Annotated in this window: 84 protein-coding genes, 1 tRNA gene and 2 pseudogenes (1 of these 87 only partly in view); 53 read left to right on the top strand and 34 right to left on the bottom strand. The window is 72.6% G+C overall.

Annotation, left to right across the window (positions count from 1 at the left end; genetic code table 11):
- The 4 genes from ACIGXE_RS28590 to ACIGXE_RS28575 all read right to left on the bottom strand — a co-directional run.
- A partial coding sequence (locus ACIGXE_RS28590) for a biotin carboxylase N-terminal domain-containing protein (RefSeq protein WP_399751753.1) occupies positions 1-299 on the bottom strand: 299 nt, incomplete at its 3' end.
- Positions 300-466: 167 nt separating this feature from the next.
- Positions 467-1,459, bottom strand: coding sequence for an aldo/keto reductase (locus tag ACIGXE_RS28585; RefSeq protein WP_399751752.1), 993 nt, complete (start codon positions 1,457-1,459; stop codon positions 467-469).
- 110 nt (positions 1,460-1,569) lie between these two features.
- Positions 1,570-2,502, bottom strand: coding sequence for an NAD-dependent epimerase/dehydratase family protein (locus tag ACIGXE_RS28580; protein WP_399751751.1), 933 nt, complete (start codon positions 2,500-2,502; stop codon positions 1,570-1,572).
- A gap of 32 nt (positions 2,503-2,534) precedes the next feature.
- Entirely contained in the window at positions 2,535-3,458 is a 924-nt protein-coding gene (locus ACIGXE_RS28575; protein ID WP_399751750.1) for a ScbA/BarX family gamma-butyrolactone biosynthesis protein, read from the bottom strand.
- Positions 3,459-3,915: 457 nt separating this feature from the next.
- Between ACIGXE_RS28575 and ACIGXE_RS28570 the strand changes: the two genes are divergently transcribed.
- Both ACIGXE_RS28570 and ACIGXE_RS28565 read left to right on the top strand, forming a co-directional pair.
- Positions 3,916-4,686, top strand: a complete 771-nt coding sequence (locus tag ACIGXE_RS28570; protein WP_399751749.1) for a response regulator transcription factor — start codon at positions 3,916-3,918, stop codon at positions 4,684-4,686.
- Positions 4,687-4,858: 172 nt separating this feature from the next.
- A complete protein-coding gene (locus ACIGXE_RS28565) occupies positions 4,859-5,545 on the top strand; it encodes a ScbR family autoregulator-binding transcription factor (protein ID WP_399751748.1) in 687 nt (228 codons plus the stop codon).
- Positions 5,546-5,734: 189 nt separating this feature from the next.
- Here the strand turns inward: ACIGXE_RS28565 and ACIGXE_RS28560 are convergent, their stop codons facing one another.
- Both ACIGXE_RS28560 and ACIGXE_RS28555 read right to left on the bottom strand, forming a co-directional pair.
- Positions 5,735-6,250: a TetR family transcriptional regulator gene (locus ACIGXE_RS28560; protein WP_399751747.1), complete on the bottom strand. Its 516-nt coding sequence runs from the start codon at positions 6,248-6,250 to the stop codon at positions 5,735-5,737.
- A gap of 311 nt (positions 6,251-6,561) precedes the next feature.
- Positions 6,562-8,394: an acyl-CoA dehydrogenase gene (locus ACIGXE_RS28555; protein ID WP_399751746.1), complete on the bottom strand. Its 1,833-nt coding sequence runs from the start codon at positions 8,392-8,394 to the stop codon at positions 6,562-6,564.
- A 291-nt stretch (positions 8,395-8,685) separates the two neighbouring features.
- Here ACIGXE_RS28555 and ACIGXE_RS28550 point away from each other — a divergent pair, with 291 nt between their 5' ends.
- The 4 genes and pseudogenes from ACIGXE_RS28550 (at position 8,686) to ACIGXE_RS28535 (ending at position 13,458) form a co-directional block, all read left to right on the top strand.
- Positions 8,686-9,372 (top strand): ScbR family autoregulator-binding transcription factor, encoded by a 687-nt coding sequence (locus tag ACIGXE_RS28550; protein WP_399751745.1) that lies wholly within the window; start codon positions 8,686-8,688, stop codon positions 9,370-9,372.
- A gap of 88 nt (positions 9,373-9,460) precedes the next feature.
- Positions 9,461-10,603: pseudogene (locus ACIGXE_RS28545) on the top strand (cytochrome P450); the annotation flags it as partial.
- A gap of 209 nt (positions 10,604-10,812) precedes the next feature.
- A complete protein-coding gene (locus tag ACIGXE_RS28540; RefSeq protein ID WP_399751744.1) occupies positions 10,813-11,496 on the top strand; it encodes a ScbR family autoregulator-binding transcription factor in 684 nt (227 codons plus the stop codon).
- Positions 11,497-11,778: 282 nt separating this feature from the next.
- Entirely contained in the window at positions 11,779-13,458 is a 1,680-nt protein-coding gene (locus tag ACIGXE_RS28535; RefSeq protein ID WP_399751764.1) for a class I adenylate-forming enzyme family protein, read from the top strand.
- Between the two features lie 149 nt (positions 13,459-13,607).
- Here the strand turns inward: ACIGXE_RS28535 and ACIGXE_RS28530 are convergent, their stop codons facing one another.
- Positions 13,608-14,882 carry a M6 family metalloprotease domain-containing protein gene (locus tag ACIGXE_RS28530; RefSeq protein ID WP_399751743.1) on the bottom strand — a complete coding sequence of 425 codons (1,275 nt, stop codon included), beginning with the start codon at positions 14,880-14,882 and terminating at the stop codon, positions 13,608-13,610.
- Positions 14,883-15,119: 237 nt separating this feature from the next.
- Here ACIGXE_RS28530 and ACIGXE_RS28525 point away from each other — a divergent pair, with 237 nt between their 5' ends.
- Both ACIGXE_RS28525 and ACIGXE_RS28520 read left to right on the top strand, forming a co-directional pair.
- The gene (locus ACIGXE_RS28525) at positions 15,120-15,788 is read left to right on the top strand and encodes a TetR/AcrR family transcriptional regulator (RefSeq protein WP_399751742.1); all 669 of its coding nucleotides are present in this window, start codon (positions 15,120-15,122) and stop codon (positions 15,786-15,788) included.
- 93 nt (positions 15,789-15,881) lie between these two features.
- On the top strand, positions 15,882-17,420 hold the full coding sequence (locus ACIGXE_RS28520) for an MFS transporter (protein WP_399751741.1): 1,539 nt from the start codon (positions 15,882-15,884) through the stop codon (positions 17,418-17,420).
- 82 nt (positions 17,421-17,502) lie between these two features.
- Here the strand turns inward: ACIGXE_RS28520 and ACIGXE_RS28515 are convergent, their stop codons facing one another.
- Positions 17,503-17,991, bottom strand: a complete 489-nt coding sequence (locus tag ACIGXE_RS28515; RefSeq protein ID WP_399751740.1) for a MarR family winged helix-turn-helix transcriptional regulator — start codon at positions 17,989-17,991, stop codon at positions 17,503-17,505.
- A 131-nt stretch (positions 17,992-18,122) separates the two neighbouring features.
- On the opposite strand from ACIGXE_RS28515, the gene ACIGXE_RS28510 reads away from it, so the two are divergent.
- On the top strand, positions 18,123-18,926 hold the full coding sequence (locus tag ACIGXE_RS28510; protein ID WP_399751739.1) for a dioxygenase: 804 nt from the start codon (positions 18,123-18,125) through the stop codon (positions 18,924-18,926).
- A 132-nt stretch (positions 18,927-19,058) separates the two neighbouring features.
- Here the strand turns inward: ACIGXE_RS28510 and ACIGXE_RS28505 are convergent, their stop codons facing one another.
- The gene (locus ACIGXE_RS28505; RefSeq protein ID WP_399751738.1) at positions 19,059-19,571 is read right to left on the bottom strand and encodes a GNAT family N-acetyltransferase; all 513 of its coding nucleotides are present in this window, start codon (positions 19,569-19,571) and stop codon (positions 19,059-19,061) included.
- A gap of 165 nt (positions 19,572-19,736) precedes the next feature.
- Here ACIGXE_RS28505 and ACIGXE_RS28500 point away from each other — a divergent pair, with 165 nt between their 5' ends.
- A complete protein-coding gene (locus ACIGXE_RS28500; RefSeq protein WP_399751737.1) occupies positions 19,737-20,738 on the top strand; it encodes an RNA polymerase sigma factor RpoD/SigA in 1,002 nt (333 codons plus the stop codon).
- A 268-nt stretch (positions 20,739-21,006) separates the two neighbouring features.
- Here the strand turns inward: ACIGXE_RS28500 and ACIGXE_RS28495 are convergent, their stop codons facing one another.
- Positions 21,007-21,975, bottom strand: coding sequence for a helix-turn-helix transcriptional regulator (locus ACIGXE_RS28495; protein ID WP_399751736.1), 969 nt, complete (start codon positions 21,973-21,975; stop codon positions 21,007-21,009).
- A 62-nt stretch (positions 21,976-22,037) separates the two neighbouring features.
- On the opposite strand from ACIGXE_RS28495, the gene ACIGXE_RS28490 reads away from it, so the two are divergent.
- The gene (locus tag ACIGXE_RS28490; protein ID WP_399751735.1) at positions 22,038-23,561 is read left to right on the top strand and encodes an MFS transporter; all 1,524 of its coding nucleotides are present in this window, start codon (positions 22,038-22,040) and stop codon (positions 23,559-23,561) included.
- Positions 23,562-23,806: 245 nt separating this feature from the next.
- Here the strand turns inward: ACIGXE_RS28490 and ACIGXE_RS28485 are convergent, their stop codons facing one another.
- Positions 23,807-24,958 carry a hypothetical protein gene (locus tag ACIGXE_RS28485; RefSeq protein ID WP_399751734.1) on the bottom strand — a complete coding sequence of 384 codons (1,152 nt, stop codon included), beginning with the start codon at positions 24,956-24,958 and terminating at the stop codon, positions 23,807-23,809.
- Positions 24,959-25,223: 265 nt separating this feature from the next.
- Here ACIGXE_RS28485 and ACIGXE_RS28480 point away from each other — a divergent pair, with 265 nt between their 5' ends.
- Both ACIGXE_RS28480 and ACIGXE_RS28475 read left to right on the top strand, forming a co-directional pair.
- Complete coding sequence (locus tag ACIGXE_RS28480) at positions 25,224-26,318, top strand: glycosyltransferase (protein ID WP_399751733.1); 1,095 nt, start codon at positions 25,224-25,226, stop codon at positions 26,316-26,318.
- Positions 26,319-26,331: 13 nt separating this feature from the next.
- Entirely contained in the window at positions 26,332-27,849 is a 1,518-nt protein-coding gene (locus tag ACIGXE_RS28475) for a glycosyltransferase family 39 protein (RefSeq protein WP_399751732.1), read from the top strand.
- 9 nt (positions 27,850-27,858) lie between these two features.
- Here the strand turns inward: ACIGXE_RS28475 and ACIGXE_RS28470 are convergent, their stop codons facing one another.
- The 4 genes from ACIGXE_RS28470 to ACIGXE_RS28455 form a co-directional block, all read right to left on the bottom strand.
- A complete protein-coding gene (locus tag ACIGXE_RS28470; protein ID WP_399751731.1) occupies positions 27,859-28,638 on the bottom strand; it encodes a DUF6227 family protein in 780 nt (259 codons plus the stop codon).
- Between the two features lie 119 nt (positions 28,639-28,757).
- On the bottom strand, positions 28,758-29,876 hold the full coding sequence (locus ACIGXE_RS28465) for a P1 family peptidase (protein WP_399751763.1): 1,119 nt from the start codon (positions 29,874-29,876) through the stop codon (positions 28,758-28,760).
- Positions 29,877-30,097: 221 nt separating this feature from the next.
- Positions 30,098-30,922: an SDR family oxidoreductase gene (locus tag ACIGXE_RS28460; RefSeq protein WP_399751730.1), complete on the bottom strand. Its 825-nt coding sequence runs from the start codon at positions 30,920-30,922 to the stop codon at positions 30,098-30,100.
- A gap of 215 nt (positions 30,923-31,137) precedes the next feature.
- Complete coding sequence (locus ACIGXE_RS28455) at positions 31,138-33,918, bottom strand: BTAD domain-containing putative transcriptional regulator (RefSeq protein WP_399751729.1); 2,781 nt, start codon at positions 33,916-33,918, stop codon at positions 31,138-31,140.
- Positions 33,919-33,980: 62 nt separating this feature from the next.
- Here ACIGXE_RS28455 and ACIGXE_RS28450 point away from each other — a divergent pair, with 62 nt between their 5' ends.
- Positions 33,981-34,244 carry a hypothetical protein gene (locus ACIGXE_RS28450; protein ID WP_399751728.1) on the top strand — a complete coding sequence of 88 codons (264 nt, stop codon included), beginning with the start codon at positions 33,981-33,983 and terminating at the stop codon, positions 34,242-34,244.
- Positions 34,245-34,253: 9 nt separating this feature from the next.
- On the opposite strand, the gene ACIGXE_RS28445 is transcribed toward ACIGXE_RS28450, so the two are convergent.
- The gene (locus ACIGXE_RS28445; protein ID WP_399751727.1) at positions 34,254-35,426 is read right to left on the bottom strand and encodes a low temperature requirement protein A; all 1,173 of its coding nucleotides are present in this window, start codon (positions 35,424-35,426) and stop codon (positions 34,254-34,256) included.
- 212 nt (positions 35,427-35,638) lie between these two features.
- Between ACIGXE_RS28445 and ACIGXE_RS28440 the strand changes: the two genes are divergently transcribed.
- The 9 genes from ACIGXE_RS28440 (at position 35,639) to ACIGXE_RS28400 (ending at position 46,362) form a co-directional block, all read left to right on the top strand.
- Positions 35,639-37,084: an MFS transporter gene (locus tag ACIGXE_RS28440; RefSeq protein ID WP_399751726.1), complete on the top strand. Its 1,446-nt coding sequence runs from the start codon at positions 35,639-35,641 to the stop codon at positions 37,082-37,084.
- A 258-nt stretch (positions 37,085-37,342) separates the two neighbouring features.
- Positions 37,343-39,622, top strand: a complete 2,280-nt coding sequence (pflB, locus tag ACIGXE_RS28435; RefSeq protein WP_399751725.1) for a formate C-acetyltransferase — start codon at positions 37,343-37,345, stop codon at positions 39,620-39,622.
- Between the two features lie 171 nt (positions 39,623-39,793).
- On the top strand, positions 39,794-40,594 hold the full coding sequence (gene pflA, locus ACIGXE_RS28430) for a pyruvate formate-lyase-activating protein (protein WP_399751724.1): 801 nt from the start codon (positions 39,794-39,796) through the stop codon (positions 40,592-40,594).
- 306 nt (positions 40,595-40,900) lie between these two features.
- Positions 40,901-42,055 carry an MFS transporter gene (locus ACIGXE_RS28425; RefSeq protein WP_399751723.1) on the top strand — a complete coding sequence of 385 codons (1,155 nt, stop codon included), beginning with the start codon at positions 40,901-40,903 and terminating at the stop codon, positions 42,053-42,055.
- Positions 42,052-44,361 carry a molybdopterin oxidoreductase family protein gene (locus ACIGXE_RS28420; RefSeq protein WP_399751722.1) on the top strand — a complete coding sequence of 770 codons (2,310 nt, stop codon included), beginning with the start codon at positions 42,052-42,054 and terminating at the stop codon, positions 44,359-44,361. The genes ACIGXE_RS28425 and ACIGXE_RS28420 overlap by 4 nt, the downstream gene beginning before the upstream one ends.
- An 8-nt stretch (positions 44,362-44,369) precedes the next feature.
- Positions 44,370-44,969, top strand: coding sequence for a 4Fe-4S dicluster domain-containing protein (locus ACIGXE_RS28415; protein WP_399751721.1), 600 nt, complete (start codon positions 44,370-44,372; stop codon positions 44,967-44,969).
- Complete coding sequence (locus ACIGXE_RS28410; RefSeq protein ID WP_399751720.1) at positions 44,966-45,673, top strand: Rieske (2Fe-2S) protein; 708 nt, start codon at positions 44,966-44,968, stop codon at positions 45,671-45,673. Before ACIGXE_RS28415 ends, ACIGXE_RS28410 begins: the two co-directional genes overlap by 4 nt.
- Positions 45,670-46,089 (top strand): DUF6755 family protein, encoded by a 420-nt coding sequence (locus ACIGXE_RS28405; protein ID WP_399751719.1) that lies wholly within the window; start codon positions 45,670-45,672, stop codon positions 46,087-46,089. Before ACIGXE_RS28410 ends, ACIGXE_RS28405 begins: the two co-directional genes overlap by 4 nt.
- 57 nt (positions 46,090-46,146) lie before the next feature.
- Positions 46,147-46,362 (top strand): hypothetical protein, encoded by a 216-nt coding sequence (locus tag ACIGXE_RS28400; RefSeq protein WP_399751718.1) that lies wholly within the window; start codon positions 46,147-46,149, stop codon positions 46,360-46,362.
- 19 nt (positions 46,363-46,381) lie between these two features.
- Here the strand turns inward: ACIGXE_RS28400 and mscL are convergent, their stop codons facing one another.
- The 6 genes from mscL to ACIGXE_RS28370 all read right to left on the bottom strand — a co-directional run bounded on the left by mscL (position 46,382) and on the right by ACIGXE_RS28370 (position 52,186).
- The gene (mscL, locus tag ACIGXE_RS28395) at positions 46,382-46,897 is read right to left on the bottom strand and encodes a large conductance mechanosensitive channel protein MscL (RefSeq protein WP_399751717.1); all 516 of its coding nucleotides are present in this window, start codon (positions 46,895-46,897) and stop codon (positions 46,382-46,384) included.
- 114 nt (positions 46,898-47,011) lie between these two features.
- On the bottom strand, positions 47,012-47,548 hold the full coding sequence (locus ACIGXE_RS28390) for a hypothetical protein (RefSeq protein ID WP_399751716.1): 537 nt from the start codon (positions 47,546-47,548) through the stop codon (positions 47,012-47,014).
- Positions 47,549-47,768: 220 nt separating this feature from the next.
- Positions 47,769-48,629 carry an S-methyl-5'-thioadenosine phosphorylase gene (locus ACIGXE_RS28385; protein ID WP_399751715.1) on the bottom strand — a complete coding sequence of 287 codons (861 nt, stop codon included), beginning with the start codon at positions 48,627-48,629 and terminating at the stop codon, positions 47,769-47,771.
- A 90-nt stretch (positions 48,630-48,719) separates the two neighbouring features.
- On the bottom strand, positions 48,720-49,034 hold the full coding sequence (locus ACIGXE_RS28380; RefSeq protein ID WP_399751714.1) for an FmdB family zinc ribbon protein: 315 nt from the start codon (positions 49,032-49,034) through the stop codon (positions 48,720-48,722).
- Between the two features lie 68 nt (positions 49,035-49,102).
- On the bottom strand, positions 49,103-50,383 hold the full coding sequence (locus tag ACIGXE_RS28375; RefSeq protein ID WP_399751713.1) for an MFS transporter: 1,281 nt from the start codon (positions 50,381-50,383) through the stop codon (positions 49,103-49,105).
- Between the two features lie 246 nt (positions 50,384-50,629).
- Entirely contained in the window at positions 50,630-52,186 is a 1,557-nt protein-coding gene (locus ACIGXE_RS28370) for a potassium/proton antiporter (protein ID WP_399751762.1), read from the bottom strand.
- 224 nt (positions 52,187-52,410) lie between these two features.
- Here ACIGXE_RS28370 and ACIGXE_RS28365 point away from each other — a divergent pair, with 224 nt between their 5' ends.
- Complete coding sequence (locus tag ACIGXE_RS28365) at positions 52,411-55,134, top strand: penicillin acylase family protein (RefSeq protein WP_399751712.1); 2,724 nt, start codon at positions 52,411-52,413, stop codon at positions 55,132-55,134.
- Positions 55,135-55,141: 7 nt separating this feature from the next.
- Here the strand turns inward: ACIGXE_RS28365 and ACIGXE_RS28360 are convergent, their stop codons facing one another.
- Positions 55,142-55,747, bottom strand: coding sequence for a 5-formyltetrahydrofolate cyclo-ligase (locus ACIGXE_RS28360; RefSeq protein WP_399751711.1), 606 nt, complete (start codon positions 55,745-55,747; stop codon positions 55,142-55,144).
- 103 nt (positions 55,748-55,850) lie between these two features.
- On the opposite strand from ACIGXE_RS28360, the gene galU reads away from it, so the two are divergent.
- The 7 genes from galU (at position 55,851) to ACIGXE_RS28325 (ending at position 61,244) form a co-directional block, all read left to right on the top strand.
- Complete coding sequence (galU, locus tag ACIGXE_RS28355; RefSeq protein ID WP_399751710.1) at positions 55,851-56,750, top strand: UTP--glucose-1-phosphate uridylyltransferase GalU; 900 nt, start codon at positions 55,851-55,853, stop codon at positions 56,748-56,750.
- Positions 56,751-56,838: 88 nt separating this feature from the next.
- Positions 56,839-58,116 carry a gephyrin-like molybdotransferase Glp gene (gene glp / locus ACIGXE_RS28350; RefSeq protein ID WP_399751761.1) on the top strand — a complete coding sequence of 426 codons (1,278 nt, stop codon included), beginning with the start codon at positions 56,839-56,841 and terminating at the stop codon, positions 58,114-58,116.
- 57 nt (positions 58,117-58,173) lie between these two features.
- Positions 58,174-58,659 carry a cyclic pyranopterin monophosphate synthase MoaC gene (gene moaC, locus ACIGXE_RS28345; RefSeq protein WP_399751709.1) on the top strand — a complete coding sequence of 162 codons (486 nt, stop codon included), beginning with the start codon at positions 58,174-58,176 and terminating at the stop codon, positions 58,657-58,659.
- Positions 58,656-59,252 carry a molybdenum cofactor biosynthesis protein B gene (locus ACIGXE_RS28340; protein ID WP_399751708.1) on the top strand — a complete coding sequence of 199 codons (597 nt, stop codon included), beginning with the start codon at positions 58,656-58,658 and terminating at the stop codon, positions 59,250-59,252. Before moaC ends, ACIGXE_RS28340 begins: the two co-directional genes overlap by 4 nt.
- The gene (locus tag ACIGXE_RS28335) at positions 59,249-59,866 is read left to right on the top strand and encodes a GNAT family N-acetyltransferase (RefSeq protein ID WP_399751707.1); all 618 of its coding nucleotides are present in this window, start codon (positions 59,249-59,251) and stop codon (positions 59,864-59,866) included. The genes ACIGXE_RS28340 and ACIGXE_RS28335 overlap by 4 nt, the downstream gene beginning before the upstream one ends.
- Positions 59,867-60,012: 146 nt before the next feature.
- On the top strand, positions 60,013-61,074 hold the full coding sequence (gene glpR, locus ACIGXE_RS28330) for a gephyrin-like molybdotransferase receptor GlpR (RefSeq protein ID WP_399751706.1): 1,062 nt from the start codon (positions 60,013-60,015) through the stop codon (positions 61,072-61,074).
- 96 nt (positions 61,075-61,170) lie between these two features.
- Positions 61,171-61,244 (top strand) — tRNA-Ala (locus ACIGXE_RS28325).
- Between the two features lie 69 nt (positions 61,245-61,313).
- Here the strand turns inward: ACIGXE_RS28325 and ACIGXE_RS28320 are convergent.
- Both ACIGXE_RS28320 and ACIGXE_RS28315 read right to left on the bottom strand, forming a co-directional pair.
- On the bottom strand, positions 61,314-62,282 hold the full coding sequence (locus tag ACIGXE_RS28320; RefSeq protein WP_399751705.1) for a trypsin-like serine peptidase: 969 nt from the start codon (positions 62,280-62,282) through the stop codon (positions 61,314-61,316).
- Between the two features lie 152 nt (positions 62,283-62,434).
- Positions 62,435-62,935, bottom strand: coding sequence for a GNAT family N-acetyltransferase (locus ACIGXE_RS28315; RefSeq protein WP_399751704.1), 501 nt, complete (start codon positions 62,933-62,935; stop codon positions 62,435-62,437).
- A 50-nt stretch (positions 62,936-62,985) separates the two neighbouring features.
- On the opposite strand from ACIGXE_RS28315, the gene ACIGXE_RS28310 reads away from it, so the two are divergent.
- The gene (locus ACIGXE_RS28310; protein WP_399751703.1) at positions 62,986-63,789 is read left to right on the top strand and encodes an exodeoxyribonuclease III; all 804 of its coding nucleotides are present in this window, start codon (positions 62,986-62,988) and stop codon (positions 63,787-63,789) included.
- 168 nt (positions 63,790-63,957) lie between these two features.
- On the opposite strand, the gene ACIGXE_RS28305 is transcribed toward ACIGXE_RS28310, so the two are convergent.
- Positions 63,958-64,572, bottom strand: a complete 615-nt coding sequence (locus ACIGXE_RS28305; protein ID WP_399751760.1) for a MerR family transcriptional regulator — start codon at positions 64,570-64,572, stop codon at positions 63,958-63,960.
- A 280-nt stretch (positions 64,573-64,852) separates the two neighbouring features.
- Here ACIGXE_RS28305 and ACIGXE_RS28300 point away from each other — a divergent pair, with 280 nt between their 5' ends.
- The 5 genes from ACIGXE_RS28300 (at position 64,853) to ACIGXE_RS28280 (ending at position 69,135) form a co-directional block, all read left to right on the top strand.
- Positions 64,853-66,376: a flavin-containing monooxygenase gene (locus tag ACIGXE_RS28300; RefSeq protein WP_399751702.1), complete on the top strand. Its 1,524-nt coding sequence runs from the start codon at positions 64,853-64,855 to the stop codon at positions 66,374-66,376.
- Positions 66,373-67,272, top strand: coding sequence for an alpha/beta fold hydrolase (locus ACIGXE_RS28295; RefSeq protein ID WP_399751701.1), 900 nt, complete (start codon positions 66,373-66,375; stop codon positions 67,270-67,272). Before ACIGXE_RS28300 ends, ACIGXE_RS28295 begins: the two co-directional genes overlap by 4 nt.
- Positions 67,269-68,159 carry an SDR family oxidoreductase gene (locus tag ACIGXE_RS28290; protein WP_399751700.1) on the top strand — a complete coding sequence of 297 codons (891 nt, stop codon included), beginning with the start codon at positions 67,269-67,271 and terminating at the stop codon, positions 68,157-68,159. Before ACIGXE_RS28295 ends, ACIGXE_RS28290 begins: the two co-directional genes overlap by 4 nt.
- Before the next feature lie 109 nt (positions 68,160-68,268).
- A complete protein-coding gene (locus ACIGXE_RS28285) occupies positions 68,269-68,469 on the top strand; it encodes a hypothetical protein (protein ID WP_399751699.1) in 201 nt (66 codons plus the stop codon).
- Positions 68,470-68,601: 132 nt separating this feature from the next.
- Positions 68,602-69,135: a GNAT family N-acetyltransferase gene (locus tag ACIGXE_RS28280; protein ID WP_399751698.1), complete on the top strand. Its 534-nt coding sequence runs from the start codon at positions 68,602-68,604 to the stop codon at positions 69,133-69,135.
- On the opposite strand, the gene ACIGXE_RS28275 is transcribed toward ACIGXE_RS28280, so the two are convergent.
- Positions 69,078-72,395, bottom strand: coding sequence for a S41 family peptidase (locus tag ACIGXE_RS28275; protein WP_399751697.1), 3,318 nt, complete (start codon positions 72,393-72,395; stop codon positions 69,078-69,080). The two genes, ACIGXE_RS28280 and ACIGXE_RS28275, sit on opposite strands and share 58 nt — an antisense overlap.
- A gap of 185 nt (positions 72,396-72,580) precedes the next feature.
- On the opposite strand from ACIGXE_RS28275, the gene ACIGXE_RS28270 reads away from it, so the two are divergent.
- Together ACIGXE_RS28270 and ACIGXE_RS28265 are read left to right on the top strand one after the other, a co-directional pair.
- The gene (locus tag ACIGXE_RS28270; protein WP_399751696.1) at positions 72,581-73,153 is read left to right on the top strand and encodes a TetR/AcrR family transcriptional regulator; all 573 of its coding nucleotides are present in this window, start codon (positions 72,581-72,583) and stop codon (positions 73,151-73,153) included.
- Between the two features lie 110 nt (positions 73,154-73,263).
- A complete protein-coding gene (locus ACIGXE_RS28265; RefSeq protein WP_399751695.1) occupies positions 73,264-75,471 on the top strand; it encodes an MMPL family transporter in 2,208 nt (735 codons plus the stop codon).
- Positions 75,472-75,567: 96 nt separating this feature from the next.
- Here ACIGXE_RS28265 and ACIGXE_RS28260 read toward each other — a convergent pair whose 3' ends face one another.
- Positions 75,568-75,930 (bottom strand): SsgA family sporulation/cell division regulator, encoded by a 363-nt coding sequence (locus tag ACIGXE_RS28260; RefSeq protein WP_399751694.1) that lies wholly within the window; start codon positions 75,928-75,930, stop codon positions 75,568-75,570.
- A gap of 160 nt (positions 75,931-76,090) precedes the next feature.
- Here ACIGXE_RS28260 and ACIGXE_RS28255 point away from each other — a divergent pair, with 160 nt between their 5' ends.
- The 4 genes from ACIGXE_RS28255 to ACIGXE_RS28240 are packed head-to-tail and all read left to right on the top strand — an operon-like array spanning position 76,091 to position 79,877.
- Positions 76,091-77,134 carry an energy-coupling factor ABC transporter permease gene (locus tag ACIGXE_RS28255; protein WP_399751693.1) on the top strand — a complete coding sequence of 348 codons (1,044 nt, stop codon included), beginning with the start codon at positions 76,091-76,093 and terminating at the stop codon, positions 77,132-77,134.
- The gene (gene cbiQ / locus ACIGXE_RS28250; protein ID WP_399751692.1) at positions 77,134-77,895 is read left to right on the top strand and encodes a cobalt ECF transporter T component CbiQ; all 762 of its coding nucleotides are present in this window, start codon (positions 77,134-77,136) and stop codon (positions 77,893-77,895) included. Before ACIGXE_RS28255 ends, cbiQ begins: the two co-directional genes overlap by 1 nt.
- On the top strand, positions 77,883-78,638 hold the full coding sequence (locus ACIGXE_RS28245; protein ID WP_399751691.1) for an energy-coupling factor ABC transporter ATP-binding protein: 756 nt from the start codon (positions 77,883-77,885) through the stop codon (positions 78,636-78,638). The genes cbiQ and ACIGXE_RS28245 overlap by 13 nt, the downstream gene beginning before the upstream one ends.
- Positions 78,639-78,677: 39 nt before the next feature.
- Positions 78,678-79,877 carry a serine hydrolase domain-containing protein gene (locus tag ACIGXE_RS28240; RefSeq protein WP_399751690.1) on the top strand — a complete coding sequence of 400 codons (1,200 nt, stop codon included), beginning with the start codon at positions 78,678-78,680 and terminating at the stop codon, positions 79,875-79,877.
- Between the two features lie 66 nt (positions 79,878-79,943).
- On the opposite strand, the gene ACIGXE_RS28235 is transcribed toward ACIGXE_RS28240, so the two are convergent.
- The 3 genes from ACIGXE_RS28235 to ACIGXE_RS28225 all read right to left on the bottom strand — a co-directional run bounded on the left by ACIGXE_RS28235 (position 79,944) and on the right by ACIGXE_RS28225 (position 83,168).
- Positions 79,944-80,795, bottom strand: coding sequence for an EamA family transporter (locus tag ACIGXE_RS28235; protein ID WP_399751689.1), 852 nt, complete (start codon positions 80,793-80,795; stop codon positions 79,944-79,946).
- Entirely contained in the window at positions 80,792-81,280 is a 489-nt protein-coding gene (locus ACIGXE_RS28230) for a YbaK/EbsC family protein (protein ID WP_399751688.1), read from the bottom strand. Before ACIGXE_RS28230 ends, ACIGXE_RS28235 begins: the two co-directional genes overlap by 4 nt.
- A gap of 250 nt (positions 81,281-81,530) precedes the next feature.
- A complete protein-coding gene (locus ACIGXE_RS28225; protein ID WP_399751687.1) occupies positions 81,531-83,168 on the bottom strand; it encodes a penicillin-binding transpeptidase domain-containing protein in 1,638 nt (545 codons plus the stop codon).
- A gap of 168 nt (positions 83,169-83,336) precedes the next feature.
- Between ACIGXE_RS28225 and ACIGXE_RS28220 the strand changes: the two genes are divergently transcribed.
- Positions 83,337-83,645 carry an antibiotic biosynthesis monooxygenase family protein gene (locus tag ACIGXE_RS28220; RefSeq protein WP_399751686.1) on the top strand — a complete coding sequence of 103 codons (309 nt, stop codon included), beginning with the start codon at positions 83,337-83,339 and terminating at the stop codon, positions 83,643-83,645.
- Between the two features lie 89 nt (positions 83,646-83,734).
- Here the strand turns inward: ACIGXE_RS28220 and ACIGXE_RS28215 are convergent, their stop codons facing one another.
- Positions 83,735-85,477, bottom strand: coding sequence for a dolichyl-phosphate-mannose--protein mannosyltransferase (locus tag ACIGXE_RS28215; RefSeq protein WP_399751685.1), 1,743 nt, complete (start codon positions 85,475-85,477; stop codon positions 83,735-83,737).
- A 52-nt stretch (positions 85,478-85,529) separates the two neighbouring features.
- Between ACIGXE_RS28215 and rsmI the strand changes: the two genes are divergently transcribed.
- The 6 genes from rsmI (at position 85,530) to ACIGXE_RS28185 (ending at position 90,955) form a co-directional block, all read left to right on the top strand.
- The gene (gene rsmI, locus ACIGXE_RS28210) at positions 85,530-86,417 is read left to right on the top strand and encodes a 16S rRNA (cytidine(1402)-2'-O)-methyltransferase (RefSeq protein ID WP_399751684.1); all 888 of its coding nucleotides are present in this window, start codon (positions 85,530-85,532) and stop codon (positions 86,415-86,417) included.
- 139 nt (positions 86,418-86,556) lie between these two features.
- A complete protein-coding gene (locus tag ACIGXE_RS28205) occupies positions 86,557-86,988 on the top strand; it encodes a hypothetical protein (protein ID WP_399751683.1) in 432 nt (143 codons plus the stop codon).
- 46 nt (positions 86,989-87,034) lie between these two features.
- Positions 87,035-87,904 carry a TatD family hydrolase gene (locus tag ACIGXE_RS28200; protein WP_399751682.1) on the top strand — a complete coding sequence of 290 codons (870 nt, stop codon included), beginning with the start codon at positions 87,035-87,037 and terminating at the stop codon, positions 87,902-87,904.
- 72 nt (positions 87,905-87,976) lie between these two features.
- Entirely contained in the window at positions 87,977-89,134 is a 1,158-nt protein-coding gene (locus ACIGXE_RS28195) for a ubiquitin-like domain-containing protein (RefSeq protein ID WP_399751681.1), read from the top strand.
- A gap of 40 nt (positions 89,135-89,174) precedes the next feature.
- A complete protein-coding gene (gene rsmA, locus ACIGXE_RS28190) occupies positions 89,175-90,062 on the top strand; it encodes a 16S rRNA (adenine(1518)-N(6)/adenine(1519)-N(6))-dimethyltransferase RsmA (RefSeq protein WP_399751680.1) in 888 nt (295 codons plus the stop codon).
- On the top strand, positions 90,059-90,955 hold the full coding sequence (locus ACIGXE_RS28185) for a 4-(cytidine 5'-diphospho)-2-C-methyl-D-erythritol kinase (protein ID WP_399751679.1): 897 nt from the start codon (positions 90,059-90,061) through the stop codon (positions 90,953-90,955). The genes rsmA and ACIGXE_RS28185 overlap by 4 nt, the downstream gene beginning before the upstream one ends.
- A gap of 13 nt (positions 90,956-90,968) precedes the next feature.
- On the opposite strand, the gene ACIGXE_RS28180 is transcribed toward ACIGXE_RS28185, so the two are convergent.
- Complete coding sequence (locus tag ACIGXE_RS28180; protein WP_399751678.1) at positions 90,969-91,973, bottom strand: DUF6923 family protein; 1,005 nt, start codon at positions 91,971-91,973, stop codon at positions 90,969-90,971.
- A gap of 213 nt (positions 91,974-92,186) precedes the next feature.
- Here ACIGXE_RS28180 and ACIGXE_RS28175 point away from each other — a divergent pair, with 213 nt between their 5' ends.
- Positions 92,187-93,470: an acyltransferase gene (locus ACIGXE_RS28175; RefSeq protein WP_399751677.1), complete on the top strand. Its 1,284-nt coding sequence runs from the start codon at positions 92,187-92,189 to the stop codon at positions 93,468-93,470.
- Positions 93,471-93,636: 166 nt separating this feature from the next.
- Here ACIGXE_RS28175 and ACIGXE_RS28170 read toward each other — a convergent pair.
- Positions 93,637-93,999 (bottom strand): annotated as a pseudogene (locus ACIGXE_RS28170) (TetR/AcrR family transcriptional regulator); the annotation flags it as partial.
- Positions 94,000-94,240: 241 nt separating this feature from the next.
- Between ACIGXE_RS28170 and ACIGXE_RS28165 the strand changes: the two are divergent.
- The gene (locus tag ACIGXE_RS28165; RefSeq protein WP_399751676.1) at positions 94,241-96,037 is read left to right on the top strand and encodes an ABC-F family ATP-binding cassette domain-containing protein; all 1,797 of its coding nucleotides are present in this window, start codon (positions 94,241-94,243) and stop codon (positions 96,035-96,037) included.
- Positions 96,038-96,171: 134 nt separating this feature from the next.
- Positions 96,172-97,809 carry the 5' portion of a PQQ-binding-like beta-propeller repeat protein gene (locus tag ACIGXE_RS28160; protein ID WP_399751675.1) on the top strand. 252 nt of this gene lie beyond the right edge of the window, so the window shows 1,638 of its 1,890 coding nt (coding positions 1-1,638); it begins with the start codon at positions 96,172-96,174; the stop codon falls past the right edge of the window.

Here is a 97,809-nt window from a genome sequence, read left to right as displayed (position 1 = left end):
GTCAGACCGGCGTCCAGCACGGCCTGCGCGAACTCCGCGTTCTCCGAGAGGAAGCCGTAACCCGGGTGGACCGCGTCCGCACCCGAATCCTTGGCCGCCGACAGCACCTTGTCGAAGTCCAGATAGCTGGTGGCCGGGGTGTCGCCACCGAGCGCGAACGCCTCGTCCGCGGCCCGGACGTGCAGGGCGTCCCGGTCCGGGTCCGCGTAGACGGCCACGCTGGCGATCCCGGCGTCCCGGCAAGCACGGGCCACCCGGACAGCGATCTCACCACGGTTGGCGATGAGCACCTTGCGCACGATGCCTCACTTCTGCTGAAAGTCTCTGCTGAGAGTACGAATACGTCCGGCCGGCCCCGCGGTCCTGGCGGGGCTCCCGGCCGGTCCTGCGGACGGGTGCCGCCCCGGAGGCTCGTACCACCGCGCGGGTACGAGCCTCCGGGGCGGCGTTCAGCACGCGAGCGTGCTCACCAGGCGTAGGCCTCGGGCGCCGGCTTGGCCCCGTTCGGGCCCGGCGGCGGGAAGAGCTGGTCCAGCTTCGCGAGCACCGTGGCGTCGAGCCGGATCGTCAGGGCGCGCAGCGAGCCGTCGAGCTGCTCGGCGGTGCGCGGTCCGATGATGGGCCCGGTCACCCCCTCCTGCGCGAGCAGCCAGGCCAGGCCGACGTGCGCCGGGTCCTCGCCGATCTCGGCGCACAGCTTCTCGTACGCCTCGACGGTGTCGCGGTGCTGGGCGAGCAGTCCCGCGGAGTGCCCGGAGGTGCCGCGCGCGGCGCCGCCCTCCTTCAGCTTGCGCAGGACACCGCCGAGCACGCCGCCGTTCAGCGGGCCCCACGGGATCAGGCCGAGGCCGTAGTGCCGCGCCGCCGGCAGCACCTCCAGCTCGACCCAGCGGGTCATCAGGTTGTACCGGGACTGCTCACTGACCAGACCGAGGAAGTGCCGCGACGTGGCGGCCTCCTGCGCCTGGGCGATGTGCCAGCCGGCGAAGTTGGACGAGCCGAAGTAGAGCACCTTGCCCTGCTGGCGGAGGACGCTGAACGCCTCCCAGATCTCCTCCCACGGCGTGGACCGGTCGACGTGGTGCATCTGGTACACGTCGATGTAGTCGGTGCCCAGGCGCCGGAGCGAGGCCTCGCAGGCGCGCCGGATGTTCAGCGCCGAAAGGTGCGACTCGTTGGGCCAGTTGCCCGTCGGGAGGTAGACCTTGGTGGCCAGCACGGTCTTCTCGCGACGGCCGTTGCCCCCGGCGAACCAGCGGCCGATGATCGGCTCGGTGGGCTGCTCGCCCGGACGCGTGCCGTAGACGTTCGCCGTGTCGAAGAAGTTGATGCCGCGGTCGTGCGCCCGGTCCATGATCGTGTGGCTGTCGGCTTCGGACGTCTGCGTGCCGAAGTTCATCGTGCCGAGCACGAGCCGGGACACGGACAGTCCGCTGCGGCCGAGGTTGGTGTATTCCACGTGTGCCAGTCCTTCAGTAGTGCTGGATCTCCGACCGCGCGCCGTGCCGGGGCGATCGGGGCTGGGGGGCGTACGGGACCGGGCAGGACCCGTACGGAAGGGGAGCGGGATCAGGCCGCTGCCGCCTGGTCCGGGTACCACTCCGTCATGTGCGCGAGGTCCTCCTCCCAGCCCCGGCCCGCCGTCCGGCCGAGGTCCGCCCAGAGCGGGGCGCTGTCGAACCAGTGGTCGGTGGCGAGCATGTCCAGGGCCCGGGTGGCGGCGCCGTTCTCCGTCGGCAGGGCACGGGCGTGGGCCAGGCTGATGTTCCGCCGGGGCGGCGGGGGAGTCATGCGGGCGGCGACCGCCCGCAGCAGTTCGGAGGCCGTGACCGGCTCCGGATAGGCCGCGTGGTAGACGGCCGAGGACAGGCGGTCACGCGGGGCGAGGCCGACCGCCACGAGCAGCGCGGCGAGTTCGGCGGCGGAGATGACGGAGAGCCGGGCGTCCCAGCCCGTGGGCGTGCCGGGCAGCGTCCGCAGCAGCCGGCCGAGCCCGGGCACGACCCAGTGGTCACCGGGTCCGTAGACCAGGTGCGGCCGTAAGACGGTCCCGCCGGCGGCCAGGACGGAGTCCTCGGCCTCGGCCCGGGTGCGTGACGTGGGCGACTGCGGCCGGCGCGGGAGCTGTTCGGGACGGGCGCACCGGAAGATGCCGCGCCCGTAGACGGAGGCGGTGCTGAGGTGGACGATCCGGGAGACTCCGGCACGCCGCGCCTCGGCGACGAGCGCGGCGGTGCCCCGGGCGTTCACGGCCTCGTTCTCCTCCGGCGTCCCGCCGATCCGCGAGGCGCAGTGGAGGAGCACGTCGACGCCGTCGCACAGCCCGCGAAGCGAGTCCGAGTTCGTCAGGTCCGCCCGTACGATCCGGGCCCGGCCCGCTGCCGGCGGTCGCGGGGGGCGGCGGTGCGAGGTGAGGGTCAGCCGGGCGCCGAGGCGGGCGGCCTCGCGGGTGACGTGGGCGCCGATGAATCCGCCCGCTCCGGTGATCAGGATGTTCGGCACGTGGGAACTCCGGTCGCGTGACGGGTCGTGGGTCACCGGCTGCGCGTGCGCAGGGTGAGGTGGGTGACGAAGACGTGCGCGCCGTTCTGGCTTCCGCGCACCCGTACGTGGACGTCGCCGGCGGGATCGACCGCCGTCGGCTCGGCCTCGATGACACAGGGTGCGTCGAACTCGGCGTACCGCTCGAAGGAGCTTGACATGTCGAGGACGACGGCGTCGGTCATGCCGGTCACGGCGTGCGCGGCCTGTCGGGCCGCTTCCAGCAGCACCATGCCGGGGACGTGGTCCACGGGGTGGTCGAAGAAGATCGGGTGGGTGCAGTCGACGCGGAGCTCCCACCGGTTGGCTCTGCCGCTCGGATCCTCGGAGAGCACCACGTGCTGCGGGTCGGTGCGGCCCACCCGGGCCGGGTCTATCGGCAGCCCCGGGAGGCGGCCGGAGAAGGTGGGGCGCCCGCCGCGCAGGCGCTTGTAGACGTTCGGCCGGGTGCAGCTCAGGGCGGCTCCGGCGGTGGCCAGGGCCGCGCCGTCGACCTTCACCGTCACGTCGTAGCGCATGCCGCCGAGTTCCTTGCCCCGCCGGACGATGTCGCGGCACACGGTGTGCAGTTCGACCTCGGTCGGGGTGGGCGTGGCGACGAAGAGGTCCATCGTGGAGGCGAACGAGATGGAGTGCATCAGGAACTGGTGCCCGAGCCCGACCGCGAACTCGGCGTGGGCGAGCAACGCCCCGGTCTGACGTACCGATTCGACCAGCAGCATCGGGTCCTGGTAGCCGCCGGACTGGGCGAACAGCGCGTGTCCCCGGGGCCACTGGGCCCTCACCACGAAGGAGTTGGGCTCATCCGCCCACCGCCACCCGGTGAGCAGGACCTCCGAGACAGCGGCGCGGTGCACGTACTGGCGCGGAACGGTGGTGGTGAAAGCCGTGAGTGCCGAATCGAGCATTGCGGTCATGGCTGGCGCTCCTGTCTGTTTTCGGGCAGGGCGGAGCTGCTGAGTGTGGCAACAGCCCCCGTTCGGTCCACACACCCAACAAAATACAGACAGGTCTGTTGGGTAAATCAAGTAAAAAGTTGGGGTCGGGCGTGTCGAGGAACGGAGCGGAGCGCTCCGCCGAACCTGCGCACAGCGGAGCAAGAGCATCACGGAACGAGATCAAGGAACCGACAGTTTTGCCGGTTCTTGGCCATGGCCACCCGGCGCTCGAACCGAGCAAAGAGCCGGGGCCGGGCGGGTGTAAAACGCCATATCTTCCCGGTCATCGCAGGTCAGAATGGGCTCGGTTAGCGCGACACGGTCGTCCTGCTTCGCATTGACAATCAGACAAGTCTGTTTGGTATCTTCACCAAGCACCTGAACTTCGAGACGAGCATTTGGCAGTCGGTTGACGCCGGCGCTCCAGGAGGACCAGATGAACCAGCAGGTAGCAGACCTACCCGACGCCCACACCGCGCGGCTGCACCCCGTGCCCCAGCACGCCCACCCCGCCGCGCCCCGACTGCACGTCCCGGTCGAGCACCCTGCCCTGCGCATCCTGGTCGTCGAGAACGAGGAGCGTTCGGCCAAGGCGCTGGTGCAGGACCTGATACGGAGGGGGTATCGCGCCGACAGCGTGACCACCGGGAGCCAGGCGCTCCAGGTGCACCGCCAGGCCGACCTGATCCTGCTCGACCTCGACCTCACCGACCTGGACGGTCTGGAGGTCTGCCGGAGCATCCGCGCGATGAGCGACACCCCGATCATCGCGGTGACCGAACGCGGCAGCGAGCTCGACCGCGTCCTCGGGCTGCAGGCCGGCTCCGACGACTACATGGTCAAGCCCTACGGCTTCCATGAACTCCTCGCCCGCATAGGGGCGGTGATGCGCAGGGTACGGCCGTCGCCGACGGCCCGGACGATCGAGCACGGCCCGCTCCGCATCGACGCCGACACCCGCAAGGTCACGCTGCACGGCCGCCCCGTGGACCTCACGCGCAAGGAGTTCGACCTCCTGCACATGCTCGCGATCCAGCCGGGCGCCGTGGTCTCCCGGCGGCAGCTGATGACCCAGGTCTGGGACGACGCCTGGTCGCACAAGGGGCGCACCATCGACACGCACGTGAGCAGCCTGCGCGGCAAGCTCGGATCCAGCCATTGGATCGTGACCGTCCGGGGTGTCGGTTTCCGTCTGGGCAACCCGTGAGGGTGTGCCGGTGCCGTCCGGCGTCGGCGGGGAGCGCCGCGTGCGCCCCGGCGCGCGGCGGAAGTGCGCGGTCTGTCCGTTTCCACTTGCGCGCCCCTGGCCAGCGGCGCACGGGCAAGTAGAATGCAGACTTGTCTGTTTCGTTCGTTGGCGAGTGGCGAGGACCCGGGGTATGGCAAAGCAGGAACGCGGAACGCGATCACGTCAAGCGATCCTGGAGGCTGCCGCTGAGGTCTTCGACCTTCGCGGATACGACGCCGCGAGCACCAACGAGATCCTGGCGCGCAGCGGGCTGACCCGCGGTGCGCTGTACCACCACTTCCCGTCCAAAGAGTCGATCGCCATGGCGCTGCTCGACGCGCACGGCGGTGCTCTCTTCGCGCCCGAGCGGACCACCAAACTTCAGTCGATCATCGACCTGACCTTCGCGTTCGCCGTCCAGCTCCAGCGCGATCCGGTCCTGCGGGCCAGCGTGCGCCTGGCGGTCGAGAAGACCTCGTTCCCCCGCCCGGTCGACACGCCGTACGAGCAGTCGACCGTGGCCATCGGCGAACTCCTCGCCCAGGCGCAGGGCCAGGGCGAGGTCCTGCCGGGCCTGGACGTCCGCGACGCCACCACCGTGATCATCGGCGCGTTCACCGGCCTGCAGGTGATGTCGCAGGTCTACACGAACCGCGAGGACCTGCCCGAGCGCGTCAGCGCGATGTGGCGCTTCCTGCTGCCGGGCATGGTCGCCCCCGGGCTGATCGGCAACCTGCGCGTCACCCCGCCGCCGGCGGATCTCGTCGCCGCGGACGTGGCGCGCGCCGAGGCCCTGGCCGAGGAGGCCGCGGCCGAGGCGTCCGCGGCCGCTTCGTAGGCCCTGCGGGGGTGTTGAGAGCCCCTGGGCGGCCGGGCCCAAATGGGGCCGGATCCTGGGGCGTTGGGCCCGGAGGTGTCCGGGCCCAGAGGTGTTCGGGCCTTGGGGTGCCCGGGCCCCGGGGTGTCCGGGGCCTGCCGGCCGCGGCGTGCCCCGGCCTGCCGGCCCCGGCTCTCCGGGCCGTCGGCCCTAGCCGGCCTCCTTGAAGAGGGGCAGCAGCATGTCCCATATCCGCTCGGTGCTCTCCCGGCTCCACCAGGCCGTGTCGGTGTAACCGAGGGACTCCAGGCCCGCGGTGACCACCACGGCCAGGTCCGCCAGGACCTTCTGGTCCGGGCGCTCGGGGGCCTCCGTCAGGACCTCGGCGCGCACCCGGTCCAGCATCGCCTCCCGTAGCCGGGGCGGGGTGTCGGTGCCGTCGGACGCCAGCCGCATTCCCGCGCGCACCAGTTGATCGTCCGTCAGGGCCCTGCCGAGAGCGGTGCTGAAGCGGGCCGGCGCGTCGGCGCCCCCGTCCGCGAAGCTGTCGTCGGCCAGTGCGCGGACGCGGTCCTGGGCCTGGGAGTGGACCTCCGCCACCAGCTCCGCGATGGACGGGAAGTGGTGGTAGAGCGCGCCGCGGCTGACCCCGGCGGCGTTGCAGATGTTGACCAGCCCCGCGTCGGCGAGCCGGCCGTTCGCGATGAGCTCCACGGTGGCACGCACGAGTGCCTGACGGGTCGTATGCGACCGTTTTTGCATCGCGCATGTCCCTTGCCCGGTACGACGGCTCTCACTGCGACAGCCCGAAGTGTGAGGAGACGCCGAAGGTCGCCTCCCTCCAGCAAGAACCATACAGCCATGCCTGTTTCGATGGGACCCGCTGGGCCGTCCGTATCTCAAATTCCACGCAAGACGGCCGGTTCCTGTCACGGAATGCCGTACTGGGGTCGCCGGTATGCCCGGCTGCGCCCCAACCGACATACAGGTCTGTATGTTTTGCGTGGAAGGGAGCTCCTGCCCTCCCGAGCGGGAGCTCAGTCCCCGAAACGGTCCAGGTAGTCCGCGTTGGCGATCGGCGTCGCGGCCAGGTACTCCTCCGGCAGGTCGAACGCGTCGACCAGCGCCGTCAGGTGGGGGGCGAGGTCGCCGACCACGCGCTCGGTCGTGCCGTGGAGGGCCTCCACATGGGCCGGGGTGAGGTGGCCCGCGGCGAGCAGGTCGCCGGTGTGCGGCCGCAGCTCGTGGAGGAGGAAGAGCCGGGAGACGCCTTCCAGGAGGAAGCGGGTGCGCGGGGCGGTCGCGCGGGCGGTCGCGGCGAGCAGGGCGTCGGCGGCGCGGACGCGGGCGTGGGCGGCGACCATCTCGAGGGCGGCGCCGGAGGTCTCGTTCCAGCGGCCGACGGGGTCGCCGGAGGGGCCGCCGCGCAGGGCGGTGCGCGCGCGGTTCTGCCAGACGCGCTCGACGCAGGCGTGCAGGTCGCGCAGGAAGCCGAGGTCGGTGAGCTCGCCGCGGGGCGCGTGGGTGGGCCCGGCCTCGTGGGCGAAGACGAGCTCGGAGGCGGCCTTGACCCAGATGACCAGGTTGTCGCCCTCCGCGGTGATGCCGCCCTCGACGTTGAGCGGCAGATCGGCGAGGCCGTTGGCGGGGAACAGGCCCTGGGCGCCGCAGCGTTCGCGGGCCTCGACGGTGATGTCGCGGGCCTGCCAGGTGATCCAGCCCTTGGCGATGGCGATCAGCCGCTCGACCTCCTCGCGCTCGGCCGCGTCGGCCGGGTCGTGGCCGGCCCAGCGGTCGACGACGGAGCGGTGCAGGAGGGTCATCGCGTAGGCGGTGGCGACGGAGCGGAGCAGCCGGCCGTGGTGGCTGCGGTGGGCGGTGAGCGGCATCCGCTCGCCGGCCCTGGGGGCGCCTATCGTGCGGTGGTGCGCGTAGCGGACGGCGATCGCGAGGGCGGCGCGGGCCATGCCCAGGGTGCCGCCGCTCATGCAGAGCTTGCCCATGGTGACCCGTCCGACCGAGCGCAGGAACCGCTTGCGCCGGTTGCCGAGGCTGCTGGTGAGCCGGCCGTCCTTGTCGAGCCGGCCGTGCGCGGCCTCCAGCATGGCCTCGCGGGGGAGTCGTACGTGGTCGAAGGAGGTCAGGCAGTGGTCGACCGGGGTGCCGGTGCGGTCCGGCAGGCGCTGCACGCGTATGCCGGGCAGATGGCGTTCGGCGTCGCTCAGCGGGGTGAGGAAGAGGAAGATGCCCTGGTCCTCGTCGTCGACGAGGAGGCGCGCGGCGACGACCGCGGTCTTGGGGCCGCCCGCCAGGCTGGTGTTGGGCATGAACTTGCGTGCCCCGGGGTTCGGGGTGTGCAGGACGAAGCCGCCGGTCTCTGGGTCGTGGCGGGCCACGGTCTCCAGGGAGGTGACGTCGTTGCCGTGGGCGAGCTCGGTGCACAGGAAGGTGCCGGTACGGTCCATGGCGGTGTACGGGGTGAGGTCGCGCCGGTAGCCGTCGTGGTCTAGGAGGCTGCCGAGGAAGAGGTTGTAGTGGATGCTCGCGAGGGTGCACAGCCCGCCGTCCAGGAAGCCGGTCCACTCGTGCAGTGCGGCGAGCCGGTGGGCGTCGTAGCTGAGCGCCTCGGCGGCGGGGCCGGCCACGGTGTCGTTGACCAGCCGCAGGCGCTCGTAGGAGAGGGCCACCCGCTCGGCGGGGGTGAGCCCGGGGCGGTGGGCGAAGGCCTCGCCGGAGATCAGCCGCCGCCATTCGCCGTGGACGCGTTCGCGGTCGTCCCCGTCGAAGAGGAGGCGGGTGAGTTCGTCCGCGCCGCCGCGGGTCATGCCGTGTCCGGCCTGTCTGAGCGGTGCCTCCGCGTGCTGGAGCATCTCGGCGCGTCCCCCGAATTGAGTACCGGTGAGGGTGGTCTGGCCTACCAAGAGTAAGATACGTACCATCCGGTTTTGTTTCAATAAGGTCGGCCGCCGGAACCTTGTCAAACCGGTTGGGTGGTTTTATTCTCGAAATGTGGATGTGTGAAGAAACCGGATCGCCGGGGCCCACCTTACGCTCGGCGGCAGTCGTACGGAGAGACCGGTCGCCGACGCATCACTCCATGTGAGGCCGTTGGAATACCAGCCTTGCGGTTTGTTTCGGTTCCGCGAGGCACGGAGGATGTAGTGGCGCAACAAGAACGGGCCATCCGTACCCGCCAGAAGATCGTGCTCGCCGCGGCCGAACTCTTCGACGAGGTCGGCTACGAGGCGGCGACGATCTCCGAGGTCCTGAAGCGCTGCGGGGTGACCAAGGGCGCCCTGTACTTCCACTTCTCCTCCAAGGAGGAGCTCGCCCAGGAGGTGCTGGCCGGACAGGTCGGCGCCCTGCCGCCGGTGCCGCAGCGGGAACTGAACCTGCAGCAGCTCACCGACGAGGCGCTGGTCCTCGCCCATCTCCTGCGCGCCGGCGACCCCATGGTGCGCGGCAGCATCCGGCTCACCGTCGAGCAGGGCTCGCTCCAGGACGGCCTCGACCGCCAGGTGCCCATGCGCGGCTGGATCGACCACAACATCGACGTCCTGACGAACGCCAAGACGGCCGGAGAGCTGCTGCCGCACGTCGACATCACCTCCGCGGCGACGCTGTTCACCGGCAGTTTCACCGGGGTCCAGATGCTGTCCAAGATCATGACCCAGCACGCGGACATGGTGGACCGGGTCGCCGACCTCATGCGGACCCTGCTGAGCGCCATCGCCGTGCCGGGGGTCCTCGTCCGTCTGGACTTCGAGCCGTCCCGCGCCGAGCGGGCCTACGAAGAGGCGCTGCGGGCACGGAACGGCGACACCGCTGTCGCGTCGACGGCGAACTGACGGCGCCTCGACGAGGGGGAGGGGAAGCGACGCTCTCCTCGGTTGCGTGTGCGGTGGGGGCACGCAGGGAACGTACGTCCGAACCGAAATGGAGAACACACGCATGGACCCCATCGAAGCGGCCCCCTGCCCCTACGCCCTCGACGTGACCGGCCGCGACCTCGCCGGCGAGGCCGCCACGCTGCGGGAGCAGGGCCCCGCCGTACCGGTCGAACTCCCCGGCGGCGTACGGGCCTGGGCCGTCGTCCGGCAGGAGCACGTCGAGGCGCTGCTCGTCGACCCCCGGGTCTCCAAGGACGCCCGGCGCCACTGGCCCGCCTTCGTCGAGGGCCGGATCACCCCCGAGTGGCCGCTGTACCCCTGGGTCGCCAACGAGAACATGCTCTTCGCGTACGGGGACGAGCACGCCCGGCTGCGCCGCCTGGTCGCCGCCGCGTTCACCGCCCGCCGCACCGCCGCCCTGCGGCCCCGCGTCGAGGAGATCGCCGCCGGCCTGCTCGACGGCCTGGCCGCCACGTTCGCCGCCGGGAAGCCGGCCGAACTGCGCACCGGATACGCCGAGTCGCTGCCCCTCCAGGTCATCTGCGAGCTCATGGGCGTCGCGGAGGGAGCCGACCGGGACGAGCTCACCGCGGCCCTGCGCACCGTCTTCAGCTCCAGCGTCTCGGCCGCGACCATGGAGGCCGCGCGCGGCACGGCGTTCCGGCTGCTCGCCGAGCTCGTCGCCGCCCGCCGCCAGGAGCCCGGCGACGACCTGACCTCCTCCCTGATCGCGGCCCGCGACGGCGCCGACGCCCTCACCGAGAGCGAACTCCTCGGCTCCCTCTTCCTGTTGATCGCCGCCGGCCAGGACACCACCGCCGCGCTCGTCGTCAACGCCACCGCCGCGCTGCTCACCCACCCCGAGCAGCTGGGTCACGTCCGGGCCGGCCGGGCGAGCTGGGACGACGTGGTCGCCGAGACCCTGCGCACCCACAGCCCGGCCGCCTACTCGCCGCTCCGCTTCGCGGTCGAGGACATCGAGCTCGACGGCCTGAAGATCGCCCAGGGCGACCCGATCCTGGTCAACTTCGCCGCCGGCGGCCTCGATCCGGCCCGCTACGGCGAGGACGCCGCCCGCTTCGACGTGCTGCGCACCGACCGGGACACCCTCGGCTTCGGCCACGGAGCGCACCGCTGCCTGGGATCGCCGCTCGCCACCCTGGAGGCGACCGTCGCCCTCGCCGCGCTCTTCGAGCGCTTCCCGGATCTGGAACTGGACTGCCCGCCCGCCGAGTTGGCGCCGCTCCCCACGTTCCTGCTGAACGGCTACGGGGCGTTGCCCGTGCGCATACCTGCGCGCGACTGAGGGCATCCGCGCGGAACCGCGAAAACCGCTCATCCGGTTTGTTACTGTGGAGTGACACGTGTTGGCACCCACGGCGCAGTGACGGAGGCCCCTTGGCCAAGCAGGAGCGGGCGATTCGGACGCGCAACGCCCTCGTCGAGTCGGCGGCCACGCTCTTCGACCGGGAGGGCTTCGAGGTCGCCTCGCTGGCGACCATCAGCGCCCGGGCCGGGGTCAGCAGCGGGGCCCTGCACTTCCATTTCCCGAGCAAGGCGGCGCTGGCCGACGCGGTCGTCGCGGCGGCCGGCGACCGGCTCGCGCGGATCACCCGGGAGCGCGAGGCGCTGCCGCTGCAGACCCTGATCGACGCCAGCCACGAGCTCGTCCAGGGGCTGCGCGCCGACCCGGTGCTGCGCGCGGGCTTCGTCCTGAGCGCGGGCGGCCCGGAGCGCACCCGCGTGTCGCAGGACCTGCGGCGGCTGTGGCGCGAGTGGGTCGAGTCCGTCGTGGCGCGCAGCGAGCGGGCGGGGCTGCTCGCGCCGGACGTGGCCGCCGCCGACGTGGCCGCCGCGGTGGTGGCGGTGGCCGCCGGACACGCGGCCCTGGGCCAGCAGGACCCGCGCTGGCTGGAGCGGGCTCCGCTCACCCGCTTCTGGGCGTTCCTGCTGCCCCGCGTGGTGGGCGCCACACGGGTCGGCCTGTTCGTCGCCTCGGGCGCCCCGGAGGCGGAGCCGTACGGGACCGGCGCCGCGGGCCCGCACGAAACGACGCCCGCGGAGGCCGAGTCCCGCTCTTAGGGGGACCCCCGCGCGGTGCCGCCCCCGAGGAGGGCCGCGTCCGGCGGGGGCCCGCTCCGGGCGGGCTAGGGCCGGTCCGCCGCCGCCGTCCGCCGTGGCCGAGGTCTCTCTTGACCGGTCCGGTGGGGGCGCATAGCGTCGCTTTCCGGCGCGAGCTGAGCAAGCGCTCAGGGAACGAAGCCGGGACGACGGGAAAGAGGCCGCACCGTGGTCGAGCCGCACACCGACACGGTCACGGACACGGTCACCGACCCGGTCACCGACACCGACACCGCCGCCGCCATGGTCACCGGCACCGCCGTCGACATGGTCGCCGAGGCGCTCACCGGGCCCGGCGCGCCCTTCGCCGTCGACGAGGGCGTCTACCGGGGCGGCCCGCGGACCCTGCGGGAGTTCGTCGAGACCACCTGGGGCTTCGGCGACCGGCCCTTCCTCGTCTCCGAGGACGGCGTGACGGGCTACCGCGCGTTCTTCGACGCCGCCTGCGGTCTGGCCCGGCGCCTCGTCGACGTGCACGGACTGCGCCCCGGCGACCGGGCCGTCGTCGCGATGCGCAACCACCCGGAGTGGCACATCGCCTTCTGGGCCGCCCAGCTCGCCGGCCTCGTCGCCGTACCGCTCAACGCCTGGTGGACCGAGGACGAGTTCACGTACGCCCTCGACGACTGCGCGCCCCGCGTGCTGCTCGTCGACGGCGAGCGGCTCCCGCGCGTCGCCGCCTGGGCGCGCGCCCACGCCGTACCCGGCGTCGTCTTCCACGGCGAGGCCACCGACGGCTTCGAGGCGTACGTCCCCGACACCGACCCGCTCCTGGGCCCGCCGGACGTCGAGGTGCTGCCCGAGCACGACGCCACGATCATCTACTCCTCCGGCACCACGGGCCGCCCCAAGGGCGCCGTCGCCACCCACCTCGCCCAGGCCGGCGCGGCGATGAACCCCCGCTACTTCGCCGCCGCCTCCGCGCTCCGGCGCGGCGAGCGCCCCGGCGCGGGCCCGGCGCCGGTCTCGCTCACCACCTTCCCCTTCTTCCACGTCGCCGCCTTCACCTCGTTCTACTCGGTCATGGCGGCCGGCGGCACGCTCGTCCTGATGCGCAAGTGGGACGCGGCCAAGGCCCTGGAGCTGATCCGCGCGCACCGCGTCACCCACTACTCCGGCGTCCCCACCACCGCCCTCCAGCTGCTCGATCTCGCCGTGCGCACCGGCGACCCGCTGGAGTCGCTCGTCCAGCTCAGCACGGGCGGAGCGGCCGCCCCGCCCGAGATCACCGCGCGCCTCACCGCCGCGTACGGCGAGCGGATCGAGCCCCGTAACGGCTACGGGCTCACCGAGACGTGCGGCGGCGTGCTCGCCAACTTCGGCGCCGAGTACCGGGCCCACCCCGGCAGCGTCGGCCGGCCCACCCCCACCACCGAGGTGCGGATCGACCGGCCCGACACCGAGGGCGTCGGCGAGCTGTGGCTGCGCGGCCAGTCCCTGATCCGCGGCTATTGGGGCGACGAGGAGGCCACCCGTGCCGCCTTCACCCCGGACGGCTGGCTCCGCACCGGCGACCTCGCCCACCTCAGGGACGGGCGGGTCACCGTCGTCGACCGGATCAAGGACCTGGTGATCCGGGGCGGAGAGAACGTCTACTGCGTCGAGGTCGAGGGCGTCCTCCACGACCACCCGGACGTCGCCGAGGCCGCCGTCCTCGGCGTCCCGCACGCCGGGCTCGGCGAGGAGGTCGCCGCCGTCATCCGGCTCCGGCCGGGCGCGACGGCGGGACCGGAGGAGTTGCGGGCCCACGTCGGGGCGCGGCTCGCCGCCTTCAAGGTGCCGGCGCACGTCTTCGTACGGGACGGGGGGCTCCCGCGCAACGCGACGGGGAAGGTCCTCAAGCGCGAACTCCGCGCCGAGATCGCGGACGCGACGGGCCGGGCGGGCGCCTCCGGCGCCACGGGCGTGAGCGGATCCGTGTGAGCGTCTGCGGGCCTGGTGGCCTGCGGGTCTGCGGGTCCGTGTGAGCGTCTGCGGGCCTGGTGGCCTGCGGGTCTGCGGGTCCGCGCGAGCGTCGGCCGGTCCGCGTGGGCGTCCAGGGGGCCGAGGGCGCCGGCCGGTCCGTGCGGGCGTCAGCTCCTCGATATGCGGACCCGGTAGCCGCCCGTCGCATCGTCCTCCTCGAGGACGCTGACGCGGATGCCGTTGGCCCGGTCGTGGAAGCTCTCGCCCGGCCCGTAGGTGGCGTCCGACAGCTCCGCGTGCACGTTGGGGCGCCGGGTGCAGCCGCCGCTGTCGTGGTCGCTGTCGTTGACGGTCACGGGGCCGTGCCCGGTGTCCACGTCGGTGTCGACCCGGTAGACGAGGACGCCGGGCTTGCAGACCGCCTCGTCGTTGCCCTCCCGGGTGCGCACCTCGATCGCGTAGCCGGAGGTGCCGGAGAGCGGGACGAAGGCGAGCTTCTGGCCGCCGGTGGTGGCGAGCGGGGTGAGGGTGTAGTCGACGTCTCCGGTCTTGGCGGCGCAGCCGATCTGGTCGTTGTCGAGCCAGCCGAGCTTCCACTTGTGCCAGCCGAGCAGGTCGTTGTTGGCCCCCCAGTCCTCGGACATGATGTCCCAGTGCCCGACGGTGCCGCCGCCGTCGAGGGTGTAGAGGTCGGGCAGCCCGAAGACGTGCCCGTTCTCGTGCGGCAGGACGCGGTAGCCGGTCTCGGCGTAGGTCCCCGAGCCGTCGTCCTGCCGGCTGTAGACGAAGGACGTGTTGGCGAGCGGCACGCCGTCCGCGTAGGGGGCGTCGTCGTTCCCGGAGAAGGTCACGGACAGCACCGTGTCGAGGGCCGAGGGCCCGGCGTTCGGCGTGACGAGGACGTTGACCAGGTCGTACGTGCTGAAGTCCACCCGGCTGTCGGCGGCCTTCACGATGTCGTCGACGAGCTTGCGGTAGCCCGGCTCGTACGGGGAGCCGCGCTCGATGCCGTACGAGGAGAAGGGGTGCGGCATCCGCAGCCAGTCGGGTATCGGGGCCTCGGGGTGGTAGACGAGCCGCCCGTAGGAGCTGGTGCGGAACCACTCGGTGGTCTTCGGGAAGAACTCGTGGAAGCGGTTCATCGCCGTGCCCTGCCCGGGGACGTCCGGGAAGTCGATCATCAGGTTGAGGGCCCGGACCTCGCCCGTGGAGCGGGCGTATCCGGGGGAGGTGGGCATTCCCTCCGACATCTGCACACCCATCGTCGTGGCGATCCGGCACGGTCCCAGCGGCGCGTCCCCCGGGTCGGCGGCCACCGGCCCCGCGGAGGCGGGGGCGGGGCCGGGCAGGGTCGTGCTGGCCGTTGCCAGGGCGGCGAGCGCGAAGGCCGTCGCGGAGGCCAGGGCGATGGGTCTGCGTATCCGTCGGCGGGTGTCCTGCATCCGGTCGCCTCTCTGAGCGGCGTCATCGATGCGATCAGCCTGGGCCGGGGGTGGGGGGCGCGCTCGCCGGGTGGCCCGACCGGGGTACGCCGACCGTGGACGGCAGTACGTGACCCAGGTCACACGACGGCCGGGAAATAACCGGGGACCGAGTCCCCGTTTACCCCTGTGTTCAGCGAAGTGGGGACTCGGTCCCCGGATGGCCTCCGGAAGAGCCGGGGAGTAGGGAGAGGCACCGTGAGCACCAGCACCGCCGACGCCGCGCCCGCCCGCCGCGTGCCGCGCCCACGCGCCGACGCGCTGCGCAACCGGGAACGGATCGTGACGGCCGCCCGCGAGATGTTCGTCGAGTCCGGCGCCCAGGTGCCGCTCGACGAGATCGCGCGCCGCGCCGGAGTCGGCAACGCCACGCTCTACCGGAACTTCCCCGAGCGCGCCGATCTCGTCCGCGAGGTCGTCGTGTCCCTGATGGCCCGCATCGCCGAGCGGGCCCGGGAGGTCGCCGAGCAGGAGAGCGACACCTTCGCCGCCCTGCGCCGCTTCATCCACGCCGCCGCCGACGAGCGGGTCGGCGCCCTGTGCCCGATGCTCGACGGCGACTTCGACAAGGACCACCCCGACCTGGACGCCGAGCGCACCCGCCTGGAGGAGGCCGTCGAGGGCCTCGTCCGGCGGGCGAGGGCGGCCGGCCGGCTGCGCGCCGACGTCGGCGTCGGGGACCTGATGGTCGCGGTCTCCCAGCTGACCCGACCGCTGCCCGGGACGGGCTGTCTCGACATGGACCGCTTCGTCCACCGTCACCTGCAGGTGTTCCTGGACGGTCTGGAGGCGCCCGCGCGCTCCGACCTGCCCGGTTCCGCCGCGACCCTGGAAGACCTGAGGAGCCGTTCCTGCTCCGGTTCATGACCCGGCCCGCGGCCCCGTAGCGCCGTCCTTCCGCCGTACCCCCCGTACGCCCGTACCTTTTTCACCGTTTCGCGCCAAGAGGTGGCTACCCCCATGTCAAAAATCACCGAGACCCCTCCCTCGGCCCAGGCCGACCCCAGTCGCTGGAAAGCGCTGGTCTTCATCGCCCTCGCCCAGCTGATGGTCGTGCTCGACGCGACGATCGTGAACATCGCGCTGCCCTCCGCCCAGCAGGACCTGGGGATCTCGGACGGCAACCGGCAGTGGGTCATCACCGCCTACGCCCTCGCCTTCGGCGGTCTGCTCCTGTTCGGCGGCCGGATCGCCGACCTGTGGGGCCGCAAGCGCACCTTCGTGGTCGGTCTGATCGGCTTCGCCGCGGCCTCCGCCCTCGGCGGCGCCGCGACCGGCGAGGCCATGATGCTCGGCGCCCGCGCGCTGCAGGGCGCGTTCGGCGCGCTGCTCGCCCCGGCCGCCCTCTCGCTGCTCGCGGTGATGTTCACCGACGCCAAGGAGCGCGCCAAGGCCTTCGGCATCTACGGTGCGATCGCCGGCGGCGGCGGCGCCGTGGGTCTCATCCTCGGCGGCTTCCTCACCGAGTACCTGAACTGGCGCTGGACCTTCTTCGTCAACATCCCGTTCGCGATCGTCGCGGCGGTCGGCGCCTACTTCGTCATCCGTGAGCCGGCCGGCGGCCGCAACCGCTCCCCGCTCGACATCCCGGGCGTGGTCCTGTCCACCCTCGGCCTGGTCTCCCTGGTCTACGGCTTCACGCGCGCCGAGTCCGACGGCTGGTCGGACCCGACGACGATCGGCCTGTTCGTCGCCTCCGCGGTGCTGCTCGCCGCCTTCGCCCTCGCCGAGTCCCGGGTGAAGTCCCCGCTGCTGCCCCTGCGCGTCGTCACCGACCGCAACCGCGGCGGTGTCTACCTCTCGCTCGGTCTCGCGGTCATCGCGATGTTCGGCCTGTTCCTGTTCCTGACCTACTACCTGCAGGTCGTGAAGGGGTACTCGCCGGTCAAGACGGGCTTCGCGTTCCTGCCGATGATCGCGGGCATGATCACGGGCTCCACCCAGATCGGCGCCCGGCTGATGACGAGGGTCCCGCCGCGCCTCCTCATGGGCCCCGGCTTCCTGACCGCCGCCGTCGGCATGCTGCTGCTCACCCAGCTGGAGATCGGCTCCTCGTACGCCGGTCTCATCCTGCCCGCGCAGCTGCTGCTCGGCCTCGGCATGGGCACGGCGTTCATGCCGGCCATGTCCCTGGCCACGCACGGCGTCGACCCGCGGGACGCCGGTGTCGCCTCCGCGATGGTCAACACCTCGCAGCAGGTCGGCGGCGCCATCGGTACGGCCCTGCTGAACACCATCGCCGCCTCGGCGACCACCGCGTACCTCGCCGACCACGCGGCCGGCGCCACCACGCCGGCGGCCCAGAAGCTGCTCCAGCTCCAGGGCATGGTGGAGGGCTACTCGGCGGCCATCTGGTGGGCGGTCGGCATCCTGGTCGTCTCCGCGACCCTGGCGCTCACCCTGATCAACACCGGCCGTCCCGGCGCCGGCGTGGTCGCCGGCTCGGGCAAGGGCGCGGCAGTCGAGGACGAGGTGAAGATCCCCGTCATCGCCCACTGACGCCCACCGGCCCGGGCCGCCGGCCACCCGGTGCGGTCCATCTCCACGGCGCTTCCTGCCCTGGCCCCGCTGAGCTCTCGGCTCAGCGGAGCCAGGGCAGGTCCGCGTTCGGGTCCGTCGGCTGGAGGCCCTCGGCGACGGTCCGCATGATCGCGCCGAGCTGCTCGATCTGCTCCCCGGTCAGACGGTCGAAGAGCGCCTGCCGTACGGCCTCGACGTGGCCGGGCGCGGTGCGCCGCAGCACCTCGTACCCCTCGTCGGTCAGCGTGGCGAACTGGCCGCGCTTGTCCGACGGGCACTCCTCGCGCGCCACCCAGCCGCTCTTCTCCAGACGGGCGATCGCGTGGGAGAGCCGGGACCGGGTGATCTTCACGTCCTTGGCCAGCTCCGTCATGCGCATCCGGCGCCGCGGGGCCTGGGACAGCTGCACGAGCAGCCCGTAGTAGATGTGCGGCATCCCGGCGTCGCGCTGCAGCTGGCGGTCGAGATGGTCCTCGAGGAGGGTGGTGGCGTGAAGGTACGCGCGCCAGGCGCGCTGTTCCTCGTCGCTGAGCCAGCGGGGTTCGGTCATGGATCCATGGTACGGGCAGTTCTTGAAAGTTGAACTAGATCGGGTCTAGGCTGTGTATGAGCACCAAGCTTGAAACTTCAAGGAATGGGCTCCTCGCACCCCCTGGACGCGCAGTTAAGGAGGCGGACGCCATGGACGCCACGCTCGAACGGAACCCCGCCCCCGCCCGGATGCCGGCCCTCTACCTCTCCCACGGCGCCCCGCCGCTCGCCGACGACCCCGTCTGGCCGGGCGAGCTGGCCGCCTGGTCCGCCGGGCTGCCGCGCCCCAAGGCGATCCTCATGGTCTCCGCCCACTGGGAGGAGGCGCCGCTCGCCCTGGGCGCCACCGAGACCGTGCCGCTCGTCTACGACTTCTGGGGCTTTCCCGAGCACTACTACCGCGTCCGGTACGCCGCTCCCGGCGCCCCCGAACTCGCCGAGTCCGTCCGCAAGCTGCTGCGCGCCCCCGGCACGCCGGTGCAGGACATCCCGGACCGGGGCCTGGACCACGGTGCGTACGTACCCCTCGTGGAGATGTTCCCCGGGGCCGACATCCCGGTCCTGCAGATCTCCATGCCGACCCTCGACCCGCGGCGCCTCATGGACATCGGGCGCAAGCTCGCGCCGCTGCGCGACGAAGGGGTCCTGATCGTCGGCAGCGGCTTCTTCACCCACAACCTGGCCGCCCTCCGGCACGCCGGCGGCGTGCCCGGCTGGTCCGCCGAGTTCGACGCCTGGGGCCACGAGGCACTGGCCGCGCAGGACGTCGACGCGCTGCTCGACTTCGAGCGCAGGTCGCCCGCGGGCCGGCTCGCCCATCCGCGCACGGAGCACTTCGCCCCCCTCTTCGTCACGATGGGCGCGGCGGACGCGGCGGGCGACCTGGCCGAGGAGCGGAGCGTGATCGACGGCTTCTGGATGGGCCTGGCGAAGCGCTCGGTCCAGTTCGGCTAGCGGCCGGGCGCCCTCCGGGATTCCTGCCGGGCGCCCTCGCGGGATTCCTGCCGGGCGCCCTCGCGGGATTCCTGCCGGGATTCCTGCCGGGCATCCGGTGGGGATTCCTGCCGGGCCGAGGGGCCCGCCTGCTCAGAGCTCCTTCTCGAACCAGGCCACGTCCCAGTACCGGCCGAACTTGCGGCCCACCTCCCGGTGCGTCCCGACGGGCCGGAAGCCGAAGCGGGCGTGGAGGCGGGCCGAGGCCTCGTTGGGCTGCGCGATCCCCGCGTACGCCCGATGGACGTCCTCCGTGGCGAGGGCCTCGAACAGCTCCTCGTAGAGCAGGGTGCCGATGCCGCGCCCACCGGCCGTGGGGGAGAGGTAGACGCTCACCTCCACGGAGGTGGCGTACGCGGCCTTCGGCCGGAAGGGGCTGCTGGTCGCGTAGCCGAGGATCTCGCCCGATCGAGTGTCCTGGGCAACCAGGAGACGGTGGGGGCCGTCTTCAGGGTGGGAGCGGAGCCAAGGAAGCCGCTGCTCCGGAGCGAAGGGCTCCGTGTCGAATGTGATCGCCGTCTCACGGACGTAGTGGTTGTAGAGCTCGGTGAGCGCGGCCAGATCGCCCTCGCCCCCCGCCCTGACCTGCACATCCGTCGGTCCCATGGTCGATTCCTCCGTGCCGTCGGCGGGGCGTCGGCGGCGCAGGATACTGCATGATCGCGAAAATCCCTGTGCCGGGTGGGAATTCTGTCCTGATTCCAGTCGTTGTTTCCGTCGGATGCAGGGCACCCGTAAGGGTGTCGCGACCTACTCAGCAAGGGAGCACGCATGGCAACCCGTGCCGTCGCCCGTCGTCAGTCGTCCGCCGCGAGCGGAGACAGCCGGGCAAGCAGCGTTCGCGCCGTGGGCGGGGAGATCGCCGACCGCGACCTGGTCGGCATGTACCTCGACGAGATCGCGCGCACGCCCCTGCTCGACGCCGCCAGGGAGGTGGAGCTCTCCCAGACCATCGAGGCGGGCGTCTACGCCCAGGAGATCCTCGACGGAGAGGTGGAGAGCGAGGCGGGCGGAGCGACCCGCGAGGAGCTCGAGGCGCTGGTCGCCGAGGGCGAGCGGGCCAAGGACCTCTTCATCAAGTCCAACCTGCGCCTCGTCGTCGCCGTGGCCCGCCGCTATCCCCGCAGCGGGCTCCCGCTGCTCGACCTGATCCAGGAGGGGAACGCGGGCCTGGTGCGCGCGGTCGAGAAGTTCGACTACGCGAAGGGCTTCAAGTTCTCCACGTACGCGACCTGGTGGATCCGCCAGGCCATCACCCGCTCCATAGCGGACCAGTCCCGCACGATCCGGCTCCCCGTCCACCTGGTGGAGGAGCTGGGCCGCATCCGCCGGGTGCAGCGCGAGTTCAACCGCGAGAACGGCCGCGAGCCGGAGCCCGCGGAGGTGGCCGCGGAGCTGGGCTCGACGCCCGAGCGCGTGATCGATGTCCTGGACTGGGCGCGCGACCCGGTCTCGCTCAACATGTCGGTGGACGACGAGGGCGAGACGCAGTTCGGGGACCTGCTGGAGGACACCTCGGCCATCTCCCCGGAGCAGTCGGTCCTCACCCTGCTCCGCAGCGAGGAGCTGGACGACCTCATCGACAAGCTCGACAACCGCACGGCGTCCATCATCCGCATGCGCTACGGCATCGAGGACGGCCGCGAGCGCACCCTCACGGAGGTCGGCAAGGAGCACGGTCTGACCCGCGAGCGCATCCGCCAGATCGAGAAGCACGCGCTCCTGGAACTGAAGAAGATGGCCCGCGACACGGGCTTCGACGCGGTGGCCTAGGACGGCCGGCGCCCGAGGCGGGCCCGCGATCGGTGGCCCGCCGCAGGGAACGGCACCCCGCCGCTGTGGTGGGGAGCCGCTTCCCGCCGTCGTGGGCAGTCGTTCCTCCCCCAGACTTCGTCCGGGGGGACCCCCAGGGCGGAACGGGGGGCACGACGACTACGCCCTGGCCGGGCCCAGGCTCCCTCGTCCAGGCCCGCGCCACAGCCGCCGCGGCTTCACCGCGGAGGCTGCCGTATGGCGCGCGCCCGTGCCGCAGTGGCCGCCTCTACCGGCCCCCGCCCCCCGTCGCCGTGGCCAACCGCGTCGACAGATCCCGCGCGTACTCCACCAGCGACGCCGGGCCGTGGATGGTGAAGGCCGCGTCGACCAGCGCCAGACGCACGACCAGCCACTCGGTCGAGTCGGTCGTCCGCGTCCGCAGCCGGCAACTGCTCTCGGTGACCGCCACCGGCGCCAGATGCGCCGGCAGCCGCGCCGCGACGAACTCCACCGGCGCCTCGAAGCTGACGTCGAGGTCGACCTCCGGCTGCGCCCGCGCCATCGACCGGGTCAGATACGCCGCCGCGTCCCCCGTCGGCAACTCCCGCGGAGTGAAGCGCGCGGCCGTCGGGAAGGGATCGCTGACCCGGTCCACCCGGAAGGTCCGCCAGTCCTCCCGCCCCATGTCGTACGCGACGAGATACCAGCGCCGCCCGGTCGACACCAGCCGGTACGGCTCCACGAGCCGCTTCGTCTCGGTGCCGTCGCCCGCCCGGTAGCCGAACCGCAGCCGCTCCTGCCCCGTCACCGCGCCCGCGAGCGTCGTGAGCGTGGACGGCGCGACCGTCGCACCGTCCCCGCGGGTCAGCGGGATCGTCGCGTTCTGGAGTGTGGAGACCCGGTGCCGCAGCCGCGACGGCAGCACCTGCTCCAGCTTCGCCAGAGCCCGTACGGACGCCTCCTCGACGCCCTCGATCGCGTGCCCGGCCCCGGCCCGCAGCCCGACCGCGATGGCCACGGCCTCCTCGTCGTCGAGCAGCAGCGGCGGCATCGCCGTCCCGGCCACCAGCCGGTAGCCGCCCACGGCGCCCTTGGTCGCCTCGACCGGATAGCCGAGATCCCGCAACCGGTCGACGTCCCGCCGGATCGTGCGCGACGAGACCGAGAGACGTCGGGCCAGCTCGCTGCCGGGCCACTCGCGCGGAGTCTGGAGGAGCGACAGCAGATTCAGGAGTCGTGCCGGTGTGTCCGTCATGCTTTCCAGGATGGCCTTCATCTAGGACATGAGCTGACCTATACGCCCCCTACTTTCCTCCCATGAGTTCACACGACGCCGTCATGGATGCGGCCCCCACCGACAAGCGGCGCTGGATCGCCCTCGCCATCGTCATGACCGCCGCCTTCATGGACCTGGTCGACGCCACGATCGTCAACATCGCGATCCCCAGCATCGAGCGGAACCTCGGCGCCTCGTTCGGCGCGATCCAGTGGATCACCGCCGGCTACGCGCTCGCCTTCGCCGCGGGACTGATCACCGGCGGCCGGCTCGGTGACATCTACGGCCGCAAGCGCCTCTTCCTCGTCGGCACCGCGGGCTTCACCCTCGCCTCCGCGCTCTGCGGAGTCGCCGCCAACCAGGAGATGCTGGTCGGCTCCCGTCTGCTCCAGGGTGCGGCGGCGGCGCTGATGGTGCCGCAGGTCCTCTCGATCGTGCACGTCACCTTCCCGGCGCACGAGCGCGGCAAGGTCTTCGGCATGTTCGGCGCGATCATCGGCCTGGGCGCGGTCTCCGGACCGCTGCTGGGCGCGCTGCTCACCCAGTGGAACGTGGCCGGCCTGGAGTGGCGCCCGATCTTCCTGATCAACCTGCCGGTCGGCGTCGCCGCCCTGATCCTCGGCCGTCGCTTCATCACCGAGTCCAAGGCGCCGAAGGCGCTCCGCCTCGACCTGGTCGGCGTGGCCCTGGTGACGGTCGGCCTGCTCATGCTGATCTACCCGCTGACCCGCGGCCGCGAGCTGGGCTGGCCGGTGTGGGGCCACGTGATGATGGCCGGCAGCCTCGTCGTCTTCGCCGCCCTCGTCGCGTACGAGAAGCACAAGACGAGGAAGGACGGCTCGCCGCTCGTCGAGCTGTCGCTGTTCAGGGTGAAGTCCTTCGCCGCGGGCATCGCGGTGCAGCTGACCTTCGGCGTCGTGATGGGCATCTTCTTCCTGGTGTGGACCCTCTACATGCAGATCGGGCTCGGCTGGAGCCCGCTGAAGGCCGGTCTGACCGGCGTGCCGTTCTCGATCGCGGTCTCCACGGCGGCGGGCCTGTCGGTGCAGCAGCTGGTGCCGCGCTTCGGCCGGAAGGTCCTTCAGGCGGGCGCCCTGACGATGGCGGCGGGCATCCTGCTCTACTTCCTGGTGGCGGGCCGCTACGGCGCGGACATCGCCCCCTGGCAGATGATCCTGCCCCTCGTCGTGATGGGCCTGGGCATGGGCCTGATCGTGGCCCCGCTGACCGATGCGGTGCTCTCGGACGTGCCGCGCGAGCACGCCGGTTCGGCCTCGGGCCTGATCAACACGACCGGGCAGATGGGCAACGCGCTCGGCCTCGGCCTGGTGTCCGTGGTCTTCTTCGGCATCGTCGACGACCGGCAGCCGATCACCTCGGCGGCGGCGAACACCGCGGCGTTCACGGACGCCTTCCAGAACTCCCTGGTCTGGGCCGCGGTGGTGCTCGGCGGCATCTTCCTGGTGATGTTCGCGCTGCCGGCGAAGCCGAAGCAGCACCTGGAGGGCGGGGCGGACGAGAAGCCGGCCGCCGTCGCGAAGGAGCCGGCGCTGGCCGCCTCCTGACGCGAAGACCCTGAGGGGCGGGGGGCGGCCCGGGGCGCCCCCCCCCCCCCGGGGGGGGGGGGTGTGGTGACGTAGTATAACGGCGGGGGGGGGGGGTGTAGGTTGGAAACCGGGGGGGGGGGGGGCGCAGTATCCGCCGCCCCCGGTGTCAACGGCGGGGGGGGGGCCCCCACCCGCCCCCCCCCCCCGGGGGGGGGGGGGCCCCCCCCCCCCCCCCCCGCCCCTCAGGCGTTGGGGGAATCAGGTCACTTCTTCATCGCCTTGGCGGCCTTGTTGACCTTGCTCACCTTGGCGTGGCTCTTCTGGCTGGCCAGGAAGCGGTTGCTCTTGTTGACAGCCGTCTTCGTGCCGGCCGGCGAGCCCAGCAGGATCCAGCGACCCCGCGGGTAGTCGGGGTCGGTGGGGTCGTCGGTGACGGTGGAGCAGTCGAGCGTGTTGCCCGAGCCCGGAACCGTGACGCACCGGAACTCCCACACCTCTCCGCTCGTTGTGAGCGTCTCGACCGAGACCTGGTTGGCCTGCTCGGCGATGGAGACGGCACACGCGCCGTCCGGGGCGCCGGCGAGCGGGTACCAGATGAAGGACGTGACGTCGGACTGCAGGTCGCGGATGCCGACGAACACGTCACCGTTCTCGACCACGGCCTTGACCTCACGGCTGGCCTCGAGCCGGTGCGCGTCGATGTCGTAGCACGAGGCCGGTCCGGGCGGGCCGGCCGGTCCCTGCTCACCCGCGGGACCCTGCTCACCGGCCGGTCCAGCCGGGCCGGCCGGTCCAGCCGGTCCAGCCGGGCCTGCCGGGCCGGCCGGACCCGCAGGGCCGGTGGCACCGCCGCCCGGTCCGGTCGGTCCCTGAGGTCCTGCCGGTCCTGCCGGTCCCGCCGGGCCCGCCGGGCCCTGGGCGCCGGACGCGCCGGCCGGTCCCGCCGGTCCTGCCGGGCCCGAGGGTCCTGCCGGGCCCGTGTCGCCCTTCGGGCCTGCGGGTCCGGGCGGACCCGTCGGCCCCGTCGGGCCGGCCTGCCCGCCACCGTGGTCCGGCTTGCACTCGTCGTCGCCGCCCATCACCGAGCGGCCGTGCGGCCCGCTCTCCATGGCGTGGTCCACCGCGCCACCGACGTACTCGCGGATCCTGTCGATGTCGCCGTGCGGGCCGTGCGGGCCGTTCTCCTCCCACGGCGGCGGGCCGTCGTCGTGGTGCGGCGGGCCGTCCGGGCAGTCGTCGCCGCGCGGGGCGGTGGTGCTGAGGGCGGAGAGGGCGCCCGGGGTCATCGCCACGGAGGTGGGGACCGCCATGCCCGTGAGCACGAGGGTCAGCGAGGCGACAGCGCTGCCGGAGATCCAGGCTCGTCGCCGGGCGAGCGGACCCAGGGAGGACCTGGTCCTGAGATCAGGACGCATTCATCTGCTCCTTCAATAACCGGATCGGGGGATCGTGTGGAAGCGTGTTCGGCTTCCCTCCAGTTCATCGGATCGCGATTGCAACGCCTTGAGGATTCTGAGGGGCAATCAACTTCACGGCGTACGCCTCCCATCGAATGGGTGCGTACGCGGGAGCGAACCTCCGGAGGCCTTCCGGCGTGCCGCATCGCCGAGTCGGGGCCCGGTTCGTACGGTCACCCGGTCATGACGTCCCCGGGACCGACCCGCCGGGAGTGGTGTTGCCGTGAAGCCCTCGATCTGCCTCTGCATGATCGTCAAGAACGAGTCCCGCGTCATCGAGCGCTGCCTCGCCTCGGCGCGCGGGCTGATCGACACCTGGGTCATCACCGACACGGGCTCGACCGACGGGACCCAGGAGCTGATCCGGAACGCCCTGCGCGGCATCCCGGGCGAGCTGCGCGAGGAGCCGTGGGTGGACTTCGGCCACAACCGGAGCCGGAACATCGTCCGCGCCCGCGGCCGGGCCGACTTCCTGCTGCTCCTCGACGCCGACCACGTGCTGCGCCAGGACGGGCCGCTGCCCGCGCTGACGGACGACGCGTACCTGCTCCGGCACGAGGGTGTGCTCGAATACCGCATCAAGCGCCTGGTCAGGGGTGATCTGCCGTGGCGGTACGAGGGTGTCACCCACGAGTACCTGACCGCCGACCGGGACCACACCCAGCGGAACCTGGACGCCCTCGTCATCGAGGACCGCGCGGACGGCGGCTCGCGCCACGACAAGTTCGAGCGCGACGCCCGGATGCTGACCGCCGAGCTCGACCGCGACCCGGGCAACCCCCGGACGGTCTTCTACCTCGCCCAGACCATGCGCGACATGGGCCGTGCGAAGGAGGCCGTCGCCCTCTACGAGCGGCGCGCGGCCATGGGCGGCTGGGGCGAGGAGGTCTTCTACTCCCTGCTCCAGGCGGGGGTGCTCGCGGCGGACGCCGGTGACTGGCCGACCGCGCAGGACACTCTCGTACGAGCCTGGGAGGCGCGGCCCGAACGTCTGGAGGCCTGCTACGAACTGGCCTCGCGACTCCGCCGGATGAAGCGCCATCACGCGGCGCACGCCTTCGCCGCGGCCGGCCTCGACCGCCCGGCGCCCGCCGACGACCTGCTGTTCCTGCAGCCCTGGGTGTACCGGTGGGGGCTGCTCTTCGAGTACTCGATCACCGCCTACTGGGTCGGCGACCCCGAGGCCTCGCTCGCCGCCTGCGACCGGCTGCTCGGCCTGCCGGACCTGCCCGCCCCGTACCGCGAACAGACCAGGGTCAACCGGGAGTTCGCGGTCGCGAGACTGGGCGTCACCGCGCCCGCCGTCGTGAGCGTCTGAGGAAGGGCCGTCGATGGGCACGCCCACCTCCGTACGCGACCGCGCCGACGACCCCGTCCGGCGCCCCGCCCCTGCCCCCGGCGTCGGCGGCCGGACCCGGCCGTGGGGCACCTGGCTGTGGCCCGGTGTCCTCGCGCTCGTCCTCGGCCTCTACGGGGCCGGCGGCCCCCAGCTCTGGGAGGACGAGCTCACCACCTGGGACGTGGTCACCCGGCCGACCGGCCGGCTGCTCGACACCGTGCAGAACGTGGACGCCGTCCTCGCCGCCTACTACCTCCTCCTGCACGCGTGGACCGGTCTCTTCGGGGACTCCGACCTCGCCCTGCGGATGCCCTCGGTGCTCGCGGCGGCCGGGGCCGCGGTGTGCACGGCGCTGATCGGCGAGCGCCTCTTCGGGCGACGGGCCGGCCTGGTGGCGGGACTGCTGCTCGCCCTCGCCCCGGTCATGACGCGCTACGCGCAGGAGGCCCGGCCGTACGCCCTCGTCGTCCTGGCCGTCGCCCTCGCCACGCTGCTCCTGCTGCGGGCCCTGGACCGGCCGGAGGGAGTGGCGCGCTGGTCGCTGTACGCCCTGGCCGTCGCCGCGGTCGGGCTGCTGCACCTGCTGGCCCTGACCGCCCTGGCCGGGCACACCGTGGCCGCCGCCGCGAAAGGCCGCACGGCCGTCGTGCGGTTCGGGCTCGCCGCCCTGGCCGGCCTGGTCGCGGCCTCCCCGGTCGTGGTCCTCGGCCTGACCCAGGCCGCGCGTCAGCTCTCCTGGATTCCCCGGCCCGACCTGTGGGCCCTCGCCGGCATCTGGCCCCAGCTCTTCGGCTCCGGGCTGCTCGCGGGCGCGGCGATGACCCTGGCGGTGCCGGCATGGGCCGGCGCCGCCAGGGAGGCCGCCGGGGACCGGGCCCCGCTCCTCGCGCTCACCGTCGCCGCCGTCGCGCCCCCGCTGGTGTTGTGGACGGTCTCGCACGGTGACGTGTCGTACTTCTACTACCGCTATCTGCTGTTCACGCTGCCCGCCTGGGCGGTCCTCGCGGGAGCAGGGCTGCGGGGCCTGCGGGCCCGCTCCGCGGTCGCCGTGGCCCTGGCCGGGCTCGCGCTCCTGACGCTGCCCGACCAGCGGTGGCTGCGAGAGCCCTACGCGCACTTCTGGCACGGCGTGGACTACCGGGGCGCTGCCGCGACCATCCGGAAGTACCATCGCCCGGGCGACGCGGTGGTCTACGAACGGGGCGACGCCTACTGGCGCCTCCTGGACGCGGGCGTCCGGCACTACCTGCCCCCCGAACTGCGCCCGAGGGACGTGTTCCTCGCCCGGTCGGCGGCCGCCCGGGCGGACCTGTGGCCGACGGAGTGCCCGGATCCGGCGCGCTGCCTGGGCGGGGAGCCACGCCTCTGGCTGGTCGTCCAGGCGGGTGAGGACGACCCGCTGAACACCCTCCCGGCCGCCCAGGCCGCCGCCCTGCGCGCCCGTTACACGTCCACCGGCACCGAGCGGCTCACCGGCGTGAGGGTCGCGCTGCTGGTCCGCAAGGACTGACCGGCCGGGTCAGCGGACCCGGGAGCGGGACTCCATCGCCTCGCGGGCGGCGCGCTCGTCCTCGTACACCTCGCACATGTGCCGGCCGTCGGGGGTCGCCGTGTGCTCGACCTCCCAGAGGCTGAGCTCGCTGCCGTCGAGGAGCAGGAACTGGTGCTCGTAGAGGGTGAAGCCGGCGTCCCGGCCTCCTCCCGGGGAGCACTGGCGCCCGAAGGCCTGCGTGATGTGGTGCGCGAACGCGAGCCGCAGCCGCCGGGCGGTGGCCTCGCCGGGCCGGTCGGCGTTCTCCGCGCGGCGCAGCACCCGGCGGGCGTGGTCCGCGGAGTTGTCCGGCACGTACATCCGGGGCTGGGCCGGTATCGGGCGGGCGAGCAGCGCGCTCAGCAGCTCCAGATCGTCGTCCTCGTCGGCCGTCGAGCCGTCGGCGCGCTCCGCGGTCCAGCCGAGCGAGGGGCCGGCCGGAAGGCGGGACGCGGCGAGCCGGGCCTCGGACTCCTCCACGTACAGCTCGTGCTGATCGGCGCCGTCCCGGCCGGAGTTGTGCACCAGCTCCCAGAGGCTGAGCGCCGTGCCGTCGGGGAGCAGGTAGGTGTGGCGGTAGGTCGTGCGGTGCAGCGACGCGCTGTGGTGCGAGGAGTACAGCGTGCTGGAGTGGGCCAGCGCCGTCTCCAGGCGCTCGATCGTGGAGTCGGGCAGGTCGAAGGAGTTGAGCGCCCGGCCGAGGAGTCGCTCAAGATGGGTCTCGGTCGTCTCGTACGGATCGTGAGAATGATCCTGCGGATCGTTCAAGGGGGTCTCCAGGCCGTCGCCGCATGTCACTTGCTGCTTGCTAAACGTAGTCCCTGGGTCTGACATCGTGTCCGGCGTTCGGGAAAACGAGCGGGGGCGCGCACAGAGTTCCCGCGCCCCTACGAGAATCCGTCAACTCCCTTTGGTATACCGGGAGTCGACCCGGAGGGCCAGCCGTCGGACGCGGCGCCGTACAGCTCCTGGTAGGCGGGGAAGTCCCCGCCCGCCCCCGAGATCCCGGCGGACGGCGTGAGAACCGCCTGGACGACGGCCCGCGTGACGGTGTCCGCGCCCGCCGCGAGGACCTCGTTGAGAGCGAGCGGCCCGGGCGTGGGGGAGAGTTCGCGCTCCCCCGTCGCGAGGGCGAAGACGGTGTCGCCGTCGTTGAGGAGATGCACCGGACGGACGGCGCGCGCGATCCCGTCGTGCGCCGTCCCCGCGAGCTTCTGCGCCTGCGCGCGGGTCAGCGCGGCGTCCGTGGCGACCACCGCGAGAGTGGTGTTCAGAGGCGGTGGGGCCGACTTCGCCCGGGCGTCCGCGAGCCGCCGCAGCGCGGCCGCGTGCACCGCCGGATCGGGGTAGGAGGGGCGTACGCCGGGCGTGAAGAAGGCGCCGTACGGCACGCCCGTCTCCGGATCGACCGCCGAACCCACCGCGTTCACGACGACCAGCGCGGCCACCGTGACCCCCGACTCCAGGACGGTGCTCGCCGTTCCCACCCCACCTTTCAGGCCGCCGACCACGGCCCCCGTGCCCGCGCCCACCGCGCCCGTCTCCACGCGCGCGTGCAGCCCGCTCGCGGCCGCCGCCTCCACCGCCGCCCGGCCCGTCGAGGCGTCGGGGCGGGCCTTGAAGTCGCCGCCCCTGCCCAGGTCGAAGACACAGGCGGCGGGCACGACCGGCACCACATGCGCCGGATTCGGGCCCACCCGCACCCCGCGCCCCTGTTCCTCGAGCCAGGCCATCACCCCGGCCGCCGCGTCGAGCCCGTACGCGCTGCCGCCGGTCAGGACCACGGCGTCGATCCGCTGGACCAGATTGCGCGGATCGAGCGCGTCCGTCTCCCGCGTGCCGGGACCCCCGCCCCGTACGTCGACGGCGGCCACCGCCCCGCCCTCCGGGGCGAGCACGACCGTCGTGCCGGACAGCGCCCCTGGCCCCGGCACACGCGCGTGGCCGACCCGAAGGCCGGCCACGTCGGTGAGGGCGTCGTGCGGGAGCGCGTCGCGGGAGGGCAGGTCGGGTGCTGGTAGGTCGCGGGACGGTATGCCGCGGGCGGCTGCGTGGTGCTGGGGTGTGTCGTTCTCGTGTTCGGCCACCCCTCCTGCGTAGCACGGATAGGGGCGCTGGGGCAGCGTGAGGGGGGAGGGAGAGGGAGGGGGAGGGGGCGGGGAGGGGGAGGGGGGAAGCGGAGGACGGGTCCGGGCCCCGGCTGCCAGCCCCCGCGCTCCGGCCTGAGTCAGCGCTTCGGGCCGAGGTACGTGCCGCCCGAGGCGTCGATCACCGTGCCGGTGATCCAGCGGCCGTCCGGCGAGGCGAGGAACGCGACCGGGTCGGCGATGTCCTCCGGCTGCCCCACCCACGGCAGTGCCTGCCCGGCGATCAGCATCTCCTCCAGCTGCGGCATCGCGGCCATCGCGGCCGTCAGGCCGGCGGTCTGCGTCGGGCCGGGGGCGACGGTGTTGACGTTGATGCGGCGCGGGCCGACCACGTTCGCGAGGGTGCGGGTGAAGGTCTCGATCGCGCCCTTGGTCATCGCGTACGCCAGCTCGTCGGAGAGCGCGATGCGGGTGACGGCGGAACCTATGTTGACGATGCTGCCGCCGTCCCGCAGCACCGGGAGGAGCTGCTGGACGAGGAAGTACGGGGCGCGCACGTTGACCGCGAACAGCCGGTCGAACTGCTCGACCGTCTCGTCCTGGAGGTGCCCGCCGGAGGAGGTGACCGCCGCGTTGTTGACCAGGACGTCGAGCCCGGCGTCCCCGGTGTGGGCGACGAGACCGGCCCGCAGGCCCTCGACCAGCGCGAGCACTCCCTCGTGCGTACCGAGGTCGGCGCCGACCGCGAAGGCCTGGCCGCCCTTCACGTGGATCATGTCGACGGTTTCTTGGGCGGCGACGGCGTCGGAGCCGTAGTGGACGGCGACGACGAGCCCGTCCTGGGCGAGCCGCAGGGCGACGGCCCGTCCGATGCCGCGCGAGGAGCCGGTGACGAGGGCGGTGCGGGCGGCCGCGATGGTGGAGGCGGTCTGGGCGGTGGTGCCGGAGGGGGTGATGTGCTCCATGGCGTGGCTCTCCTTGGTGGTGCCCGTGATCCGCGACCGGTGATCCGTGATCCGTGATCGGGGATCGGGGATCCGGTCAGTGATCCGGGGTTTCGTGCCGGGCGATCGCCTCGACAGAAAGGAGAGTGGCCGGGAGCGCTGACGGCCCGCGCACCGCGCGCTGACGGCCGCTGACGGGGGCCCGGCAGGGCGGCGCGGGATCGCCGCGGAGGCGGTCAGTCCCCCCGGTGCGGGAGCCCCGCGCGGCGCGCCACCTCGCTCGCGCGGGCCAGGTCGGCGGCGGCCGCGACCGCGTCACCCGCGGCCGTGTGGACGACGGCGCGACGCCCGAGGAGGTCGACGATGTCCTCGGCCACCCCCAGCGACTCGAAGAGGGCCAAGGCCTCGGCGAGCAGCGGCAGCGGCTCGGCGGACAGGGCGGCGAGCCCCTCCAGCGCGGTCGCCGTGCCCCACCGTTCGCCGAGCGCGCGGAACGCCTCCAGGGCCTCGGTCAGCCGCTCCCGCGCCGTCTCCGACGCCCCCCGCGCGAGCGCGAGATGCCCCTGTCCCACCATGTCCAGGGCGCGTGACCAGGCGTCGTCGGGCACGGGAAGCCGTGCCTCGGGCCCGACCGCCGTGGCCCACAGAAAGGCGGTGAACGGCTGCCGCAAGGGCTCCGTACGCTCGACGAGCAGCGCCCGGGCGCGCGCGATCCGCTCCTCGTCCCGCGCCCCGGCGGCCAGCACGCACAGCGCGTACTCCTCGCCGAGACGCGGGTCCGCCGACAGGCCCGCCCGCTCGACCGCGTCCAGCAGCTCCGCCGCGAGCCCCACGACCTGCCCGCGCAGTCCCCGCAGCCACCAGTACGGGGTGAGCGCCGCCACGAGCCGCAGGCCGTCCCGCGGGGAGGCCCGGCGCAGGGCCGCGCGCAGGTTCGGCTCCTCGGCGTCGAGCCGGGCCAGCCAGGCCGGCTGGTCCGGGCCGCGCAGCTCGGGGTCGGCGGCGCGGGCGAGGTCCAGGTAGTGGGCGGTGTGGGCCGCATGCGCGGGATCGCCGGCGGGCAGACGCCCGGCCGCGTAGGCGCGCACGGTCTCCAGCATCCGGTACCGCCCCTCACCGCCGGGGCCGCCGCCGAGCCCGCTGGGGCCGTGGCTAAGCCCGCCCGGCCCGCCGCCGAGCCCGCTGGGGCGGTGGCCGAGCCCGCCGGGGCCGCCGCCGAGCCCGCTGGGGCCGTGGTTGAGCCCGCCGGGGCCGCCGCCGAGCCCGCTGGGGCCGTGGTTGAGCCCGCCGGGGCCGCCGCTGAGCCCGCTGGGGCCGTGGCCGAGCCCGCCCGGCCCGCCGCCGAGCCCGCCCGGCCCGCCGCCGAGCCCGCCCTGGCCGTCGTCCGTCAGCAGCCGCTCCACCAGCGACTTCTCCGCCAGCGAGACCAGGACGTCCTCCGCGTCCAGCGGGTCGAGCCCGCACACCCGGGCCACCGCCTCCGGCGTCGCGCCGCCGCGGAAGACCGAGAAGCGGGCCGCCACGGTGCGCTCCTCCTCGGTCAGGAGCTCCCAGCTCCACTCCACGACGGCGGCGAGCGTCCGGTGCCGTTCGGGCGCCGTCCGGTCCCCGCGGGACAGCAGCCGGAAGCGGTCGCCGAGGCGGTCCGCCAGTTCGTCGGCGGAGAGCGTCCGCAGCCGGGCCGCCGCCAGCTCCAGGGCCAGCGGCAGGCCGTCGAGGGCCGCGCAGATCTCCGGCACGCGTGCGTGCCCCGTGAAACCGGGCCGGGCGGCGGCGCCGCGCCGTACGAACAGTTCCTCCGCCGACCCGGGGTCCAGCGCGGCGAGCGGCAGCAGCGACTCGCCCGTGACGCCGAGCGCCTCCCGGCTGGTCGCGAGCACCCGGAGGTCCGGGCAGCCGGCCAGCAACTCCCGTACGAGCACGGCCGCCTCCGCCACCACGTGCTCGCAGTTGTCGACCACGAGCAGCACCGGCCGGTCCGCGAGGGCCCGGACGAGCCGGTCGGGAGCCGTGTCGCGCGCGCCGAGGGCCCGCGCGAACGCCCCCGCCACCTCGCCCGGGCCCACCGCCCCCAGGTCCACGAAGACGGCCCTGTCCGTCGCCGCCTCCAGCGCGAGCCGCGTCTTGCCCGCGCCGCCCGGGCCGACCAGGGTCACCAGGCGTGCGTCCGTCAACAGGGCGCCGAGGCAATCCCGTTCGCCCTCCCGGCCGACGAAGTCGGTGAGCGGCACCGGCGGCCGTACGGGCCGGAGGCCGGCCGCCGCGGCCGGACGGGCCGCCGCCCCGGACAGCTCGCCCCGCAGCACCGCTAGGTGCGCCGCGGTCAGCTCCTCCGACGGGTCCGCGCCCAGCTCGTCGGCGAGCGCCCGGCGCACCTCCTCGTAGACGGCGAGCGCCTCGGCCTGCCGCCCCGCCCCGGCGAGCGCCCGTATCTGGAGCGCCCGCAGCCTTTCCCGCAGCGGATGCGCCGTAGCCGCCTCCGCCAATTCCCATACGAGCGCGCCCGGATCGCCGCCCGAGGCGAGGAGGACGGCCGCCCACTCCTCCATGGCGTCGATCCGCAGCGCGTCGAGCCGGGCCACCTGCCCGTCGGCGAACGGGGCGTCCCGCACGTCCACGAGCGCGGGCCCCCGCCACAGCGCGAGCGCCTCGCGCAGCAGCTCCTCGGCCCGTAGGGGATCCCCGGCCGCCCCGGCCCGGGCGCCCTCGCGCGCCAGCCGCTCGAAGCGCAGGGCGTCCACGTCGTCGGGGGCGGCGCCGGTCAGCCGGTACCCGGCGGGCGAATGCTCCACGCCCACCCCGTCCGGCAGGACCCGGCGCAGCCGCGAGACCTGCGACTGGAGGGCGTTGGCCGCGCCGGCCGGGGGCTCCTCCCCGTACAGGCCGTCGACGAGCCGCTCGGCGGTGACGGTCCGGCCGGCGTCGAGCAGGAGCAGCGCCAGCAGGGCCTGGACGCGCGGGCCGCCGACGGCGGGCGCGTCCTCGACGGTGAGCGGACCGAGAACCCGGAAGATCATGCGAGGCATTGTGGCGCAGGCGGCCCCGCACGCGGCGGCCCGGCGGGGAGGCGGATCGCCAGGTGCAGGTCCGGGTGCAGGCCCATGTCCAGGCCCATATCCAGGTCCAGGTCCAGGTCCAGGCCCATGTCCAGGTCCAGGTCCCGGCCCATATCCAGGTCCAGGTCCCGGCCCATATCCAGGTCCAGGTCCCGGCCCATATCCAGGTCCAGGTCCCGGCCCATATCAAGGTCCAGGTCCAGGTCCAGGTCCAGGTCCAGGTGCAGGTCCAGGTGACCGTGACCGGCCGCGGCACGCGGCGGCCCGTCCCCGCCGGCGAGCCCTGATCGCCTCGCTCAGCCGGCCCGCCGCGTGGCCGGGTTCGTGGCCGTGAGCGTCACCCCCACCGCCACGGTCGCGGCGGCCACGAGTCCGGCCGCGAGGACCGCCCAGTGCCCGGCGAAGGTGCACATGAGGATCGCGAGCGAGGACACCGGCAGCACGGACTGCTGGGCGATGCCGACCTTGAAGTACCGGGCGTGCAGCAGCCACACGCACAGCAGGAACACGGCGGTCGGGATGGTCACGGCGGACGACGCGGCGAGCGTGGACAGGTGCGCCTTGCCGACCGCCTGCTCGACGGAGATCTCGATGCCGGCGCCGATCGCGGCGGCCGAGGCGAAGATCAGGTAGTGGCCGTAGCCCCACAGGAAGCCCTGGCGGTTGGAGACGAGCCGGTCGTGGGCGGGGACGACGAAGTAGATCCACCAGGCGGCGAAGACGATGAGCAGTCCTCCGGCGGCGATCGGCAGCACCTCCGAGAGGGCGTCGTTCTCGCTGACGCCCGACTTCACGGCGACCGTCGCCGCGGCGATCGTCTCGCCGAGCACGATGATGGTGAAGAGGCCGTAGCGCTCGGCGATGTGGTGCGGGTGCCACTGCGTCGTGTCGTCCTTCTCGGCGTACATCGGCACGGCCATCTCGGCCAGCGCCATCACGAGGAACACCCACGGCCGCGCGTCCTCCGGCACCAGCAGCAGCGCCACCCACCCGACCTGACAGGCGACGACCCCGCCCGCGTACCGCCGGCACATCGTCCGCTCGCCCGGCTCGGTGGCGTGGTGCGCGGCCCGCAGCCACTGGGAGGAGAGGGCGAGCCGCATGACGACGTAGCCGATGTAGACGACGAGGAAGTCGTGGTCCTCGAAGGCGCGCGAGACACCGGCGGCGAGGATCAGCACCCCGGCGATCTGGACGAGCGTGACGACGCGGTAGAGCACGTCGTCGTTGTCGTACGCCGAGGCGAACCAGGTGAAGTTCATCCACGCCCACCAGATGGCCCAGAAGACCATCGCGTAGTTCAGGACACCGGTCCCGGCGTGTCCTTCCGCCACGGCGTGCACGAGCTCGGCCCCGGCCTGCGCGACCGCGACGACGAAACAGAGGTCGAAGAACAACTCGAGCGGCGTGGCCGCCCGGTGCGCCTCGTCTCGGGAGCGGGCGGTGAGGGGGAGGAAGGGTTGCGTCATGCCCCACAGAACACCAGACGAGCGACGGGGGCGGCAGCCACGACACCACCCGCGTCGCCGCTCCCGCCTCCGGGGGCCGGCGACGACCCAACGTCCCGCGTGGGCCGGGACCTACGCCCGCCCGCTCTGCCGACCATGGCCTCTCACGCCCCCCTGACGCGCGGGCGGAGCCTGGAGGAGCAAGAGAGCCCCCGAAACGTCAGGGAAGCGCCATGAGTTCCGTACTCCAGGACAGCAGAACGACGGGCGGGTCGGCGCCCGCCCCGTACGACACGGAGCAGTACGGGTACGACACGGAGCAGTACGGGCCCGGGAGGCCAATCACGGACTGGGAGCCGGAGAACGAGCTCTTCTGGAGGTCCATCGGGCGCAAGGTCGCCCACCGCAACCTGTGGATCGCGGTGCCGGCGCTGCTCGTGGCGTTCGTGGTGTGGCAGGTGTGGTCGGTCACCGCGACCAACCTGAAGGACGTCGGCTTCGCCTTCTCCACCTCCCAGTTGTTCTGGCTGACGGCCATCCCCGGTCTGACCGGCGGCACCGCCCGGATCCTCTACACCTTCCTCGGCCCGATGGTCGGCCAGCGGCGCTTCACCGCCCTGTCGACGGTCGTGCTGGTCGTGCCGCTGATCTGGCTCGGGTTCGCCATCCAGGACCCGTCCACCCCGTACGGCGTCATGGTCGCCATCGCCGCCCTCTGCGGCATCGGCGGCGCCAACTTCGCCTCCTCCCTCGCCAACATCGGCTTCTTCTTCCCGAAGGCGAGGAAGGGCAGCGCGACCGGCGTCAACGGCGGTCTGGGCAACCTGGGCGTCTCGGTCGTCCAGCTGCTGACCCCGATCGTCATCACCTGGTCGACGATCGCGATCGGCTCCGCCCAGCACAAGGCCGACGGCACCCCCGTTCATCTGCAGAACGCGGCCTTCCTCTGGGTCCCCGTGCTGCTGGTCCTGGCCGCGGTCGCCTGGTTCGGCCAGAACGACCTGAAGGTGGCCTCGACCCCCTTCAAGCAGCAGAAGATCATCTTCAAGCGCAAGCACAACTGGCTGATGACCTGGCTGTACGTCGGCACCTTCGGCTCCTTCATCGGCTTCGCCGCGGCCCTGCCGATGCTGATCAAGACCACCTTCCCGGACTACTCGGTGGCCGCCTACGCCTGGGTGGGCCCGGCGGTCGGCGCCCTCGCCCGGTGGGCGGGCGGCTGGATCGCCGACAAGTGGGGCGGCGCTCGGGTGACGATCCTGTCCTTCGTGGGCATGGCGGCCTCCCTGGTCGGCGTGATCGGCTTCCTCCCCTCGGGCGGGGACGGCGGTTCCTTCCACGGCTTCTTCTTCTGTTTCCTCGCGGCCTTCCTCTTCTCCGGGATCGGCAACGGCTCGACCTTCCGGCAGATCCCGGTCATCTTCCGGGGCACCCACCTGAAGGGGCTGACGGAGGGCAGTCCGGAGTACGGCCGGGCCCTGAAGCAGGCGGAGATGGAGTCGGGCGCCGTCACCGGCTTCACCTCGGCCGTCGCGGCCTACGGCTTCTTCTTCATCCCGGCCCTCTTCGCCTCGGTGGCGGTGACCAGCGCGATGTGGGGATTCGTCGGCTTCTACCTCAGCTGCACGGTCGTGACCTGGTGGTTCTACGCCCGCAAGCGCGCCGAGGCCCCGAGCTGACCCGCCCCTCGGTCCCTGCCGGCTCCGGTCGGCCCGGTGGGCGCGGCCGGCTCGGTCGACCCTGCCGACTCGGTCGACCCGGCCGGCCCGGTCGATCCTGTCGGACTCCGGAGAAGGCCCTGCCCCGGCGGGGCCTTCCTTCCTGCCGGAGAGAGGACCTTCGACCGTCGAGTGGTGACCATTGCCGCCCGGTCCGATCCATCGGACGAAGTGCAATGGAAGCAAGCGACGAAGCTGTTCCGAGAGATCGAGAAGGCGGTGCGGGCAGTGACTGCGACCCCTGCTGAAGCGACGGTGAACGACGGCGCCTGGAAGGGCTTCAAGGGCGGCCTCTGGCGCGATGCCATCGACGTCCGCGACTTCATCCAGCAGAACTACACGCCGTACGAGGGCGACGACTCCTTCCTCACCGGCCCCACCGAGCGGACCAGGGCCGTATGGAAGGCGATCACGGACCGGTTCCCGGAGGAGCGCGCCAAGGGCGTCCACGACATCGCCCACGACATCCCCTCCACCATCACCGCCCACGCCCCCGGCTACATCGACCGCGACAAGGACCTGATCGTCGGCCTCCAGACCGACGCCCCGCTGAAGCGCGCGATCATGCCGTACGGCGGCTGGCGCATGGTCGCCGGCGCCCTGGAGACCTACGGCTACCCGGTCTCGCCGGAGCTGGAGAAGGTCTTCACCGAGTACCGCAAGACCCACAACGCCGGTGTCTTCGACGCCTACACCCCGGAGATCCGCGCCGCCCGCAAGGCCGGCGTCGTCACCGGACTCCCCGACGCCTACGGCCGCGGCCGCATCATCGGCGACTACCGCCGGGTCGCCCTCTACGGCGTCGACCGTCTCGTCGCCGTGAAGCGGGAGGAGAAGGAGGAGCTCAACTCCCTCCCCGCCGGCGGTCGTTCGCTCGAGGAGACCATCCGGCTGCGCGAGGAGCTGGCCGAGCAGATCCGCGCCCTCGGCGAGCTGAAGGCCATGGCCGCCTCGTACGGCTACGACATCTCCCGCCCGGCCGCCACCGGCCGCGAGGCCGTCCAGTGGCTGTACTTCGCCTACCTCGCCGCCGTGAAGGAGCAGAACGGCGCCGCGATGTCGCTGGGCCGCACCTCCACCTTCGTCGACGTCTACCTCCAGCGCGACATCGAGGCCGGCCTCCTCACCGAGGAGCAGGCCCAGGAACTGGTCGACGACTTCGTCATCAAGCTGCGAATCGTCCGCTTCCTGCGCACCCCCGAGTACGACGAGCTGTTCTCCGGCGACCCGACCTGGGTCACCGAGTCCATCGCCGGCATGGGCGAGGACGGGCGTCCGCTGGTCACCCGGACCTCCTTCCGCTACCTCCAGACCCTCTACAACCTCGGCCCGGCCCCCGAACCGAACATGACCGTCTTCTGGTCGCCGCGGCTTCCCCAGGGCTTCAAGGAGTTCTGCGCCCGGGTCTCGATCGACACCTCCTCCGTGCAGTACGAGTCGGACGAGCTGATGCGGCCCCGCTTCGGCGACGACACGGCCATCGCCTGCTGCGTCTCCGCGATGCCCGTCGGCAAGCAGATGCAGTTCTTCGGCGCCCGGGTGAACCTCGCCAAGACGCTCCTCTACGCGATCAACGGCGGCCGGGACGAGAAGTCCGGCGCGCAGGTCGGCCCCGACACCGGCGCCATCACCTCGGCCGTCCTCGACTACGACGAGGTGATGCGCAAGTTCGACGAGCAGATGGAGTGGCTCGCGAACTGCTACGTCCACGCGCTGAACGTCATCCACTACATGCACGACAAGTACGCCTACGAGCGCGTCGAGATGGCCCTCCACGACCGCGACGTGCGCCGCACGATGGCCTGCGGCATCGCCGGCCTCTCGGTCGCCGCCGACTCGCTGGCCGCCATCAAGTACGCCACCGTCACCGCCCTGCGCGACGAGACCGGCCTGGTCACCGACTACGAGATCGAGGGCGACTTCCCGGCGTACGGCAACAACGACGAGCGCGCCGACGAGATCGCGGTCCGGCTGGTCGAGGAGTTCATGAGGAAGGTGCGCAAGCACCCGACCTACCGGAACGCCGAACACACCCAGTCCGTCCTGACCATCACCTCCAACGTCGTCTACGGCAAGAAGACCGGCAACACCCCCGACGGGCGCCGCGCCGGCGAACCGTTCTCCCCGGGCGCCAACCCGATGAACGGCCGCGACACCCACGGCTACGTCGCCTCGGCCCTGTCGGTCGCCAAGCTCCCGTACGAGGACGCCGAGGACGGCATCTCGCTGACCAGCACCGTCACCCCGGACGGCCTGGGCCGCACCGCCGAGGAGCGGATCAGGAACCTCGCCGGTGTCCTCGACGGCTACATGGCCGGCGACGGCTTCCACATGAACGTCAACGTCCTCAACCGCGACGTCCTGAGGGATGCCATGGACCACCCGGAGAACTACCCGCAGCTCACCATCCGGGTCTCCGGATACGCGGTGAACTTCGTCCGGCTCACCCGCGACCAGCAGCTCGACGTCCTGAACCGCACCTTCCACGGCTCCCTGTAGCCACCGCCCCCGGCCCGGCGGCCCTCCCGACCGGGCCGGCGGCCCTCCCGACCGGGCCGGCGGCCCTCACCGGCCGGCGCCGCCACCCTCACCGGCCGGCCCCGCCCTCACTCCTCTGGCTCCACCCGCTCCTCTCGCTCCACCCGCTCCCTTCCGGACAGGAGGCCTGCCATGGCCGTACTCCTCGGCTCGGACGTTCCGACCCGTCCCGTCACCCCGGCCGCCGCCGTGACCCACCGCCCCTCCGAGGGCTCGGTGCACTCCTGGGACCTGTCCACCGGCGTCGACGGCCCCGGCACTCGCTTCGTCACCTTCCTCTCCGGCTGCCCCCTGAGCTGCCTGTACTGCCACAACCCCGACACCTGGCGGATGCGCGACGGCAAGCGCACCTCCGCCGACGACGTGATCGCGGAAGCGGGCAAGTACACCCGCTTCGTCGCCGCCTCGGGCGGCGGGGCCACCGTCTCGGGCGGCGAGCCCCTGCTCCAGCCCGTCTTCACCGGCGAGCTGCTGCACCGGATGAAGCACGAGCTCGGTCTGCACACCGCCCTCGACACCTCGGGCTTCCTCGGCGCCCGCGCCACCGACGCCCTGCTGCGCGACACCGACCTGGTCCTGCTCGACATCAAGTGCTGGGACCCGGACACCTACCGAAAGGTGACCGGCCGGCCGCTCCGGCCGACCCTGGACTTCGCCCGCCGGCTCGCCGACCTCGGCCAGGAGGTCCACGTCCGCTTCGTGCTCGTCCCGGGACTGACCGACGACCCCGCCGACATCGAGGAAGTCGCCGCCTTCGCCGGGGGTCTCGGCAATGTCTCCCGCGTGGACATCCTCCCCTTCCACAAGCTCGGTGAAGCGAAGTGGCGAGCACTGGCCAAGCCGTTCACCCTGCGCGACACGCCGTCCCCCACGCCGGAGCAGGTCGCGGCGGCCCGCGAGGTCTTCCGGGCCCACGGCCTCCACGCCGTCTGAGCCGCAGGGCCCGCCTGAGCCGCAGGGCCCGTCTGAGCCGCAGGGGCCGTCCGGGCCGCAGGGCCCGTCCGAGCCGCAGGGGCCGTCCGGGCCGCAGGGCCCGTCCGAGCCGCAGGGCCCGTCCGGCCGCGGCAGTGGTGTGAGCCTCCCGGGCCGTCCGAGCTTTCTGGGCCGTCCGAGCCTGTGAGCCGGTTCGGTCACCGGGGGCCGGACCGGCCGGAAGGGTCCTCGACTCGCCCTCACCCGACTCACCCGTCCGTGCTGCAAAACGGGCGAATAGGGTAAAAATCAACCTAAGGTGGCCGCGTGATCGAGCCACCAGAGGCCCCCGCCGAGGCGCCCCAACAGGCCCCCGCCGAGCACCGACAGGTCCCCGCCGAGCCTTCGCCCGCTCTCGCCGAGCGGCCCCCGCAGGTACGCCGCCGTGCCGTCCTCGCCGGGGTCGCCGTCTCCGTACTCCTGATCCTCGCGATCGTGCTCGGCAGCCGGCTGCTGCGCGACTTCGACTCGGCCCTCCTCCCGTACGCGGTGGCGACCGTCTTCCTTGCCTTCGGCGTCGCCTACCGCTACACCGTGTGGGTCTCCGCCCCCGGTGCCCGGCGCCTGTTCAAGCAGGGCTGGCGCGCCTTCTTCTCCGTCGAGAACTTCCGCAGGGCGCCCACCGCCCTGCCCCGGATGATCGCCACCTACCTCGGCTTCCAGAAGTTCCTCGGCGCCCGCTCGCACGCCCGCTGGGTCGCCCACCAGCTGATCTTCTGGGGCTGTGTCCTCGCCGCCCTGATCACCTTCCCGCTGACCTGGGGCTGGTTCACCTTCACCTCGTCGACCGGCTCGGGCCCCGGCTACGAGATGCGGATCTGGGGCTTCAAGATCCTCGGCTTCGGCTCGCTGAACGTCGTCGGCTGGCTCATGTTCCACGGCCTGGACGTCGCCGCCGTCCTCGTCATCCCCGGCGCCTCCTACTTCCTGTGGCGCCGGATGAAGGACCGCGGCGCGGTCACCGGCCAGCGCTTCGCCTACGACCTCGTCCCGCTGATCGCCCTCGTCGTCATCTCCGTCACCGGCCTGCTGCTCACCTTCTCCTCGATCTTCCTGCACGGCGGCGGCTACGAGTTCCTGGCGATCCTGCACATGGTGTCCGTGGTCTTCACCCTCATCTACATCCCGTTCGGGAAGTTCTTCCACATCGTCCAGCGGCCCGCCGCCGTCGGCATGCAGCTGTTCAAGTACACCGCCCGCCGCCGCGACGGGCAGCCGGTCGGCGACGCCACCGACACCGCCCTGTTCGCCTGCCGCCGCTGCGGAGAACCCATCGACACCGCCCCCTATGTCGAGAACCTCCAGGGCACCATGCGCGACCTGAAGCTCGACTTCGAAGCCTGGGCCGAGTACTGCCCGCGCTGCAAGCGCGTCCTGCGGGGCACCGCCTACCTCAGCCACGTCAAGAAGGGCTTCAAGTGACCTCGCCGCTGCCTGCTCCACTGCCCCTTGACCCCTCCGTCGCCCCGCCCGGCACCCGCAACTTCCGCGACGCCGGAGGCATCCCCGCCGACCGCTGGCACGCCGACCAGAACGGCGAGACCCTCGTGCCCACCCACTGCTGCTTCTGCGGCGTGCAGTGCGGCATGTATCTGCGCGTCGACCGCGGCGGCAAGGTCTTCGGCGTCGAACCCCGCAACCACGACATCAACAGGATGCGGCTCTGCCCCAAGGGCATCAACGCCTACCAGCAGGTCAACCACCCCGACCGGCTCACCAGCCCGCTGCTCCGGCGCAACCGCGACGAACCCTTCCGCGAGGCGAGCTGGGAGGAGGCGCTCGACTTCACCGTCTCCGAGATCCGTCGGATCCAGACCGAGTACGGCAACGACGCCTTCGGTCTGCTGGGCGGTGCCAGCCTCTTCTCCGAGAAGACCTACCTCGTCGGCAAGTTCGCCCGGGTCGCCCTGAAGACCAAGCACGTCGACTACAACGGCCGCCTGTGCATGGTGTCCGCCGCCGGGGCCAACAAGCTGGCCTTCGGCATCGACCGGGCCGGCAACCCCTTCTCCGACATCCTCCTCACCGACTGCCTCCTCATCGCCGGCTCCAACGTCGGCGAGTGCTTCCCCGTGATGACCCAGTACCTCTGGGGAGCCCGGGACCGCGGCGCCACCCTCATCGTCGTCGACCCGCGCGAGACGGCCATCGCCCGCACCGCCGACATCCACGTGGCGCTCAAACCCGGCACCGACTCCGCCTTCTTCAACGCCGTCCTCCACGTCGTCGTCGCCGAGGGCCTCGTCGACGACGACTACCTCGCCGCCCATGCCACCGGCTGGGAGGAGGTGAGGAAGACCGTCGCCGACTACCCGCCCGCCCGCTCCGCCGCGATCTGCGGCGTGCCCGAGGAACAGATCGTCCAGGTCGCCCGTACGTTCGCCGGCGCCGACAAGGCCATGGCCTGGCACGCCCGTGGCGTCGAACACCACTCGCAGGGCGTCGAGAACTGTCTGGCGATCATCAACCTGTGCGTCGCCACCGGGAACATCGGCCGCCCCGGCGCCGGCTACGGCACCATCACCGGCCAGGGCAACGGCCAGGGCGGCCGCGAACACGGCCAGAAGTCCGACCTGCTGCCCGGCGGACGCTCCATCTCCAACCCCGAACACCGCCGTCAGATCTGCGAGATCTGGGGCATCGAGGAGTCCGAGCTCCCACCTGCCGGCACCTCCATGATGGAGATGGTCTGGCAGATGCAGCGCGGCGAGATCCGCGGCCTGATCGGCATCTGCAACAACCCCTTCGTCTCGCTCCCCAACTACGCCACCGTGAAGCAGGGGTACGACACCACCGAGTTCCACGCCCAATTCGACTTCTTCCTTTCCGAGACCGCCGCCAACGCGCACGTCGTCTTCCCCGTCACCGTCTGGGCCGAGGACGAAGGCGTCATGGCCAACGCCGAGGCCCGGGTCGTCAAGCACAACAAGGCCCAGGAACCGCCCGCCGGCGTCCGCACGGACACCTGGGTCATCTGCGAGCTCGCCCGACGGCTCGGCGCCGGCGACAAGTTCGACTTCCCCGACTCCCGCTCCGTCTTCGAGGAGCTCCGCATCGCCTCGGCCGGCACGGTCAACGACTACTACGGCATCACCTACGACCGGCTGGAGAAGACCGGCGGCATCGCCTGGCCCTGCCCCTCCACCGATCACCCCGGCACCCCCCGCCTCTTCGAGGACGGCCGGACCTATCACGCCGACGGAAAGATCCACATGCAGGTCGTCGAATGGCACCCGCCCATGGACCCGTACAGCGAGGAATACCCCCTCTCGTTGACCACCGGCCGCACCGTCGCCCACTTCCTCTCCGGCAACCAGACCCGCCGCCTGGGCGCCCTCGTCGAACAGACCCCGCGCCCCTGGGTCGAGGTCCATCCATCCCACGGCTTCCGCAACGGCGACCCGGTCCGGGTCGTCACCCGCCGCGGCAGCGAGGTCTTCCCCGCCCTGGTCACCGAGGCGATCCGCCCCGACACCGTCTTCGTCCCGTACCACTGGCCGGTGCCCACCGCCGCCAACGCGCTGACCATCGACGCCCTCGACCCCCGCTCCAAGATCCCCGAGTACAAGGTCTGCGCCGCCCGCATCGAGGCCGCCGAACGGGTCGACGAGGTGCCGGCGCCGCCCACCGCCCCCGGCCAGGTCGCCTACCCGGCGACCCAGATCTCCCGCGACGACCCCCTGCCCCCCACGTCCCCGCAGGGCCGTGGCACCTCGGAGAGGAGCTGACGCCGCACATGATGGGCCGCACGATCTTCATCGACCCGGGCCGCTGCATCGGCTGCCAGGCCTGCGTCTCCGCCTGCCGCGAATGCGACTCGCACCGGGGCAAGTCGATGATCCACCTCGACTACCCCGACGAGGGGCGCTCCGTCGCCTCCCTTCCCACCGTCTGCATGCACTGCGAGGACCCCGTCGCCCCCTGTGCCGAGGTCTGCCCCGCGGACGCGATCCTCGTGACCGCCGACGGCGTGGTGCAGCAGGCCGACACCACCCGCTGCATCGGCTGCGCCAACTGCGTCAACGCCTGCCCCTTCGGCGTCCCGAAGATCGACCTCCAGGCGAAGCTGCAGATGAAGTGCAACCTCTGCTACGACCGCACCGCCTACGGTCTCGCCCCCATGTGCGCCACCGTCTGCCCCACCGGCGCCCTCTTCTACGGGACCCTCGACGAACTCCGAGCCGAACGTCCCGGCGTCCAGGTCGCCGACTCCTTCACCTTCGGGTCGACCACCGTCTCCACCGGCGTGGCGATGGTCGTGCCCGCCGACAAGGTCCGGTGGCCCGTCCCCGGCGGCCTGCCCATCGTCGAAGTCAACGGAGTGGATGTCCGATGAGCGTCACCGCACAGCCCCCGGGCCCCGGCTCCGGCGCCACCGACCCCACGGCCCCCACCGATCCGGCCGCCCCTGATCCCGCCGGCGCCCCCGACGCCGCCCAGGCGGCGCTCCGCGACCGGATCTCCGCCGACTCCCTCACCACCCGCCGCGACTACCTGCGGATCGTCGCCACCGTCTCCGGCGGCCTGGCCGTCGGCGGCATCGGCGTGGCCTCCGGGATCCTGCACCGGCACGGCGACAGTGACGGGCCCCTCAAGCCCAAGAGGATCGCGGACCAGATCCTCCCGGGCGACTCCGTCGCCTTCCGCTACCCCCACGAGGAGGACCGCGCGGTCGCCGTCCGCCTGGAGGACGGCACCCTCGCCGGCTACTCCGCCGTCTGCACCCACCTCGCCTGCGCCGTGCTCTGGCGCAAGGACCGGGGGAGCGAGGGCGAGCTGTACTGCCCCTGCCACGAAGGAGTCTTCGACGCCCGCACCGGCGAGGTCACCGCGGGCCCGCCGCCGCGCGCCCTGCCGAAGGTGGTCCTGGTCGAGGACACCGACGGCAGCGTCTGGGCCGTGGGCACCACCCGCTCCGGGGAGAGCGTCCAGGAGGGCCTCTGCCGCCAGCTCAGCGAGGATCGCCCCGGTCTCGCGGACCGCCTCGGCTGCCCGGGCGCCGCCGCCCGCGGCTCGGTGGAGAGGAGCCGCAGGACATGACCGACACCCCTTTCCCCCAGGACCCGGCCGTCCCCGACCGCCAGGCCGGACCCCCTCGGGGCCTGCCGCCCCGGCCCGCCTACACCCCCGGCAGCGCCCAGCCCCGGCTCAACCGCCCGGTCCACGAGCGCTATCCCCAGATCCGCCCCACCAGTGGCTACGGCGACCCGCGTGTCCGCCACACCGGTCCCGGCCCTGGCGCCGGGACCGAGCAGGAGCCCGAACGCTCCTCCAAGCTCTCCGCCCGCCTGGCCCTCGCGCTCACCGTGGTCATCGGCCAGCTGTGGGGACTGACGGTCGTCGTCGACGAGTGGATGGCCGGCGACAACGGGACCGCGTGGTGGGGAGCGGGTTTCCTGGTCCTGTCGTTCCTCGTCGTCCTCGGGCTGTGGATGCTCGACCCGAAGGACCGCTGAGCGGCCTTTACGGGATCAGCGGGGTGCGGGGCGGAGCTCCCGGCGTAACCTGAATACATGAGCACCGCCCCCGCCCACGGCCCGCGAACAGCGAAGCAGTCCGACACCGTCCTCAACTCTGAACCCAGGCCGGTACTGATCTTCGACGATCCACTGGACCAGCAGTCCGCGGACGATACGGACCGTGCGTGGGGCGAGCGGCCTCCCGCCGGCGGCGACAGCGCCGCCGACCTCGCGCGCTTCCTTGACGAGAAGCCGCCGCACCACCTCTGACACCGACGCGAGCCGCCGGTCAGGAGGTGGAGTGCGCCCCGGTGCCGCCGGCGGCCTTTGAGGTCACGCCGGTGTTGTTCACCGAAGGAGCGCGCTGCGCGACCAGGTGGTCGCGGATCTCCTTGAGCACTTCCAGCTCGCTGACCTCCAGGGTCTCCTGGACGCCTTCCTTCGCCTTCTCGTGCGCGGCGCGCTTCGCGAGGATCTTCGCCATCGGCAGGACCATGAGGAAGTAGACGACGGCCGCCGTGATCAGGAAGCTGAGGACGGCGCTGAGCACCAGACCCCACTGGATCTGGATGCCCTGCATCTCGCCGTCGACCACCCGGCAGGGGGCCTTCAGACAGGACGAGTAGCCTTCCAGGTCCTTCGTGCCGAAGGCGCCCACGACCGGGTTGATGATGCCCTTGACCACCGAGTTCACGATGTTGGTGAACGCGGCACCGATGACGACCGCCACCGCCAGATCGATCACGTTGCCACGCATCAGGAAGGCCTTGAAGCCTCCCAGCAAGCTTTCCTTCTTCTCGGCCACCAAGGTGCCTTTCGTCGCGCGTGCTGCTGTGTTCGGAGCCATTACGCCGCGAACGGCGCACAGGCGTCCAATCCATACACACGGGACGGTTACTTGACAGACCGCCAGTGCGAATCAGCACAGCGTCACCGCCAGTTGGGACGTGATGCCCGCACCGGCGAGCGCCGTCGCCGTCGACCGTGGCACGGAGAGGACGACCAGGGCTCCACCGTCCGGACGAGTCTCACCCGTGCGCGGCACTTCGGCCACTCGGGCGCCCGAGGCGACCACCCGGGCCTCGCCGCCCGGGCCGACGGCGGAGTCGGGCGCGGCGATCACGTCCACCCGGTCACCGGGCCGCAGCAGCCGGACCGTCGCCGCGTCGGCGATGCGCACCGGCGCGGACACGAGGGGTGCCGCGGCCGGCGCGCGGTGCTCCCGGGCCGCCGGCGGCGGTGGCTGCGGGACGGGGTCGTCGGCTCCGGCCGCGCCGGTCGCCGCGAGCGCGGCGGCCGTCAGCGCGAGGACCGTGGCGGGCGCCCGGCGCTTGCGGCGCAAGGCCCGGCGCAGACGTAGTTTTCCGCCGCGCACACGCAGCGGGTCGAAGTGCGGCACGCCGCACGGCGGGGGCACCGAGGTGCGGGTGTGGGGGAGGCAGGAGTCCGTGTGCATCGCGCAACCACCTGTCGTGAGTCGGACCGTTCGCCGGACCGTCCGGCGAACCGCACTCACCGTGCCGCACCGGCCGCGATCGTGCTCGGGCCTGTGGACGAACCGATGGTTGTGGACAACTTGCTCACCCGCGCGAGCGATTGCGGCCGGCGGGGCGGGGCGAGGACGCTTGAGGCAGTTCGGCCCTCGCGGCGCGGTCCGCCCTCACCCCGTCGCGAGCTCAGGGCAGTTCGATCCCCAGGTCCCACCCGTCGTGGACCTGAGTGCACAGGCAGTCCCGGTCGATCGTCGCGGGGAGCGCGCTCACCGCGTCGAAGAGCACGTCGCGCAGCCGGCCGACGTTCTCTCCGAACACCCGCAGGACCTCGGCGTGCGAGACGCCGTCCCCTGTCTCCGCGCCCGCGTCCAGATCCGTCACCAGTGCGAGGGAGGTGTAGCAGAGTCCCAGTTCCCGGGCGAGAACGGCCTCGGGATGGCCGGTCATGCCGACTACCGACCAGCCCGCGGCCGCATGCCAGCGCGACTCGGCGCGCGTCGAGAAGCGGGGGCCCTCGATGACGACCATCGTGCCGCCGTCGACCGGCTCCCAGCCCTGCCCGCGGGCGGCCTTCAGGGCCACCCGGCGCCCGTCCGGGCAGTAGGGGTCGGCGAAGGTCACGTGGACCACGTTCGGCACGGCCCCGCCCCAGGCCTCCGGCAGCGGTTCACCGTCGAAGAACGTCTGCGCGCGGGACTTCGTCCGGTCGACCAGCTGGTCGGGCACGACGAGGGTGCCGGGGCCGTACTCCTCGCGCAGCCCGCCGACCGCGCACGGCCCGAGGACCTGGCGCACGCCCACCGAGCGCAGGGCCCAGAGGTTGGCGCGGTAGTTGATCCCGTGCGGCGGCACGTGGTGGCCGCGGCCGTGCCGGGGAAGGAAGGCGACCCGCCGGCCGGCGATTTCGCCGAGGAAGAGGGAGTCGCTGGGGCTGCCGTACGGGGTGTCGACCGACACCTCGGTCACCTCGTCCAGGAAGGAGTAGAACCCGGAGCCGCCGATCACACCGATGTCCGCGAACACGTCAGTCGTCTGGGTCGCCATGGCCGTCACCCTAACCGCCCCCGTCGAACGCCGAATGCCCCACCGAAAGGATCGGCAGGGCATTCGTCAGATAGGTGGGGCGGGCCGGGATCAGGCGGCCGAGGTGGAGCTCGACGAGGTCGAGGTCGTGCTCGACGACGTGGAAGACGCCGAAGAGGAGGACGACGACGAAGAGGACGTCGAAGACGAGGAGGGCTTCGACGAGGCAGGCGAGCTGCTGGACGACGCACCGCGGCTGTCGTTCCGGTAGAAGCCGGAGCCCTTGAACACGATGCCGACCGCGGAGAACACCTTCTTCAGGCGTCCCTTGCAGTTCGGGCACTCGGTCAGAGCGTCATCCGTGAACTTCTGCACCGCCTCGAGGCCCTCGCCGCACTCGGTGCACTGGTACTGGTAGGTCGGCACTTGTCTTCCTCCTGGCACTCACACTCATCGAGTGCTAACGACGATCCATAGTGACGCATTCCGCGGGTTCAGTCCACCGGCACGGGAACTCGGTGACCGATACCACGTGCCGCGACCCGGCTCGCCGCCCGGGGGCGGAGCCGCGAACGGAGGGCGACCAGGGTGACGAGCGCGAGCATCGTGCCCGCCATCGGCACCAGGAATCCGGTGCTGGCGCCGTGGGCGTCGGCCAGCCGGCCGGCGACGGTGACGGCCGCGGCCTGGCCCAGCGCCACGGCGCCGGTCAGCCAGGTGAAGGCCTCGGTGCGGGAGGACGCCGGGACCAGCGTCTCGACGATCGTGTAGCCGGTGATCAGGGCCGGGGCGATGCACAGGCCCACGACGAGACCGAGGGCGCCGAGCAGCAGGACGGAGTGGGCGGACCACAGAAGGGAGGCGGCGACGGTCAGACCGGCGTAGCCGAGGATCAGGCGGCGGCGCGGGCCGGTCTTCCAGGCGACGGCGCCCATGGCGATGCCGGCGAGCATGTTGCCGGCGGCGAAGATGCCGTACAGCAGGCCGTTGGCGCCGGGGTTGCCGATCTCCTCGGTGAAGGCGGTGAGGGAGACCTGCATGCCGCCGAAGACGGAGCCGATGCCGAGGAAGGCGATGGCGAGGACGCGGACGCCGGGCACGGACAGCGCCGAGCGGTGCGGTTCGCCGTCCGCCTGGGCGGCCGCGGCGGCCAGGCCGTGGGCGGGCTGGGTGCGGCGCTGGGCGGCGAAGAACAGGCCGCCGAACAGGGTGAGCGCGGCCTCGGCGATCAGGCCGGCGGCCGGGTGGACGCCGGTGCACAGGGCGGTGGCGAGGACCGGGCCGACGACGAAGGTGAACTCGTCCGTGACCGACTCGAAGGCGGCGGCGGTCGGCATCAGGGGCGTGCCGTCCAGCTTGGCGGCCCAGCGGGCCCGGACCATCGGCCCGACCTGGGGCACGGAGGCGCCGGAGGGGATGGCCGCGAGGAACAGGGCCCACAGCGGGGCGCCGGCCAGGGCCAGCGCGACGAGAAGGGAGACGGAGACGGCGTGGATGAGGACGCCGGGGACGAGGACGGCCCGCTGGCCGAAGCGGTCGGCGAGCTTGCCGCTCTGCGGCGCGAAGAGCGCCATGGAGACGCCGGTCGCGGCGGCGACGGCACCGGCGCTGCCGTAGGAGCCGGTGGTGTGCTGGACGAGCAGGACGATGCCGATGGTGAGCATCGCGAACGGCTGGCGGGCCGCGAAGCCCGGGAGAAGGAAGGAGAGTGCACCGGGGGTTCGGAGCAGCTGTCCGTATCCGGGCCGCTTCTCGGTGACGACCGTGGACGCCACGGTCCATGCCTTTCTGCCGCCTGGTAGCGCGCCCGAGCACGGTGGTGCGGGTTTCGCCGAGAGCTGTCCTCTTGCGCGGAACTGCGGTAGATACCGGGCCCCACTGCGGAGGGTGCCTCGGCCGCCATACGGTCGCGCCAGCTCTGCGTCAGGCAGAGTTGGTTCGATCAAGTGTTCCTTCATGGTACAGGGAAGGGCGTCTTCCTGCCTGGGAAAACGCCCTGGGACCCGAAATAATGCCTGGGATTAACCGGACGTTCGCCGGAAGGGGTTCCGAAGGGGGCCGCGGTGGGGTTCGGGGGCGCCGGCCGCGGTGGCGCCCGTGCCCAGCCAGCCGGCCAGCTTGCCGCCCTGCCCGACGGCCCGGAGCCGGCGCTCGGCGGCGTCCCGCACCGGGTCGGTGGCGACGACGAGCAGTTCGTCGCCGCGTCGGAGCACGGTCGCGGGGCCGGGGACGAAGCTCTTGTCCTCCCGGACCACCAGGGTGACGGCGGCGCCGGCGGGCAGCCGGAGCTCGGCGACCTCGACGCCGTGCATCTTGGAGCCCTCCGGAATCGCCACGGACAGCAGGTGGCCGCGCAGCCGCTCCAGCGGGGCGGACTCGACACCGAGGTCGGCGGCCTCGTTCTGGTCCCCGAGCTCCAGGGCCCGGGCCAGCCAGGGCAGGGTCGGTCCCTGGACCAGGGTGTAGACGACGACCAGCACGAAGACGATGTTGAAGATCCGCTCGCTGCCCTCGATCCCCGACACCATGGGGATCGTGGCGAGGATGATCGGGACGGCTCCGCGCAGGCCGGCCCAGGACAGCAGGGCCTGCTCCCGCCACGGGATGCGGAAGGGAAGGAGGCTGACGAGGACCTCCGTGGGGCGCGCGACCACGGTGAGTACCAGGCCGATGACGATCGCCGGCCAGAAGTCGCGGACCAGCTCGTGCGGCGTGACGAGCAGGCCGAGCAGGACGAACATGCCGATCTGGGCGATCCAGCCGAGCCCCTCGGCGAAGCCGCGGTTGGCGGGGGCGTGCGGCAGCTTGGCATTGCCGAGCACCATCGACGCCAGGTAGACGGCGAGGAAGCCGGAGCCGTGGGCCATGGCGCCGGCGGCGTAGGCGACTACGGCGATGGCCATGACGGCGATCGGGTAGAGGCCGGAGGCCGGCAGGGCGACATGACGCAGTCCGTAGGAGCCGATGAATCCGACGGCCAGGCCGACGGCGGCGCCGATGGCGAGCTCCAGGGCGATCTCACCGACGAGGAGGTACCAGGCCTCGGACTCTCCGACGGTGGAGAAGGCGACGACGAGGATGACGACGGGGGCGTCGTTGAATCCGGACTCGGCCTCCAGGATGCCGGTGACCCGGGAGGGCAGCGGCACCTTGCGCAGGACGGAGAAGACGGCGGCGGCGTCGGTGGAGGAGACGACGGCGCCGATGATGAGGGCCTGCTGCCATTCCAGTCCGACGAGGTAGTGCGCGGCCGAGGCCGTGATGCCCACGCTCACCGCGACGCCGAGGGTCGACAGCACGACCGCCGCGGGCAACGCGGGTTTGATCTCCTTCCACTTGGTGCCCAGCCCGCCTTCGGCCAGGATCACCACAAGTGCGGCATAACCGATCACCTGGGTCAGTTCGGCGTTGTCGAAGGCGACGTTGCCGATCCCGTCCTGCCCGATGGCGACCCCGATCCCGAGGTAGAGCAGCAGGCTGGGGAGCCCGCTACGGGACGAGATGCGCACCGCCGCGACGGCGACGAGCAGCACGAGCGAGCAGATGAGCAGGAGTTCGTTGAGCTGGTGGACAGTCAGTGGCCGTTCCTTCCCCTCGCGTGCAGGCGGATCGGTTCCTCCGCTGCCGACACTTCGTTACCTTACCTAATCTTTAACGCTTTCTTGACGCCTCCTTGGTGTCTCGTCGTACGTCAGTACGTATAGGAACGGTGCTCTTCCTGACTCCGCGTCCGGGGCCTCCGGACGCTGCGCCTAAGGTTGCTCCCGTACTCCAGGACCACCCTGCCCCTCGAAGGACAGCGATGCCCTCCAACACGACCGCGCCCCCCGCCAAGAAGAAGGGGCGGCGCGCCCGCCTGATCGTTCTCGTCCTGGTGCTCGCTCTGGTCGCGGGCATCGGGTACGGCGCGTACTGGGGCGTCAGCACCGTCCGGGGCTCGTTCCCGCAGACCACGGGCACGATCCGGATCGACGGGCTCTCCAGCCCGGTCGAGGTCAAGCGTGACGCGTACGGCGTTCCGCAGATCTACGCCGACAGCGAGGCCGACCTCTTCCGCGCCCAGGGCTACGTCCAGGCGCAGGACCGGTTCTACGAGATGGACGTCCGCCGTCACGTGACGGCCGGCCGCCTGTCCGAGATGTTCGGCAAGAGCCAGGTCGACACCGACGCCTTCCTGCGCACGCTGGGCTGGCGGCAGGTCGCGCAGCAGGAGTACGACAAGGTCCTGTCGGCGGAGACGAAGAAGAATCTCCAGGCGTACGCCGCGGGCGTCAACGCCTATCTCAAGGACCGGGACCCCTCCGACGTCTCCGTCGAGTACGCGGCCCTCGCCTTCACCGAGGACTACACCATCGAGCCGTGGACCCCGGTCGACTCGGTGGCCTGGCTCAAGGCCATGGCCTGGGACCTGCGCGGCAACATGCAGGACGAGATCGACCGTTCGCTGATGACCAGCCGGCTCAAGCCGCAGCAGATCAAGGACCTCTACCCGGGGTACCCGTACGAGCTGCACCAGCCGATCGTCGGCAAGGGCGCCGTGGACAAGGTCACCGGCAGGTTCGACCCCGCGGCCGCGGCGAAGGGCACCGGCGGCACCGGCGGCGACAGCGGCTCCCAGGGCATCCAGTCCCAGCTCGCCGCGCTCTCCGACACCCTCGACGAGATCCCGGCCCTGCTCGGCCCCAACGGCAACGGCATCGGCTCGAACTCCTGGGTCGTCTCGGGCGACTACACGACCTCCGGCAAGCCGCTGCTCGCCAACGACCCGCACCTCGCGCCGATGCTGCCGTCCCTCTGGTACCAGATGGGCCTGCACTGCCGCTCCGTCTCGGCGACCTGCCGCTACGACGTCGCCGGCTACACCTTCTCCGGCACCCCGGGCGTGATCATCGGCCACAACGACTCCGTCGCCTGGGGCTTCACCAACCTCGGCGCCGACGTCACCGACCTCTACCTGGAGAAGATCGGCACCGACGGCTACGTCGTCGACGGCAGGACCAAGCCGTTCACGGTCCGCGAGGAGACCATCAAGGTCGCCGGCGGCGGCGACCGCCCCATCACCATCCGCTCCACCGAGCACGGTCCGCTGCTCTCCGACCGCTCCAGCGAGCTGGAGAAGGTCGGCAAGACCGCTCCTGTCGGCAACGCCGCCCCCGACCGCGGCACCGGCTACGGCGTCGCCCTGCGCTGGACCGCCCTGCAGCCCGGCAAGTCGATGGACGCCGTCTTCGAGCTCAACCGGGCCAAGGACTTCAAGAGCTTCCGGGCCGCGGCCAAGGACTTCGAGGTCCCGTCCCAGAACATGATCTACGCCGACACCCAGGGCAACATCGGCTACCAGGCCCCGGGCAAGATTCCGGTCCGCAGCAAGGGCAAGAGCTACGACGGCACGCTGCCGGTGCCCGGCTGGGACTCCTCGTACGGCTGGAAGGGCTACATCCCCTTCGACGAGCTGCCCTACGAGTACAACCCGGACCGCGGCTACATCGTCACCGCCAACCAGGCCGTCGTCGACGAGAAGAAGTACCCCTACCTCCTCACCCGGGACTGGGGTTACGGCTCGCGCAGCCAGCGGATCAACGACCTGATCGAGTCCAAGACCAAGGACGGCGGCAAGATCTCGCCGGACGACATGCGGACCATGCAGATGGACAACCGCAGCGAGATCGCCACCCTGCTCAACCCGCTGCTGCTGAAGATCGACATCGCCGACCCGCAGGTCCGCGAGGCGCAGAAGCTGCTGGAGGGCTGGGACTACACCCAGGAGCCGGACTCGGCCGCCGCCGCGTACTTCAACGCCGTCTGGCGCAACGTCCTCAAGCTCGCCTTCGGCGACAAGCTGCCCAAGGAGCTGCGGGTCGAGGGCGAGTGCCTCACGGTCCGCAAGACCGACATCACCGCCCCGGTCGACGAGCAGAACAAGCCGGTCCGCGAGTGCGGCGAGCGTGACCCCGACACCGCGCAGCCGGACGGCGGCGACCGCTGGTACGAGGTGGTCCGGCCGCTGCTCCAGCAGGAGAAGAGCGAGTGGTGGAAGACGCCGGGCGACCGGCTCGACGCCCCCACCGAGACCCGTGACCAGCTGCTCGCGCAGGCCATGAAGGACGCGCGCTGGGAGCTGACCGCCAAGCTCGGCAAGGACGTCACCACCTGGAGCTGGGGCCGGCTGCACCAGCTGACCCTGGAGAACCAGACCCTCGGCACCGCCGGCCCCGGCCTCGTGCAGTCGCTGCTCAACCGCGGCCCGTGGAACCTGGGCGGCGGCGAGGCCGCGGTCGACGCGACCGGCTGGAACGCCGCCGGTGGCTACGAGGTGATCTGGGTGCCGTCGATGCGGATGGTCGTCAACGTCGGCGACTGGGACAAGTCCCGCTGGATCAACCTCACCGGCGCCTCCGGCCACGCCTTCAGCAGCCACTACACCGACCAGACCGACAAGTGGGCGAAGGGCGAGCTGCTCGACTGGTCGTTCGGGCAGGCCGCGGTCGAGGCCGGCACGAAGGACACGCTCAAGCTGGAGCCGTAGGAGCTCCTCAGCGCTCGAAGCGCCGGACCCCCTCCGGGGTCACCACCGCGTGCACGGGGTGGTCGTGCGGTTCCTCCGGGACCCGCGCGACCACCTCGTTCGCGTAGAGGAGCACCACCAGCGCCGGATCCGCCCCGGCCCGTACGAGCCGGGCCAGGACCCGGTCGTACGAGCCGCCGCCGCGCCCGAGCCGCATGCCGCGCGCGTCCACCGCGAGGCCCGGGAGCAGCACCGCCGTCGCCGCGCACACCGCCTCGGCGCCGAGGCGCTCGCCGACCGGTTCGAGCAGCCCCCGGCCCGCCTTCGCGAGCCGCTCGGCGCCCTCGTACGCGGCCCAGTCCAGGTCGTTGTCGGGCAGCAGGACCGGCAGCAGGACCCGTACGCCCCGCTCGCGCAGCGCGTCGAGAAGCGCGCGGGTGCCGGGTTCGCGCCCCACCGAGACGTACGCGGCGACGGTGCCCGCCTCCGCCAGCTCGGACAGCTCCAGGGCGTGCTCGGCCAGCAGATCCGCGGCGCGCGCGGTGTCCTCCGGGGTCAGCGCGGCGCGGGCGGTGAGCAGGGCCCGGCGCAGGAGGGCCTTCTCGGTGACGTCCTCACGCGGTTCGGTGCTCAAGGCGTCTCGTATTCCTCTTGTATCGGGCGGTAGCGGTACGAGGGTTGAGAAAGCTCAGACGAACCTCATCTTCCTCCCATACCGAACGGCTAGGGTGCTCCGCATGACTCAGACGCCGTCCATCACAAAGGCTGTCATCCCGGCCGCGGGCCTCGGCACCCGGTTCCTGCCGGCCACCAAGGCGACGCCGAAGGAGATGCTGCCGGTCGTGGACAAACCGGCGATCCAGTACGTCGTGGAGGAGGCCGTCGCGGCCGGGCTCTCGGACGTCCTGATGATCACCGGCCGCAACAAGCGCCCGCTCGAGGACCACTTCGACCGGAACTACGAGCTGGAAGAGGCGCTGACCCGGAAGGGCGACGACGAACGCCTCGCCAAGGTGCGGGAGTCGAACGACCTGGCCACCATGCACTACGTCCGCCAGGGCGCCCCCCGCGGGCTCGGCCACGCCGTGCTGTGCGCCGCCCCGCACGTGGGCGAGCAGCCGTTCGCGGTGCTCCTCGGCGACGACCTGATCGACCCGCGCGATCCGCTGCTCGCCCGCATGGTCGAGGTGCGCGAGCGGTTCGGCGGCAGCGTCGTCGCGCTCATGGAGGTCGATCCCTCCCAGATCCACCTCTACGGCTGCGCGGCGGTCGGCCCGACCGGCGACTCGGACGTGGTGAAGGTGACGGGCCTGGTGGAGAAGCCGGAGCCCTCGGAGGCCCCGAGCAACCTGGCGATCATCGGCCGCTACGTCCTGGACCCGGCCGTCTTCGCCATACTGCGGGAGACCCCGCCGGGCCGCGGCGGCGAGATCCAGCTGACCGACGCCCTGCAAAAGCTCGTCCAGGACGAGAGGGCCGGCGGCCCTGTCCACGGCGTCGTCTTCAAGGGCCGCCGCTTTGACACCGGCGACCGCGGCGACTACCTGCGTGCCATTGTCAGACTGGCGTGCGAACGTGAAGACCTGGGGCCTGACTTCCGGACCTGGCTCCGCAGTTACGTCAGCGAGGAGATGTAGCACCTTGAGCAGCAGCGGTACGGCACCGGCGGACCACGGCCCCTCCGGCGAGGGGCCCGGCGACCCCTGCGCGGGCCCGGCCCGTGGCCTGTGGTCCGTCGACGAGCACCTCGACGACATCCTGGCGGCGGTCGCCCCGCTCGAGCCCATCGAGCTGCAGCTGCCCGACGCCCAGGGCTGTGTCCTCGTCGAGGACGTCACGGTGCCGGTCGCGCTGCCGCCCTTCGACAACAGCTCCATGGACGGGTACGCGGTGCGGGTCGCCGACGTGGCGGGGGCGAGCGAGGAGTTCCCGGCCGTCCTGACCGTCATCGGCGACGTCGCCGCGGGCGCCGGCGGGCTGCCCGAGGTCGGGCCGGGCCAGGCCGCCCGGATCATGACCGGTGCCCCGCTGCCGCCCGGCGCCGAGGCCGTCGTGCCCGTCGAATGGACCGACGGCGGTACGGGCGAGGGCGCGGCCGGCACGATGCGCCCGGCGAGCGCCGCCCCGGAGGGCGCCGCCGGCGAGGTCCGGGTCCATCGCCCCGCCGAGGCCCGCGCCCACGTCCGGGCGCGCGGCAGCGACGTCCGCGCGGGCGAGCTGGCCCTCGCGGCGGGCACCGTCCTCGGGGCGCCGCAGATCGGACTGCTCGCGGCGATCGGCCGCGGCACCGTGCGGGTGCGCCCCCGCCCGCGCGTGGTCGTGATCTCCACCGGCAGCGAACTGACGCAGCCCGGTGAGCCGTTGGCCGAGGGGCGGATCTACGACTCCAACAGCTTCGCGCTCGCCGCCGCCGCGCGCGAGGCCGGCGCCCTCGCCTACCGGGTCGGCGCGGTCGCCGACGACGCCGAGTCGCTGCGCGCCGCCATCGAGGACCAGCTGATCCGGGCCGATCTGATCGTCACCACGGGCGGGGTCAGCGTGGGGGCGTACGACGTGGTGAAGGAGGCGCTGACGGCGGACGGCGAGGTCGACTTCCGCAAGCTGGCGATGCAGCCGGGCAAGCCGCAGGGCTTCGGCATGATCGGCCCCGAGCACACCCCGCTGCTCGCCCTGCCGGGCAACCCGGTCTCCTCCTACGTCTCCTTCGAGCTGTTCGTCCGTCCCGCGATCCGCGCCCTCATGGGCCTCGGCGACCGTCCCGACGCCCACCGGCCGCGGGTCCGCGCCGTGCTGAAGTCGGACCGCGCCCTGTCCTCGCCGGCCGGCCGCCGGCAGTTCCTGCGCGGCACCTACGACGCCGAGTCGGGCTCCGTCACTCCTGTGGGCGGCGCCGGCTCCCACCTGATCGCGGCGCTCGCCCACGCGGACGCGCTGCTCGTCGTACCGGAGGAGGCCACCGGGGTGGAACCCGGCACGGAGGTCGAAGTGGTCCTCCTCGGCTGAGGGGGGCATGGTGGGGGTACCGTGTCGTCCCACACAGCGACCGGGAGTGTCACCGCCATGAGCACGCAGCAAGGCCTCACCCACATCGACGAGGCGGGGGCGGCCCGCATGGTCGACGTCTCCGAGAAGGAGGTCACGGCCCGCACCGCCCGTGCCAGCGGCCGTGTCCTCGTCTCGCCGCGCGTGATCGAGCTGCTGCGCGGCGAGGGCGTGCCGAAGGGCGACGCGCTGGCCACCGCCCGGATCGCCGGGATCATGGGCGCCAAGAAGACCCCGGACCTGATCCCGCTCTGTCACCCGCTGGCCGTCTCCGGCGTCACGCTCGACCTGGCGGTCACGGACGAAGCGGTGGAGATCCTGGCGACGGTGAAGACCACGGACCGTACGGGCGTCGAGATGGAGGCCCTGACGGCGGTGTCGGTGGCGGCGCTGACGGTCGTCGACATGGTGAAGGCGGTCGACAAGGGCGCGGTCATCTCCGACGTACGGGTGGAGGAGAAGACCGGCGGCAAGTCCGGCCACTGGACGCGGAGTGAGTCATGACGCGCGCGGGCAAGGTCGCGGGGGCGCACGAGCACGAGGCGCGGACGGCCGACCCGGCCGCCGCCGAGCCGCCGGTCCGCGAGGCCGCCCCGTACACCGCCCTGGTCGTCACGGCCTCCAACCGGGCCGCGGCCGGCGTCTACGAGGACAAGGGCGGCCCGCTGATCGCCGAGGCGCTGCGGGCGCTCGGCTTCGGCGTGGACGGCCCGCAGGTCGTGCCGGACGGCGCGCCGGTCGAGGCGGCCCTGCGCGCCGCCGTGGAGGCCGGTTACGACGTCGTCCTCACCACCGGCGGTACGGGCATCTCGCCGACCGACGAGACCCCGGAGGTCACCCGCCGGGTCCTGGACCGGGAGATCCCGGGCATTCCCGAGGCGATCCGCGCCCACGGCCGGGCGAAGGTGCCCACCGCGGCCCTCTCGCGCGGTCTGGCCGGAGTGGCCCGCGGCACGCTGATCGTGAACCTGCCCGGTTCGACGGGCGGGGTACGGGACGGGCTCGCGGTCCTGGAGCCGCTGCTGGTCCATGCCGTGGACCAGATCCGCGGCGGCGACCACCCGAGACCGGCGTCGGAAGCGGGCCCGGAGTCATGATCCCGTCCTGGCCCGTGGTCCTGGTGGACGGAGACGTGCTGCTCCGCCCGATAAAGATGCGCGACCAGCGGGCCTGGCGCGAGGTGAACCGGCGCAACCGCGACTGGCTGCGCCCGTGGGAGGCGACCGTCCCGCCGCCCGGGCCGGCCGGCCCGGTGGCGCAGCGCCCCACGTACCGGCAGATGGTGCGCCATCTGCGGGCGGAGGCGAACGCGGGCCGGATGCTGCCGTTCGTGATCGAGTACCAAGGGCGTCTGGTCGGGCAGTTGACGGTGGCGGGGATCACCTGGGGCTCGATGTGCTCGGGCCATGTGGGCTATTGGGTGGACAGCGAGGTGGCCGGCCGCGGGGTCATGCCGACGGCGGTCGCACTCGCCGTCGACCACTGTTTCCGCACCGTCGGGCTGCACCGGATGGAAGTCTGCATTCGCCCGGAGAACGGTCCCTCGCGGCGGGTCGTGGAGAAATTGGGATTCCGGGAGGAGGGGCTGAGGCCTCGTTACCTCCACATCGACGGCGCCTGGCGGGACCATCTGGTCTTCGCGCTGACGGCGGAGGAGGTGCCGGAGGGGCTGCTGCGCCGCTGGCACCAGGCACGTCGCCAACCCCAGTAATTCCCATAAGTGTTCGAATTTAATCGGTAGTTGACCGTCAATCGATCTGAACAATCACAAAAAAGTTCAGTGATATCAGCCAGATCGTGCGACACACCGGGCCAATTGGCCGATGCCCTCACCCGAACCCCTCTACCGTGGGAGACGTGAGCAGCAGCGGCCTCATCTACGCAGTCATCGTCGGGGCCTGGGCCGCCTACTTGGTGCCGATGTGGCTCCGCAGGCAGGACGAGCTGAACGAGGCCCGTCCGACGGAACGCTTCAGCACCGCCATCCGGCTGCTGTCCGGACGGGCGGGCATGGAGCGCCGTTATGCCAAGGAGCTGAGGGACCGGGACCGTGCGGCGGACGACGCGGCGCCCGACGTGGACCCGGACGCGGAGACGGAGCAACTGAGCTCGGTCGACGTCCGGGCCTTCAGCGCGCCCGCGGCCAGGACGGAAGCCCGCCTGGAGATGCCGGAACCGGCACCCAAGGCCCCGGCCCCCGTGCCGGCCCCCGCCCCGACCCAGCCCCCCGTCCGGCGCGCGCCCAGCGCGGCGGCCGAGCGGGCCCGCAGGGGCAAGGTCCTGGCCCGGCGCCGGCGCACCACCGTGATCCTCTTCCTGGCCTTCACCCTCGGCGCGGTCGTCGCGGCCGTCGGCGGTCTCGCCTTCCTGTGGGCACCGGCCGTCCCGGCCCTGCTCCTGAGTGCGTACATCGTCTATCTGCGCGTCCAGGAGCGCCGGCGCTTCGTCTACGTGATGGACCGGCGCAACGCCGAGGCCGCCGCGGCCCGGCTGCGCGAGAGCCGCCGCCCGGCGCCCACCCCGGAGCCGGAGCCCGCGCAGGTGCCGGCGCCCGCCCCGGCCGTCTCCCCGCAGGAGGCGGACCGCCGTGCCCTGGTGGAGCAGACGGACCACGCGGAATGGGTGGACCAGCAGCGCGACCGCGGCCCCGCCCGTGGCGACAGCTGGGACCCGGTCCCGGTGCCGCTCCCCACGTACGTCACCGCCCCGGTCGCCCCGCGTGCCTCGGGTGGCGTCGACATCACGGACCCGGAGACGTGGAGCTCGGCCCGCTCCTCCACGGCGGCCGACCCGACCCCCGCCCCGGCCCCGGCCCCGCGCCAGCGCGCGCCCCAGCCCCGACCCCGCCGCGATCACGGGCGCACCCCGCTCTTCGACCAGTACGCGGACGACGACCGCCCCCGCGCGGCCAACGAATGACCCCTCGCCGGGGGCCCGCGACGGCCCCCGGCTGACCTGCGGGGGAGCGGATTTCCACCATCGCCCGTAGGGATGCTAATGTTTCACACGTCGCAAGGGCCTGTGGCGCAGTCTGGTAGCGCACCTCGTTCGCATCGAGGGGGTCTGGGGTTCAAATCCCCACAGGTCCACAGACACGAAGGACCCCGTCCGATCGCAAGATCGGGCGGGGTCCTTCGCTTGTTCCCGGGGTGCGAACGTCAGGACGTCTGGGCCTTGTTGTAGAGGTTCTGGGCGTCCGTGCCGAAGTACGGGCCGAACATGCGGTTCGGCAGGAAGTTGTAGCCGAAGCTGTTCACCGAGGCCTGGAGGCCGGTGCCGGTGGTCTCGTTGAAGGAGGCGAACCAGGGGCCGCCGCTGGAGCCGCCGGTCATGTTGCAGGCGAGCGAGTGGTCCTGGGAGAACAGGAAGTCCTTCGACGTGTTGCCCGCGCAGTAGATCAGCTTCGTGCCGTCGTACGGGGAGGCGGCCGGGAAGCCGAAGGCGTACATCGGCTTGTTGTAGCCGCCGTTGAACTGGATGCCCTGGGCGCCGGTGACCGAGGTGAGGGTCTGGCCGTTCAGCGGGGCCACGACGGCGGCGCCGACGTCGTAGTTGATGTCCTCGCTCGCCTCCCACTGCGGGGTGGTGAGGGTCTTGGTGGCCGTCCACTGTCCGTAGGGCGCGTTGCCGTTGTCGTAGGCCGGGACGAAGATCCAGTTGGTGTGCCAGGCGCCCTGGTACTTCACGCAGTGGCCGGCCGTGATGACCGTGGAGGCGTTCTGGCTGGTGACGGCGTTGCCGGAGCAGGAGGCCGTGCGGCCCTGGAAGGTGAAGAAGACCCGGCCGGAGGTCTTCACGACCGCGCCGCCGCCCGTCCACGCGCCGCCCGCCTGCGGGAAGGCGGTGGGGGAGACGGCGGTCGCGGTGGCCGTCGTCGGGGCGATCGTCGTCGGGGCGGCCGTGCGCGGGACCTGGCGCAGCGCGCCGGGGCTCGCGGTGAGGTCCAGCGGGGTGGCCGAACGCATCCGGTCCGCGGTCCAGAAGGCGGCCGTCCGGTCCTGTTGCGCCGCCGTGAACGAATGGCCCGTGTCACCGGCGGCCTGGGCCGCTCCGGTCGACGCGAGTCCGCCGGCGACGAGGGCGCCGAGGGACAGCAGGACGGCTGTGGCGAAGCGATGGCGTCTCACGCATGTCTCCTTCTGCCGAGGCAGGTGGGGGATGAGAGCGGTGCGGATCGACGTGCGTGGGCAGCGTGACAGAACCCCTGTGATTTGTCAGGGGCGCGTCATGGCCATTCTCGAGACGTGAGGGTGCGGGGCGTGCCGCGGCCGAGGGGCGTTCAGTTGGTCTGCAGCGCCTTCGCGAAGCAGCGGCTGTTCGGGTAGTCCCGGTAGTAGCCGAACTTCGCGCAGGGCTCGTAGCCACTGGAGGTGTAGAGGGCGATGGCCTCCGGCTGGGCCGTGCCCGTCTCCAGGACCATGCGCGTCCGCCCCGCGGCGCGCGCGTCCGCCTCCAGTGCGGCGAGGATGCGGCGGGCGAGGCCCAGGCCGCGCGCCTCGGGGACCACGTACATGCGCTTCAGCTCGGCGTCGCCGTCGGAGTAGCCCTCGTCGTTGGCCTCCTGGGTACGCCAGCCGCCGGTCGCGACCGGGCGGCCCTGGGGGTCGTACGCGATGAGGTAGAGGCCCTGCGGCGGGGCGAACATCGACGGGGCGAGCGGAGTGAGATCTCCCTCACCGTCGCCGTCGTCGTCCGCGTAGCGCTCGGCGTACTCCAGCTGCACGGCGTCGTTGAGCTTGACCGCGTCGGGGTGGTCGAAGGAGGTGGAACGTATATCCATGCGGGGTATCGTACAGGTATGCGGGGTCTGGGTGCCGGTATTCTCCCGGGATGCTCACCGTGACGTCCGTGAATGTCAATGGTCTCCGAGCCGCCGCCAAGAAGGGCTTCGTCGAGTGGCTGGCCGGGACCTCCGCCGATGTGGTCTGCCTCCAGGAGGTGCGCGCCGAGGCGGCCCAGCTGCCCCCGGAGGTGCGGGCCCCCGAGGGCTGGTTCACCGCCCACGCGCCCGCCGCCGCCAAGGGCCGCGCCGGCGTCTCCCTCTACACGCGGCGTGAGCCCGACGCCCTGCGGGTCGGCTTCGGGTCCGAGGAGTTCGACGGCAGTGGCCGGTACGTCGAGGCCGATCTGCCCGGCGTCACCGTCGCCAGCCTCTACCTGCCCTCGGGTGAGGTCGGCACCGAGCGGCAGGACGAGAAGATCCGCTTCATGGACGCCTTCCTGCCGTACCTGAAGGAGCTCAAGGAGCGTGCCGCCGCCGACGGCCGCGAGGTCGTCGTCTGCGGCGACTGGAACATCGCCCACCGCGAGGCGGACCTCAAGAACTGGCGGGCCAACCAGAAGAACGCCGGCTTCCTCCCCGAGGAGCGGGAGTGGCTGAGCCGGGTCCTCGCCGAGGGGGACGGCGGGTACGTGGACGTCGTCCGGGCCCTCCACCCCGAGCAGGACGGTCCCTACTCCTGGTGGTCCTACCGTGGTCGCGCCTTCGACAACGACAGCGGCTGGCGCATCGACTACCAGATCGCCACCCCCGGACTCGCCGGCAAGGCCGTGAAGGCGTACGTCGAGCGGGCCGCCACCCACGCCGAGCGGTGGAGCGACCACGCGCCGGTGACGGCCGTCTACGAGCTCTAGGCGGCTGTAGGGGACGGGGGCGGGAGCTCGGCCCTCCGGCCGGGCTCCATGCGCGGCCCGTCCGGGCTTCAGCCCGTGGCTCGGCCGGGCCACGCTCGCGGCCTGCAAGGACCTCCGCGGTCCGGCCCGGCATCCCCCCGCGGCCCCGTCCGACCCCGTCCGGCCCCCTCAGGGGCGTATCCGGCGGTCCAGGGCCAGTGACAGTTCGGCCTCCACCACGCTCTTCGCCAGCGGGCGCAGGCGCTGGAGGTCCTTCTCCTCCGCGTACGTGCCCAGGAGCTCCGTGAAGAGCTCCGCGAGCGCCTCCGCGTGCTCGCGGACCCGGCCGCCCGCCTCCAGGACGGCGGCCAGCGGGACGCCCTCCCGGACGAGGGCGGAGGAGACGTCGAGCAGGCGGCGGCTGACGTGGACGATGTCCTCGCCGTCGGTGGCGAGGTAGCCGAGGTCGAGGGCGGCCGCCAGGTTCTCGGGGGTGACCTCGCCCGCGAAGTGGTCGGCGAGCTCCTCCGGGGTGAGGCGCACCGGCTCCTCCTCGGTGGGGGTGCCGAGTTCGAGGACCTCGCCGACGTTGCGGCCGGACTCGAAGGCCGCGGTGAGGTCGGCGATCCCGTTGAGGGTGTGGCCGCGTTCGAGCAGGGCGGCGATGGTGCGCAGCCGGGCCAGGTGGCGTTCGTCGTACCAGGCGATCCGGCCCTCGCGGCGGGGCGGCGGGATGAGCCCGCGCTCCCGGTAGAAGCGGAGGGTGCGTACGGTGATGCCCGCGGCGGCGGCCAGGTCGGCCATGCGGTACTCGCGCGGGGCGCCGGCCGGTCCCTCCGGTGGCACCGACCCCTCGGGTCGCGCCGTTCCCTCGGGCCGCGTCGTCCCCCCGGTGCCCTCCGGCCTCATGGGCCGGGCCGTGTCCGCCTGTTCTCCCGATCGTTCTGCCACGCCCGCCAGCCTATGTTGTACCGCCGGTAACTTTCCCCGGCCCGACCCCTACCGCTCGGTATGCCGCTGCTCTACAGTCCCGATTGTGCCAGTGATTGCTGGCGGAATCTTGGCCGGGCGCACGGGAGGCGGCATGGCGAAGCACGAGCACGTACGAGTGGCGGTGATCGGATCGGGGTTCGGCGGACTGGGAGCCGCCGTCCGACTGCGCCGCGAGGGGATCACCGACTTCGTCGTCCTGGAGCGGGCCGACGCCGTGGGCGGCACGTGGCGGGACAACAGCTACCCCGGCTGCGCCTGCGACGTCCCCTCCCACCTCTACTCCTTCTCCTTCGCGCCCAACCCCGACTGGCCGCGCACCTTCTCCGGCCAGCGCCACATCCGCGCGTACCTGGAGCACGTCACCGACACCTTCGGGATCCGGCCGCACCTGCGACTCGGGCACGAGGTCATGAGGACGGTCTGGGACGAGGAGGAGCTGCGCTGGGAGATCGAGACGAGCCGCGGCTCCTTCTCCGCCGACGTCGTCGTCTCCGCCACCGGGCCGCTGTCCGACCCGAAGATCCCCGACATCCCGGGGCTCGCCGACTTCACCGGCAAGGTCTTCCACTCCGCGCGCTGGGACCACGACTACGACCTCACCGGCAAGCGCGTCGCCATGGTCGGCACCGGCGCCTCCGCCATCCAGATCGTCCCGTCCATCCAGCCGAAGGTCGGCAGGCTCGCCCTCTTCCAGCGCACGCCCCCGTGGGTCATGCCCCGCGTGGACCGGGCCATCAGCGGCCCCGAGCGCTGGCTCCACCGGCAGCTGCCGTTCACCGCGACCGCCCGCCGCGGCCTCCTGTGGGGCATCCGCGAGCTCCAGGTCAGCGCCTTCACCAAGCGGCCCGACGAGCTCGGCCTGGTCGAGCGGCTCGCCAAGGCGAACATCGCCCGCTCGATCAAGGACCCGGTGCTGCGGGCCAAGCTGACCCCCTCGTACCGCCTCGGCTGCAAGCGGATCCTGCTGTCGAACGCCTACTACCCGGCGCTCGCGCAGCCCAACGTCGACGTCGTCGCCGCCGGGCTGAAGGAGGTCCGCGGGAACGTCGTGGTCGCCGCCGACGGGACCGAGACCGAGGTCGACGCGATCATCTTCGGCACCGGCTTCCACGTCACCGACATGCCGATCGCCTCGCGCGTCATCGGCGCCGAGGGCCGCTCGCTCGCCGACCACTGGAAGGGCGGCATGGAGGCGCTGCGCGGTGCGACCGCCGCCGGCTTCCCCAACTGGATGACGATCATCGGACCCAACACGGGCCTCGGGAACTCCTCGATGATCCTCATGATCGAGTCCCAGCTGAACTACATGGCCGACTACCTGCGCCAGCTGGACGTGCTCGGAGGACGCGCCGCGCTCGCCGCCCGGCCCTCCGCCGTCGGCGCCTGGAACCGCCGGGTGCAGGCCCGGATGGAGCGGAGCGTGTGGAAGGCGGGCGGCTGCGAGAGCTGGTACCTCGACGCCAACGGCCGCAACACCACCCTGTGGCCGGGCACGACCGGCGAGTTCCGGCGCGAGACGCGGGCCGTCGACCTCTCCGAGTACGAGGTGCTGCGGGCGCCGGCGAAGCCCTCGGCCGCCCGCCGCACCTCCCGCAGGAAGGAGGCCGTCCAGTGAGCACGCTCACGGTGACCTCCGCCGACGGATCCCGCCTCCACGTCGAGGTGCACGGCCGGGCCGACGCCCCCGCCGTCGTCCTCGCCCACGGCTGGACCTGCTCCACGCGCTTCTGGGACGCGCAGATACGGGACCTCGCCGCCGACCACAAGGTCGTCGTCTACGACCAGCGCGGCCACGGCGGCTCCCCGGCCCCGGCCGACGGCGGCAAGGGCTACTCCACCGAGGCGCTCGCCGACGACCTGGAGGCCGTGCTCGCGGCCACCCTCGGCCCCGGCGAGCGGGCGGTCCTCGCCGGGCACTCCATGGGCGGCATGACCCTGATGGCCGCGGCCCGGCGGCCCCTCTTCCGGCAGCACGCCGCCGCCGCGCTGCTCTGCTCGACCGGGCCCGCGCGGCTCACGGCCGAGGCCCTCGTCGTACCGCTGGGGCCGGGCCGGCTGCGGACCCGGCTGACCCGCTCCGTCCTCGGCTCGAGGGCGCCGCTCGGACCGGTCACCCCCCTCTCGAAGAAGGTCCTCAGGTACGCGACGATGGGTCCGGGGACCGCGCCCGACCGGGTCGACGCCTGCGCGCGGATCGTGCACGCCTGCCCGCGGGGCGCGCGGTACGGCTGGTCGCAGGTGCTGGCCGGACTCGATCTGGAGGCGGACGTGCGGGAGTTGCGGCTTCCCGTAGCCGTGCTGGTCGGAACGGCCGACCGGCTCACCCCGGCCGTCCACTCCCGTGCCATGGCGGCCGCCCTGCCGCACTGCACGGGCCTGGTCGAACTGGCCGGCATGGGCCACATGACCCCGGTGGAGGCCCCCGAGGCCGTCACCGCGCAGATCCGTGAACTGACGCTCACCTACCTGGGTGTGACGGAGCAGACCGTGAAGGAGGAGGCAGAGGCATGAGCAGGGTGAGCCTGGAAGGACAGGTGGCGGTCGTCACCGGAGGAGCCCGCGGCGTCGGCGAACTCCTCGCCCGCAAACTCTCCGCGCGCGGCGCGAAGATCGCGCTCGTCGGCCTGGAGCCGGAGCTCCTCAAGGAGGTCGCGGGCCGGCTCCACACCGAGGCCGACTGGTGGCACGCGGACGTCACCGACCACGAGGCCATGGCGAAGGTCGCGGCCGAGGTGAAGGAGCGGTTCGGCAAGGTCGACATCGTGGTCGCCAACGCCGGTGTGGCGGCGGGCGGTCCGTTCGTGGACTCCGACCCGGTCGCCTGGCGGCGGGTCATCGAGGTCAACCTGATCGGCGGCGCCGTGACGGCCCGGGCGTTCCTGCCCGTCCTTCTGGAGTCCCGCGGCTACTTCCTGCAGATCGCCTCGCTGGCCGCGATGACCCCGGCGCCCATGATGACCGCGTACTGCGCCTCCAAGTCCGGTGTGGAGGCCTTCGCGCACAGCCTGCGCGCCGAGGTCGCCTACAAGGGCGTCGAGGTGGGCGTCGGCTACCTCTCCTGGACGGACACCGACATGGTGCGGGGCGCCGACCAGGACGACGTGATGCGCGAGCTGCGCTCCCGGCTGCCGTGGCCGTCGAACCGCACGTATCCGCTCGGCCCGGCCGTCGACCGGATCGTCGCGGGCATCGAGCGCCGGTCGGCCCACGTGTACGCCCAGTGGTGGCTGCGCGGGATGCAGGGCGGCCGCGGCTATCTGCCGGGCCTCATCGCGACCGTCGGCCGGCGCGAGATGAGGCGCTTCGAGCCGCGTCTGGCCTCGGTCTCCAAGGGACTGGTGGGCGCGGGCGGGGCGGCGGACGAACAGGAGCGCACGGAGGCCGGCCGGGCGTCGTGACGGTCCGTATCTGATCGAAATGCGCGCGTTGTCCCGGCGTGTCAGTCTGGTCGAGGCCCAGGGGCGCCAAAGCCCCGTCCCCCTCACACCCTTCTAGGAGTGAACCTTCATGGGCATCAAGGACCAGTTCCAGGACAAGGCGCAGGAGCTCAAGAACCGCGGCCAGCAGGCGGCGGGCAACGCGAAGCGCGAGGCGTCCGAGCGCGCCTCGCAGGCCAAGGACCGTTCGCGTGAGCAGCGTGACCAGTCGGACCGTGCCCGGCGCGACGCCGAGGAGCAGGACCGACTCGACATGGACTACGACGCCTGACGCCGTCCTGTGAGGAAGGCGCACCCGGGACGCCGGGTGCGCCTTCGCGCGTCGCGGCCACTTTTCCCTTTTCGCGACCCGCCTGTGGATAACTTCCTGCACGAGATCGCGGAGTTACGTACCGTGATCCCCATGTCCGTGACTGAGCCCGTACTTGAGCGACTGCGATCCGACCACGCGCCCGCCCTGCTCGCCTTCGAGCGGGAGAACCGGGCCTATTTCGCCGCGTCCGTGCCCGACCGGGGGGACGCGTACTTCGAGGAGTTCGACGCCCGGCACCAGGCGCTGCTCGACGAGCAGGAGACCGGTGCGATCCTCTTCCACGTGCTGGTGTCACCGGGCGACGGGGAGATACTCGGGCGGTTCAATCTGGTCGACGTGGCCGACGGAAGCGCCGAACTCGGCTACCGGGTGGCCGAGAAGGCGACCGGACGCGGAGTGGCGACCGCGACGGTCCGCGCGCTGTGCATACGGGCCCGTGAGGAGTACGGGCTGAGCCGGCTGACGGCCGCCACGACCCTCGACAACGAGCGGTCCCGGGCGGTGCTCGCCCGGGTCGGCTTCGGTGCGGTCGGGAGCGTGACGCTGGAGGGTGTGCCCGGGATCGCCTACGAGCTGGACCTCGGCGGCAGCTTGGGGCGGGAGCGGTCCGGCACGGCCTCGTAGCCGGGCGGGTGCGCGGCCGGGTTCTCGTCCAACAGCGCCAGGGCCACCTCCACGGCGTCGTCGAGCTGGGCGTGGCGGCCCTCGGCCCAGTCGAGCGGGGTGCGCAGGATCGCGAGGTCCGGCGCCACCCCGTGGTTCTCGACGGACCAGCCGTATTCGGGGAACCAGGCCGCGTTCATCGGGACCGTGATCTGGGTGCCGTCGCCGAGCCGGTGGCGCCCGGTCATGCCGACGACGCCGCCCCAGGTGCGCTGGCCGACGACGGGACCGAGCCGGAGCAGCTTGAAGGCGGCGGTGATCATGTCGCCGTCGGAGGAGGTGGCCTCGTCGGCGAGCGCCACGATCGGGCCGCGCGGCGCGTTGGTGGTGTACGAGACGGGCTGGGCGTTGCGGGTGAGGTCCCAGCCCAGGATCTTGCGGGTCAGTTTCTCTATGACCAGCTCGCTGATGTGGCCGCCGGCGTTGCCGCGCACGTCCACGATGAGGGCCGGCCGGGAGACCTCCATCCGCAGGTCGCGGTTGAACTGGGCCCAGCCGGAGCCGCCCATGTCGGGGATGTGGAGGTAGCCGCAGCGCCCGCCGCTGACCTCGTGGACCACGGCGCGCCGCTTGGTCACCCAGTCCTGGTAGCGCAGGGGACGTTCGTCGACGAGCGGGACGACGGCGATCCGGCGGGCCGGGCCCTCGCCCTCGGCCGGGGTGAAGGTCAGCTCGACGGTGCTGCCGCCGGTCCCGGCGAGGAGGGGATAGGGGCCGGCGACGGGGTCGACGGGCCGGCCGTCGACATGGGTGAGGATCGCGCCCTCGCGGATGCCGGTGCCGGCCAGCGGTGAGCGGGCCTTGGAGTCGGAGGAGTCGCCGGGCAGGATCCGCTTGACCACCCAGCCGCCGTCGCGGTGCACGAAGTTGGCGCCGAGCAGGCCCTGGGCGCGCTGGTAGTGGGCGGGGCCCTCGTTGCGCCGGGCCGGGGTGACGTAGGCGTGCGAGGTGCCGAGTTCGCCCATGACCTCGCGCAGCAGGTCGGCGAACTCGTCGGGGGAGGCGACCCGTTCGACGAGCGGGCGGTACTGGTCGAGCACCGCGGTCCAGTCGACGCCGCCCATGCCGGGTTCCCAGAAGTAGGCGCGGACGATCCGGCCGGCCTCGTCGAAGGCCTGCCGCCACTCGGCGGCCGGGTCGACCTCGTGCACGATCCGGCGCAGGTCGAGGTAGACGGTGGAGTCGCCGTCGCCGGACTCGGTGGCGGGGACGGCCCGCAGCTCCCCCTCGTCGACCACGACGAGCCGGGAGCCGTCACCGCTGACCGCGAACCAGTCGAGGTGCCCGACGAGTTCGGTCTTGCGGGCCTTGGTGATGTTGTAGTGCTCCAGCGTGGGGCGGGGGGAGGGATCGGAGGGGTTGGCGAAGGTCTCGCCGAGGGCGCCGGAGATCGGCCAGCGCAGCCAGACCAGGCCGCCGCCGGAGACCGGCTGGAGGGCGGAGTACTTGGAGGCGGTCACGGGGAAGGGGGTGACCCGGTCGGGGAGTCCCTCGATCTCCACGGTCACCGTGCCGTCGCCCTCGGCCCCGCCCTCGTCGGTGGGGTCCATGCCGCCGGCGGCGGGCCGGCCGTCGGGGAGGAGCGCGAAGGGGGAGGGGGTCGCGGAGGAGAGCGGTACGAGATACGGGCGGCAGCCCAGCGGGAAGGAGAGGTCGCCGGTGTGCACGTCGTACACCGGGTCGAAGCCCCGCCAGGAGAGGAAGGCGAGATAGCGCCCGTCGCGGGTGAAGACCGGGTTCTCGTCCTCGAAGCGCCCGTTGGTGACGTCGACGACGACCGGGGCGCCGGGGCCGGCGATGCGGGCCATCTTGATGGAGCGCAGGGAGCGTCCGATGCCGGGGTGGGCCCAGGTCAGCCAGGCGCCGTCGGGGGAGAAGGCGAGGTCGCGCACCGGGCCGTTGAGCGAGCGGATCAGCTCGGTCACCTCGCCGTCGGACTCCTCGGTGGCGTCGATGAGGAGCAGCCGGCCGTCGCTGGAGGCGATGGCGAGCCGTTCGCCGTCGGGGTCGGAGACCATCTCCTCGACCCGGCCGAGTTCGCCGGAGGCGAGCCGGCGCGGGGGACGGTCGCCGCTGGCCCGGGGGAGGTAGGCGACCTCGATGGCGTCCTCGCCCTCGGCGTCGGTGACATAGGCGACCTGGCCGCCGCTGCCCAGCATCTCGGGCAGCCTGGCCCGTACGCCGGGCGTGTCGGCGATGACACGGGAGGGGCCGTCGCGGTGGGTGAGCCAGTAGAGGCTGCCGCGCACCGAGACGGCGCTGGCCCGGCCGGTCTCGTCGACGGACAGGGCGTCCACGTGGTGGGCGGTGGGCACCTGGTAGCGGCGGCGGCCGGTGCGCGGGCCGCCGAGCCGGACGTCGAGGCGGCGGGGGCGGGCGTCGGCGGTCAGCTGGTCGACGATCCACAGCTCGCCCGCGCACTGGTAGACGACCCGGTGTCCGTCGCTGGAGGCGTTGCGGGCGTAGAACTCGTCGTGGTCGGTGTGCCGGCGCAGGTCGGTGCCGTCGGGCAGGCAGGAGTAGAGGTTGCCGATGCCCTCGTGGTCGGAGAGGAAGGCGATCCTCGTTCCGCCGCCGGCCCCGGCCTCGCCGGGCGGCGCGGCGACGAACATGGGGGCGTCGAGGTGCCCGTCGAGGTCCGCGAGCAGCTGTTCGCCGTGCAGCCACAGCCGGCCCATGGCCCCGCCGCGGTAGCGCTTCCAGGAGGCCGGCTCATGCGGCGGCGTGCCGGTGAGCAGCAGGGTGCGGCGCTGGTCGTCGAGGTCGGCGACGGCGATGTGGGAGACCGGGCCCCAGGGCATCCGGCCGCCGGGGGAGCCGTCGGTGGGCACGGTGTAGGCCCAGGAGAAGTACGAGAAGGGCTGGCCGTGCGAGGAGACGGCGAGGATGTCGGACCCGCCGTCCTCGCCGGGCGGCGACCAGCCGCAGACCCGGGTGTCGGTGGAACCCCAGTAGGTGAGCCGCCGGGAGGGGCCGCCGTCCACCGGCGCGAGATGGATCTCCGGATCGAGACTGCGCCAGCTCGTGTACGCGATCTGGCGTCCGTCCGGGGAGAAGCGCGGGTGGCCGACCCGGGTCCGGTCGGCGGTGATCCGCCAGGCCCGGCCGGGTTCCTGGCCCTCGGCGGCGAGGGGGGAGACCCAGAGGTCGTCCTCGGCCGCGAAGCACAGCAGCTCGCCGTGGAGGTGCGGGAAGCGGAGATACACGAGGTCGTCACTCACCTCCTCATGCTTTCCGCGCGGAGGGGGCGCGGCAACTCGTACGCCAGTCCAATCCTGCCGCGGGTCCGGCGGCCCTGTGGCCCAGGACACGTACGAAACGGTTTCGTTTCGCTGTACCCCCGGGTATCGTCTTGGTGTACGAAACCGTTTCGTTCGTTGTCGCTCGTCGGAACAGGAGACCGGTCATGGCCCGCAGCAGGCTCACCCCCGAACGGGAGGCCGAGCTGTACGAGGCCGTGCTCGACCTGCTGCGCGAGGTCGGCTACGACGCCCTCACCATGGACGCCGTCGCCGCCCGCACCCGGTCCAGCAAGGCCACCCTCTACCGCCAGTGGGGGAGCAAGCCCAAACTCGTCGCCAGGGCCCTGCGCCACAACAAGCCGGTCTCGCTCGCCGAGATCGACACCGGCAGCCTGCGCGGCGACTTCCGGGCCGTGATGGAACGGACCGACGACTGCCAGATGGAGAAGGACTCCGCGCTGATGCGGGGCCTGACCCATGCCGTGCACAACAACCCCGAACTGCTCCAGGCGCTGCGTGAGCTGCTCATCGAACCCGAGATGACCGGCCTGCGCGAGGTGCTGGACCGAGCCGTCCGGAGGGGCGAGATCGATGCCGCCAACCCGGCGCTCACCCTCGTGCCGCACATGCTGATCGGAGCGTTCATCGCCCGCCCGCTGATCGACGATCGGCCGGTGGACCAGGAGTTCCTCAGTGCCTTCGTCGACGCCGTCGTGCTCCCCTCACTCGGCGCCTGACTCCCACCCGCCCCACCCTTTCGCACCCCGCAGTTCCTGACGTCGCACCGCTCACGCCGTCGGGCCGGCTCCCCATGCCCTGTCCCACTCACCAATGGGAGTAAGCCCCCGTGGCCACGTTCCTGTACAAGCTCGGCCGCTCCGCCTTCCGGCGCCGACGGCTCGTCGCCCTGCTCTGGGTGGCGCTCCTCGCGCTCGCCGGCGTCGGCGCCGCCACCGCGCCCACCGCGACCTCCAGCTCCTTCTCCATACCCGGCACCGAGGCCCAGCGCGCCTTCGACCTGCTCGAACAGCGCTTCCCGGGCGGCAGCGCCGACGGCGCCACCGCCCGCGTGGTCTTCAAGGCCCCGGCCGGCCAGAGCATGAAGGACCCGGCCAACAAGGCCAAGGTCGAGAAGACCGTCGCCGCGCTGACCTCTGGCTCCGACCAGATCGCCCGGGTCACCGACCCGTACACCGCGCAGGCGGTCTCCCGCGACGGCTCGACCGCCTATGTCTCGGTCGCCTACAAGGTCAACGCGATGGAGCTCACCGACGCGACCCGCGACGCGCTCAAGGAGACCGGCCATGCCGCGCAGGGACAGGGGCTGACGGTCGAGATCGGCGGTGACGCGCTCCAGAGCATGCCGGAGACCGGCGCCGGCGAGATCGTCGGCGTGGTCATCGCGGGCATCGTGCTCGTCATCACCTTCGGCTCGCTCGTCGCCGCCGGACTGCCGCTGCTCACCGCGATCATCGGCGTCGGCATCGGCGTCTCCACCATCACCGCGCTCGCGAGCGTCCTGGACCTCGGCTCCACGACCTCCACCCTCGCGATGATGATCGGCCTCGCGGTCGGCATCGACTACGCCCTCTTCATCGTGTCCCGCTACCGCGCGGAGCTCGCCGAGGGCCGGGAGAAGGAGGAGGCCGCAGGGCGCGCCGCCGGCACCGCCGGCTCCGCCGTCGTCTTCGCCGGCCTGACCGTGGTCATCGCCCTGGTGGGCCTGGCCGTCGTCAACATCCCGATGCTCACCAAGATGGGCTTCGCCGCGGCCGGCACGGTGGTGATCGCCGTCCTCATCGCGCTCACGCTCATCCCGGCGCTGCTGGGCTTCGCCGGCGACAAGGTCGTGGGCCGCAAGCAGCGCAAGGCCGCGGCCGGCGACCCGGGGGACGCGGCCTCCCGCAACGCCGACCCGAAGAAGGAGAAGCCGAACGCGGGCACCCGCTGGGCCCGCTTCGTGATCCGCCGCCCGCTGATGGTCCTCCTCGTCGGCGTCCTCGGCCTCGGCGCCATCGCCGTGCCGGCCGCCTCCCTGGAGATGGGCCTGCCGGACGACGGCGTGAAGCCCACCTCGGCCACCGAGCGGCGCGCGTACGACCTGCTCTCCGACGGTTTCGGACCCGGCTTCAACGGCCCCCTGCTGGTCGTCGTCGACGGCGACAAGGCCACCGCCGACCGGACCGTCACCACGATCAAGGGCCTGCAGGGCTGGGCGCACGTCACCGAGCCGACCCCCAACAAGGCCGGCGACACCGCGATGATCACCGTGATCCCGAAGGACCGCCCGTCCTCCGTGGCCACCGAGAACCTGGTGCACGACATCCGCGGCGCCACCGGCGACGACGTCCTGGTCACCGGCGCCACCGCGATGAACATCGACTTCTCGCAGAAGATGAACGACGCGCTGCTGCCCTACCTGGCGCTGGTCGTCGGACTCGCCTTCCTGCTCCTCATGGTGGTCTTCCGCTCGGTCCTGGTCCCGCTGAAGGCGGCCCTCGGCTTCCTGCTCTCCGTGGTCGCCGCCCTCGGCGCGGTCGTCGCGGTCTTCCAGTGGGGCTGGCTGGGCAGCCTGTTCGGCGTCGAGCAGACCGGCCCGATCATGTCGATGATGCCGATCTTCATGGTGGGCGTCGTCTTCGGCCTCGCGATGGACTACGAGGTCTTCCTGGTCACGCGGATGCGTGAGGCGTACGTGCACGGGGCGCGCCCCGGCGAGGCGATCGTCACCGGCTTCCGGCACGGCGCCCGGGTGGTCACCGCCGCCGCCGTGATCATGATCGCGGTCTTCTCGGGCTTCATCGGCTCCAGCGAGCAGATGGTGAAGATGATCGGCTTCGGTCTGGCCGTCGCCGTCCTCTTCGACGCCTTCGTGGTCCGCATGGCGATCGTCCCCGCGGTGCTCGCGCTGCTGGGGCACAAGGCCTGGTGGCTGCCCAGGTGGCTGGCCCGGGTGCTGCCCAACGTGGACGTCGAGGGCGAGGGCCTGGCCGCGCCGGACGGCCGGGGCGACGGCCGGGGCAAGGACGGGGACCGGGAGCTGGTCTCCGTCTGATCCCAGAGATCTCCGGGGCCGCCGCGCGAGCGGGCGGTGTGCCCCGGACCGCGCCGGGACCTGTGGGGACGGGGAGCCGACGCGGCGCGTACGCCGTCAGCGTGCCGACATCGGCGCGCGGGCGGCGTACGTGTGGTTGAGGAAGCGGAGCAGGGCGGTCGTGTCGAACTGGACGACCGCGACGCCGTCGTCGGTGTGGAACTCCACCACCGTCTGCACCCGCCCGCACGGCCACACGCCGATGTCGCCGCGCCGGGCGGGGGCGCGCAGCCCGGTCTCCAGGAGGGCGCGGGGGAAGGACCACTCGATGTCGCCCGGGAAGACGAAACGGACGGTCGCGGGCTCGAAGGCGGGGTCGAAGCGGAGGGCCACCGGCACGGGCCGCGAGAGCGGGGCGTCGCTGATGATCCGGCCCTTGGCGTGGTCCTCGACTCCCTGGTCGTCAGCGGCGCGGGGCATCGGAGAGCTCCTCACACTCGTATGTCTTGTCAGTCCTAAATGTCCCACTATTTCCCGGCGCGCGCCGGGCGGGAGGCGAGCGGGAGGCGACGCCTCACTCCACTCCTGACCCCTGGGCGCTCTTGCAAACAGTTCGCAGGAGCGCTCTATCATTCGGGACGTGCATGTACCCGACGGATTCATCAACGCCCCCGTGTCGGCCGCTGCCGGTGTCGTCGCCGCCGGCGCCGTCGCCGTCAGCCTGCGCGGAGCGCGCAAGGAGCTCGACGAGCGGACGGCCCCGCTGGCCGGCCTCGTCGCGGCCTTCATCTTCGCCGTCCAGATGCTCAACTTCCCCGTCGCGGCCGGCACCAGCGGCCACCTCCTGGGCGGCGCGCTCGCGGCGATCCTGGTCGGGCCGTACACCGGCGTCCTGTGCATAGCCGTCGTCCTGCTCATGCAGGGCGTCCTGTTCGCCGACGGCGGCCTCACCGCGCTGGGCGTGAACATCACGGTCATGGGCGTCGTCACGGTCGTCGTCGCCTACGCCCTCTTCCGCGGCCTGGTCCTCCTGCTGCCGCGCACCCGCCGCTCGGTGACCGTCGCCGCCTTCCTCGCCGCGCTGGTCTCGGTACCCGCCGCGGCCACCGCCTTCACCGCGATCTACGCGATCGGCGGCACCACCGACGTGCCCCTCGGCAAGGTCCTCACCGCGATGGTCGGCGTCCACGTCCTCATCGGCGTCGGCGAGGCCGTCATCACCATGCTGACCGTCGGCGCCGTGATCGCCGTCCGCCCCGACCTCGTGCACGGTGCGCGCGGCCTGACCGCGCCGCTCAAGCTGCGCGTCAACGGCGAGCTGGTCGACGCCGCCCCGGCGGCCGCGCCCGCGGCCGTCCCCGGGGCGGCCCGGTCGCCGAGGAAGCTGTGGATCGGCGGCGTCGTCACCGCCCTGGTCCTCGCCGGCTTCGTCTCCTTCTACGCCTCCGCCAGCCCCGACGGCCTGGAGAAGGTCGCCGCCGACAAGGGCATCGACGCCAAGGTCCAGCCGCACGCCGCGGCCGACTCCCCGCTCGCCGACTACGGCGTCAAGGACGTCTCCGACGCGCGCCTCTCCGGCGGTCTGGCCGGCGTCATCGGCGTCGGCGCGACCCTCGCCGTCGGCACGGGCGCCTTCTGGGCCGTCCGCCGCCGCCGGACCGCCGCTTCCGCGCTGGAGGCCTGATGGGCGCCGGGCACGCGCACAAGCTCTACCGGCACGGGCACTCGCCGGTCCACGCGCTGCCCCCGCACACCAAGCTCGCCGCCGTCTTCGTCTTCGTCGTCGTGGTCGTCGCCACGCCCCGCGAGGCGATGTGGGCGTTCGGCCTGTACGCGCTGCTGCTGGCCGGCGTCGCGGCGGCGGCCCGCGTGCCGGCCCGGTTCGTGCTCGGACGGCTCCTCATCGAGATCCCGTTCGTCGCGTTCGCGCTGCTCATGCCCTTCGTGGTGCCCGGCGAGCAGACGCAGGTCCTCGGTGTTTCGCTCTCGGTCCCCGGTCTGTGGGGCGCCTGGAACGTCCTCGCCAAGGGCACCCTCGGTGTCGCCGCCTCCGTCCTGCTCGCCGCCACCACCGAGCTGCGCGCCCTGCTCCTCGGCCTCCAGCGGCTGAAGCTGCCGCCGATGCTCGTCCAGATCGCCTCCTTCATGATCCGCTACGGCGACGTGATCACCGACGAGATGCGCCGCATGTCCATCGCCCGCCGCTCGCGCGGCTTCGAGGCGCGGGGGATCCGGCACTGGGGCGTCCTCGCCAAGTCCGCCGGCGCCCTCTTCATCCGCTCGTACGAACGGGGGGAGCGGGTGCACCTCGCCATGGTCAGCCGCGGCTACACCGGGTCGATGCCGGTCATCGACGAGGTGACCGCCACCCCGCCCCAATGGCGGTACGCCGCCGCCCTGCCCGCCGCCGCCCTCGTCGTCTGCCTCCTGGGATGGACCCTGTGACCGAGCACCCCTCGCTGGACGTACGCGGCCTCGCGTACGCGTACCCGGACGGCCACCAGGCCCTGTTCGGCGTGGACCTGACCGTCGGGCGCGGCGAACGGGTCGCCCTGCTCGGCCCCAACGGCGCCGGCAAGACCACCCTCGTCCTCCACCTCAACGGCATCCTCACCGGCGGCGCGGGCGGCGTCACCGTCGCCGGGCTGCCCGTGGAGAAGCGGAACCTGGCCGAAATCAGGCGCCGGGTCGGCATCGTCTTCCAGGACCCGGACGACCAGCTCTTCATGCCGACCGTCCGCGAGGACGTGGCCTTCGGCCCGGCGGCGGCCGGCCTCCGGGGCGCCGAGCTGGAGGCCGTGGTCCGCAAGGCCCTCGCCCGGGTCGGCATGGAGGAGTTCGCCGACCGGCCGCCGCACCACCTGTCCTTCGGACAGCGGCGCCGGGTGGCCGTGGCGACCGTCCTCGCGATGGAGCCCGAGATCCTCGTCCTCGACGAGCCCTCCTCCAACCTGGACCCGGCCTCGCGCCGCGAGCTCGCCGACATCCTGCGCTCCCTGGACGTCACCGTCCTCATGGTCACCCACGACCTGCCGTACGCCCTGGAGCTGTGCCCGCGCTCGGTGATCCTCAGCGAGGGCGTCATCGCCGCCGACGGGCGGACCGTGGACATCCTGCAGGACGAGCGGCTCATGGCCCGGCACCGCCTGGAGCTGCCGTACGGCTTCGTCCCGAGCTCGGTGGCCTGACGGACCCCGGAATCGGCGGGCGGCCCCGGCCGTTGCACCATGGGGTTCGGTCGAACGAGAGGAAGCGTGGGTCAGGTGGACGTCCGGGGCACGGTGGCGGCGGGGTTCGAGCCGGTCAGGGACGCGTTCCTGCGCAACTTCGAGGGGCGCGGCGAGCGCGGTGCCGCGGTCGCGGTCTACCGGGACGGCACGAAGGTCGTCGACCTGTGGGCGGGCACGAAGGACGTCCAGGGTGACCAGCCCTGGGCCGTGGACACCGCCCAGGTCGTCCGCTCGGCCACCAAGGGCGTGGCCGCGGCCGTCCCGCTCCTGCTCCACCAGCGCGGCCAGCTGGACCTGGACGCGCCGGTCGGCACGTACTGGCCGGAGTTCAAGGCGGCGGGCAAGGAGCGGGTGACCGTACGGCAGCTGCTCGCCCACCGGGCCGGCGTCCCGGTCCTGGACCGCCCGCTGACCCTGGCGGAGGCGGTGGACCCGGAGACCGCCACCCGGGCGATAGCCGCGCAGGCCCCCGTCTGGGAGCCGGGTACCGCCCACGGTTATCACGCCCACACCTTCAGCTGGCTGCTCTCCGGCCTGGTCCACCGGGTCACCGGCCGCACGATTGGCCGCTGGGTCGCCGAGGAGATCGCCCGCCCGCTCGGCCTCGACCTGTGGATCGGCCTGCCCGAGGAGGAGACCCACCGGGTGGGGCGGCTGGGCCCGGTGGAGGAGCTGGAGCCGGCCGGCAGCGGGATGCTGCGGCTGCGCCCCAAGCCGGCGGTGACGGCGGCCTACCAGGACCCGGACTCCCTGACCCGCCGCGCCTTCGGGGTGATCGACCCCAAGCCCGACGAGAACGACCCGGTCTACCGGGCGGCCGAGCTGCCCGGTTCGGCGGGCGTCGCCACCGCCCGGGCCCTGGCCCGCTTCTACGCGGCCACGCTCGGACCGGTCGACGGCGGCCCCCGTCTCTTCGCCCCGGCGACCCTGACCCTGGCCCGCACCGAGGAGTCGGCGGGCCCGGACCGGGTCCTGGTGGTCAACACCCGCTTCGGCCTGGGCCACATGCTGCACGGCCCGGCCTCACCGCTCCTCGGCCCCGGCTCCTTCGGGCACCCCGGACGCGGCGGCTCGCTCGGCTTCGCCGACCCCGACTCGGGCATCGCCTTCGGCTACGTCACCAACGGCATGCGCAAGACGGTCACGGCCGACCCGCGCGCCCAGGCGCTGATCCGGGCGGTGAAGGCGTCCCTCTGACGCCGCACGCGGCGCGGGCGGCCCGGCCGGGCCGCACCGGGCGGTGCCGGAACGCGCCCGTGGGTCTCAACTCGCGTACAGCATCAGTCCGATGCCCACCACCATCAGACCCGCCGCCGCGACCCGGGGGGCGCCGAAGCGCTCCTTGAAGAGGAGGGCGCCGATCGCGGCGCCGACGATGATGGACGACTCGCGGAGGGCGGCGATCGGGGCCAGCGGGGCCTTGGTCTGGGCCCAGAGGACGAGGGCGTAGGCGGCGACGGACATGGCGGCGGCGAGCAGTCCGCGGACCGCGTACGGGCGGAGCTCGCCGGCGAGCCGGGAGCGGCGGCGGGCGAGGGCGTACGCGGGGATGACCAGGCCCTCCAGGAGCATCAGCCAGGCGATGTAGCCGAGCGGGGTCCCCGAGGCGCGGACGCCCACGCCGTCCACGACCGTGTACGCGGCGATCGACAGCCCGGTCGCGCCCGCGGCCAGCAGGGCCGGCCAGTGCGGGCGGGCGCCCTTGCCGCGGATGCCCCACAGGGCGAGGCCGGTGAGGCCGGCGCAGGCGACCGCGACGCCCGCCAGCTGGCCGGCGTCCGGGATCTCGCCGACGAACACGGCGGCGAGCAGGGTGACCACGAGCGGGGCGGTGCCCCGGGCGATCGGGTACATCTGGCCGAAGTCCCCGAGGTCGAAGGACTTCATCAGCAGGGCGTAGTACGCGACATGGAGCACGGCCGAGGCGATCAGGTACGGCCAGGCGCCCGCCGCCGGCACCGGGGTGAAGCACGCCCCGGCCATGCCGAGGAGCGCGCCGCCGCCGGATATGAGGGTGAAGGACAGCAACTTGTCCCTGATCGCCGCGGCGATCGCGTTCCAGCTCGCGTGCGTCACGGCGGCCAGCAGGACCGCCGCGGCGACCAGCGGCGTCACGCCGTACGCTCCCGGACGTCCACCACCGTGCCGCCCGCGTGGGCGATCAGCGCCTCCGGGTCGAGCGCGAACACCGTGTGCGGGGTCCCGGCCGCCGCCCACACCACCGCGTGGTCGAGCAGTCCGCGGTCGGCGAGCACCCGGGTGCGGGTCCGGTGCCCGAACGGCGGGACGCCGCCGATCGCGTACCCCGTCGTCTCCCGGACCAGCCGCGCGTCGGCGCGCGTGACCGCCGCCGCGCCCAGCTCCTCGCGCACCCGCTCCACGTCCACCCGCGAGGAGCCGTCCATGAGGACCAGCACCGGCGCCCCGTCCGCCGCGAAGATCAGCGACTTCACGATCTCCGACACCGCGCAGCCGATGGCCTCGGCGGCCTGAAGCGCGGTCCGGGTCTCGTCCGGGAACCGCCGGACCTCGACGTCGAGGCCCAGCTCCTTCAGGGTGGCGGCGAACCGGGGGTGGGCATCACCATGCGACGTCGTCATGGCACCGCACGCTAGCGGTCCGTGTACGGGACACGCGACCGGGTTCCGCGACCTGGCCGGGCCCGGTGCCCGCCCACGTCCCGCCCGGTCCGGCACCGAGCCGCCGCTGTCCCGCCCGGTCCGGCACCGAGCCACCGCCCATCAGGACCCGGCCGGCACCGGGCCGCCGCTGTCCCGACCGTTCCGGCGCCGGGCCGCCGCCCGTCAGGACCGGTCCGGCCCCGGCCCCCGCCCGTCCGCCGCCCCCGCGCTAGCCCGCGTTCAGGACCCGTGCCACCACCGGGCCCGCCGCGTCCACGCCGTGCCCGCCGCCCTCGACGAACGCGGCGGCCGCGAGGTCGTCCGAGTACGCCGTGAACCAGGAGTCCGAGGTGGCCTGGCCGCCGACCTCCGCCGAACCGGTCTTGGCGCCCTTGTCCCCGCCGACCGAGGACATCACGCCGGACGCCGTGCCGTAGCTCGCCGTCGCCGTCAGCCGCATCATGGCGCGCAGCTGCCGGGCCACGGAGGACGGCAGCTTCCGCTCGGCCGTGGCGAACTCGCGGTCGTCCACCTTCCGGGCGACCAAATACGGCTGCTTGAAGCTGCCGTACTTCGCCGTGGCCGTGATCGAGGCCATGTTCAGCGGGTTCATCTGGACCGTGCCCTGGCCGATGTACTGCTCGGCGGCGCCGCCGCCGGTCTCCTCGGGGACCGAGCCGTCGACCGACCGGATGCCGGTCTTCCATTCGAGGCCGATGCCGAAGACCTCCTTGGCCTCCTTGCCCAGGGCGGAGTCGTCGCCGACGTCGTCGATCTTCTTGATGAAGGCCGTGTTGCAGGAGCGGGCGAAGCTCTTCCCGAACGTGGCGCCGTTCATCGAGAAGCCGTCCAGGTTGCCTATCGTCCGGCCGTGGTACAGGGCGGTGGGCGGGCACTCGGCGGCCTGGTCCGCCTTGACCAGGCCCTTCTCCAGGAGCAGCGCCGCCGTGACGATCTTCATCGTGGAGCCGGGCATCTTCTTGCCCTCGAAGGCCGCGTTGAAGCCGTTCGCCGGGCTGTTGGCGACCGCCCGTACCGCGCCCGTGGACGGTTGGATCGCGACCACGGAGGCGGTGCTGTACTGCTTCACGGCCCGCTCGGCCGCCGCCTGCACGTCGGCGTCGATCGTCGTCTCCAGCTTGCCGGGCTCACCCTTGGTGAGGGCCAGCAGCGTCGTGTCGGGCACGCCCTCGACACCGGAGTCGACGACGAGCTCGACGCCGGGCTTGGCGCCGCCCGTCGCCCCGTACCGCTCGCGCAGCTGGTCCAGGACCGGCCCGAGCGACGGGTACTTCTCCGCCGTCAGCACCCGGCCCTTGCGATCGACGGCCTCGATCGCCCCCGCCTTGGCGTAGCCGGTGCGGAGTGAGGCGCCCGGCGTCAGCTTCGGGTGGATCACGGTCGGCTTCCAGTCGACCAGCGGGCGTCCGGTGGTGAGCCCGCGCACCACGGTGAGCTGCGAGGAGTACGTCCACGGCTTGGACACCCCCGCGTCCGTGACGGTCGCCTTCACCGTGAACGGCACCGTCGCCCCGGTCGCCGGCCCCGGCGTGATCGTCGCCGCGGAGACCGCGGCCTCCGCCCGGAAGCCCAGCAGCGCGGACCCGGCGGCGACCGGATTGTTCGTCAGCTGGGAGGCCTGCTCGGCCTCACCGCCGGCCCAGGCCGCGAGGAAGTCCCTGGCGGTGGCCGTGACTTCCTCGTCGGTGACCGGACCGCTCTTCCTGCCGCCGGACCCGGACGCCGACACGGTGCCGCCCGAACCGCCCGTGATCCCGTTCCAGAGGTTGTACCCCCCGTACCCGACCCCGCTCGCCACGACGACGAACACCCCGCCGACGATCGCGACCTTGGCTCCACTGCGCATCGCTGCGCCTCCCTCCCCAGGTGTGGCCTTTCGGCAGCCTAAGGGGCAGGAGTGACAGCGGCGACGGTCGTTACCCGAAAGCGACCGGTCCGTCGGTTCTCCGCGACGCCGCTCGTCGGGTAAGGGCCTAGCCTGAGAAGGAGGGGGTTCCTACCGAGGTGGTGTGCCGTGTCCGAGGACAGCGCGTACTGGGCTTCTGGAAACTGGCAGGTCTCCGAGGGCGATGCCGACGAGTTCATCGACCGCTGGAGGGCCTTCCTCACCTGGACGAAGGAGGCCAATGACGGCTTCCTGTCCGCGCGGCTCATCCGGGATCTGAACGAGCCGCGCCACTTCGTGTCCTTCTCCTCCTGGCGGGACCCGACGGCGATGAAGGAGTGGCAGAGCAAGCCCGAGTTCGCCGAGCTGCTCGGCGCCTGCCGGGCACTGTGCGACGACATGTCGGCCGGCGGTTACGAGCTGACCGTGGCCGTGTGACGAGGCCGCGGGGCCGTGTTGACGAGGCCGCGGGGCCGAAGCGAAGAGGGCGCGACCGCCGGTCGCGCCCTCCTCCCGTCTCCGCACCGCTAGACCCAGGTGTCCAGCCACATCCTGTTCCGCCACTGGTCCATCGGAATCGCCTGTCCGGTGTACAGGGGCCAGAAATAGATGAAATTCCAGACGATGAGGAGAACGAGCACTCCCGCGCCCACCGCCCCGAAAGTGCGGCGTCTTTCCGAGGAGCCCGCGGGTCCCACGATCGCCCCGGTCATCATGGCCACCGCGAGACACAGGAACGGGACGAACACCACCGCGTAGAAAAGGAAAATGGTGCGCTCCTGATAGAGGAGCCACGGCGCCCAGCCGGCCAGGACGCCGCAGGCGATCGCGCCGGCCCGCCAGTCGCGGCGGAAGGCCCAGCGCCACAGGACGTACAGGAGCGCGAAGCAGGCGGCCCACCACAGGAGCGGGGTGCCGAGGGCGAGGACCTCCTGGGCGCACTTCTCCTTGGCGTCGGCCGGGCAGCCGGCCGTGCCGGGGGCGGGCGACTCGTAGAAGTAGGAGACCGGGCGGCCGAGGACGAGCCAGCTCCACGGGTTCGACTCGTAGGTGTGCGGCGAGCTCAGGCCCACGTGGAACTTGTAGACCTCGGTCTCGTAGTGCCACAGGCTGCGCAGCCACTCCGGGAGCCAGCCCCAGGTCCCGCCGCCGCCGATCCTGTCCTGCTCGGCGGCCCAGTGGCGGAAGTAGCCCTTGTCGGTGAAGATCCAGCCGGACCAGGTGGCCAGATAGGTGGCGATCGCGACCGGGACGGTCGACACGAAGGCCGGCACCAGGTCGTGCCGGGCCACCGCCGCGAACGGGCGGAACGCGCCGGCCGTGCGCCGGGCCCCGAGGTCCCACAGGACCGTCATCAGGCCGAACGCGGCCATGATGTAGAGGCCGTTCCACTTGGTGCCGGCCGCCAGGCCCAGCATCACGCCGGCCGCGAGCCGCCACGGGCGCCATCCCAGCCCCAGCTTCTCCGCCACCGACGCGTCCGGACGGAGGATGCCGTCCGGATCCACCGGCAGGGCCGCCGCCAGACGCGCCCGCGCCTTGTCCCGGTCCACCACCAGGCAGCCGAACGCGGCGAGCACGAAGAACATCAGCACCTGGTCGAGCAGCGCCGTCCGGCTCATCACGAAGTGCAGGCCGTCCACCGCGAGGAACAGGCCCGCCAGACAGCCCAGGAACGTCGAGCGGAACAGGCGGCGGCCGATCCGGCACAGCATCAGCACCGACAGGGTGCCGAGCAGCGCCACCATGAAGCGCCAGCCGAAGGGCTCGAAGCCGAAGATCTTCTCGCCGACGCCGATCACCCACTTGCCGACCGGCGGGTGGACCACGTAGCCCGGCTCGGTCGGGATCAGCACCGAGCCCGGGTCGGCCAGGATCGTCTTGTCGATGTCCTTCGGCCAGGCACCCTCGTATCCCTGGTTGATCAGGGCCCACGAGTCCTTGGCGTAGTACGTCTCGTCGAATATCACGGCGCGCGGCCTGCCCAGATGCCAGAACCGCAGCAGGCCCGCGACCAGCGCGACGAGCAGCGGTCCGCCCCACGCGGCGAGCCGCCACACCCGGTCGGCGGCGGCCGGGGAGATCCCGAGCAGCGACCACAGGCGGGGCGAGGGCCGGGTGTACGGGGGGACGAGCCGCTCCCGCAGACCGGGGGTCAGGGAGCTCGTGGCGGGCGGGCGGTAGCCGAAGCGCCGCAGCCGCTGCTGCCACGATGAGGGCTCTGCCACGGGGTGCTGACCCTCCAGGGCCTCGGGTGCGGTACTGGTCACCGCGCCATCGTAGGGAACGCGCCTGTGCGCGTCGCCTGTCGTGGCTGGGAGGATGACCCATGTGACAGGAATGCTGGTACTCGCAGGGACCCCCATCGGTGACATCGCGGACGCTCCGCCCCGGCTCGCCGCCGAACTGGAGAACGCGGACATCGTGGCCGCCGAGGACACCCGCAGGCTGCGCGGGCTGACCCGCGCCCTCGGCGTCCACACCAAGGGCCGGGTGGTCTCGTACTTCGAGGGCAACGAGTCCGCCCGTACGCCCGAGCTGGTGGAGGCGCTGGCCGGCGGGGCGCGGGTGCTGCTGGTCACGGACGCCGGGATGCCGTCCGTGTCCGACCCCGGCTACCGCCTGGTCGCGGCCGCGGTCGAGCAGGACATCAAGGTCACCGCCGTGCCCGGCCCCTCCGCCGTGCTCACCGCGCTCGCCCTGTCCGGGCTGCCGGTGGACCGCTTCTGCTTCGAGGGCTTCCTGCCGCGCAAGGCGGGCGAGCGGCTCGGTCGGCTCCGCGAGGTCGAGGGCGAGCGGCGCACGCTCGTCTACTTCGAGGCACCGCACCGGCTCGACGACACCCTGGCCGCGATGGCCGAGGTGTTCGGCGCCGAGCGCCGGGCCGCCGTCTGCCGCGAGCTGACCAAGACCTACGAGGAGGTCAAGCGCGGTCCGCTCGGCGAGCTCGCCGCCTGGGCCGCCGAGGGCGTCCGCGGCGAGATCACCGTCGTGGTCGAGGGCGCGCCCGAGACCGGGCCCGCCGAGCTCGACGCCGAGGAGCTGGTGCGCAGGGTGCGGGTGCGCGAGGAGGCGGGGGAGCGGCGCAAGGAGGCCATCGCGGCGGTCGCCGCCGAGGCCGGGCTTCCCAAGCGCGAGGTGTTCGATGCCGTCGTGGCGGCAAAGAATGCGGCGGCGCCAGGCCCCGGAAACGGTAAAGGACTAATCTGAAAGGCAAAGCGGAACCCGGCGACGGGCCTGCTCGAAGGCCTTTTGGGCAAGGAAACGCCAAAGAGCGTCCATGGTTCTTCCGACGCTGATGCGCTCCGGCCGGAAAAGGCGTCCACTGGTTCAGTGGAGAGGAGCTGGAATGAGTGAGATCACCGGCACCGGAGCGCCCGTCGCACACGAGGCGTACGCCTTCGCCTGCATGAGATGCGGTTACGGCTGGGAGCAGGCGTACGACATAGAGCACCACGTGGACGCCCGCGGCAACGAGTTCGTCGTCTACAAGGCGGACGGCGCGCGGGTCCCGTCCCCGCTGTCCCGGCCCACCTGCATGAACTGCGGCAGCCATGTCGTGCGGATCATGCGTGCCGGGCAGGTGTCCTCGGTGCTGGACACGGTCGCCGCGACCGAGCGGCACAGCCGTGGCGCCCGGTCGACACGACCGGTGTCCATCGCCGGGCCCATCGGTCAGGAGCTGACCGAGGACGCCGCCGAGAGGGGCGAGGAGCGCCCGCCCGTACCCCACCACTGGCACCTCTCCGACCTCCTGCACCCCTTCCGCAACCGCAGGTAAGGCGTTCCCAGGCGGCGGAACTCATGGCCCTCGTACGATCGGGGCCATGAGTTCCAAGGACGCCCCGCCGCCGCTGCCCGAGCCCCTGCTGGTCGAGGTCGCGGACTCGCACACCCATCTCGACATGCAGTCCGGCACCGTCGAGGAGGCCCTCACCAAGGCCGCCGCCGTCGGTGTGACGACGGTCGTCCAGGTCGGCTGCGACCTCAAGGGCTCGCAGTGGGCCGCCGAGACCGCCGCCCGGTACGAGAACGTGCACGCGGCCGTCGCGCTGCACCCGAACGAGGCGCCCCGGATCGTCCTCGGGGACCCGGACGGCTGGTCCCGCCAGGGCGCCCGCGAGGCGGGCGGCGACGCGGCGCTCGACGACGCCCTCGCCGAGATCGACCGGCTGGCCGCCCTGCCCCACGTCCGCGCCGTCGGGGAGACCGGCCTGGACCACTTCCGCACCGGCCCCGAGGGGATGGCCGCGCAGGAGCGTTCCTTCCGCGCCCACATCGAGATCGCCAAGCGGCACGGCAAGGCCCTCGTCATCCACGACCGCGAGGCCCACGCCGACGTGCTGCGGGTCCTCGACGAGGAGGGCGCGCCCGAGCGGACCGTCTTCCACTGCTACTCCGGCGACGCCGAGATGGCGGAGATCTGCGCCGCCAAGGGCTACTACATGTCCTTCGCCGGCAACGTCACCTTCAAGAACGCCCAGCCGCTGCGCGACGCCCTCGCGGTGGCCCCGCCGGAGCTCGTCCTCGTCGAGACCGACGCCCCGTTCCTCACCCCCGCGCCGTACCGGGGCCGCCCGAACGCCCCCTACCTGATCCCGGTCACGGTCCGGGCGATGGCCGCGGTCCGCGGGATCACCGAGCAGGAGCTCGCCGAGGCCATCGCGGTGAACACGGCCCGCGCCTTCGATTACTGATCCATAACGGTTACGTAAGGTAGTCGGGTCGTTTTGGAGAGTGACCGCGCCCGGGGCTAGGGTCCCGGCCTCGTGAGCACTTCGCATCGATCCGGGGCCCGCCGCGCCGCACGGCGGCGCAAGGCGAGCCCGGCCGCCGCCGAGAGGCTGCGGCGGATCGTCCCGCAGGCCCTCGTCGTCGCCTTCCTCGCCGGCGGCACCAGCGCCTTCGTCGTCAACGACAAGGCCGTCCGGCTGTCCGTCGACGGCATCCCCCGCACCCTGCACACCTTCGCCGACGACGTCGACGAGCTCCTCGCCGACGAGGGCCTGGCGATCGGCGAGCACGACATCGTCGCCCCCGCGCCCGGCACCGACCTCGTCGCGGGCGACGAGGTCGTCGTCCGCTACGGCCGGCCCGTCTCCCTCACCCTCGACGGCCGGCGCCGGCAGGTGTGGACCACCGCGCGCACCGTCGACGGCGCCCTGCGCCAGCTCGGCGTGCGCGCCGAGGGCGCCTATCTGTCGGCCTCCCGCTCGGCCCCCATCTCCCGCCAGGGCCTCACCCTCGACGTACGCACCGAGCGGGCCGTCACCTTCCTGGCCGACGGGCGGGAACGGACCGTCCGCACCAACGCGGCCACCGTCCGCGAGGCCCTCGACGAGGCCGGCATCACACTCGCGGGCCAGGACACCACCTCCGTACCGCTCGGCTCCTTCCCGCGCGACGGCCAGACGGTCACGATCCTGCGGATCACCGGCACCCGGGAGATCCGCGAGGAACCGGTGCCGTACGCCGTCGAGCGGACCCGGGACCCGGAGCTGTTCGCCGGCACCGAGGTCGTCGAGCAGCGGGGCGTGCCGGGCGTCCGCCGGGTCACGTACACCCTCCGCACCGTCAACGGGGTCCGGCAACGGCCCCGCCGGGTCGCCGAGGAGACCGTCCGCGAGCCCGTCCCGCAGAAGGTCCGGGTCGGCACCCGCCCGCTGCCCGGCTCGGTCGCCGGCGCCGACGGCCTGAACTGGGGCGCACTCGCCGCCTGCGAGTCCGGCGGCCGCCCGAACGCGGTCGACCCCTCCGGCACCTACGGCGGCCTCTACCAGTTCGACCCCGGCACCTGGCGCTCCCTCGGCGGCAGCGGCGTCGCCCAGAACGCGTCCGCCGCGGAACAGACCTTCCGGGCCAAGAAGCTCTACGTGACGCGTGGGGCGAGCCCCTGGCCCCACTGCGGCCGCCGGCTCTACCGGTGAGGCGTAGGTCGGGCGTACGGGCGCCCCGTAGGCTGTACCGGTGAGCACCACCACCGGCCCCGACAGCCCCGACGCCCTCCTCGGCCCCGCCGACATCCGTGAGCTGGCCGCCGCCCTCGGCGTCCGCCCCACGAAGCAGAAGGGGCAGAACTTCGTCATCGACGCCAACACCGTGCGGCGGATCGTCCGCACGGCCGAGGTGCGCCCCGACGACGTGGTGGTGGAGGTGGGCCCCGGGCTCGGCTCCCTCACCCTCGCGCTCCTGGAGGCCGCCGACCGCGTGACGGCCGTCGAGATCGACGACGTCCTCGCCGCCGCGCTGCCGTCGACCATCGCCGCCCGGATGCCGCAGAAGAAGGACCGCTTCGCACTGGTCCACTCCGACGCCATGCACGTCCAGGAGCTGCCCGGCCCGCCGCCCACGGCCCTGGTCGCGAACCTGCCGTACAACGTCGCCGTGCCGGTGCTGCTGCACATGCTGGACCGCTTCCCGACCATCGAGCGGACCCTGGTCATGGTGCAGGCCGAGGTCGCCGACCGGCTCGCCGCCGGACCGGGCAACAAGGTCTACGGCGTGCCGTCGGTGAAGGCCAACTGGTACGCGGAGGTCAAGCGGGCCGGCGCCATCGGCCGCAACGTCTTCTGGCCCGCGCCCAACGTCGACTCCGGCCTGGTGTCCCTCGTCCGGCGCAGCGAGCCGCTGCCGACCACCGCGACGCGGGAACAGGTCTTCGCCGTCGTCGACGCGGCCTTCGCCCAGCGCCGCAAGACCCTGCGCGCCGCCCTCGCCTCCTGGGCGGGCTCGCCCGCGGCGGCCGAGGCGGCCCTGGTGGCGGCCGGGATCTCGCCGCAGGCGCGCGGCGAGGCGCTCACGGTCGAGGAGTTCGCGCGGATCGCCGAGAACAAGCCGGAGGCGAAGCAGCAGTGAGCGTGACGGTACGCGTCCCCGCCAAGGTCAACGTGCAGCTCGCGGTCGGCGGCGCCCGGCCCGACGGCTTCCACGACCTGGCCAACGTCTTCCTCGCCGTGTCGCTCTACGACGAGGTCACCGCGACCCCCGCCGAGACGCTGACGATCAGCTGCGAGGGGCCCGACGCCGACAAGGTGCCGCTCGACCGCACCAACCTGGCCGCGCGGGCCGCCGAGCTGCTCGCCGCGCGGCACGGCATCGCCCCCGACGTGCACCTGCACATCGCCAAGGACATCCCGGTCGCCGGCGGCATGGCCGGCGGCAGCGCCGACGGCGCGGGCGCCCTGCTCGCCTGCGACGCGCTGTGGGGGCTGAACGCCTCGCGCGCCGAGCTCCTGGAGATCTGCGCCGAGCTGGGCAGCGACGTGCCCTTCAGCCTGGTCGGCGGCGCCGCCCTCGGCGTCGGGCGCGGCGAGCGGCTGACCGAGCTGCCGGTCGGCGGCGCCTTCCACTGGGTGTTCGCCGTCGCCGACGGCGGCCTGTCCACCCCGGCGGTGTACGGCGAGTTCGACCGCCTCAACGAGGGCGTGGACGTGCCCGAGCCGGTGGCCTCCCCGGCGCTGCTCGACGCCCTGCGCTCCGGCGACACCGCCGCGCTCGCGGGCGCCCTCGCCAACGACCTCCAGCCGGCCGCGCTGTCCCTGCGGCCCTCGCTGGCCGCGACGCTGGCGGCCGGCACGGAGGCCGGCGCGCTGGCCTCGCTGGTCTCCGGCTCGGGGCCGACGACCGCGTTCCTGGTGAAGGACGCCGAGTCCGCCGAGGCGGTCGCGGCGGCCCTGATCGCCTCCGGCACCTGCCGGACGGCGCGGGTGGCGACCTCCCCGGCGACCGGGGCGAGGGTCCTCGACTGACCTGCTACACGCCCTACAGCTTGTTCTTCGAGATCCGGGCGAGCAGCAGGTTCGGGTCCGGGGTCGTGTTCGGCGGGGCGAAGTAGGCCGCGCTCGGTACGTAGACCTGCTTGGCGTGCACGGCCACGGAGGTCGGGTTGCGCAGACCGTCGGCGTGGGTGAGCACGGTCTTGTGGCTGCCGTCGGGGCGGACCAGGACGACCTCGTCGGACAGGATGAGAGCAGCCAGGATCGTGTTCCCGTGGTGCCCGGTGAAGGCGAAGTCGTCGATCCCCGGGAGTTCGGTCGCCCAGGACTCGACCGGTCCGGCCGCGTGGCTGGACGCACGGCCGATCGGGATGCGCAGCAGGGTCCCCTGAGCGGTGTTGGACACCCAGACCGCCCCCTCGTGCACCTTGAGGCCGTTGGCGCCGAAGGGCAGGGCCGCGGTCGGCGCGAGGGCGGGCCCGGAGGCCCAGACCGTGGCCGCCCCGGACTCCAGCGACACCCTCCACACCAGGCCGCGGGCGGAGTCGGCCGCGTAGAGCGTGTCGCACTCCTCGTCGAGGGCGATGCCGTTGGGGAACGTGTCGGTCGGCAACGAGGCGAACTGCTCGGGCGCACCGCCGTCGGGGCCGATGCGCCAGATACCGGTCTCGGCGGTGCCGGTGGCATAGGCGACGTACAGGGTGCCGTCGTGGGCGCGCGCGATGCCGGTGGCGATGGCGGCGCCGAGGTTGGGCGAGTGCGGGTTCGCCACGGTGGGCAGCTCGGCGACGGGATGCCGGTGGCCGTCCTTGTCGACGCGGACGACCTTGTGGGCGAAGGCGAGGGTGAGGTCGGCGGATCCGTCGGGTTCGAGCGCGATGTTCTCGGGCGTCTGGCCCTTCTGGAAGTCGAAGTGGGCGATGACGTGCGGATCCGTCACCGTGGGATCGCCGGCCGAGGCGGGCGCCGCGACGAGCACGGTGAGGGCGGAGGCGGCGGCGACGGCGGCGGCCAGGCGGGGGAGGCGGGCGGGGCGGGTGAGGCGGGTCATGGGTCTCTCCTTGTGAGGGTGCGACACCAGACGAAGATGGCGGTCCGTCAGGCCGGCCGGCCGGGAGCCCGGGCCGCGAGGTCGCCCGCGCGGCGGACCGCGGCCAGCCATCCGCGCGCGGCCGGGCGGAGCACGGCGATGGGGCCGTACTCACGAGCGAGTTGAGTATCCGAGCGGTGACGGCGTCCGTGGCGGGCGCGGCACCGTGCCCGTATGGGAATCAGCGCGCGTGACCTCGCCGCCGCGACACCGGCGACCCGGGACCGTTATGTCGACCTGCTGCGGGTCGCCTCGCTCGCGGTCGTCGTGCTCGGGCACTGGCTGATGGCCGCCGTCACGGCCGACGGGCAGGTCGGCAACCTGCTCGCCGTCGTGCCCGGCCTTCAGGTGCTGACCTGGGGGCTCCAGGTCATGCCGGTCTTCTTCTTCGTCGGCGGCTTCTCGCACGCCCTCGCCCACCGCTCGCGCCCGCGGTACGCGGCCTTCCTGCGCGCCCGGCTGCAGCGGCTGCTGCGGCCGACCATGGTCTTCATCGGGGCGTGGGGCGCGCTCGCGCTCGCCGTCCAACTGCTCGGCGCCGACGGCGGCCTGGCCGGGGTGGCGCTGCGGCTCGTCACCCAGCCGCTGTGGTTCATCGGCATCTATCTGGCGATGGTCGCCCTCACCCCGCCGCTGCTCCGGCTCCACGAGCGGCACGGCTGGGGCGCGTTCGCCGGGCTGGTCGCGGGCGCGGTGCTGGTGGACGTGCTGCGGTTCGCGGCCGGGGTGCCGTACGTCGAGTTCCTGAACTTCGCCCTGGTCTGGCTGGCGATCCACCAGCTCGGCTTCCTGCGCGCCGACGGCATGATCCGCCGCCCGGCGCTCCTGGCGGGCGCGGGCCTCGCGGGGGCGGCGCTGCTGGTCGCCCTGGGGCCGTATCCGCTGTCCATGGTCGGCATGCCAGGCGAGAAGGTGTCGAACATGGCCCCGCCCACGCTCGCCCTGCTCTGCCACGGCCTGTGGCTGGTCGGTGCGGTCGAGCTCCTGAAGGGCCCGGGCGCCCGGTTCACGGCCCGCGCGCGGGTGTGGCGGGTGGTGGTGGCCGCGAACGGGATCGCGATGACCGCGTTCCTGTGGCACCTGACGGCGATGCTCGGCGTCTACGGGGCGCTGCTCGCCCTCGGCGTACGGCTTCCGGAGCCCGCGACGGGCGCCTGGTGGGCCCAGGTCCCGCTGCGGATCGCCGCCGCGGCCGTCCTCACGGCGCTGCTCGTCGGCGTCTTCCGGCGCTTCGAGCACCCGGTGCCGGCCGCCCCGGCGACCGGCGCCGGCGGTCCGCTCGCCGCGCTCGGGATCACGCTCGCCCTGCTCGGCGTCCTCGGCCTGTCGATGACCGGCTTCGGCGGTCTCCTGGAGGGGCACACGGCGACCCTGATCGCGGTCCGGGTGACCGCCCCGGCCGCGGTCGCGACGGCCCTCGCGGGCTGGTTCCTGGTCGAGCGGGCCGGGCGGGTCTAGGTCCTGTCGTCACACTCCCGTCGTCGCCCGGAGGGCGGGGCAGGCGGGAGTGTGACGGCAGGCCCTGGCCGGCCCGCCGGGGCTCTTCCCGGTCCTGCGCGGCGAGCCGGGCCTCGAAGCCGTCCAGGACGGCCTCCGGACCGAAGGCGAAGGAGTGGTCGGGCGCCGCGGTGTACGGGGCAGCCGCGCTGCCGCCGAGGCGCTCGCGCAGCCGCGGGAAGGCCCTGGCGACCTCGGTGGCCGCCGCCATCGTCTCGGCGGGTTCCTTCTCGGGGTCTCCGCTCCTGCTCAGCCGCCGGGTCAGCGAGACCTGCGCGGCGGCGCCTAGGGCGCTGCCGAGGACGAGGACGAGGACGAAGACGGTGGCCGCGGCCCGGTCGGGGTCGTCGGGGGAGAAGCCCGCCCGCTCGTAGAGGGCGAGGCTGTGGTCGTCGTGCCGGGACCTGCCGGGGCCGTGGAGCAGGTGGCTGCCGAAGGCCTGGCCGAGCCAGGGGTGCCGGGTGAGCATCGCGTGCGGGCTGCCGGCCATGGCGGTGGCGGCGGTCCGCCGGTCGAGCGCGTCGAGGTCGGGGAGCTCCACCTCGCTCCAGACCGCGTCGCCGGCCGGCCGGACGAGTTCGTCCTTGGCCTGATGTGCCGGTAGACGGCGGTGGCGGCGGTACCGAACTCGGTTCGGAGCGGTGCTCCCGGGGTCCTCCCGTCTCGTCGGCGGGCCGACCTCCCGGCGACGTACCCTGGGACGTCGATCGCAAGCCCCGTACAGGAGTGAAATGGCCGTCAACCTGGTCAATGTCGAGTCCGTCAGCAAGGTGTACGGCACCCGTGCGCTGCTCGACGGGGTCTCGCTCGGCGTCTCCGAAGGGGACCGGATCGGCGTCGTCGGCCGGAACGGCGACGGCAAGACCACCCTCATCCGGATGCTCGCCAAGCTCGAGGAGGCCGACACCGGCCGCATCACGCACAGCGGGGGGCTGCGGCTTGGCGTGCTCACGCAGCACGACTCGCTCGACCCGAAGGCCACCATCCGGCACGAGGTCATCGGCGTCATGGCCGACCACGAGTGGGCCGGCAGCGCGAAGATCCGCGACGTGCTCACCGGGCTCTTCGGCGGGCTCGACCTGCCCGGCTTCGAGCACGGCCTCGACACCGTGATCGGCCCGCTCTCCGGCGGCGAGCGGCGGCGCATCGCGCTCGCCAAGCTGCTCATCGAGGACCAGGACCTGATCGTCCTCGACGAGCCCACCAACCACCTCGACGTCGAGGGCATCGCCTGGCTCGCCCAGCACCTGCAGAACCGGCGCTCCGCGCTCGTCTGCGTCACCCACGACCGCTGGTTCCTCGACCAGGTCTGCACCCGCATGTGGGACGTGCAGCGCGGCAGCGTCTACGAGTACGAGGGCGGCTACTCCGACTACGTCTTCGCCCGCGCCGAGCGCGAGCGGATCGCCGCCACCGAGGAGGTCAAGCGGCAGAACCTGGTCCGCAAGGAGCTCGCCTGGCTGCGCCGCGGCGCCCCGGCCCGTACCTCGAAGCCGCGCTTCCGGATCGAGGCCGCCAACGCGCTGATCGCGGACGTGCCGGAGCCCCGCGACACCAGCGAGCTGATGAAGTTCGCCAACGCCCGGCTCGGCCGGACGGTCTTCGACCTGGAGAACGTGACCGTCACCGCCGGACCGAAGGAGCTGCTCAAGCACCTCACCTGGCAGCTCGGCCCCGGCGACCGCATCGGCCTGGTCGGCGTCAACGGCGCCGGCAAGACCTCGCTGCTGCGCGCCCTGGCCGACGCCGCCTTCTCCGAGGGCGAGCGGCAGCCCGCCGCGGGCCGGATCGTCGTCGGCAAGACCGTGCGGCTCGCCTACCTCTCCCAGGACGTCACCGAACTCCCCGCGGAGCTGCGGGTCCTGGAGGCCGTGCAGCGGGTCCGCGACCGGGTGGACCTCGGCAAGGGCCGGGAGATGACGGCCGGCCAGCTCTGCGAGCAGTTCGGCTTCTCCAAGGAGAAGCAGTGGACCCCGGTCGGCGACCTGTCGGGTGGCGAGCGCCGCCGCCTCCAGCTCCTCCGCCTCCTCATGGACGAGCCCAACGTGCTCTTCCTCGACGAGCCCACCAACGACCTCGACATCGAGACCCTGACCCAGCTGGAGGACCTGCTCGACGGCTGGCCCGGCTCGATGGTCGTCATCTCCCACGACCGCTTCTTCCTCGAGCGCACCACCGACCGCACCTTCGCGCTGCTCGGCGACAAGACCCTGCGCATGCTGCCGCGCGGCATCGACGAGTACCTGGAGCGGCGGCAGCGGATGATCGCGGAGGCGATGCCGGCGCCGGCGGCCGCCCCGGTCAAGGAGAAGTCGGCCGCCGACGCGCGCGCCGCGAAGAAGGAGCTGCAGAAGGTCGAGCGGCAGCTCGACAAGGTCTCCGAAAAGGAGACGAAGCTGCACGCCCAGATCGCCGAGAACGCCACGGACTTCGAGAGGGTGGCCAAGCTGGACGCGGAGCTCCGGGAACTCGCGAACGAGCGCGAGGAGTTGGAGATGCGTTGGCTGGAACTGGCCGAGGACGCGTAGAGATGTCGTAGAGGACGCGTAACGAGGGCATCACGGGCCGGTCCTCCCTTGGGTACAAGGGACGGACCGGTCGCTTTTGCGCCATCCCCTGAGTGGTAGAAAGAAAACCCGCTCACATCAAGGGGGAAGCGCTGATGACCCAGCCGCCCAGCAACCAGCCGCCGGGGCCGGGGGGCTTCGGCGCTCCGGACCCGAACCCGAACCCGGGCCAGAACGTCCCGCCGGTGCCGCCGCAGGCACCTCCGGTCCCGCCGCAGGCGCCTCCGGTGCCGCCGCAGGCTCCGGCCCAGGCCCCGCCGCAGGCCGCCCCGCAGCAGCCTCCGGTGCCGCCGCAGACCGCGCCGCCCGCGCAGCCCGGCCCGTACGGCTACCCGCAGCAGGCCCCGCAGCAGCCCGGCCCCTACGGCTATCCGCAGCAGGCGCCCGGACCGTACGCCCAGCAGCCCGGCCCCTACGCCCAGCAGCCCGGCCCCTACGCCCAGCAGCCGGGTCCGTACGGCCAGCAGCCCGGCCCGTACGGTCAGCAGAACCCTTACGGCGGTTATCCGACCGCCGCCACGCCGGCCGCGTCCGGCGGCGGCAAGGGCCCCTTCAAGGGCAAGCCCGGCGTCATCATCGCCGCGGCCGCCGCCGCGCTGCTCCTGATCGGCGGCGGCACCTGGATCGCCGTCAGCGGCGGCGACGACAAGGACCCGGTCGCCCAGCCGACCACGTCCGCCACCACCGGCCCCAAGCCGACCGAGTCCGTCGACAAGGGCGACGGCAAGGGCGACGGCGGCGAAGGCGGCCCCGAGGACCTCAACGCCGGCCGCAAGGACGGCGAAGCGAAGATCAACTGGCTGCTCGCCAACAACACCGACCTGCCCAAGAACGGCGCCGACGTGTACGGCCCGTGGATCGTCGGCGACACCGTCGTCAAGGCCATGTACAAGGGCATCGACGGCTACAGCCTCGCCGACGGCTCCGCCAAGTGGCACATCGACGTGCCCTACGAGCTGTGCGCCGCCCCGCCCGAGCCCAACGCCGACGGCCTCATGGTCTTCGCGTACAACGACAGCGCCGGCGACAAGGCCAAGTGCCTGGAGATGCAGCAGGTCGACCTCAAGACCGGCAAGGCGGGCTGGAAGAAGTCCATCCCGAAGCCGACCGGCCTCTTCGCGTTCTCCGACAACACCCTCGCCATCAGCGGCAACACGGTGACCGCCTCCGGCTCCAGCTCCGCCTACGGCTTCTCGGTGGCCGACGGCCGGCAGCTCTTCACCTCGCCGACCAGCGGCTGCAAGCCCTACGCCTACGCGGGCGGCAGCAAGCTGATCGCCGCCTCCAAGTGCCCCTCGGGCGACGTGAGTAAGGAGTCGCACGCGGTCAGCGAGGTCGACCCGAACACCGGCAAGCCCAAGTGGACCTTCAAGCTGCAGACCAACTGGGAGGTGGACCGGATCTACTCGGTCGACCCGCTGGTCGTCTCCGCCACGCAGCGCGAGGAGAAGAAGTGGGCGATCTTCTCGCTCACGGCCGCCGGCAAGGAGCGCTCGCAGATCCAGGGCGGCACCGACAAGTTCGCCCCGCGCTGCGGCGGCAGCTTCGTGGTCTTCGGCAAGAACCTGCAGGGCTGCACCGGCGTCGCCGCCGACCAGAACACCTTCTACATGGCGACCGACACGCAGTACGGCACGCCCAACGAGGTCGTCGCCTTCGATCTCAACACCGGCAAGGCCAAGTGGCGTTCCAAGGCGCCCGGTGAGCAGCAGATGAAGCCGCTGCGCATGGAG

Source organism: Streptomyces sp. NPDC053431 (genome assembly GCF_044544925.1).
In the GTDB taxonomy this organism is placed as follows: domain Bacteria; phylum Actinomycetota; class Actinomycetes; order Streptomycetales; family Streptomycetaceae; genus Streptomyces.
This window is presented reverse-complemented; position numbering and strand designations above follow the sequence as displayed.

Excerpts from the sequence above, each read along its gene's own strand:
- ACIGXE_RS28575 (WP_399751750.1), bottom strand. The coding sequence starts at position 3,458 with ATGACCGCAATGCTCGATTCGGCACTCACGGCTTTCACCACCACCGTT.
- ACIGXE_RS28570 (WP_399751749.1), top strand. The coding sequence starts at position 3,916 with ATGAACCAGCAGGTAGCAGACCTACCCGACGCCCACACCGCGCGGCTG.
- ACIGXE_RS28565 (WP_399751748.1), top strand. The coding sequence starts at position 4,859 with ATGGCAAAGCAGGAACGCGGAACGCGATCACGTCAAGCGATCCTGGAG.
- ACIGXE_RS28555 (WP_399751746.1), bottom strand. The coding sequence starts at position 8,394 with ATGCTCCAGCACGCGGAGGCACCGCTCAGACAGGCCGGACACGGCATG.
- ACIGXE_RS28535 (WP_399751764.1), top strand. The coding sequence starts at position 11,779 with ATGGTCACCGGCACCGCCGTCGACATGGTCGCCGAGGCGCTCACCGGG.
- ACIGXE_RS28530 (WP_399751743.1), bottom strand. The coding sequence starts at position 14,882 with ATGCAGGACACCCGCCGACGGATACGCAGACCCATCGCCCTGGCCTCC.
- ACIGXE_RS28520 (WP_399751741.1), top strand. The coding sequence starts at position 15,882 with ATGTCAAAAATCACCGAGACCCCTCCCTCGGCCCAGGCCGACCCCAGT.
- ACIGXE_RS28515 (WP_399751740.1), bottom strand. The coding sequence starts at position 17,991 with ATGACCGAACCCCGCTGGCTCAGCGACGAGGAACAGCGCGCCTGGCGC.
- ACIGXE_RS28510 (WP_399751739.1), top strand. The coding sequence starts at position 18,123 with ATGGACGCCACGCTCGAACGGAACCCCGCCCCCGCCCGGATGCCGGCC.
- ACIGXE_RS28505 (WP_399751738.1), bottom strand. The coding sequence starts at position 19,571 with ATGGGACCGACGGATGTGCAGGTCAGGGCGGGGGGCGAGGGCGATCTG.
- ACIGXE_RS28500 (WP_399751737.1), top strand. The coding sequence starts at position 19,737 with ATGGCAACCCGTGCCGTCGCCCGTCGTCAGTCGTCCGCCGCGAGCGGA.
- ACIGXE_RS28495 (WP_399751736.1), bottom strand. The coding sequence starts at position 21,975 with ATGACGGACACACCGGCACGACTCCTGAATCTGCTGTCGCTCCTCCAG.
- ACIGXE_RS28490 (WP_399751735.1), top strand. The coding sequence starts at position 22,038 with ATGAGTTCACACGACGCCGTCATGGATGCGGCCCCCACCGACAAGCGG.
- ACIGXE_RS28485 (WP_399751734.1), bottom strand. The coding sequence starts at position 24,958 with ATGCGTCCTGATCTCAGGACCAGGTCCTCCCTGGGTCCGCTCGCCCGG.
- ACIGXE_RS28475 (WP_399751732.1), top strand. The coding sequence starts at position 26,332 with ATGGGCACGCCCACCTCCGTACGCGACCGCGCCGACGACCCCGTCCGG.
- ACIGXE_RS28460 (WP_399751730.1), bottom strand. The coding sequence starts at position 30,922 with ATGGAGCACATCACCCCCTCCGGCACCACCGCCCAGACCGCCTCCACC.
- ACIGXE_RS28455 (WP_399751729.1), bottom strand. The coding sequence starts at position 33,918 with ATGATCTTCCGGGTTCTCGGTCCGCTCACCGTCGAGGACGCGCCCGCC.
- ACIGXE_RS28445 (WP_399751727.1), bottom strand. The coding sequence starts at position 35,426 with ATGACGCAACCCTTCCTCCCCCTCACCGCCCGCTCCCGAGACGAGGCG.
- ACIGXE_RS28440 (WP_399751726.1), top strand. The coding sequence starts at position 35,639 with ATGAGTTCCGTACTCCAGGACAGCAGAACGACGGGCGGGTCGGCGCCC.
- pflA (WP_399751724.1), top strand. The coding sequence starts at position 39,794 with ATGGCCGTACTCCTCGGCTCGGACGTTCCGACCCGTCCCGTCACCCCG.
- ACIGXE_RS28415 (WP_399751721.1), top strand. The coding sequence starts at position 44,370 with ATGATGGGCCGCACGATCTTCATCGACCCGGGCCGCTGCATCGGCTGC.
- ACIGXE_RS28410 (WP_399751720.1), top strand. The coding sequence starts at position 44,966 with ATGAGCGTCACCGCACAGCCCCCGGGCCCCGGCTCCGGCGCCACCGAC.
- ACIGXE_RS28405 (WP_399751719.1), top strand. The coding sequence starts at position 45,670 with ATGACCGACACCCCTTTCCCCCAGGACCCGGCCGTCCCCGACCGCCAG.
- ACIGXE_RS28400 (WP_399751718.1), top strand. The coding sequence starts at position 46,147 with ATGAGCACCGCCCCCGCCCACGGCCCGCGAACAGCGAAGCAGTCCGAC.
- ACIGXE_RS28390 (WP_399751716.1), bottom strand. The coding sequence starts at position 47,548 with ATGCACACGGACTCCTGCCTCCCCCACACCCGCACCTCGGTGCCCCCG.
- ACIGXE_RS28385 (WP_399751715.1), bottom strand. The coding sequence starts at position 48,629 with ATGGCGACCCAGACGACTGACGTGTTCGCGGACATCGGTGTGATCGGC.
- ACIGXE_RS28365 (WP_399751712.1), top strand. The coding sequence starts at position 52,411 with ATGCCCTCCAACACGACCGCGCCCCCCGCCAAGAAGAAGGGGCGGCGC.
- galU (WP_399751710.1), top strand. The coding sequence starts at position 55,851 with ATGACTCAGACGCCGTCCATCACAAAGGCTGTCATCCCGGCCGCGGGC.
- moaC (WP_399751709.1), top strand. The coding sequence starts at position 58,174 with ATGAGCACGCAGCAAGGCCTCACCCACATCGACGAGGCGGGGGCGGCC.
- ACIGXE_RS28340 (WP_399751708.1), top strand. The coding sequence starts at position 58,656 with ATGACGCGCGCGGGCAAGGTCGCGGGGGCGCACGAGCACGAGGCGCGG.
- ACIGXE_RS28335 (WP_399751707.1), top strand. The coding sequence starts at position 59,249 with ATGATCCCGTCCTGGCCCGTGGTCCTGGTGGACGGAGACGTGCTGCTC.
- ACIGXE_RS28315 (WP_399751704.1), bottom strand. The coding sequence starts at position 62,935 with ATGGATATACGTTCCACCTCCTTCGACCACCCCGACGCGGTCAAGCTC.
- ACIGXE_RS28310 (WP_399751703.1), top strand. The coding sequence starts at position 62,986 with ATGCTCACCGTGACGTCCGTGAATGTCAATGGTCTCCGAGCCGCCGCC.
- ACIGXE_RS28305 (WP_399751760.1), bottom strand. The coding sequence starts at position 64,572 with ATGGCCGACCTGGCCGCCGCCGCGGGCATCACCGTACGCACCCTCCGC.
- ACIGXE_RS28300 (WP_399751702.1), top strand. The coding sequence starts at position 64,853 with ATGGCGAAGCACGAGCACGTACGAGTGGCGGTGATCGGATCGGGGTTC.
- ACIGXE_RS28290 (WP_399751700.1), top strand. The coding sequence starts at position 67,269 with ATGAGCAGGGTGAGCCTGGAAGGACAGGTGGCGGTCGTCACCGGAGGA.
- ACIGXE_RS28285 (WP_399751699.1), top strand. The coding sequence starts at position 68,269 with ATGGGCATCAAGGACCAGTTCCAGGACAAGGCGCAGGAGCTCAAGAAC.
- ACIGXE_RS28280 (WP_399751698.1), top strand. The coding sequence starts at position 68,602 with ATGTCCGTGACTGAGCCCGTACTTGAGCGACTGCGATCCGACCACGCG.
- ACIGXE_RS28270 (WP_399751696.1), top strand. The coding sequence starts at position 72,581 with ATGGCCCGCAGCAGGCTCACCCCCGAACGGGAGGCCGAGCTGTACGAG.
- ACIGXE_RS28260 (WP_399751694.1), bottom strand. The coding sequence starts at position 75,930 with ATGCCCCGCGCCGCTGACGACCAGGGAGTCGAGGACCACGCCAAGGGC.
- cbiQ (WP_399751692.1), top strand. The coding sequence starts at position 77,134 with ATGGGCGCCGGGCACGCGCACAAGCTCTACCGGCACGGGCACTCGCCG.
- ACIGXE_RS28245 (WP_399751691.1), top strand. The coding sequence starts at position 77,883 with ATGGACCCTGTGACCGAGCACCCCTCGCTGGACGTACGCGGCCTCGCG.
- ACIGXE_RS28240 (WP_399751690.1), top strand. The coding sequence starts at position 78,678 with ATGGGGTTCGGTCGAACGAGAGGAAGCGTGGGTCAGGTGGACGTCCGG.
- ACIGXE_RS28230 (WP_399751688.1), bottom strand. The coding sequence starts at position 81,280 with ATGACGACGTCGCATGGTGATGCCCACCCCCGGTTCGCCGCCACCCTG.
- ACIGXE_RS28225 (WP_399751687.1), bottom strand. The coding sequence starts at position 83,168 with ATGCGCAGTGGAGCCAAGGTCGCGATCGTCGGCGGGGTGTTCGTCGTC.
- rsmI (WP_399751684.1), top strand. The coding sequence starts at position 85,530 with ATGACCCATGTGACAGGAATGCTGGTACTCGCAGGGACCCCCATCGGT.
- ACIGXE_RS28205 (WP_399751683.1), top strand. The coding sequence starts at position 86,557 with ATGAGTGAGATCACCGGCACCGGAGCGCCCGTCGCACACGAGGCGTAC.
- ACIGXE_RS28200 (WP_399751682.1), top strand. The coding sequence starts at position 87,035 with ATGAGTTCCAAGGACGCCCCGCCGCCGCTGCCCGAGCCCCTGCTGGTC.
- ACIGXE_RS28180 (WP_399751678.1), bottom strand. The coding sequence starts at position 91,973 with ATGACCCGCCTCACCCGCCCCGCCCGCCTCCCCCGCCTGGCCGCCGCC.
- ACIGXE_RS28175 (WP_399751677.1), top strand. The coding sequence starts at position 92,187 with ATGGGAATCAGCGCGCGTGACCTCGCCGCCGCGACACCGGCGACCCGG.
- ACIGXE_RS28165 (WP_399751676.1), top strand. The coding sequence starts at position 94,241 with ATGGCCGTCAACCTGGTCAATGTCGAGTCCGTCAGCAAGGTGTACGGC.